At 65.3% G+C, this 112358-nt stretch carries 107 protein-coding genes, 1 tRNA gene and 1 pseudogene (2 of these 109 cut by a window edge); 70 read left to right on the plus strand and 39 right to left on the minus strand.

What is annotated here, in order from left to right; translation table 11 throughout:
* The 8 genes from C9F12_RS07145 to C9F12_RS07180 all read left to right on the plus strand — a co-directional run.
* A protein-coding gene (locus tag C9F12_RS07145; RefSeq protein WP_108448444.1) for a type II and III secretion system protein family protein crosses the window boundary here: on the plus strand, positions 1-463 show its end. 965 nt of this gene lie to the left of the window's left edge; 463 of the gene's 1428 nt are visible here — the last part of the coding sequence; the start codon falls outside the window, past its left edge; it ends in the stop codon at positions 461-463.
* 43 nt (positions 464-506) lie between these two features.
* Entirely contained in the window at positions 507-1787 is a 1281-nt protein-coding gene (locus tag C9F12_RS07150; protein WP_108448445.1) for a CpaF family protein, read from the plus strand.
* A complete protein-coding gene (locus C9F12_RS07155; protein ID WP_108448446.1) occupies positions 1784-2662 on the plus strand; it encodes a type II secretion system F family protein in 879 nt (292 codons plus the stop codon). The genes C9F12_RS07150 and C9F12_RS07155 overlap by 4 nt, the downstream gene beginning before the upstream one ends.
* Positions 2663-2706: 44 nt before the next feature.
* The gene (locus C9F12_RS07160) at positions 2707-3585 is read left to right on the plus strand and encodes a type II secretion system F family protein (RefSeq protein WP_108448447.1); all 879 of its coding nucleotides are present in this window, start codon (positions 2707-2709) and stop codon (positions 3583-3585) included.
* Positions 3586-3607: 22 nt separating this feature from the next.
* Positions 3608-4417 (plus strand): hypothetical protein, encoded by an 810-nt coding sequence (locus C9F12_RS07165; RefSeq protein ID WP_162816407.1) that lies wholly within the window; start codon positions 3608-3610, stop codon positions 4415-4417.
* On the plus strand, positions 4414-4833 hold the full coding sequence (locus C9F12_RS07170; protein ID WP_108448539.1) for a DUF3613 domain-containing protein: 420 nt from the start codon (positions 4414-4416) through the stop codon (positions 4831-4833). The genes C9F12_RS07165 and C9F12_RS07170 overlap by 4 nt, the downstream gene beginning before the upstream one ends.
* A 154-nt stretch (positions 4834-4987) precedes the next feature.
* On the plus strand, positions 4988-6613 hold the full coding sequence (locus tag C9F12_RS07175) for a pilus assembly protein TadG-related protein (protein WP_162816408.1): 1626 nt from the start codon (positions 4988-4990) through the stop codon (positions 6611-6613).
* A gap of 3 nt (positions 6614-6616) precedes the next feature.
* Positions 6617-7054, plus strand: a complete 438-nt coding sequence (locus C9F12_RS07180) for a TadE family protein (RefSeq protein ID WP_108131156.1) — start codon at positions 6617-6619, stop codon at positions 7052-7054.
* Between the two features lie 137 nt (positions 7055-7191).
* On the opposite strand, the gene C9F12_RS07185 is transcribed toward C9F12_RS07180, so the two are convergent.
* The 3 genes from C9F12_RS07185 to C9F12_RS07195 form a co-directional block, all read right to left on the minus strand.
* Positions 7192-7440, minus strand: coding sequence for a YfhL family 4Fe-4S dicluster ferredoxin (locus C9F12_RS07185; RefSeq protein ID WP_045991409.1), 249 nt, complete (start codon positions 7438-7440; stop codon positions 7192-7194).
* A gap of 187 nt (positions 7441-7627) precedes the next feature.
* Positions 7628-8107, minus strand: coding sequence for a pantetheine-phosphate adenylyltransferase (gene coaD / locus C9F12_RS07190; RefSeq protein WP_045991410.1), 480 nt, complete (start codon positions 8105-8107; stop codon positions 7628-7630).
* The gene (locus tag C9F12_RS07195) at positions 8107-10038 is read right to left on the minus strand and encodes a beta-ketoacyl synthase (RefSeq protein ID WP_045991411.1); all 1932 of its coding nucleotides are present in this window, start codon (positions 10036-10038) and stop codon (positions 8107-8109) included. Before C9F12_RS07195 ends, coaD begins: the two co-directional genes overlap by 1 nt.
* Before the next feature lie 543 nt (positions 10039-10581).
* Between C9F12_RS07195 and C9F12_RS07200 the strand changes: the two genes are divergently transcribed.
* Positions 10582-11271 (plus strand): class I SAM-dependent methyltransferase, encoded by a 690-nt coding sequence (locus tag C9F12_RS07200; RefSeq protein WP_045991412.1) that lies wholly within the window; start codon positions 10582-10584, stop codon positions 11269-11271.
* A 58-nt stretch (positions 11272-11329) separates the two neighbouring features.
* Here the strand turns inward: C9F12_RS07200 and C9F12_RS07205 are convergent, their stop codons facing one another.
* The gene (locus tag C9F12_RS07205; RefSeq protein ID WP_108448450.1) at positions 11330-12235 is read right to left on the minus strand and encodes a LysR family transcriptional regulator; all 906 of its coding nucleotides are present in this window, start codon (positions 12233-12235) and stop codon (positions 11330-11332) included.
* 113 nt (positions 12236-12348) lie between these two features.
* Here C9F12_RS07205 and C9F12_RS07210 point away from each other — a divergent pair, with 113 nt between their 5' ends.
* Complete coding sequence (locus tag C9F12_RS07210; protein ID WP_108448451.1) at positions 12349-12765, plus strand: PACE efflux transporter; 417 nt, start codon at positions 12349-12351, stop codon at positions 12763-12765.
* Entirely contained in the window at positions 12762-13091 is a 330-nt protein-coding gene (locus C9F12_RS07215) for an SMR family transporter (protein ID WP_108448452.1), read from the plus strand. Before C9F12_RS07210 ends, C9F12_RS07215 begins: the two co-directional genes overlap by 4 nt.
* Here the strand turns inward: C9F12_RS07215 and C9F12_RS07220 are convergent.
* A complete protein-coding gene (locus C9F12_RS07220; RefSeq protein WP_162816409.1) occupies positions 13085-14509 on the minus strand; it encodes a mechanosensitive ion channel family protein in 1425 nt (474 codons plus the stop codon). The genes C9F12_RS07215 and C9F12_RS07220 overlap by 7 nt on opposite strands.
* Positions 14510-14825: 316 nt before the next feature.
* On the opposite strand from C9F12_RS07220, the gene dacB reads away from it, so the two are divergent.
* The 3 genes from dacB (at position 14826) to glnE (ending at position 19839) form a co-directional block, all read left to right on the plus strand.
* Positions 14826-16304, plus strand: a complete 1479-nt coding sequence (gene dacB / locus C9F12_RS07225; RefSeq protein ID WP_108448454.1) for a D-alanyl-D-alanine carboxypeptidase/D-alanyl-D-alanine-endopeptidase — start codon at positions 14826-14828, stop codon at positions 16302-16304.
* A 37-nt stretch (positions 16305-16341) separates the two neighbouring features.
* Positions 16342-16716, plus strand: coding sequence for a diacylglycerol kinase (locus C9F12_RS07230; RefSeq protein WP_045991417.1), 375 nt, complete (start codon positions 16342-16344; stop codon positions 16714-16716).
* A gap of 147 nt (positions 16717-16863) precedes the next feature.
* Entirely contained in the window at positions 16864-19839 is a 2976-nt protein-coding gene (gene glnE, locus C9F12_RS07235) for a bifunctional [glutamate--ammonia ligase]-adenylyl-L-tyrosine phosphorylase/[glutamate--ammonia-ligase] adenylyltransferase (RefSeq protein ID WP_108448455.1), read from the plus strand.
* A 205-nt stretch (positions 19840-20044) separates the two neighbouring features.
* Here the strand turns inward: glnE and C9F12_RS07240 are convergent, their stop codons facing one another.
* The 4 genes from C9F12_RS07240 to C9F12_RS07255 all read right to left on the minus strand — a co-directional run bounded on the left by C9F12_RS07240 (position 20045) and on the right by C9F12_RS07255 (position 24104).
* Positions 20045-20728 carry an HAD family hydrolase gene (locus tag C9F12_RS07240; RefSeq protein ID WP_240184195.1) on the minus strand — a complete coding sequence of 228 codons (684 nt, stop codon included), beginning with the start codon at positions 20726-20728 and terminating at the stop codon, positions 20045-20047.
* Between the two features lie 130 nt (positions 20729-20858).
* Positions 20859-22364 (minus strand): tripartite tricarboxylate transporter permease, encoded by a 1506-nt coding sequence (locus C9F12_RS07245; protein ID WP_108448457.1) that lies wholly within the window; start codon positions 22362-22364, stop codon positions 20859-20861.
* A 13-nt stretch (positions 22365-22377) separates the two neighbouring features.
* Positions 22378-22875 carry a tripartite tricarboxylate transporter TctB family protein gene (locus C9F12_RS07250; protein ID WP_108448458.1) on the minus strand — a complete coding sequence of 166 codons (498 nt, stop codon included), beginning with the start codon at positions 22873-22875 and terminating at the stop codon, positions 22378-22380.
* Between the two features lie 197 nt (positions 22876-23072).
* Positions 23073-24104 carry a tripartite tricarboxylate transporter substrate binding protein gene (locus tag C9F12_RS07255; RefSeq protein ID WP_108448459.1) on the minus strand — a complete coding sequence of 344 codons (1032 nt, stop codon included), beginning with the start codon at positions 24102-24104 and terminating at the stop codon, positions 23073-23075.
* Between the two features lie 586 nt (positions 24105-24690).
* On the opposite strand from C9F12_RS07255, the gene C9F12_RS07260 reads away from it, so the two are divergent.
* The 4 genes from C9F12_RS07260 to C9F12_RS07275 all read left to right on the plus strand — a co-directional run bounded on the left by C9F12_RS07260 (position 24691) and on the right by C9F12_RS07275 (position 29081).
* Complete coding sequence (locus C9F12_RS07260; RefSeq protein ID WP_108448460.1) at positions 24691-26535, plus strand: sugar phosphate isomerase/epimerase and 4-hydroxyphenylpyruvate domain-containing protein; 1845 nt, start codon at positions 24691-24693, stop codon at positions 26533-26535.
* Between the two features lie 63 nt (positions 26536-26598).
* Positions 26599-27462 carry a saccharopine dehydrogenase NADP-binding domain-containing protein gene (locus C9F12_RS07265; RefSeq protein ID WP_108448461.1) on the plus strand — a complete coding sequence of 288 codons (864 nt, stop codon included), beginning with the start codon at positions 26599-26601 and terminating at the stop codon, positions 27460-27462.
* Entirely contained in the window at positions 27459-27899 is a 441-nt protein-coding gene (gene aroQ / locus C9F12_RS07270; RefSeq protein WP_108448462.1) for a type II 3-dehydroquinate dehydratase, read from the plus strand. Before C9F12_RS07265 ends, aroQ begins: the two co-directional genes overlap by 4 nt.
* A 99-nt stretch (positions 27900-27998) precedes the next feature.
* Positions 27999-29081 carry a Gfo/Idh/MocA family oxidoreductase gene (locus C9F12_RS07275; RefSeq protein ID WP_108448463.1) on the plus strand — a complete coding sequence of 361 codons (1083 nt, stop codon included), beginning with the start codon at positions 27999-28001 and terminating at the stop codon, positions 29079-29081.
* Here C9F12_RS07275 and C9F12_RS07280 read toward each other — a convergent pair.
* The 3 genes from C9F12_RS07280 to C9F12_RS07290 all read right to left on the minus strand — a co-directional run bounded on the left by C9F12_RS07280 (position 29047) and on the right by C9F12_RS07290 (position 31966).
* Positions 29047-29970, minus strand: coding sequence for a DMT family transporter (locus C9F12_RS07280; protein ID WP_108448540.1), 924 nt, complete (start codon positions 29968-29970; stop codon positions 29047-29049). The genes C9F12_RS07275 and C9F12_RS07280 overlap by 35 nt on opposite strands.
* A gap of 164 nt (positions 29971-30134) precedes the next feature.
* On the minus strand, positions 30135-31106 hold the full coding sequence (locus C9F12_RS07285) for an AEC family transporter (RefSeq protein WP_045991421.1): 972 nt from the start codon (positions 31104-31106) through the stop codon (positions 30135-30137).
* A gap of 68 nt (positions 31107-31174) precedes the next feature.
* The gene (locus tag C9F12_RS07290) at positions 31175-31966 is read right to left on the minus strand and encodes an IclR family transcriptional regulator C-terminal domain-containing protein (RefSeq protein WP_108448464.1); all 792 of its coding nucleotides are present in this window, start codon (positions 31964-31966) and stop codon (positions 31175-31177) included.
* 356 nt (positions 31967-32322) lie between these two features.
* On the opposite strand from C9F12_RS07290, the gene C9F12_RS07295 reads away from it, so the two are divergent.
* The 11 genes from C9F12_RS07295 (at position 32323) to C9F12_RS07345 (ending at position 43178) form a co-directional block, all read left to right on the plus strand.
* Positions 32323-33660: an adenylosuccinate lyase family protein gene (locus tag C9F12_RS07295; protein WP_108448465.1), complete on the plus strand. Its 1338-nt coding sequence runs from the start codon at positions 32323-32325 to the stop codon at positions 33658-33660.
* Positions 33661-33843: 183 nt separating this feature from the next.
* Positions 33844-34665 carry a CoA transferase subunit A gene (locus tag C9F12_RS07300; RefSeq protein WP_108448466.1) on the plus strand — a complete coding sequence of 274 codons (822 nt, stop codon included), beginning with the start codon at positions 33844-33846 and terminating at the stop codon, positions 34663-34665.
* An 8-nt stretch (positions 34666-34673) separates the two neighbouring features.
* A complete protein-coding gene (locus tag C9F12_RS07305; protein ID WP_345840291.1) occupies positions 34674-35441 on the plus strand; it encodes a CoA-transferase subunit beta in 768 nt (255 codons plus the stop codon).
* A gap of 87 nt (positions 35442-35528) precedes the next feature.
* Complete coding sequence (gene pcaF / locus C9F12_RS07310) at positions 35529-36734, plus strand: 3-oxoadipyl-CoA thiolase (protein WP_108448468.1); 1206 nt, start codon at positions 35529-35531, stop codon at positions 36732-36734.
* Positions 36735-36752: 18 nt separating this feature from the next.
* Complete coding sequence (locus C9F12_RS07315; RefSeq protein WP_108448469.1) at positions 36753-37931, plus strand: alpha/beta fold hydrolase; 1179 nt, start codon at positions 36753-36755, stop codon at positions 37929-37931.
* 369 nt (positions 37932-38300) lie between these two features.
* Positions 38301-39128: a 3-keto-5-aminohexanoate cleavage protein gene (locus C9F12_RS07320; protein WP_108448470.1), complete on the plus strand. Its 828-nt coding sequence runs from the start codon at positions 38301-38303 to the stop codon at positions 39126-39128.
* Positions 39129-39585: 457 nt separating this feature from the next.
* Entirely contained in the window at positions 39586-40023 is a 438-nt protein-coding gene (locus C9F12_RS07325; RefSeq protein ID WP_045991427.1) for a hypothetical protein, read from the plus strand.
* 28 nt (positions 40024-40051) lie between these two features.
* Positions 40052-41032: a pca operon transcription factor PcaQ gene (pcaQ, locus tag C9F12_RS07330; protein WP_231498425.1), complete on the plus strand. Its 981-nt coding sequence runs from the start codon at positions 40052-40054 to the stop codon at positions 41030-41032.
* A gap of 214 nt (positions 41033-41246) precedes the next feature.
* Positions 41247-41984 (plus strand): protocatechuate 3,4-dioxygenase subunit beta, encoded by a 738-nt coding sequence (gene pcaH, locus C9F12_RS07335; protein WP_045991428.1) that lies wholly within the window; start codon positions 41247-41249, stop codon positions 41982-41984.
* Between the two features lie 62 nt (positions 41985-42046).
* Positions 42047-42685: a protocatechuate 3,4-dioxygenase subunit alpha gene (gene pcaG / locus C9F12_RS07340; RefSeq protein ID WP_083970203.1), complete on the plus strand. Its 639-nt coding sequence runs from the start codon at positions 42047-42049 to the stop codon at positions 42683-42685.
* A gap of 130 nt (positions 42686-42815) precedes the next feature.
* Positions 42816-43178 (plus strand): RidA family protein, encoded by a 363-nt coding sequence (locus C9F12_RS07345; RefSeq protein ID WP_108448471.1) that lies wholly within the window; start codon positions 42816-42818, stop codon positions 43176-43178.
* A 61-nt stretch (positions 43179-43239) separates the two neighbouring features.
* Here the strand turns inward: C9F12_RS07345 and C9F12_RS07350 are convergent, their stop codons facing one another.
* On the minus strand, positions 43240-44142 hold the full coding sequence (locus C9F12_RS07350; RefSeq protein WP_045991431.1) for a LysR family transcriptional regulator: 903 nt from the start codon (positions 44140-44142) through the stop codon (positions 43240-43242).
* Between the two features lie 287 nt (positions 44143-44429).
* On the opposite strand from C9F12_RS07350, the gene C9F12_RS07355 reads away from it, so the two are divergent.
* From C9F12_RS07355 to C9F12_RS07420, 14 genes are all read left to right on the plus strand, one after another.
* Entirely contained in the window at positions 44430-45548 is a 1119-nt protein-coding gene (locus C9F12_RS07355) for a muconate/chloromuconate family cycloisomerase (protein WP_108448541.1), read from the plus strand.
* 76 nt (positions 45549-45624) lie between these two features.
* The gene (catC, locus tag C9F12_RS07360; RefSeq protein WP_045991433.1) at positions 45625-45915 is read left to right on the plus strand and encodes a muconolactone Delta-isomerase; all 291 of its coding nucleotides are present in this window, start codon (positions 45625-45627) and stop codon (positions 45913-45915) included.
* 106 nt (positions 45916-46021) lie between these two features.
* Positions 46022-46981 carry a catechol 1,2-dioxygenase gene (gene catA / locus C9F12_RS07365; protein ID WP_108131175.1) on the plus strand — a complete coding sequence of 320 codons (960 nt, stop codon included), beginning with the start codon at positions 46022-46024 and terminating at the stop codon, positions 46979-46981.
* A 166-nt stretch (positions 46982-47147) separates the two neighbouring features.
* Positions 47148-48515, plus strand: coding sequence for a Rieske 2Fe-2S domain-containing protein (locus tag C9F12_RS07370; protein ID WP_108131176.1), 1368 nt, complete (start codon positions 47148-47150; stop codon positions 48513-48515).
* 20 nt (positions 48516-48535) lie between these two features.
* Complete coding sequence (gene benB / locus C9F12_RS07375; protein ID WP_345840292.1) at positions 48536-49027, plus strand: benzoate 1,2-dioxygenase small subunit; 492 nt, start codon at positions 48536-48538, stop codon at positions 49025-49027.
* A gap of 20 nt (positions 49028-49047) precedes the next feature.
* A complete protein-coding gene (benC, locus tag C9F12_RS07380; protein WP_108448473.1) occupies positions 49048-50067 on the plus strand; it encodes a benzoate 1,2-dioxygenase electron transfer component BenC in 1020 nt (339 codons plus the stop codon).
* A 138-nt stretch (positions 50068-50205) separates the two neighbouring features.
* Complete coding sequence (locus C9F12_RS07385; RefSeq protein WP_108448542.1) at positions 50206-51477, plus strand: ABC transporter substrate-binding protein; 1272 nt, start codon at positions 50206-50208, stop codon at positions 51475-51477.
* A gap of 90 nt (positions 51478-51567) precedes the next feature.
* Positions 51568-52428, plus strand: coding sequence for a branched-chain amino acid ABC transporter permease (locus C9F12_RS07390; protein ID WP_045991438.1), 861 nt, complete (start codon positions 51568-51570; stop codon positions 52426-52428).
* A gap of 90 nt (positions 52429-52518) precedes the next feature.
* On the plus strand, positions 52519-53613 hold the full coding sequence (locus C9F12_RS07395) for a branched-chain amino acid ABC transporter permease (protein ID WP_108448474.1): 1095 nt from the start codon (positions 52519-52521) through the stop codon (positions 53611-53613).
* Positions 53610-54428 carry an ABC transporter ATP-binding protein gene (locus C9F12_RS07400; RefSeq protein WP_108448475.1) on the plus strand — a complete coding sequence of 273 codons (819 nt, stop codon included), beginning with the start codon at positions 53610-53612 and terminating at the stop codon, positions 54426-54428. Before C9F12_RS07395 ends, C9F12_RS07400 begins: the two co-directional genes overlap by 4 nt.
* Complete coding sequence (locus C9F12_RS07405) at positions 54425-55195, plus strand: ABC transporter ATP-binding protein (protein ID WP_108448476.1); 771 nt, start codon at positions 54425-54427, stop codon at positions 55193-55195. The genes C9F12_RS07400 and C9F12_RS07405 overlap by 4 nt, the downstream gene beginning before the upstream one ends.
* Before the next feature lie 53 nt (positions 55196-55248).
* Entirely contained in the window at positions 55249-56022 is a 774-nt protein-coding gene (benD, locus tag C9F12_RS07410) for a benzoate diol dehydrogenase BenD (RefSeq protein WP_108448477.1), read from the plus strand.
* Between the two features lie 197 nt (positions 56023-56219).
* Positions 56220-57446: a benzoate/H(+) symporter BenE family transporter gene (locus tag C9F12_RS07415; protein ID WP_108448478.1), complete on the plus strand. Its 1227-nt coding sequence runs from the start codon at positions 56220-56222 to the stop codon at positions 57444-57446.
* A 379-nt stretch (positions 57447-57825) separates the two neighbouring features.
* Positions 57826-58290, plus strand: a complete 465-nt coding sequence (locus C9F12_RS07420; RefSeq protein ID WP_108448479.1) for a hypothetical protein — start codon at positions 57826-57828, stop codon at positions 58288-58290.
* Between the two features lie 27 nt (positions 58291-58317).
* On the opposite strand, the gene C9F12_RS07425 is transcribed toward C9F12_RS07420, so the two are convergent.
* The 4 genes from C9F12_RS07425 to adhE all read right to left on the minus strand — a co-directional run bounded on the left by C9F12_RS07425 (position 58318) and on the right by adhE (position 64318).
* A complete protein-coding gene (locus C9F12_RS07425) occupies positions 58318-58689 on the minus strand; it encodes a DnaJ family domain-containing protein (protein WP_108448480.1) in 372 nt (123 codons plus the stop codon).
* 106 nt (positions 58690-58795) lie between these two features.
* Entirely contained in the window at positions 58796-60196 is a 1401-nt protein-coding gene (locus C9F12_RS07430) for an amidase (protein ID WP_108448481.1), read from the minus strand.
* 124 nt (positions 60197-60320) lie between these two features.
* Positions 60321-61259, minus strand: a complete 939-nt coding sequence (locus C9F12_RS07435) for a helix-turn-helix domain-containing protein (RefSeq protein ID WP_162816410.1) — start codon at positions 61257-61259, stop codon at positions 60321-60323.
* A 263-nt stretch (positions 61260-61522) separates the two neighbouring features.
* Complete coding sequence (adhE, locus tag C9F12_RS07440) at positions 61523-64318, minus strand: bifunctional acetaldehyde-CoA/alcohol dehydrogenase (protein ID WP_108448483.1); 2796 nt, start codon at positions 64316-64318, stop codon at positions 61523-61525.
* A 475-nt stretch (positions 64319-64793) separates the two neighbouring features.
* Between adhE and C9F12_RS07445 the strand changes: the two genes are divergently transcribed.
* From C9F12_RS07445 to C9F12_RS07460, 4 genes are all read left to right on the plus strand, one after another.
* The gene (locus C9F12_RS07445) at positions 64794-66257 is read left to right on the plus strand and encodes an aldehyde dehydrogenase family protein (RefSeq protein WP_108448484.1); all 1464 of its coding nucleotides are present in this window, start codon (positions 64794-64796) and stop codon (positions 66255-66257) included.
* A 166-nt stretch (positions 66258-66423) separates the two neighbouring features.
* Positions 66424-66621 (plus strand): hypothetical protein, encoded by a 198-nt coding sequence (locus C9F12_RS07450; protein ID WP_045991360.1) that lies wholly within the window; start codon positions 66424-66426, stop codon positions 66619-66621.
* A gap of 174 nt (positions 66622-66795) precedes the next feature.
* Positions 66796-67545, plus strand: coding sequence for a carbonic anhydrase family protein (locus C9F12_RS07455; RefSeq protein WP_240184196.1), 750 nt, complete (start codon positions 66796-66798; stop codon positions 67543-67545).
* A gap of 185 nt (positions 67546-67730) precedes the next feature.
* Positions 67731-68480: a hypothetical protein gene (locus C9F12_RS07460; RefSeq protein WP_052704223.1), complete on the plus strand. Its 750-nt coding sequence runs from the start codon at positions 67731-67733 to the stop codon at positions 68478-68480.
* 224 nt (positions 68481-68704) lie between these two features.
* Here C9F12_RS07460 and C9F12_RS07465 read toward each other — a convergent pair whose 3' ends face one another.
* Positions 68705-69550, minus strand: coding sequence for a TIM44-like domain-containing protein (locus C9F12_RS07465; RefSeq protein WP_045991358.1), 846 nt, complete (start codon positions 69548-69550; stop codon positions 68705-68707).
* Between the two features lie 138 nt (positions 69551-69688).
* Here C9F12_RS07465 and C9F12_RS07470 point away from each other — a divergent pair, with 138 nt between their 5' ends.
* Positions 69689-70270, plus strand: coding sequence for an isochorismatase family protein (locus tag C9F12_RS07470; RefSeq protein WP_108448486.1), 582 nt, complete (start codon positions 69689-69691; stop codon positions 70268-70270).
* A 124-nt stretch (positions 70271-70394) separates the two neighbouring features.
* Here the strand turns inward: C9F12_RS07470 and yaaA are convergent, their stop codons facing one another.
* On the minus strand, positions 70395-71171 hold the full coding sequence (yaaA, locus tag C9F12_RS07475; RefSeq protein WP_045991356.1) for a peroxide stress protein YaaA: 777 nt from the start codon (positions 71169-71171) through the stop codon (positions 70395-70397).
* A 170-nt stretch (positions 71172-71341) separates the two neighbouring features.
* Positions 71342-72373 carry an NADP(H)-dependent aldo-keto reductase gene (locus tag C9F12_RS07480; protein WP_108448487.1) on the minus strand — a complete coding sequence of 344 codons (1032 nt, stop codon included), beginning with the start codon at positions 72371-72373 and terminating at the stop codon, positions 71342-71344.
* 258 nt (positions 72374-72631) lie between these two features.
* On the opposite strand from C9F12_RS07480, the pseudogene C9F12_RS07485 reads away from it, so the two are divergent.
* Both C9F12_RS07485 and C9F12_RS07490 read left to right on the plus strand, forming a co-directional pair.
* A pseudogene (locus C9F12_RS07485) lies at positions 72632-73087 on the plus strand (sel1 repeat family protein); the annotation flags it as partial.
* Positions 73088-73423: 336 nt separating this feature from the next.
* Positions 73424-73930, plus strand: a complete 507-nt coding sequence (locus C9F12_RS07490; protein WP_108131597.1) for a hypothetical protein — start codon at positions 73424-73426, stop codon at positions 73928-73930.
* Between the two features lie 202 nt (positions 73931-74132).
* Here the strand turns inward: C9F12_RS07490 and C9F12_RS07495 are convergent, their stop codons facing one another.
* The 7 genes from C9F12_RS07495 to C9F12_RS07525 all read right to left on the minus strand — a co-directional run bounded on the left by C9F12_RS07495 (position 74133) and on the right by C9F12_RS07525 (position 78507).
* On the minus strand, positions 74133-75101 hold the full coding sequence (locus C9F12_RS07495; protein ID WP_108448488.1) for an NAD(P)H-quinone oxidoreductase: 969 nt from the start codon (positions 75099-75101) through the stop codon (positions 74133-74135).
* Between the two features lie 66 nt (positions 75102-75167).
* Positions 75168-75719, minus strand: a complete 552-nt coding sequence (locus C9F12_RS07500; RefSeq protein WP_108131194.1) for a TIGR00730 family Rossman fold protein — start codon at positions 75717-75719, stop codon at positions 75168-75170.
* Positions 75720-75773: 54 nt separating this feature from the next.
* A complete protein-coding gene (locus C9F12_RS07505) occupies positions 75774-76295 on the minus strand; it encodes a DUF501 domain-containing protein (RefSeq protein WP_045991352.1) in 522 nt (173 codons plus the stop codon).
* Positions 76279-76593, minus strand: a complete 315-nt coding sequence (locus tag C9F12_RS07510; RefSeq protein WP_045991351.1) for a hypothetical protein — start codon at positions 76591-76593, stop codon at positions 76279-76281. The genes C9F12_RS07505 and C9F12_RS07510 overlap by 17 nt, the downstream gene beginning before the upstream one ends.
* A 99-nt stretch (positions 76594-76692) precedes the next feature.
* Entirely contained in the window at positions 76693-77160 is a 468-nt protein-coding gene (ybaK, locus tag C9F12_RS07515) for a Cys-tRNA(Pro) deacylase (RefSeq protein WP_108448489.1), read from the minus strand.
* 2 nt (positions 77161-77162) lie between these two features.
* Positions 77163-77567, minus strand: a complete 405-nt coding sequence (locus C9F12_RS07520) for a thioesterase family protein (RefSeq protein WP_045991349.1) — start codon at positions 77565-77567, stop codon at positions 77163-77165.
* A 136-nt stretch (positions 77568-77703) separates the two neighbouring features.
* Positions 77704-78507 (minus strand): hypothetical protein, encoded by an 804-nt coding sequence (locus tag C9F12_RS07525; protein WP_045991348.1) that lies wholly within the window; start codon positions 78505-78507, stop codon positions 77704-77706.
* A 56-nt stretch (positions 78508-78563) separates the two neighbouring features.
* On the opposite strand from C9F12_RS07525, the gene C9F12_RS07530 reads away from it, so the two are divergent.
* Positions 78564-78905: a hypothetical protein gene (locus tag C9F12_RS07530; protein ID WP_181248579.1), complete on the plus strand. Its 342-nt coding sequence runs from the start codon at positions 78564-78566 to the stop codon at positions 78903-78905.
* A gap of 16 nt (positions 78906-78921) precedes the next feature.
* Here C9F12_RS07530 and C9F12_RS07535 read toward each other — a convergent pair whose 3' ends face one another.
* Entirely contained in the window at positions 78922-79356 is a 435-nt protein-coding gene (locus C9F12_RS07535; RefSeq protein ID WP_045991372.1) for a hypothetical protein, read from the minus strand.
* A gap of 83 nt (positions 79357-79439) precedes the next feature.
* Between C9F12_RS07535 and C9F12_RS07540 the strand changes: the two genes are divergently transcribed.
* Complete coding sequence (locus C9F12_RS07540) at positions 79440-80624, plus strand: PatB family C-S lyase (RefSeq protein WP_108131197.1); 1185 nt, start codon at positions 79440-79442, stop codon at positions 80622-80624.
* A gap of 104 nt (positions 80625-80728) precedes the next feature.
* Here C9F12_RS07540 and C9F12_RS07545 read toward each other — a convergent pair whose 3' ends face one another.
* Both C9F12_RS07545 and C9F12_RS07550 read right to left on the minus strand, forming a co-directional pair.
* Positions 80729-81673, minus strand: coding sequence for a co-chaperone YbbN (locus tag C9F12_RS07545; RefSeq protein WP_108448490.1), 945 nt, complete (start codon positions 81671-81673; stop codon positions 80729-80731).
* Positions 81674-82076: 403 nt separating this feature from the next.
* A tRNA-Met gene (locus C9F12_RS07550) sits at positions 82077-82153 on the minus strand.
* Positions 82154-82522: 369 nt separating this feature from the next.
* On the opposite strand from C9F12_RS07550, the gene phbB reads away from it, so the two are divergent.
* Positions 82523-83269 (plus strand): acetoacetyl-CoA reductase, encoded by a 747-nt coding sequence (gene phbB, locus C9F12_RS07555; protein WP_045991345.1) that lies wholly within the window; start codon positions 82523-82525, stop codon positions 83267-83269.
* Between the two features lie 133 nt (positions 83270-83402).
* Here phbB and C9F12_RS07560 read toward each other — a convergent pair whose 3' ends face one another.
* Positions 83403-86180: a DUF349 domain-containing protein gene (locus C9F12_RS07560; protein WP_045991344.1), complete on the minus strand. Its 2778-nt coding sequence runs from the start codon at positions 86178-86180 to the stop codon at positions 83403-83405.
* A 258-nt stretch (positions 86181-86438) separates the two neighbouring features.
* Between C9F12_RS07560 and minC the strand changes: the two genes are divergently transcribed.
* The 4 genes from minC (at position 86439) to sbcB (ending at position 90130) form a co-directional block, all read left to right on the plus strand.
* On the plus strand, positions 86439-87179 hold the full coding sequence (gene minC, locus C9F12_RS07565) for a septum site-determining protein MinC (RefSeq protein ID WP_045991343.1): 741 nt from the start codon (positions 86439-86441) through the stop codon (positions 87177-87179).
* 172 nt (positions 87180-87351) lie between these two features.
* Positions 87352-88173, plus strand: coding sequence for a septum site-determining protein MinD (gene minD, locus C9F12_RS07570; RefSeq protein ID WP_045991342.1), 822 nt, complete (start codon positions 87352-87354; stop codon positions 88171-88173).
* Complete coding sequence (gene minE, locus C9F12_RS07575) at positions 88170-88424, plus strand: cell division topological specificity factor MinE (RefSeq protein WP_045991341.1); 255 nt, start codon at positions 88170-88172, stop codon at positions 88422-88424. The genes minD and minE overlap by 4 nt, the downstream gene beginning before the upstream one ends.
* 215 nt (positions 88425-88639) lie before the next feature.
* Positions 88640-90130, plus strand: a complete 1491-nt coding sequence (sbcB, locus tag C9F12_RS07580) for an exodeoxyribonuclease I (RefSeq protein WP_108448491.1) — start codon at positions 88640-88642, stop codon at positions 90128-90130.
* Between the two features lie 253 nt (positions 90131-90383).
* On the opposite strand, the gene C9F12_RS07585 is transcribed toward sbcB, so the two are convergent.
* Positions 90384-93308, minus strand: a complete 2925-nt coding sequence (locus tag C9F12_RS07585; RefSeq protein ID WP_108448492.1) for an insulinase family protein — start codon at positions 93306-93308, stop codon at positions 90384-90386.
* On the minus strand, positions 93308-93991 hold the full coding sequence (locus tag C9F12_RS07590) for an SOS response-associated peptidase (protein ID WP_045991338.1): 684 nt from the start codon (positions 93989-93991) through the stop codon (positions 93308-93310). Before C9F12_RS07590 ends, C9F12_RS07585 begins: the two co-directional genes overlap by 1 nt.
* A gap of 180 nt (positions 93992-94171) precedes the next feature.
* Between C9F12_RS07590 and C9F12_RS07595 the strand changes: the two genes are divergently transcribed.
* On the plus strand, positions 94172-94822 hold the full coding sequence (locus C9F12_RS07595; protein WP_108131203.1) for a TetR-like C-terminal domain-containing protein: 651 nt from the start codon (positions 94172-94174) through the stop codon (positions 94820-94822).
* Between the two features lie 41 nt (positions 94823-94863).
* Positions 94864-95526 carry a 1-acyl-sn-glycerol-3-phosphate acyltransferase gene (locus tag C9F12_RS07600; RefSeq protein ID WP_045991371.1) on the plus strand — a complete coding sequence of 221 codons (663 nt, stop codon included), beginning with the start codon at positions 94864-94866 and terminating at the stop codon, positions 95524-95526.
* Between the two features lie 214 nt (positions 95527-95740).
* Here C9F12_RS07600 and C9F12_RS07605 read toward each other — a convergent pair whose 3' ends face one another.
* Both C9F12_RS07605 and ccsA read right to left on the minus strand, forming a co-directional pair.
* Complete coding sequence (locus C9F12_RS07605; RefSeq protein ID WP_108448493.1) at positions 95741-97036, minus strand: HlyC/CorC family transporter; 1296 nt, start codon at positions 97034-97036, stop codon at positions 95741-95743.
* 75 nt (positions 97037-97111) lie between these two features.
* Positions 97112-97912 (minus strand): cytochrome c biogenesis protein CcsA, encoded by an 801-nt coding sequence (ccsA, locus tag C9F12_RS07610; RefSeq protein WP_045991335.1) that lies wholly within the window; start codon positions 97910-97912, stop codon positions 97112-97114.
* A gap of 267 nt (positions 97913-98179) precedes the next feature.
* On the opposite strand from ccsA, the gene ffh reads away from it, so the two are divergent.
* From ffh to recJ, 11 genes are all read left to right on the plus strand, one after another.
* Positions 98180-99589 (plus strand): signal recognition particle protein, encoded by a 1410-nt coding sequence (gene ffh / locus C9F12_RS07615; RefSeq protein WP_045991334.1) that lies wholly within the window; start codon positions 98180-98182, stop codon positions 99587-99589.
* A 277-nt stretch (positions 99590-99866) separates the two neighbouring features.
* Positions 99867-100115: a 30S ribosomal protein S16 gene (gene rpsP / locus C9F12_RS07620; RefSeq protein WP_045991333.1), complete on the plus strand. Its 249-nt coding sequence runs from the start codon at positions 99867-99869 to the stop codon at positions 100113-100115.
* 50 nt (positions 100116-100165) lie between these two features.
* Complete coding sequence (gene rimM / locus C9F12_RS07625; RefSeq protein WP_045991332.1) at positions 100166-100735, plus strand: ribosome maturation factor RimM; 570 nt, start codon at positions 100166-100168, stop codon at positions 100733-100735.
* A 42-nt stretch (positions 100736-100777) separates the two neighbouring features.
* The gene (gene trmD / locus C9F12_RS07630; RefSeq protein WP_108131204.1) at positions 100778-101584 is read left to right on the plus strand and encodes a tRNA (guanosine(37)-N1)-methyltransferase TrmD; all 807 of its coding nucleotides are present in this window, start codon (positions 100778-100780) and stop codon (positions 101582-101584) included.
* A 110-nt stretch (positions 101585-101694) separates the two neighbouring features.
* Positions 101695-102051 carry a 50S ribosomal protein L19 gene (gene rplS, locus C9F12_RS07635; RefSeq protein ID WP_045991330.1) on the plus strand — a complete coding sequence of 119 codons (357 nt, stop codon included), beginning with the start codon at positions 101695-101697 and terminating at the stop codon, positions 102049-102051.
* Between the two features lie 154 nt (positions 102052-102205).
* Positions 102206-103102 (plus strand): site-specific tyrosine recombinase XerD, encoded by an 897-nt coding sequence (xerD, locus tag C9F12_RS07640; RefSeq protein ID WP_240184197.1) that lies wholly within the window; start codon positions 102206-102208, stop codon positions 103100-103102.
* A gap of 3 nt (positions 103103-103105) precedes the next feature.
* Positions 103106-103843, plus strand: a complete 738-nt coding sequence (locus C9F12_RS07645; protein ID WP_045991329.1) for a DsbC family protein — start codon at positions 103106-103108, stop codon at positions 103841-103843.
* A 104-nt stretch (positions 103844-103947) separates the two neighbouring features.
* A complete protein-coding gene (locus tag C9F12_RS07650) occupies positions 103948-105264 on the plus strand; it encodes a homoserine dehydrogenase (protein WP_045991328.1) in 1317 nt (438 codons plus the stop codon).
* 91 nt (positions 105265-105355) lie between these two features.
* The gene (gene thrC / locus C9F12_RS07655; protein WP_045991327.1) at positions 105356-106747 is read left to right on the plus strand and encodes a threonine synthase; all 1392 of its coding nucleotides are present in this window, start codon (positions 105356-105358) and stop codon (positions 106745-106747) included.
* Positions 106748-106867: 120 nt separating this feature from the next.
* Entirely contained in the window at positions 106868-107485 is a 618-nt protein-coding gene (locus tag C9F12_RS07660; RefSeq protein ID WP_045991326.1) for a glutathione S-transferase, read from the plus strand.
* A 131-nt stretch (positions 107486-107616) separates the two neighbouring features.
* Entirely contained in the window at positions 107617-109428 is a 1812-nt protein-coding gene (recJ, locus tag C9F12_RS07665) for a single-stranded-DNA-specific exonuclease RecJ (protein WP_045991325.1), read from the plus strand.
* A gap of 86 nt (positions 109429-109514) precedes the next feature.
* Here the strand turns inward: recJ and C9F12_RS07670 are convergent, their stop codons facing one another.
* The 4 genes from C9F12_RS07670 to C9F12_RS07685 form a co-directional block, all read right to left on the minus strand.
* Complete coding sequence (locus tag C9F12_RS07670; protein WP_045991324.1) at positions 109515-110999, minus strand: multicopper oxidase domain-containing protein; 1485 nt, start codon at positions 110997-110999, stop codon at positions 109515-109517.
* 190 nt (positions 111000-111189) lie between these two features.
* A complete protein-coding gene (locus tag C9F12_RS07675; protein WP_045991323.1) occupies positions 111190-111630 on the minus strand; it encodes a DUF411 domain-containing protein in 441 nt (146 codons plus the stop codon).
* Positions 111627-111776, minus strand: a complete 150-nt coding sequence (locus C9F12_RS22740; RefSeq protein WP_185696471.1) for a hypothetical protein — start codon at positions 111774-111776, stop codon at positions 111627-111629. Before C9F12_RS22740 ends, C9F12_RS07675 begins: the two co-directional genes overlap by 4 nt.
* Before the next feature lie 489 nt (positions 111777-112265).
* On the minus strand, positions 112266-112358 hold the 3' end of the coding sequence (locus C9F12_RS07685) for a VOC family protein (RefSeq protein WP_045991321.1). Its footprint extends 363 nt past the window's final position; the window shows 93 of its 456 coding nt (coding positions 364-456); its start codon lies off the right edge, out of view; it ends in the stop codon at positions 112266-112268.

Below are 112358 nucleotides of genomic sequence, written 5' to 3' on the forward strand. Positions count from 1 at the left end.
GCTGACGCCGACGGTGCTCGATGAGCGTCGGATCATGCTCAAGGTGGCGCCCGAGGTGTCCGAACTCGACTTCTCCCGGGGCGTGCAGACCGCAGGAGTGGCGGTGCCGGCACTCAACGTGCGCAGGACCGACACCACCGTGCAGCTCGGCAACGGCGAGAGCTTCATCATCAGTGGCCTGGTCAGTCGCAACATCATCCAGAGCGTGGACAAGATTCCGGGGCTTGGCGATATCCCGGTGATCGGCAGCTTCTTTCGCTCCACCCGACTGGATCGCGACGAGAAGGAGCTGGTGATGATCGTGACCCCCCATCTGGTGCGGCCACTGGCTGCCGGCGTCGATCTGGGGCCGATGCCTGGGGAGGCTTTCGAGGACTATGACCCCAATTTTCTCGAGCTGATGTTCGATCCCCGTGATGCCCAGGAGATCCAGCGTGTCTCCGAGGTCGGCTTCAGTCCCTGAAGGTTGGCGTTCGACGGCTGGTGTTCGGCGATCAGGAGGATGCATGCACTTTCGTCAAAAGCGAGTCCAGGAAACTGAGCCCCAGTCCGCCCCGGTGGTGGGGCCTGGGCTGGTCAGCGAGTTGCACCAGCTGGTCATCGAGCGCCTCGAGGATGATTCCCGGGGACTGCTGGATGATCCGCTGCAGCTACGCCAGCGGGTACGGGAGCTGATCGAGGAGACCCTCAGACTCAGGGGCTACGCCCGTTCCGACGAGTGTCTCGAGCGGCTGGTCGAAGGTGTCTGCCGCGAGCTCAACGGCTTTGGGCCGCTGGAGCCGCTGCTCGCCGATGACGGTATCTCGGACATCCTGATCAACGGCCATTTCCAGGTGTTTATCGAGCGCGGTGGTCGGCTCGAACCCTGCGCGGTCAACTTCCTCGACGACGACCATGTGCTGAGGGTGGTGCGACGCATGCTGGCCCCCCTGGGTAAACGGCTGGACGAGTCGAGCCCCATGGTCGACGCGCGACTGGCCGACGGCTCCCGGGTCAATGCCATCATCGCGCCGCTGTCGCTCAATGGCCCCAGCGTGTCGATTCGCAAGTTTCGCCGCGAGGCGCTGGGTGCCGATGACCTGGTGGCCATGGGCAGTGTGCCGCCCAACCTCATGACCTTTCTGCGCCGGGCGGTGGAAGAGCGCTGCAATGTGCTGATCAGCGGTGGCACCGGTGCCGGCAAGACCACCCTGCTCAACGTCTTGAGTGGGGCGATACCGGCCAGCCAGCGGGTGGTGACCATCGAGGACAGCGCCGAGCTGCAACTCGCGAGCCAACACGTGGTACGCCTCGAGACCCGGGCGCCAAACATCGAAGGCGAGGGCGAAGTCGGCGCCAGCGCCCTGGTCAAGAACGCCCTGCGCATGCGTCCTGACCGGGTGCTGCTGGGGGAGAGCCGGGGCGACGAGGTGCTCGACATGCTGCAGGCCATGAATACCGGCCACCAGGGCTCCATGAGCACGGTGCACGCCAACTCCGCCGGCGACGCCGTGGTGCGCCTGGAAATGATGGTACGGATGTCACGCTTTCAGGGCACCGACGCCCTGGTACGCCAGATCATCACCACCGCCCTCGATCTGATCGTCCATGTGGAGCGGGGCAGCGACGGCAAGCGTCGGGTGGCCGAGGTACTGCGAGTCGGTGGTCTCCAGCGCGGCGAAGTCCAGCTGGAGCCCTTGTACCGAGCCGGCGGTGGCGCGGTGCCCTCGCTGCAGCCACCGGGCGACGATGACTCACCGATCGGCTGGCGCCGGCTGCTGAGCTCCCTGCAGGAGCCTTCGCCATGACGGTCTGGGGGATGTTTTCGCTGGTAGCCCTATGCCTGGGGGGCGCCGCCTGGCTGCTGCTGAAGAGCGCCAGTGCGCTTACAGAACGCGCCGCAGGTGGCACACGTACCGCCCGGCGGCGGCTGATGTCCCAGGATTCGTTGATGGAGTGGCTGGTGGAGCGACTCACCGCGGCGGGGCTGCCGGCCTCGCCGGCCGTCGTGGCGCTGTCGGGAGGCAGCCTGCTGGTGCTGGCGATGCTGCTGCTGTCGCGGCTGGGGGCGGTGTGGGGCCCCGCCATGGTGCTGGTCATGGTGCTGGCAGCCAACGCCCTGATTCGCTTCAGGGCGGCGAGGCTGCGACGCCGGGCGAGGCGCCAGCTTGGGCCCTTTCTTGGGCAGATCACGCGAGGGCTCAGCGCCGGTCAGGGCCTGGAAACCGCCTTCGAACAGGCCATCAAGCGCTCTCGACCGCCGTTGTCGGATGCCCTTTCCCGGGTAAAGCTGCGTCGCCAGCTGGGCCAGGAGCTGGACGAGGGCCTGGCCCGGGAGGGCCAGATACTCAGGCTCGACGAACTGCGGCTGCTGGCCACCGCGATACGCATCAATCAGCGTCACGGCGGCAGCCTTTCCGAGATGCTCGACGCCTTCGCCTCGGCCCTGCATCAACGCGAGCAAAGCAGCCGAGAACTCGCCGCCATGACCGGCGAGACCCGCGTCAGCGCCTGGGTGCTGGGACTGTCGCCGCTGGCGTTGACGCTGTTTATCCACTTCACCCAGCCGGAATTTCTGGCACCGATGCTCGAAAGCGCCGGCGGACGCCAGGCATTGATGCTGGCGGTGGCGCTTCAGCTTGGCGGCGGCTGGCTGCTGTGGCGAATGCTCAAGTCGGTGTAAACCCGGGCGCGTCGCGACATGACGATAACGAACAGGAGGCGCGGATGTGGAACCTATGGTGGAGCGGGGCGGTGATGGCGTTGGCGCTGGCGGCGTCACTGCTGTTGATCAGCGCCCGCCGGCCGCTGGGCGCCGAGGGCGAGCGACGCCACGACGAATCCCGGCTGCTGCGCGAGGGGCGCGGCCTGTGGCGTAGTCGGTCCCGTCAGCAGGGTATGGCGGCGCGACTGTCGTTGCGCCTGCGCCAGTGCGGGCATGTCGGTGCCAAGGCGCAGCTTGCGGTGTTGCTGGCCTGGGGCGTGCTCGCTGTCGGTGCGGTGATGCTGGGGGGGCTTCTGGCGCTGGCCGGTGGCAGGCCACCGATGGCGGTGGTTGTCATGGGAGCCGCCTGGGGAGGCTTCGCGCTCGGGCTCGGCTGGCTCGCCATGGAGCGCAAGCGGCGACGACGTATTCGGCGACTCGATGAGGATATCGAGCTGGTGCTACAGGTGACGCGGATGCTGTGGGACACCGGCATGACCCTGGAGAGCCTGCTCAACCGGCTGATCCAGCAGCTTGGTGCGACCACCCCGGACATGGTGCTGGAGCTTCGTGTCGTGGCCAATCGTATCGACAGCGGCCAGGACCGGGAACGGGTGCTGGAAGAGGCGGCCGCGGTGCAGGCCAGCGAAGGGGTCGAGCAGTTCTTTCTGCTGTTCGCCCAGATCGCCCGTACCGGCGGGCGAGCCAGGGACAGTCTGGCGACCCTGGTCGATCGCCTCGGGGCGCAGCGACGTACCCGGCTGCAACAGAAGGTCAGCCAGCTCTCCGGCACCATGTCGCTGGTCATGATGCTGTGCCTGTTTCCCGCCCTGCTGATCGTCATGGCAGGGCCTGCGCTGGTCAACCTGGGCGGCCTGATGGGGTCGCTCGGTGGACCATGACAACGGATCGCTGGAGGCGCCCATGCGCACGACAACAACGCTGAAGAAGCGCTCGCCATTACCGAAGATGCGTCCCCTGTGGCTGGTCACCGGTGTGGTGCTGATGACCGGATGCTCGAGTACACCGGATGGCCCGACGTCGATGGCGGCGCTGGGCGCGCTGTCGCCGGACATCTCGCGGGCCGCCCCGGAGCAGAGCGTCGGCCCCTGCGGCCGACGCTACGACGCCGAGATCGGCGTCGAGCTGTCGCTGATCCAGCGCATGCTGGACGACGACAAGCCGCGCTCGGCCGCGGCCCATCTAGAGGCCGGCGACTATGGTCTACCGCTGGCCTGGCGGCTTGAGGGCGAGGCGCTACGCGCCGTCGGCGACACTGTCACCAGCGACCGGGCCTACGAGGCCCTGCTGGGCACCTGCCTGGCTGCGGACGGCTATCGCGGGTTGGCCCGCAATGCCTTCAGCGAGGGACGGCGTGAGCAGGCGCTGGCGCTGATGCGCGAAGCCCGCCAGACACGGCCGATTGATCCACGCATTCGCAACGACCTGGGCTATCTGCTGATGCTGGCGGGGGACAATCGGGCCGCCGCCGAGGAGTTCCGCACCGCGCTCGAGCTGGACCCGGGGCACGAGCAGGCCGCCGCCAATCTGGTGCTGGCGCTGAGCCGCAGCGGACAGCGGCAGCGTGCCGCCGACGCCGCCCTGCACTTCGGCGTGGATGCACGGCTGGTGGGCGTGCGCGATAGCGCTGCAGCCACAGAGCTCTCTGCATCGGGCTCGGCATCGCCGTCGGTATCACGTCCGGGGGCGCAGGCCGAGAGTGAAGAGTCATGAAGCCTCGTCGATCCATCCATCCGTGCAAGGAGCGCCTGTCCATGCTGTCGAACCTGTTGTCGAAAAAGACCTTGCTCGAGCCGCGAACGCTGGTCACCGTCGCCCTTATCTGCCTGCTGGTCAGCCTGGCGCTGGTGTTCTGGCCCGACAGCGCCAGCGCGCAGCAGACAGCAACCGCGCAGACCAGCTCCCAGGCCGTTGCCTCGTCGCAGGTCGTGCGCCTGCCGGCCACCCGGGATCCCTTCGGCGAGCGTACCCGCACGCTACTGGCCGTCCAGCGCGACGGGCGCCTGGCGTCACCCTCGCCCCAGGCGCTTTCGGGCAAGGTGCAAGGTCAGATCTACCAGCGCTATGTGGACAGCTTCGGTCACCCGATTCCTGAGCGCTATATCGAGACGGGCTTTGGCGAGGACTAGACGTGCCATGGCGCCATCGCCGCGGGTTGAGCCCTGGCCGAATCACGTAACCGGAAAGGCCAGAACCGGCTGGCCGGCGGACGATAGTGCTCAGGCGATTGGGCGAGCGAAGGAGCGCAGGTGTGGCCCAGCCTCCCAGCGTGGCGCCATCGGCGTGATGACCGCCTTCTTGCTGGTGGGGCTGGTGGTGGTGGTGACGCTGGCACTGGACGCCGGTCGCCTGTATCTCGAGCAGCGACGACTTCAGCAGGCTGCCGACCTGGCGGCGGTCTCGACGGCAGCAGGCTGCGACGCGCTGTTTCAGGGCGAGGCGTGCCGCTCGGGAGAGCTGCGCCAGGCCGCCATCACCGCCGCCGCGGCCAACGGCGTCGTCGTGGGCGCCGATAGCGAACAGGGCGAGGCCACTCTGGCGGTGACCCAGGGGGCGCTGGACGATGAAGGTGCTTTTGATGACGAGGCGGGACTGGCCAACGCCGTCAGGGTGGTCCTGAACCGCCAGGTGCCCAGCAGCCTGCTGGCCAACCTGGGAGAGCTGCTCGGGAACGAGGTGGAAGATCTGGTCATGCTCCAGGCCAGCGGTGTGGCGCGGCGAACCGCAGTGGTGACCCTGAGCGCCGGCACCCGCCTGCTTGCGCTCGATACCAGCGAGTCGACGCTGCTCGATGCGCTGCTCGGCAAGCTGATCGGGGGGAGTCTCGATCTCACCGTGCTGGGTGCAGATGACGGCGTGGGCCTGGACGTCAGCCTGGGCGAGGTGCTGGACGTGGAAGCGCTGGACGTCGACCTCGATGAGGGCCTGGCTCAGAACTTGGCCCAGACCTTGAACGAACCTCTGGATCTGCACACGCTGGGCAGTCGACTGGCATCGGTGTTGGATCTGGCGGGTGGCAACCCGGTGCTTGGCGACGCGCCGGGCGAGAGCTTCACCCTGGGCGAGCTGCTGGCGATCGATACCAGCGGCGAAGTGTCGATGACATCCTTGCTCGAGGCGCGCGTTCCGGTACGGGATCTGCTCGAAGGGGCGTTGCTGCTGACGACCAGCAAGCAGCAGGATGGCGTCAGCCTCGGCTTGGCCGATCTCTCTCCGCTTGTTGTCGGCCTGGGGCTAGGCCTTGCCGATATCTCGCTTGAACTCGACGTTATCTCGCCGCCGAGCATCGCCGTGGGCCCTCCGGGGCCCGCAGTAGCAAGCCTCGCGAGCGATTGTGCACCTTCCAGTTGCTATCGCAGCGTGGCACGCAATGCCCAGCTCGGGGTGGCGTTGGATGTCGAGCTGAATGTTCTTGGGCTGATCGGTGTGAAGGCGAGCACGCGAGTGACCGGGGCCAGTGGCAAGGCGGCGATCGGTTCACTGGCCCCAGCGGACGATAGCCTCGCGCTGACGCTCGCCGCCAGGCGCGAATTGCTCGAGGTCACCCAGTCGGTGGAGGGTACTGGATTGCTCGGCATCGGCTCGGTGTCGCAGACCGTGCGCTCCGGCGGGACTGGTGATGCCACGCAGCTCATCCGCTGGCCAGCGCAGAAGGGGGCGGAGTTCGATGACCAGGGGGGGGCTCAACTGACCGGCGTGCTCAGCGGCCTGCTATCAGACCTGGGGCTCTCGGCGCTGTTGTCCGGGACCCTCACGGACGTCAATACGATACTGCTCGAGCCGCTGCTCGAGGGGTTGGGCATCGGTATCAACACCCTGGAGGTGCGGGTGCTGGCGGTGGACGCCGGAGGCGTCGAGTCGTTGACTGCCTGCGAGGCAACCCAGGCCGGCTGTCGAGGAGGAACCTAGACCATGCATAGAGGCAAGGGCACGCGAGCGTGCCGCCAGGGCGGAGCAGTGGCCATCGAGTTTGCCATCGTGCTGCCGATCTTCCTGCTGTTGCTGTACGCCCTGGTCAGCTATTCGGTGGCCATGGTGCAGCAGCACCAGTTGACCCAGGTGACCAGCGAGGCGGCCAGGTCTGCCGCGGTGGTGGCGAGCGCCCCCTGGCTCGCCGACGAGGATATGCTGGCCGAGGCCTCCCAGCGAGTGCTGGACAGCATCGAGGCCATGGGCTGGCTCGCCGACGATACCCCTGGCTGCATCGAAGGTGCCAGGGTGGCGATCGAGGACGACACCCTCACGGTGTGTCTTGAGCGCTCGCTTTCGATAAAGACCTTGAGCGTGGCGGGCATCAGCGTCCCCGATCTGCCCGACGCCTTGAGTGGGCGGGCGGTGATCAAGCTCTAGCCGGCGTGCCGCCCCTGGCCTTGAAACGACACGAGCCGCCCTTGGGCGGCTCGTTGAGATTTGCGGGTCGTGGCTTGCGAGAGGTGGTGTGCGGGCCGTGGTGTGCGTCGTCGAGCAGGCTTGGCCCGTTGCCGGACTCAGGCAGCGGTGATGATGTGGTACTTCTCCATCAGCTGATCGTGGCTCTCGACCCGCTCCGGGTCCAGCGGAATGCAGTCCACCGGACACACCTGCTGGCACTGGGGCTCGTCATAGTGGCCCACGCATTCGGTGCACAGGTTGGGGTCGATGACGTAGATCTCCTCGCCGGGAGAAATGGCGCCATTGGGGCATTCCGGTTCGCAGACGTCGCAGTTGATGCACTCGTCGGTGATCATCAGTGACATTGGGGGTCCTCGCGCAGAGTCGTGGCCACAGGGCCAAGGCAGCGTGCCGCCGGAATCTCGCCGTCGCGAGGGGGCCGGGCAGGCTGCACGGGGGCTCGGCATGGCCGATAGCCACCCTGGAGTTCGGGATCAACGGGAAGACCACGGCCTGGTCGCAGCGCGCCGAGGTCAATTCCCAGTGTGATGGTCAAGTATTGTAATGGCTACGCAGGGTTTGTGCGACCTTGGGGTGCACATGCTTCGATATGTCGCCGCCCAGCCGAGAGATTTCTCGCACCAGGGTGGAGGAAATGTAGGAGTTCTCCACCTCCGGGGTCAGGAACACGGTCTCCAGGTCCGGCATCTGGGCGCGGTTCATGTTGGCCAATTGCAGCTCGTACTCGAAGTCGGAGACGGCGCGCAGCCCTCTCAGCAGCACCCGGGCGTTCTGCTCTTTCATGAACTCCGTCATCAGGCCGGAAAAGCCCACCACCTCGACGTTGCCAAGGGAGGCAACCACCTCGCGGGTCAGCGCCAGGCGGGTGTCCAGGTCCAGCGTCGGGCCCTTGCCAGGGCTCGAGGCGATGGCCACCACCACCTTGCCGAACAGCCGCGAGGCGCGCTCGATCAGGTCATAGTGGCCATTGGTGATGGGATCGAAGGTGCCAGGATAGATGGCGGTGGTCATCACCTCTTCTCCTGTCTCTCGTCAGCGAACGGCGTGTCCAGCTCGTCGCCGGCTTCGTCGAGCCGGCCGAAGGGATTGTCCACGCTCAGCGACACCGGCTGCTGGTAGCCGGGGATGTGGATGCTGTCGGCACCGACCTCAAGCTCAGGGCCTTCCAGCACGCCTTCACCGAAACGATAGCGCACGGCGAAGTGTCCCGCATCGGCCTGTTGGTGGTAGACGGCGGCCTGGGCCCGGGTCGCCTCGCGACGCTCGCGCCAGGCGGCCATGGCATCGGCGCCGTGGCGCTTGGCCAGCAGCCGTTCGGTGGCCTCGGGGGAGATCAGCACCCCGGTGGCGTTGTTGCCGCCAAAGCCCTTGGCGTTGATCAGGCTGGCGTCGGCCTTGAACGCCTGGGTGTCCTTGAACAGTCGCAGGCGCTCGGCGTGGACGTCGTCGGCGACCCGGTCGAGGGTACAGATGCCCGGCAGCAGACCGTAGGCGAAGCTGCCCAGGGCGTTGGTGAGCTGGTCGCCGGCGGCGCTGCCCTGGGAGTGGCCAAGGTAGGCCTTGATCGCCACCACCGGCCAGTCGGTGATGCCGTGGGCCTTGGCCACGGCGTCGAACACATGGGACTCGGTGGTGCGGTTCTTCGGCGTCGAGGTACCGTGGGCGTGGATATAGCTGCGTTCTCGCAGGCTGGTCTCGCCGAGCATGTCGCGAATCAGCGAGCAGGCCTTGCCCAGGGTCACGTAGTTGCCGATGCCGGGGGCCGAGATCGAACGCTTCCAGCCGTCGGCGTTGACGAACACCTCCGGTGCGGCGGCCAGGATATCGGCACCCACTTCCAGCGCCAGGCTGTCGTCCATCAGCATCACGAACTGGCTGGACTCCCCCATGGTAAAGCCGCAGTTGCGGGCGAAGGGGCGGCTGGCGCGCTGGTAGTCGGCGTCGGTCAGAAGCTCCAGGGCGTCCAGCGCCTTGAGGCTGTCGTCGTCGGCCAGCGCCCCCATGGTGCGAAAGCCCTCGATGATCTCGGGGGTGATCGGGGCGTCCGAGGTGCCGACCATGACGATGCGGCGGCGGCCGCTTCTGATGTCGTCGATGCCCAGGCGCAGGTTGTAGAGGAAGCTGGCGCAGGCGCCCAGAGCGGCGCCGGTGGCACCGACGCTACCCAGCACATAGGCATTGAGGAAGTCAGCGGGCATCTGGCCGTAGCCCAGCGGCATCTGCTTGGAGGTCGCGCGCTTGCCCGAGACGAAGCTCTTGAGCAGGCCTCCCCAGCCCTCGTCGTCGAGCTGACCGATGGAGTTGCCGGCATAGACGGCGATGGCGTCCGGGTCCAGGCGGTCGCGCAGCGAGTCCCAGTCGAGTCCACTGTCACCGAGGCAGTCGCTGGCGGCGAATACCGCCATGGACAGCCCGCGCGGGTGATGCACGCTACGGTAGAGCTGACTCGGGTCGAAGCCGCTGGGCAACTGGCCTGCGGCACGGACCTGGGCCTGGCGGGTCTCCGGCAGCATCACGTCCATCTGGCCGGCGGGTACCGTGACTTCCAGATGATGGCGATCGACCTCACGCACCTGCCAGGTGGGCGGCAGGTTGTCCGGTAGCTGCCTGCGGCGCAGGCGAAAGGTCAGCGGCGATTCCAGCGCCAGGTTGGCGCGGCGATTGGCGGGCAGCCCCTCGTCATTGAAACGGGGATCCTCGATGCGACGAATCAGGGTGTGGCTGAGCACCTGGTCGCGGGTCTCCTGCGCCAGCTGGGCGGCATCGAGCACCTGCCCCTGGGCGTTGTGCCAGCGCTGGTCGGCGTCGCAGTGCGCCAGGCGCATCATCGCTGCCAGGCCGAGCAGGGTGGAGGTCTGCTCGGCCTCGGGAAGGGCGTCGAGCACGGTGCGACGGAAGGCCTGGTGGCCCGAGGTACGGCCGGCCGGGTTGACGCCGCCCATGCCCACGATCACCGGTAAGTGTGACAAGCCGGAGTCCTCGTATTGAAGCGGGTGAAAGGCTCGCTCTCGGAGCGGAGAAACGACATTGAAGGGCGCTGCGACAGACCCGGACAGCCTGGCTGTCCGTGAACGAGGTAAAGACGGCTCGACTCTCGTGTTGCCTTGCAGCGATAGCGTGACGATCGCCTGCAAGCGTCGGTCGAGAGGAGCCTGAACCTCACCATTCTGGCGGCGAGGAGTCGTGCCTCGCGCGATGCCACGTGCGCCCCAAGCAAAACGCCGTTCGATATTGCCATGGGAGAGGGATTCAGGCCAGCGATGTTAGCACTTGGTCTTGCCTCAGTCATGCGCGTTTCGGTGAAGCCAAGGGGGAGAAAGGCTTGGCGCCGGGGCTCGCGCCTGGTCTCGCTCGACAAGGTGGATGGTGAAGGCGGGACGAGTCCTGCGGTGTAAGCCCCTGCTTACGCGTGAGGCACTTGATACACTGCACGCCAGGGCAAGACTAGGTCTTCGCCTCGCCGTTTCCACTGCCCGAGATCGCCCATGTCCGACGCCCCCCGCATCGTCACCTCGAACCAGACCGGCCCCCACGAGGACCTGCCGCGTCGGGTCAGTCGCGGTCTGTCCCATGTCTGGCGCAAGCCGCTGGCCGAGCACACCCGTGAAGCCTTCGCCGAGGCCGAGACCTGGCGCAGGGCTCAGGGTGAGCGAGGGCTTATTCTCGACGCCTGCTGTGGGGTCGGGCTGTCGACCCGCAAGCTGGCCGAGCGGTTTCCCGAGCACTGCGTGATCGGCGTCGATCGCAGCGCCGATCGACTGTCGCGGGACCACGGCCGGCTGCCGGACAACGCCCTGCTGGTGCGCGCCGACCTGGTCGACTTCTGGCGGCTGGCGCTGGCCGAAGGCTGGCGACCGGAGCGCCACTACCTGCTGTACCCCAACCCCTATCCCAAGTCGGTGCAGCTCAAGCTGCGCTGGCACGGGCATCCGGTATTTCCCGCCATCGTCGGCCTGGGCGGACGTCTCGAGGTGCGCTCCAACTGGCGTCTGTACATCGAGGAGTTCGCCATCGCCGTGTCCCGGGCCACCGGCGTCACCACACCGCTGGGCCCCTTCGATCCCGGCGATGACCCGCTCACCCACTTCGAGCGCAAGTACCACGAGCACCACCAGCCGCTGTGGCACCTGGTCGTCAACCTTGACCATCGCCCGGGGCTGATGCCCGGCATGTAAGCGGCCACTCGCCGACTCCCAGGCCGGCACTCTATCAGGGGGGGGCACGGCAAATGGCTCACCGGGACGAACTGTGCTCCAGCGCGCGGAAGCTTTCGCCCAGGGTCCGGGCGAGCCAGCTGGCGATGGGGCCACGGGCGGCGTCGCGGCGGGCCACCGTTTCCACCTCGATGGTGGGGGGCTCGCCGAGTCCCGGTCCGGTCAGCTCGACCAGCTGGCGACGGAAAGGCGGATAGTGCGCGATGTGCTCCGGCACCAGCGACCAGCCAAGCCCGCGGGCGGTCAACTCGGCCATGGAGTAGAAGCTGTTGAGTCGCCAGTGCTGGGGGCTCAACGGTTGTTCGGCCTGACGGTCTGGCTGGCGCGAGGCGATCATCAGCTGGCGATGATGGGCCAGTTCGCTACGGGTTACCGAGTGGACGCTGGCCAGGGGGTGGTCGCTACCCGCCACCCAGCGCTGGCGCAGGTGGGCGATACGCTGACCCTCCAGCGGGCCGGCGGCGTGGGCCTGGCTCAACAGGATGCCGAGATGGGCGGTGCCCTGTTCGACCCAGTCGGCGACGTCGCCCTGGGCGCCGTAGAGCAGGGTCAGCGACAGCGCCGGGTAGTGTTGCGCCAGTGCCTCCAGAGTGGCATCCACCGGCGGCATCTCGACCAGCGCCTCGTGGATCGCCACCACCAGCTGGGCCTCTTCGCCCTGGGACAGGGTCGCGGCTCGCGCGTTCAGGCGCTCGCACTGGGCCAGTACCGCCCTGGCTTCCGGCAGCAGCGCCTGACCCGCCGGGGTCAGGGTTGGCGAGCGCGAACTGCGGTCGAACAACTCACAGGCCAGATCGAGCTCGAGATGGGCGATGGCGGTGCTCACTGCCGACTGGGCGCGGCCAAGGTGGCGCGCCGCGGCGGAGAAGGAGCCGCGCTCGGCGCAGGCAATGAACAGGCGCAGCTGATCCAGGGTCCAGTGCATGGGGCGGGTCTCACCTATCGTAAAACCTGATAGTAGCTACCTGGCAACCATCGTCCAAGTCACTAGAATAGCGATCCATCGATAGTCATCATGCCGTCGGCGGGGGTAGTCAAATGCGGTCGCTCAAGGAACGCCTGGTCCATATGGTGTCGTTTGAACTCGGCGGGCTGGTGATCGTCACCCCGTTGGCCAGCGTGCTGACAGGCCACGGTCTGGGTGAGATGGGCGCGCTGGCGGCGGGGCTGGCCACCGCCGCCATGCTCTGGAACCTGGTCTGGAACTGGCTGTTCGATCGCTGGCTGCCGACCCGTCGGCGCACCCTGTCCCAGCGTTTCGCCCAGGCCATGGGCTTCGAGACCGGGCTTCTGATTATGACCCTGCCGGCGGTGGCCTGGTGGATGGAGGTCGGCCTGGTCGAGGCATTCTGGCTCGACGCCGGCTTCATGCTGTTCTTTCTGGTCTATGCCATGGTCTTCAATTCCCTGTTCGACCGCCTCGTCGAACGTCGACTCCACGGAGCAAACGGATGAGCTACTTGTACCTGGCGCTCGCCATCGTGGCCGAGGTCATCGCCACCTCGGCGCTCAAGGCCTCCAATGAGTTCACCCGGCTGTGGCCAAGCGTGGTGGTGGTGGTCGGCTACCTGGCGGCCTTCTATCTGTTGTCACTGGTGCTGCGCAGCGTGCCGGTAGGCATCGCCTACGCCTTCTGGGCGGGGCTTGGCATCGTGCTGGTGACCCTGGTGGGTATCGTGGTCTACGGCGAGAAGCCAGACCTTCCCGCGGTGATCGGATTGACCATGATCGTGGGGGGTGTCGCTGTCATTCAGCTGTTTTCCTCGGTGTCCTCTCACTGATGGGGTGGTTCGTCGTGTGACCGGGTTGAGTCGTTGCCGCCCAGCAGGTCGGTGCGGCCTTCCGGCGGCGTCGTAGTGCCGATGGACTGCTCGATGGCCCGGCGTTCGGTCTCGAGGCCGCCTTCGGCACTGGTGACGTCGGCATTGTCGCTGGCCGGGACAACGTTGCTCGGTGCTGGCGTGGCCGGTGTCGCGACTCCCTGAGGCGGCTCGACGGCGGAGACTTCCGATGGGGAAACGATGGGTACCCCCTGGGGAAAGATGATTTCCCGGGCCTCGTCCGGCATCGAGATACCGGCTTCGGTCAAGGTGTTCTTGATCTGGCGCAGTACTGCCGAGCGCAGCTTGACGCCGGCGATGGTCTGGCCGTCAAACCAGAAGTAGGCCTTGAGATTGACCGTGGATGCGCCAAGGGCATCGACCAGTACCATGGGTTCGGGGTGCGCGATGATCGCTTCGTGCGCGGTCAGAACCTGATGGATCAGTGTCTGGGCATGGGTGACAGAGTCATCGTAGCCGATGCCGATATCGACGCTGGTCCTGAGGCCTGGTGAGGTGGAGTAGTTGATGACGATCGTCTTGAAGATCGTGGCATTGGGAATCTGAATATGATTGCCCTCGGCAGACAGCAGCACCGTCGAGCGGGCGTTCATGCTTTGCACGATTCCGCTGTGCTCTGCGACGGTGATCCAGTCGCCGCGACGAAAGGGCTGGCGTATCGACATGATCAGCGTGGCCAGGAAGTTCTCGGCGATGTCGCGAAAGGCAAAGGATACGACAATGCCGATCATGCCGGCGCCGCCGACCACGGAGAACGCCAGGCCGGTCAACCCGGCGACCTGCAGGATGAGATAGATGCCGAGCAGCAACACAGGAAGGGCGATGGCACGGGCCAGCACCTGGCGTAGAAAGGGCGAGGCGACACGCTTGCGCAACAGACGCCTGGCCAGCGCCGAGACCAGGCGTGCAAGCAGCCAGGCCAGCGGCAGCACCAGCAACGCCAGCAAGGCCAGCGGTACATAGGTCAACGCCTCGCGGCCAAAGCGCCCAAGTTCGTCGATGACCGGCGTCAGCGACAGCGTGAATTCGGGCTGCACCTCGATGCGATTAACGACGGCGACAACGCCCTCGGTCTTGGCGGCCAGGGAACCGGCCCAGTCGCGGTGGTTCCCCGAGGCCGTCGCACCGTCCAGGTAGACGATGCCTTCCTTGACCTCGACGTCGAGACTACGATACCAGCCGGCCGAGGCCAGAATGCCGGTCAATCGACGTTCGATATCGGCATCCTCGGTGCGCTCGGAGACCGCGATCGTCTGGGTGCCCTCGACGCTCGGCGCCTCCTGGGCACGTGCGCTGCTGTCGAGTACGACGTTGCCAAGCATGGTGCCAAGGATCAGTACGTACAGGATCCCGCGCATGGCCTTTCTCCACGAATGCAAGTCGCTTCTCAGCATGCTGGTATTTTCCTGGCTTAGCCACTGCAGCCTGTGCTTGGCTGGCGCTATTTCTGCTCGTCGATACGCGCGGTTGTGCGTCGGGTAACGTCGGTCGAATTAGGCGGGTGGTTCTCCGAGGATTGCGAGAATCGTCACCGATCCGCCGCTGCCCCGGTTGCGTAGAGAGCGTGCGTGGTCATGTCATCAAGCTATAGTCGAATCCTTGGACGCCAGGCGGTAGACTCGGCCCTCGTTGCGCCGCATGGGCGCAACGCCCGTTCATCGCAGGGAAGTCTTCATGTCGCCTCGCTCGCCATTCGCCTGGCCCGTTCTCCTCGTTTCCGTCCTGGTGGCGTTGTGCCTCACGCTGTTGTCCGCCGCCTCGGCGCAGGCCGCCGGCTTCGGCAATCTGGCCGAATTATCCAAGCAGGGCTTTCTGATCAGTGCCGAGGCACGTCTGCTCGGCACCGGTGACGCGCCTGGCGAGACCCTCGGCAGCCTGACCCCGGAGCGCCAGCTTACCCCGGCCTCGGTGACCAAGGTCTACACCGCGGCAGCGGCGCTGGATGCCTGGGGCCCGCAGCATCGTTTCACCACCGAGCTTGTCAGCACCGCGCGCCCGGGAAGCGACGGTACCCTGGCCGGCGATCTGGTGATGGTGGGGGGAGGCGATCCCAGCCTGACCAGCGAGGACCTGTGGCGCCTGGCCCAGCGTCTGCACCAGGCCGGGGTGCGCCGGGTGACCGGACGGCTGGTGGTCAGTCAATGGCGCTTCGGCCCGGTGACCTGCCGGACCATCGATCGCTGCACCGCCCGCGAGCGCTCCGACAACGCCTACAGCGCGCTGCTGACCTCGGCCGGGGTCAACTACGGTAGCTGGTGCGTGCAGGTGGCGCCTGGCGCCGTCGGCGGCCCGGCGCGTATCACCGGCTGCAACAGCCAGGCGCCGCTGTTCGCGGTCAACAACAGGGTCACCACCCAGGGCGCCAACGCCGGCACCAGCCTGCAGGCGACCCGGGTCAATGGCGCCGAAGGCGAGACCCTGACGGTCAGCGGCCAGATTTCGTCCAACGCCCTGCCGCGCGAGGTCTACCGTGCCAGCGCCGACCCGGCGGCCCAGACGGCGGCGACCCTCAACGCCATGCTGGCGCGCTCCGGCATCCTCGTCGAAGGCGGTGTGGCCACCAGCAGCGAGGCGCCCCCCGGCGGCGCCCGTCGCCTGGCAGCGGTGGACGGCAAGCCGCTGCAGGAGATCCTGCTGCGCATGCTCAACTACTCCAACAACTACATGGCCGATGTGCTGGCGCTGGATCTGGTGGAGGGGCCGCGGGTCGAACTCGATCAGGCCGGTGCGGCGCTGGAGGCCTTCGTCGCCCGGGTGCCCGGCCACGGCGAGGTGACCCTGGAAAGCGGCAGCGGCCTGACCACCGGCAACAAGATCTCGGCCCGGGGCGGCAACGCTCTGCTCGAGTACATGTTCGGGCGGGCGGACCTGTTCCCGGTGTTCAACGCCGGCCTGCAGGCCCCGACCAACGGCCCCATGCGCTTTATCCGGCGCGGCTCGCCGACCTTCCAGAGCCACGTGACGCTCAAGACCGGCACCCTCAATCAGCCGGTGGCGGTGCGTGCGGTGACAGGCTACTTCCGTACCGCCAGCCACCGCTTTGGCGTTTTCACCGTGCTGGTCAACGGCACCGCCAACACCCCTTACATCAGCTGGGCCAGGGTCCTTGACCTGATATCCCTGGATCTCGACCGCATGATTGCCAACCACTGAGGGGCCGGGAGTGCCCCTTTCGCCACGAGGAACCCTCATGAAGCCCGGACACACCGGCTGGCGCCACCTGATTCACTCGACGCGTTACTCGCTCAAGGGCCTGCGGGCTGCCTTTCGTCACGAATCCGCCTTTCGTCAGGAGCTCGCGCTGTGCCTGGTGCTGGTACCGCTGGCCTGGTGGATCGGTGACACCCCGGTGGAGTGGATCCTGCTGGTCGGTAGCTGCTTCATGGTGCTGATCGTGGAACTGCTCAACAGTGCCATCGAGAGCGTGGTCGATCGCATCGGCCCCGAGCGCCATGTGCTGTCCGGTCGGGCCAAGGACATCGGCTCGGCGGCGGTGATGCTGTCGCTGGCGATGGCGGGGCTGACCTGGGGACTGCTGGCCGTGGAGAAGTTCCTGATGGCATAAGCGGCCGTGCTCACACGCCCGGGCTTGCCTGATGGCCTAAGGGACCGTGCTCACAGGCCCGGGCTTGAGTATGCTCAGGGGAGGAGCACAGGCCCAGGCCCGCCGTGATCTGCGCACGGGGGCGACGAGTGAACAAGGAGAGCCGCCATGCAGCTGAGCCAGGATTTCTTGCCCCGAGACGACATCCCCACCGCCCTTGTCGGTGCCCTGGATGCCGCCTGGGAGCGCCTTGCCTCGCGGCTCGAACAGGCAGACAACGTCGCCGAAATGAGCGGCAATGAGCCCCCCGGCGAACTTTATCAGGCGCTGGAGCCCCATCGTCGGGTCGAGCTCGCCCGGGTGCTGGCGATCTCCGAGTTCGCCTGCGAGACCCTGTGTCGCCATCCCCAGTGGCTGGGTTGCCTGGACTCCAGCGGTGAGCTGGATCGTGCCTTGACGCCCGAGGCGCTTAGGCAGCTGCTCGACGAGGGCCTCGAGGCCGCCGAGGATGAAGCCGCCATGCAGGCGGCGATTCGGCGCTTTCGTGCCGCGCGCATGCTGGCCATCGTGTGGCGCGACATCAACCGTCCCGAGGGCGTCGACGCCTGGGCCACCGGTGCCGCGGTGTCGCGCCTGGCCGAGGTCTGCCTGGAAGGGGCGCTTGGCTGGCTCGAGCGCTTTGTCGAGGCCCGCTGGGGGCGTCCGGCCCCGCGCGAGGACGGCAGCGAACAGCGCCTGGTGGTGCTCGGCATGGGCAAGCTGGGCGCCGGCGAGCTGAACCTGTCGTCCGACATCGATCTGATCTTCGCCTACCCCGAGAAGGGCGAGACCCAGGGTGGGCGCAAGTCGCTGGACCACGTCGAGTACTTCACCAAGCTCGGTCAGAAGCTGATCTCGGCGCTGGACCCGGTGACCGCCGACGGCTTCGTCTTTCGCGTCGACATGCGCCTGCGCCCGCTGGGTGACGGTGGCCCCCTGGTCGGCAGCTTTTCTTCGCTGGCCGGCTACTACCAGGATCAGGGCCGCGAGTGGGAGCGCTACGCCATGCTCAAGGCGCGCCCGGTGGCCGGCGATATCGACGCCGGCTACGAGCTGTTGTCGAGCATCCGCCCCTTCGTCTACCGCAAGTACCTGGACTTCGGCGCCATCGAGTCGCTGCGCGAACTCAAGGCGATGATCAATCGCGAGGTCCGTCGCAAGGGCATGCAGGGCAATATCAAGCTGGGGCCCGGCGGCATCCGCGAGGTGGAGTTCATCGTTCAGGCGTTTCAGCTGATCCGCGGCGGGCGGGATACGGAGCTGCAGGTAACCTCGCTGAAGACCGCCATGCAGCGGCTGCCGGAGTTGGGCCTGCTGCCCCAGGAAGTGATCGACGAACTGCTGCCGGACTACGCCTTTCTGCGCGACCTGGAGCACGCCATCCAGGCCCTCGAGGACCGCCAGACCCAGGCGCTGCCCGACGACGACCTCGACCGCGAGCGGGTGGCGCTGGCCATGAACGCCCAGGGCTGGCCGGCGCTGATGGCGCGCCTGGATGAGGTGCGTGGGCGGGTGCGCAAGCACTTCGACGCGGTCATCAGCGACCCCGAGGACGAGGTCGAGGAAGATGGCGTCGACGAGGGTGCCAGTCTCGATACCTGGCGCCAGCTATGGCGCGGCGAGCCGGACGATGACGAGGCCCAGGCGACACTGCAGGACGCCGGCTTCGACGATGCCGCCACCGCACTCAAGCGAATCAAGGGACTGGCCGGGTCACGCCAGGTTCAGGCCATGCAGCGGGTGGGCTACGAGCGCCTCGATGCACTGATGCCGATGCTGCTGGACGCGGTGGCCGAGAGCGAGGCCCCGGATGCGGCGCTTGAGCGGGTGCTGCCGTTGATCGAGGCGGTGCTCAGGCGCACCGCCTATCTGGCGCTGTTGCGCGAGAACCCCGACGCCCTGGGCCACCTGATGAAGCTGTGCGGCGCAAGTCCCTGGATCGCCGAACAGATCGCCCGCTACCCGATCCTGCTCGACGAGCTGCTGACCCCGGACACCCTCTACACCCCGGCGGACAAGGCGCGCCTGGCCGACGAGCTGCGCCAGACCTTGGCGCGGATTCCCGAGGACGACGAGGAAGCCCAGCTCGAGGCACTGCGGGTGTTCAAGCACGCCCAGGTGCTGCACGTGGCGGCCTCGGACATCGCCGGCACCCGCCATCTGATGAAGGTCAGCGACTACCTCACCTACATCGCCGAGGTGATCCTCGACGCCGTGCTGGCCATGGCCTGGAAGACCCTGACCCGCAAGCACGGCTATCCACTGGGCAAGGACGGCGAGCGCGCCGGTAAAGCGCCGGAGTTTCTGATTGTCGGCTACGGCAAGCTTGGCGGCATCGAGCTTGGCTACGGCTCGGATCTCGACCTGGTGTTCCTGCATGACTGCGCCTCCCAGGGCGAAACCGATGGCAAGCGGGTCATCGACAACACCGTGTTCTTCACCCGGCTGGGCCAGCGCATCATCCACCTGTTGTCGGCGGTGACGCCGGCCGGTTCGCTCTACGAGGTCGACATGCGGCTGCGCCCCTCGGGCAACTCCGGTCTGCTGGTCAGCCCGCTCAAGGCCTTCGCCGAGTACCAGCGCGAGCAGGCCTGGACCTGGGAGCACCAGGCGCTGGTGCGCTCCCGGGTGGTGGCCGGCGACGCGACCCTGGCCGAAGGCTTCGAAGAGGTGCGCCGGGAGATCCTCGGCCGCGAGCGCGATCGCGAGGCGCTGCGCGAGGAGGTGGTCAAGATGCGCCACAAGATGCGCGATCACCTGGGCTCGAAGGGCTCCGACGATACCTTCGACCTCAAGCACGATCCCGGCGGCATGGTCGACATCGAGTTCCTGTGCCAGTACGCGGTGCTGGCGCTATCCCACCAGACACCCGAGCTGATGCGCTTCAGCGACAACATGCGCATCCTCGAGACCCTGGAGGAGACCGACCATCTCGAGGCCGACGAGGCCCAGGCGCTGCGCGACGCCTACCTGGCCGCGCGCAGCGCCAACCACCGCGCTGCGCTGACGCGGGAAAGCGCCCGGGGCGACGTCGAGGCGTTCAAGGACCACCGCCGGGCCATCATCGACGCCTGGAAAGCCTGGCTGGAGCCTGAACAGGGGTGAGCTGGCCTTCATGCACGCTGGACCGCGCTGATTCTCCGTCTAGTTCAACCTGACGCCCCGCCACAAGAACGCCGCCATGGGAGACCATGGCGGCGTTTTCGTCTTTCAGTCTGCTGAGGGACGAAGGGACGTCAGCTGCGAGGTGCCAGCTTGATGTCCCGGTGGCGGACGCGACCAGCGAAGCCCATCACGCCTGCTCCTTTCGCTAAAGCGTCAGACCTGCCAGGGCCTGGTCCAGCCCATGAAGGTCCTCAATGATGGTGGTATCGATGGAAAATGGCGAGGCTTCGCCGGGTGAACCCACTCCGACAAAGGCGGTGCCATTGGAGCGTGCGGCGCGGTAGTCGTTGTAGGAGTCGCCGACCATCACCGTGCGCCGGGCCAGCTCCTGAGTGTCGCCACCGCGCCCTTGTCTGGCGAGCAGATTGCCCAGGGCGGTCACCTTGTCGGGGGGCGCGCCAATGACGTCGTCGAAGTAGCGTGACAGTCCACGCTCGGTGACACAGTCGGCCAGTTCCTGCTGGGGTGTAGCGGACAGGAGCACCAGTGGGCAGGTTCCCTTCCAGCGCTCGAGGGCCTCCTGAGCGCCGGCAATCATCGGCGCCTCGGCCATCAGTCGTTGCATGCGCTGACGAAAGCGCTGGCACAGCTCAGCGATTCTCGCCTGGCTCGGCGGACGGCCGAGAATCTGGCCCTCGATATGGCGAAACTTCACCTCGCGGGGCTGGCCGCCGCGCCGCCCCAGGTAGGCTGCCACCGCCTGTCGCACCGGCGCCGCCTGGTCGTCGTAGAGTGCGGCGAAGGCCGCGCGTTTGAGTCGAGCGGAGTCGAGAATCACCCCATCGCAGTCGAACACCAGCATGCGGGGAGTAAAGCGGTCAGGGATCACTGGCGCTCCATCAGCAAGGTTCAACATCACCATAAAAGATACAGGGCGCGCGGAGCGCCCTGTGTCTTTGGGGGCAGGCCGACACCATGGTCGACAAAAAGCCAGCCACTGCGCCTTTCACCATGCCTGTTTACGCCTGACGCTTGAGCTTGCCGTTGACCCAGGCCTTGGCCGGGGTCTGGCCGAGCAGCACCAGAGCGATGACGGTGGTCAGCACCAACGACAGCGGGTTGGTGATCAGCGCCAGCAGGAACTGGCCGCCACTGTCGCCCACCGAGGACATGGCCTGGCGGTAGGTCTCGTCGAGCAGCGGGCCGAGAATTACGCCGAGGATGATCGGTCCCATCTGGAAATTGAATACCTTGAGCCAGTAGCCGAGGATGCCGAAGCCGAGCATCCAGTACACCTCGGTCATGTTGCTGTTGATGGAGTAGGTGCCGACCACGCACAGCACCAGAATCAGCGGTATCAGGATCGCCTTGGGTACCTCCACCACCTTGGAAAACACCTTGATACCGGTGAGCCCGAAGATCAGCAGGAAGATGTTGGCCAGGGCCAGATTGCCCACGGTGAACCAGAAGATGTGCGGCGTCTCGATCATCAGCATCGGCCCGGGATTGAGCCCGTGGATGACCAGGGCGCCGATGATCACCGCAGTGACCGCGTCGCCCGGCATGCCCAGCGTCAGCATGGGCACGTAGGCCCCACCCACGGCGGCATTGTTGGCGGTTTCCGGTGCCACCAGGCCTTCGTAGGCGCCTTCACCGAAGGGTACCTTGGGGTTCTTCACCGTGCGCTTGGCATGGTCGTAGGCAAACAGCGAGGCGATATCGCCGCCGGTGCCGGGCAGCGCGCCGACGACGACACCGATGATGGCGGTGCGCACCGATAGCGGCAGGAACTTCAGCACCATCTTGAGCGGGGGAATGATCTTGTCGACCTTCTGCTTCACCGGCACCTTGTTGAGATTGTGCAGTTGGTAGAACGCCTCGGCGACGCCGAACAGACCGATCATCACCACCACATAGTGGATGCCCCCCATCAACTGCATGTTGCCCATGGTCAGGCGCGGCGTGGCGGTGACCATGTCCAGGCCAACCAGGCCGATGGCGGCGCCCAGCGCCACCGAGAAGATGCCACGAGCCAGCGACTTTCCTGACAGGGTACTGACCAGCAGCAGACCCAGCACGGCGATCAAGAAGTAGTCACGCGGGGCAAATTCCAGGGCCATGTCGGCCAGGTAGGGTGCGGTTCCGGCGAGCACCAGGGTGCCGAGCAGACCGCCGATGACCGACATCACCGTGCTCAGTCCGATGGCGCGACCGGCCTCGCCCTTCTGGGCCAGCGGGTAGCCATCGAAGGCGGTGGTCACCGCGGAGGGCGCGCCGGGAATGTTCAGCAGGATGGCGGTACGTGAGCCGCCGTAGACGCCGCCGACGTAGATGCCGACCATCAGTGCCAGGGCATTGTTGATGTCCCAGGTGAAGGTAAAGGAAATCAGGATCGAGACGGCCATGGTCACCGACAGGCCGGGGATGGCGCCGATGTAGATGCCGCCGAGGGTGCCGAGCGCGGTCAACAGCAATAGCTGCGGGTCGAGCCAGGCCATGGCGAAGTAGGCGAAGGTGTCGTTCATGGGGCCTCCGGGCTCACGGCAGGTAGACGCGGAACACCAGCGTGAACAGCGCGTAGATGATGGCGATGGAAACGCCGGAGATGATCAGTGAGCTCACCACCTTGCCGCCGCGAAAGTAGATGAACATCAGCGCCAGGAAGATGAAGGTGCTGACGTAGAAACTGATCCAGGCGATGGCGAACAGATAGGCGATGGCGATCAGCGAGAAGACCACGATATGCGCCTTGAAGTGCTCGCCGACAAAGGCCTTGAGCTCGTCGCCGGCACTACCGAGTTCCTGTGGGCGGCGCTTGCGTCGGTGGCTCACCAGAATCACCACCGAGGAAGCCAGCATGATCAGGCCAAGCCCAATGGGAAAGGAGCCGGGAGAATTCAAGGAAGGGATACCGTCGATGCGGTAGGCCTCGTAGAGGAAGGCGAGGCTGAACAGCAAAAGCAGCCAGTCGAATACCTTCTCGCCTGGCTTGACGACCTCAAACTCCTGGGTATCGGAAGGGTGTTCGTCGTTCATGGCAGGGGTCTCGTGTCAGGGATCCCAGGACGGGGCGCTTTCGATGGGGCTCGAGCCAGCGAGCTGTCGAGACTGTTACCGTTGCGCCTGCCTTGAGTCCTGTCGCCAGGCACCGAACGTGTCGCGCACGCCGGTGCCGGTCGGGGAAGGGCGCTGCCCAGGGCAGCGCCGGTGTTGGCCGCTGTGGTCGGCTGGGCTTATTCGGTGGCCGCGGCCTGATCGCCGGGACGGGCGATGCCGAGGTCCTCCGGCGAGGTGTCGACGCTGCCCGCCTCGAACATCGACCAGGCGGTGACCGACTGCCAGTTGTCGAGATAACGCTCGGCCTCTTCGCCCTTGAGGTTCAGCGGTTCGGCACCGAAGTTCTCGAGGAAGGCCTGGAAGTCGTCGTTGGCTACCGCCTTGGCATAGGCGTCTTCGAGCACGGTCTTGACGTCATCCGGGGTCTCTTCGCGCACGAATACGCCCCAGAACGGCCCCCACGGCAGGAAGCTCTCGATTTCGGGCAGTGCCTCGGTGATGGGCGGCACTCCGGGCAGCGATTCGATCTCCTCGCCGGTCACGACGGCCAGTCCCTTCATCTTGCCGCTACGGATCTGCTCGCCCACCGCCGCCAGGCTCAGCGGCATGAAGTCGATGTGGTCGCCGAGCATGGCGGTGATGCCCGGGCCGTCACCACCGAAGGTGACGGTGCGCACATCGAGCTCATCCACAGCGTTGATCATGGCGTGAACGGTGCTCGGCAGGCCTCCGGCGCCGGTACCGCCCATGCGCAACTCGCCAGGATTTTCCTTGGCGTGGGCCATCAACTCGCTGAAGGAGTCAAAGGGGCTGTCCGCCGGCGCGGCGATGACCACCAGGCCCTGGCCGATGATATTGACGGTGTGCATGTCGTCATAACTGAAGTTGGCCAGTCCCATGATCGGGTAGAGCTGGGGGTTTTCGGCACCGTAAAGAAGGTTGTAGCCGTCCGGGCGCTGGGTCATGACGTGGTTCATGCCGATCACGCCGGTACCGCCGGGGCGGTTGGTAAGCACCACGCTGGCATCGAGGATTTCCTCGACATGGGGCGTCAGGCTGCGGGCGACGTTGTCGGTGGCGCCACCGGCACCCCACTGGATGGTGCCGGTCAGGTTACGCTCGGGGTAGTCGGCCTGAGCGCTGGCGGCGAGGCCGAGGGAGCCAAGGGCAATGGCGGCGGTCAGTGTCTTCAGCGTTGTGGTGGGCATGCAGTCCTCCGGGGATGTCTTGTTGATATGGCGGGAGGCTTTTCCCGCTTGGCCCTACCTTAATATGTAGCTGCTATGGCTGGGCCTGTTGGTGAACGCGTGATGCGATTCGAGATCCTGTAGCGAGATCGTAGAAATGATCAGGGCGTTCGCTTTGCGAACCAAAGTCCTTTATACGAACAGTAGAGGTGGGCCGGTGGAGAGTCAACGTATGTGAAGGGCATCTACGACCATGGTTGCATGCTTTGAATGGTGGAATGGTGCCTTGTGAAGGGGAGGTGCGACAAAAGGATAATGCCCGTTGCTACGGTCGGTGGACGTCCCTGGGTATGACAGGGCGCGACCCAGCCCCATAGGCCGGGGCCAGGACACGGCGGGGCTCCGCGTCGGTTGGTTTCGACGACTTATACCTTTGGCCTAGTCGATGTGCTTGCCAAAGGGGGGCGATTGTCGTGCATAATGCGAACATAAAGTCGCTATGCGAACTCGTGGGCAGCATGAACGTAGTGTCAGATCCCGCAGCGCCTGGCGATATTCTTGTTACCCAATGCGTCCAGGCGACAGTCACGGATGCCCGGAGGACAGCATGCGCTCCATCGCCACGGTTTGCCTCAGCGGTGATCTTCGCTCCAAGCTTGAGGCCATCGCTCGCGCCGGCTTCGGCGGCGTGGAAATCTTTGAAAACGACTTGATTTCCTTCGATGGCTCACCCGCCGACATCCGCGAACTGTGTCAGCGTCTGGGGCTTGCCATCGTTGCCTTTCAGCCGTTTCGCGACTTCGAAGGCATGCCAGAGCCGGCCCGCTCGAAAAATCTGCTTCGGGCCCAGCGCAAGTTCGATGTCATGGAGAAGCTCGGCACCGATTTCATGCTGGTGTGCTCCAACGTGTCGCCGCAGTCTCTGGCGGACAGCGATCGTATCGTCGAGGACCTGCGTGAGCTTGCGAGCCTCGCCCAGGCGCGGGGACTACGCATCGGCTATGAGGCGCTGGCCTGGGGACGTCATGTCTCGGATTACCGTGATGCCTGGGAACTGGTGCGGCGTGCCGATCATCCTGCCCTGGGGGTCGTACTCGACAGCTTCCACATCCTGTCCCGTGGGCACGACCCTGCCGCTATTGCGGATATCCCACGCGACAAGATCTTCTTCGTTCAGGTCGCCGACGCCCCGCTGCTGGATATGGACGTGTTGCAGTGGAGCCGCCACTTCCGCTGTTTCCCCGGGCAGGGGCGCTTGCCGCTGACATCATTCATGCAGGCGCTGGCGAAGACCGGGTACGACGGCCCGCTGTCCCACGAGATATTTTCCGACGCCTTTCGTGCCGCGCCCGCCGACGTGACCGCCAAGGATGGCATGCGCTCGCTGATCTATCTGGAGAACCTGGTGCCAGAGGGCCCCTGGGCTGGCGAGATTCCGTCAGCCAGTGGCTATGAGGGCGTTCACTTCATCGAATTTACGCTGGACGAAGACAGCGCCGCGCCGCTGGGAGAATTCATCGGAGCGTTGGGCTTTCGCCATGTGGGCCGCCACCGTTCGAAGAATGTCGAGCTGTGGAAGCAGGGCGACATCCACCTGGTGCTGAACTTCGAGACAGACAGCTTTGCCCACACCTTTCGCCTGCTGCACGGCACCTCGGTGTGTGCCGTCGGTTTTCGTGTCGATGACGTGGATGCCGCGCTGGCCCGGGCCAGGGCCTTCAAGGCGCCGGTATACCGTGGTCAGGTGGGTGAGGGCGAGATGGAGATTCCGGCACTGCGCGGGGTCGAGGGCAGCCTGATCTATCTGGTCGACGAGGACGCTGCGAGAGATCTGCAGTGGCAGACCGACTTCGAGCTGTTCGATCAGGCCCGTCGCGACGAGGCCGGATTGCTGCGCATCGATCACCTTTCCTACGTACTGCCGGCGCCGCAGTTGCTGGGCTGGCAACTTTACTACCACACCGTGCTCGGTTTCGAGGCTGACACCGAAAACGAGATCGTCGATCCCCATGGGATGATGGTGTCCCAGGCGGTCAACAGTTCCGATGGCAGCATTCGCGTGCCACTGACGGTGTCTCAGGCCCAGGGAACCTTGCCGGGCCGTTTTCTCAGCGAGTTCCGCGGCGGCGTTCAGCAAATCGCCTTCGAGAGCAGCGACATTCTGGCCAGCGTCGATGAACTCCACGCCCGTGGCCTGCCGCTCTTGCGCATTCCGCCCAACTACTACGATGACCTGGAAGCGCGCTTCGATCTCGATCCGGACTTCATCGAGGCCATCAGGCAACGAAATATCCTGTTCGACCGCAACGACAGCGGTGACTTCCTGCATGCCTACACCGACACCTTCGCTGGACGTTTCTTCTTCGAGATCGTCGAGCGTCGCGGTGCCTACCAGCGCTATGGCGAGGCCAACGCCGGGATTCGTCTGGCCGCCCAGTCGGCGCAGTCCTGAAGCAGTCACACCGACAACGTATGCGGTTTGATTTTCAATGGGCCCGCGCCCGGGAGACCAGCAATGAAACTAGGCTTGATCGGCAAGGCCATCCTCCACTCCAGTTCGCCGGACCTGCACGTTCGGCTCGGCAAGCTGACAGACATCGCGACCACCTATGACCTGTTCGACGCCAATGAAGTCCCCATCGACTCGCTGGAGGACAAGGTCAGCGAGTTGATCGCCGCCGGCTATCGCGGGGTCAACGTGACCTATCCCTTCAAGGAGCGCGCGGTGGCGCTGGCCAGCAGCGCCAGCGAAGGCGTGAGAATGGTCGGGTCGTCCAATACCCTGGTGTTCGAGGCCGATGGCATTCACGCGGAGAACACCGACTTCACCGGGTTCATGAGCGGTTACCGCGCCACCCTGGGGGAACGCCCCCCCGGCCGGGTCCTGCTGATCGGTACCGGTGGTGTCGGCAAGGCGGCGGCCTTCGGTGTGGCCCGGCTTGGCGCCAGTGAGGTGTTGCTGGTGGACCTGGAAGCGGCCAAGGCCGAGCAACTGGCCGAGGAACTGCGACGTTTCGGCTTTTCCGCCCGGGCGGTGACCGCAGATGACGTGGACCGGGTCGCGCCCGACTGTGACGGCCTGGTCAACTGTACCCCGATTGGCCACGAGAAGAGCCCGGGCTGCCCGCTGGCCCCCGCGCTGCTGCGCTCCCATCACTGGATCTTTGATGCCGTCTACGTTCCTGCGGTGACCGAGTTCGTGGCAGCGGCCAGGCAAGCCGGTGCCAGCGTGATGAGCGGTGTCAGCCTGTTCGTGTTCCAGGGCGTGGACGCCTTCAAGCACTTCTGTGAGGATGAGCGAAAGCGTGCCGCTGCCGATGAGCAGGCCGCTTCCCTGTTCGCCCACTACCGGCGTGAACTGTTGAAGGAGAATCCTTGATGAGTGGCAAGGTGCTGGTCCTGCATGGCCCCAACCTCAACTTGCTGGGTACCCGCCAGCCAGAGATCTACGGCCACGAGACCCTGGCCGATATCGACAACGCGCTGCGTGAGCACGCAGTGCTCGAAGGCTGGGAGCTCGCCAGTCGCCAGAGCAATCACGAAGGTGAGCTGATCGACGCCATCCATGCCGCGCGTCTCGATGGCACTGTCGCCATCATCATCAACCCTGCAGCCTATACCCACACCTCGGTGGCGATCCTCGATGCCCTGAACGCCTTCGACGGCACGGTGATCGAGGTGCACCTGTCCAACGTGCACAAGCGCGAGAGCTTCCGCCACCACTCCTACGTCTCGCTGCGTGCCGATGGCGTCATCGCAGGGCTCGGCAGTCAGGGCTACCACGCCGCCCTGGATGCAGTGATCAGGAAGGGGTGATCGTCCTCTTTCAGGAGCAAGCAACGCTGGCGGCGACGAGAGGCCTGCTGTGGTCGAGGGCGTCGCATCGGCTATCCGGCCACTGATGAAGGAGTCGTCATGCAGCCTTTGCGTATCGCCGTGCTCGGCGCCGGCATGATCGGTCGCGAGCACATTGCTCTGGTCCAGGACTCCGCAGATTGCCAGTTGGTGGCAGTCGCCGTCGAGTCGGCTGCACCCGGCGAACTAGGCAAAACCTTTGGTGTGCCCTGCTACACGGGCTACGAGGCGTTGCTGGAACAGGAATCGCTGGACGCCGTCATCGTCGCATTGCCCAATGCCCTGCACTTGAACGCCGGACTTGCCTGTATTGAGCGAGGATTGCCGGTGTTGATGGAGAAACCGGTGGCGGACAGTCTGGCCTCTGGCCTGGCGCTGGCCGAGGCCAGCGAGTCCAGCGGTGTGGCAATGCTGATCGGCCACCATCGCCGTCACAGTCCTGACATGATCGAGTCCCGCCGAGCCATCGACGCAGGTGAGCTGGGCCGGCTGGTCGCCGTCAACGGCGTCTGGTGGTGCAAGAAGCATGACGGTTACTTCGAACCAGCCTGGCGGCGGAAGCTCGGGGCGGGGCCGGTGTTGAACAATCTGGTCCACGATATCGATTGTCTGCGCTACCTGTGCGGCGAGATCGACAGTGTCCAGGCGATGACCGCCAACCAGGCGCGAGGCTTTGAGGTGGAAGATAGCTTCGCCGTGTCGCTGAGCTTCGCCAATGGTGCCATCGGCACCTTGGTCGGCAGCGATAGCGTGCCATCGCCCTTCATGTGGGACGTGGCATCGGGCCAGTCGCCGGTGTTTCCTCACCAGCCTGAGCCCTGCTACCAGATCGGCGGCAGCCTGGGCTGTCTAAGTGTGCCGACCATGGAATTATGGCACCACCAGGAGGGTGAGGACTGGCGCAACCCGCTTTATCGCCGGCGGTTGCAGCCGCTCCGGCATGATTGCTACCCACGCCAGATGGCGCACTTCATCGACGTGGTGCGGGGTGAGCGGGCACCGGTAATCGACGCGCGGGATGGGTTGATGACGCTGGCGGCGACCCTGGCTTGCGATCGTGCCGCGCGCACCGGGATGCGAGTGCGGGTCCAGGACATGCTGGACTGCCCTAGCGATCGCGCCCCCGAGTCAGCGCCAGGGTGATTCCGGCGGCGCTGATCAGCGCCGCGCCGATCCAGGTCTCCGGGCGTGGCACGTCGCCGAAGAAGATGAAGCCGAACAGCGCCGCCCAGACGATCTGCAGGTACAGAAAGGGCGAGACCAGCGAGGCCGGCGCGTAGCGCATGGCCAGGATCAGCGTGAGCTGACTGGCGGCGCCCATCAGGCCGACAAAGACAAACAGCGGCAGATCCCCCAGTGCCACCGGGGTCCAGAAGGCCGGGACCACGGCCGAGCTGACCAGGGCGCCGGCAAGGCCCGCGTAGAACAGCGAAGTGAGGGGATGGTCCTCGCGCCCGAAGCGTCGGGTGGACAGCTGGTAGAGGGCGAAACAGGCGGTCAGACCGAAGGGCAGCAGTATCGCCGGGTTGGCGCGCCAGTCCACCGGGCCCACGCAGATCACCACCCCACCGAAGCCCACCAGGATCGCCAGCCACTGGCGCCAGCCGACCCGCTCCTTGAGTAGCGGAATCGCCAGCAGGGTCACCAGCAGCGGCGAGCTGAAGTTGATGACGTAGACCTGCAGGATCGGCAGGGTGCGAAAGGCCAGGTAGGCGAAGGTGCTGGCCCCCAGCAGCAGCAGGCCACGAACGAACTGGCCGCCCAGGGATGACGTCTTCAGCATGGCCATGCCCGGCCCACGTCCCAGATAGACCAGGTAGCCGGTCAGCACCAGCATATGGCCAACGTAGCGCGCCCAAACCACCTGCACCGGCGAATAGTCCTGGGCCAGAGTCTTGACCCCGGTGTCGAGCATGCAGAACAGGAGCCCCGCCGCCAGCATGAAGGCGATGCCCTTCATCGGCCGGTCGCGATTGAGGGCCTGGGGCGGCGTCAGGGGCGTAGTGTCTGGTGTCGATGAAGGTGTGGACATGGCGGGCCGTTGGCGGTCGAAGCGGGACGGCGACATTCGGCGCCGACAAAAAAAGTAGCAAGCTAAATGATGCCTTTCATGGTACGTGAGCCAGCAGTCGGTCGCCAGCGAGTCAGCCAGGGTTGGGCATCAGGCCTCAGTCACTCGTCGGCACCGCGGGAGGTTCAGCCAAGCAGCGGCATCAGACCGGTGTGTGACAGCGCCCACAGGACGACGCTAAGGGTCACGAAGCTCGATAGCGTGCTTGCCATCAGGGCGGCGGCACCCACGCCCTCCATGCCGAAGCGCTGGGCGATCAGCGGGTAGATGCTGATCATCGGGCAGGCGGCGAAGATCATGGCGCCGGCGAAGATCAGGGGGGGCAAGGGCGCCAGGACGGTCTGGAAGGCCAGCAGCATGCCCAGCACCAGCAGCGGGTGGAGTACCAGCTTGCCGAGCATGATCTGGCCCATGTCCTTGACCATGCCGCGGATCTTGAGGCCGTACAGGGTGCCGCCGATGACGAACAGCGCAGCGGGCCCGGCGGCGCCGGCCAGCAGCTCGATGGTGCGATCCAGCGTCGCCGGCAGGCGTATTCCCAGTGCCGCCAGTGCCAGCCCCAGGCTCAGCGAGATCAGGATCGGGTTGCGGACAAGCCTGGTCAGGGTCTGGCGCAGAGCATCACCGGCGCGGGTGTCGCGCTGCTGACCGACCTCGGCCAGTACCAGGGCGCCGGGAATCACCAGCAGGATTTCGACCATCATGGTGTGGACCATGATGATACCCGCCGCCGCCTGACCCAGCGCCAGGGCAGCGATCGGGTAGGCGACAAAGCCGCTGTTGGAGGCGGACATGCCAAGGGCCTGGATGGCCCGCTCGGTGGGGGACTTCTTTTGGCGATTGCGCGGCAGCCAAAGGCAGGCGACGAAGGTGGCCACGGAACCCAGGGCGTAGGCTGCCAGCAGCGGCAGGCTGATCACTTCGCCAAGCGAGTTGCGGGTCAGGGCGCCGAGGATCAGTGCCGGCAGCGCGGCGTACAGCACGAAGTTGGCGACACCGGAGAGCTGCACCGGCGATACCAGGTTCCAGCGCCGGGCCAGAAAGCCGACGCCGATCAGCAGAAAGATCGGTGTGGTGATGGAGAGTATCGCTAGCATTCAGGCCTCCCTGCCATTGTCATACTTCCCCATATGCGCCTGTCCCCGGTGCGCTCAGACAAGGACGATCAGCTCACGTTGGCACGAATCTGGCGAGCCTTGCCCTGGAGCAGCGGCAGGTAGCGCTCAAGCAAGGTGTCGTGGTCGATTCTGGCGGCATTGGTGCTGATATTGATCGCACCGATCAGCTCGCCGTTGGCGTCGAAGGCGGGTACTGCCAACGAACGCAGCCCAGAATCCAGCTCCTGATCGACGATGGCATAGCCCTGCTGGCGAGCCTGGAGGATGGCGCGCTTGAGCTCAGCCTTGTCGGTGATCGTCTTGTCGGTGAAGCGCTCGAGGGTGGTGCGCTCGATAAAGGCATCCAGTTCGTCGTCGGTCTTCTGTGCCAGCAGCATGCGCCCCATCGAGGTGTAGGCGGCGGGCAGCCGCGTGCCCACCGACAGCGTGATGGCCATCAGCCGCTGGCGCGACGCCGAGCGCGCCACATAGGTGACCTCATCGCCGTCGAGTACGCCAAGAGAAGAGGATTCGCCGCTTTCTGTGGTGATGTCCTCGAGCACCTGCTGGATCAGGTGCTGATAATTGTTGGCGGACAGGAAGGCGTAGCCGAGCTTGAGCACTCGCGGCGCCAGCTCGAAGTGGCGGTGGTCCTTGCGCACATAGCCCAGGGCGTGCAGCGTCAGCAGAAAGCGTCTGGCGCGAGCACGGTTCATGCCGGTGCGCGTCGCCACCTCACTCAAGGTCATCCGAGGGTGGGCCTCATCGAAGGCCAGAATGACGTCGAGGCCGCTGGCGAGGGCAGTGACGAAGTCGCGGTCATCCGGGCTCAGGGCGGCGTCGGCCGGTGCCGTATCCATCGAGGTGTCCTTTTTTCAGATTCGAGTGTCACTAAGATCTAGTGTTGCAGTGATCGAGCGCCACGACGTGAGAGCGTTGTACAGCCCGAGCGACGATGATAGCAGGGCAGCGTCCGGATACGGCCCCCGATGTCATGGCGGCAAGAAGACATTCGTCTTCTGTGGGCGACGGTTTGCTCCCGTGTTGTCGATAATCTAGCATGCTTGTTCGAGGTGCGAACACCTGTGCGACTATTGGTGGAGCGGCCATGCTGTCGCCATCGCGTGTCCTTGTCGTTGCCTCCTCGCTGCTATCCCCTTGAACTCGCCCCGGTCGATACGCCCCATTCGCTCCCCAGAAGAAGAGGAACCTTGCCATGTCCGACGCCCTGCTGAGCCATCCATTCATGAGCCAGAGTGCCCTGGAAGCCTGTCGCGACGATGACCTGGTGGCCTCGATGCTGGCCTTCGAACTCGCCCTGGCGCGCGTCCAGGAAGGTGACGGCGCACTGCCAGCGGGCAGCGCCGAGCGCATGGCGGCGGCGCTTGAGCATCATGACTTTGACACCGCGGCCATCGCCCGGGGCATCGCCAGCGGCGGCAACACGGCGATCCCCTTCGTCAAGGCGGGGCGAGCGGCGTTGCCGGACGAGCTCAAGGCGTGCTGGCACCAGGGGGCGACCAGCCAGGATGTGGTGGATTCGGCGCTGATGCACCTGCTGACGCCGCGCCTGGCGAGCCTGGATGGCCTGCTCGAGCGCTGTCGCAACGCGGTTCTCGCGCTGATGCGTGACCACGAGCAGACGCCCATGGTCGGCCGTACCCTGATGCAGCAAGCGCTGCCGATGACCTTTGGGGTCAAGGCGGCCCAGTGGGGCATCGGGCTCGAGCGCGCGCGACGCCGGCTTGGGGATATCGCCGCCGAAGGACTGCCGGTGCAGTTCGGCGGTGCAGTGGGGGTGCACTCGGGCTGGGGGGAACAGGGGCTCGAGCTGATGCAGGCCTTGGCCGAGGAGCTTGGCCTGTCCTGTCCGGTACTGCCCTGGCATACCGACCGCCAGCCGATCCATGCCTTGCAGACCGCCCTGGACGCCGTCGCCGGGGCGTTGGAAAGCCTGGCGCTGGACGTCGCCCTGCTGACCCAGACCGAGGTTGGCGAAGTCAGCGAGCCGAGCGCCCCTGGCATGGGCGAATCGTCGTCGATGCCGCACAAGCGTAATCCGGTACGCTGCGCCCTGATTCGCGGCGCGTCGCGTCGGGTGCACGGCCACACCACGGTGATCATCGGTGCCGTGGCTCAGCCGCTGGAACGGGGCCTCGGCGAGTGGCACGCCGAGTGGGCGCCGCTCAGCGAATCGGTGCTGCTGGTGGAAGGGGCGCTGGAGCAGGCGGCAACCCTGCTGGAGGGACTCGAAGTACATCCTGAGCGCATGGCCGCCAACCTGGCGTTGACCGGCGGCGCGATCATGGCCGAGCCGGTGGCGCGCCTGCTGACACCCCACCTCGGCAGCGACAGGGCCAAGGCGCTGGCGGCCGAGGCTGCCGAGACCGCGCGCCGCCAGGGGCGTCCTTATCACGAGGTTTTGCATGAGGCTCCCCGGCTGCCCCCCGATATCAGTGTCGAGCAGCTCAAGGCCGCCACCGATCCGGCGTTATACATTGGTAGCAGCCGACAACAGGTCAGCAAGGCCAGGGAGTGGCTGGAGCAACGCTAACACATTGATTGATTGGTAGAAGGACGTGAAGGGGCGGGAGCGGCGTATGCCGTTCCCGCCCTTTTTGCGTTTGACGGCCCTGACGATCAGCAGTAACTTGTTCGTATAACAAACCTACGTTCACATAGCGAACAAGGCTGTTCTGTCCACCGCATTGGTTCATCGTTAACAGAGGCAACCCACATGGCCGAGATCCTGAGTCTTGACGAAGCGGTAAGGCGCTACGTCCACGACGGCGCCACCGTCGCCATGGAAGGCTTTACCCACCTGATTCCTTTCGCCGCCGGGCATGAGGTCATTCGCCAGCGTAGGCGCGACCTCACCCTGATCCGGATGACCCCGGACCTGATCTACGACCAGTTGATCGGTGCCGGCTGCGTGAAGAAGGTGATCTTTTCCTGGGGGGGCAACCCTGGCGTCGGCTCGCTCCATCGCCTGCGTGATGCGGTGGAAAAGGGCTGGCCCCACAAGGTCGAGATTCTCGAGCACAGCCACGCCGCCATGGCCTGCGCCTTCGAGGCTGGCGCCGCCGGATTGCCGCTGGCGGTGCTGCGCGGCTACGTCGGCAGCGAGCTGCCCAACGTCAATGACCAGATCAAGTTCATCGAGTGCCCCTTCACCGGCGAGCGCCTGGCGGCGGTGCCCTCGGTGCGCCCGGACGTCTCCATCGTTCACGCCCAGAAGGCCGACCGTGCCGGCAATGTGCTGGTCGAGGGGATCATCGGGGTGCAGAAGGAAGCGGTGCTGGCAGCCAGCCGCGCCATCGTCACCGTCGAGGAGATCGTCGATGACCTGGACACCCACCCCAACGCCTGTGTGATCCCAGGCTGGGCCATCGACGCCATCGCCGTGGCCGAAAAGGGCTCGCTGCCGTCCTACGCTCACGGCTACTACCCGCGTGACAACCGCTTCTACAAGGAGTGGGACGCCATCGCCCGCGATCGTGACGCTTTCACCCGCTGGATCGAAGACAACATCATGAACACCGCGGAGGACGCCCGATGAGCACCGCAATCGACTACAGCGCCAGCGAGATGATGACGGTCACCGCCGCCCGGGCGCTGGAAAACGGCATGACCTGTTTCGTCGGTATCGGCCTGCCGTCCGAGGCCGCCAACCTGGCGCGGCTCACCCATGCCCCCGAGGTGGTGCTGATCTACGAATCCGGCACCCTGCAGACCAGGCCGGACGTGCTGCCGCTGTCGATCGGCGATGGCGAACTGTGCGAGTCGGCGCTGACCACGGTGTCGGTGCCGGAGATGTTTCGCTACTGGCTGCAGGGCGGCAAGGTCAGTGTGGGCTTTCTGGGAACCGCCCAGATCGATCGCTACGCCAACCTCAACACCACCCTGATCGGCGACTACACCGCACCCAAGGTACGCTTGCCCGGTGGCGGCGGGGCGCCGGAGATCGCCACCAACGCAGGTGAAGTGTTCATCACCCTGAAGCACTCGCCGCGGGCCTTCGTGCGTGACGTCGATTTCATCACCACCCTGGGCTTCGGCCGCGACGGCAAGGGACGCGACGGCGTACCCAATATCGGCAAGGGGCCGACCCGCGTGATCAGTGACCTGTGCGTGATGAAGCCTGACCCGGAGGATCGTGAACTGACGGTGGTCTCGCTGCATCCCGGCGTGACGCGCGAGCAGGTCAAGGAGGCCACCGGCTGGGACATTCGTTTCGCCGCCGAACTCGAGACCACGCCGGTCCCCAGTGCCCATGAGCTCGAGGTGCTGCGTGAGCTGAAGGCGCGCACCGATCGTGCCCACAGCGGCCAGTAACCGGCCCGTCAGCCCCAACCAGACCTCCATTTCGCCCCTTCCCCGACACACCCTGCGCCAGTGCGCGGGGTGACCAAGGAGTCCGACATGACCGACGTCTTTCTCTGTCATCCCCGTCGCAGCGCCATCGGGCGCTTCGGTGGCACCCTGGCAAGCGTGCGCCCCGACGACCTGGCCGCCGATATCTTCAAGGCGGTGCTGGCTCAGGCGCCAGAGCTTGATCCCGGCGCCATCGAAGAGGTGTTCATGGGCTGTGCCAACCAGGCCGGCGAGGACAACCGCAACGTGGCGCGCATGTCGGCGCTGCTGGCGGGTCTGCCGACCTCTGTGCCCGGTACCACCATGAATCGTCTGTGCGGCTCCGGCATGGATGCGGTAGGCACCGCCATGCGCGCGATCAAGGCCGGCGAGATGGATCTGGCCCTGGCCGGCGGGGTGGAGTCGATGTCCCGGGCGCCTTACGTCATGGGCAAGGCGGAAGGCGCCTTCTCCCGGGGGCAGCAGATCGAGGACACCACCATCGGCTGGCGCTTCGTCAACCCGCTGATGAAGAAGCTTCACGATACCCACTCGATGCCCGAGACCGCCGAGAACGTAGCCGAACAGTTCGACATCTCCCGCGCCGATCAGGACACCTTCGCAGTGCGCTCCCAGCAAAAGGCTGCCCAGGCCCAGCAGGAGGGTCGCTTCGCCGAGGAAATCACCCCCATCGAGATCCCCCGGCGCAAGCAGCAGCCGCTGGTGTTCGACATCGACGAGCATCCTCGCGCCGGTACCACCCTGGAGAAGCTGGCCGCTCTGCCGACCCCCTTCAAGGACAATGGCAGTGTCACCGCCGGCAACGCCTCCGGGGTCAACGACGGCGCCTGTGCCATGCTGGTCGCAAGCCAGGCGGCGGTGGAGCGCCATGGCCTGGTGCCGATGGCGCGTATCGTCGGCATGGCCACCGGCGGGGTGGAGCCGCGCATCATGGGCTATGGCCCGGTCCCGGCGGTGCGCCGGCTGCTCGAGCGCAGCGGCGTTACGATCGACGAGATCGACGTGATCGAGCTCAACGAAGCCTTCGCCGCCCAGGCCCTGGCCTGTCTGCGCGACCTCGGCGTCGCCGACGATGACCCCCGGGTCAACCCCAACGGTGGGGCCATCGCCCTGGGGCATCCGCTCGGCATGTCCGGGGCGCGCCTGTTGATGACCGCCGCCCACGAGCTCAACAGGAGCGGCAAGCGCTACGCCTTGTGCACCATGTGTGTGGGCGTGGGGCAGGGCATCGCCACCCTGATCGAACGGGTATAGAGGAACAGGAGAGAGGTCATGGCATTTCTGAATATCGAAGGACGCAGCGTCGCGTATCGCCTGCTCGGCGCCGAGGCCAACCCTCTGGTGGTGCTGTCGCATCCGCTGGGCATGAGCCAGGCGGTGTGGGACGACGTCCTGCCGGCGCTGCTGCCACGCTACCGGGTGTTGACCTGGGACCTGCCCGGTCACGGCGCCAGCCAGGCCTGGGGCGACGGGCCGATCACTCCGGCCGAACTGGCGAAGGAAGCCATCGCCCTGGCCGACCACGCCGGCGCAGGCCGCTTCCACTTCGTCGGTACCTCCATCGGTGGCGTGGTGGGGCAGCAGCTGATCAGCGAGCACGGCGAGCGCCTGCTCTCCGCCGCCCTGACCAACACCGGGGCGGTGATCGGCACCAGCGAGCTATGGACCACCAGGGCCGAGCGTGTGCGGCGCGAGGGCCTGGCGGCGATGTCCGGCGAGATCGTGCCGCGCTGGTTCGCTGCCGCCTGCTTCGACGCCGAGCCGGCCCTAAAGGCGGGCTGGTGCACCCAGATGGGGCGCGGTGACGACGAGTCCTACGCGCTGCTCTGCGAAATGCTGGGGCGAGATACCTTCACCGGCAAGCTCTCCGGCAAGGGCGTCAAGGTGCAGCTGTTCGGTGGCAGCGAGGACCTGGCGACGCCACCGGCCACCCTGGAGGCCCTGGCGGCCGAGTGCGACGGCGCCCCGCTCGAGGTGCTCGAGGGCGTCGGTCACGTGCCTTCGGTAGAGGCGCCAAGCCGATTCGCCGAGAAGCTGCTGGCGGTGATGGCGGTGGACCTGGGCGATGTGGGCGCGGAGGGCGTCGATTATTCCACTGGCCTTGCGACCCGCAAGCAGGTGCTGGGCGAGGAACACGTGGCCCGCTCCACCCACAATGCCAACAGCCTGGACACTCCGTTTCAGCAGATGATCACACGGCTGGCCTGGGGCGAGCTGTGGTCCAACGACGACCTGACGAGACGCGAGCGCAGCATGATCACCACCGGCATTCTCGCCGCCCTGGGGCGCGAGGAGCTGACCCTGCACCTGAAGACCGCCCAGCGTATCGGCCTCAGCGAGGCGGAGCTGCGTCAGGTGCTGATGCACGTGGCCATCTATGCCGGCGTGCCGGCGGCCAATCATGCCTTTGCCCTGGCCAAGGAACTGGGCTGGGGGACGGTCGAGCCCTGAAGGTTCGTCGTCATGCGTTTGATGGAAGCCACTGAATGAAGGTGGCGGGGAGCCCCATGTCTGGTGATGTCGGCCTGTGTCTGGCGGCTCCTTGTTCCTGCGTCAGCATCCCGGCGCGAGCGTGCCTGATGCCGTCGTGAAACGGTGCGGACGTCAGTTCGCCGGCCCGCATCGGCAGACCTATCGTCAGTAGGACCCCGGTACCTGGCATCGCCTTCGAGCCTGCCTCTGTTTGCCTGCGGCATCTCGCTCCACTTGCAGGCCCACCGTTACTTCAAGGATGAGCTCGGGACCAATGTCGCCTGCCCGTCGTGGGGCCGCTCGTCTTGGTTTTCCCTATCTTAGCGTTTCGATAACAAGAGAGGACACATGTCTACTCCCTGCATCATCTGTGTCGCCATCACTGGCAGCGTGGGCCGCAAGGAACATAATCCGGCCATTCCCGTGACCATCGAAGAGCAAGTCGAAAGCACCCAGGCGGCCTTCGAGGCAGGAGCCGCCATCGCCCATTGTCATGTGCGTAACGACGATCAGTCGCCCACGTCGGATCCGGAGAAGTTTGCCAGGCTGATGGAAGGCCTGAGGACCCATTGCCCGGGCATGATCATCCAGCTTTCCACCGGCGGTCGCTCCGGGGCCGGAGAGGCACGCGGCGGCATGCTACGCCTCAAGCCCGACATGGCAAGCCTCTCGGTGGGCTCCAATAACTTCCCCAACCGCGTCTACGAGAATCCGCCCCAGCTGGTGGAGTGGCTCGCCGACGAAATGCTCAAGTACGACGTCAAGCCCGAGATCGAAGCGTTCGATCTGTCGCATATCCATCAGGCGGTGGCTCTGTCGAAACAAGGCAAGCTCAAGGGGCCGCTTTACGTCCAGTTCGTCATGGGCGTCAAGAACGCCATGCCGGTGGACAAGCCCACCCTCGACTTCTACGTCGAAACGCTGAATCGGCTCGCACCGGACGCCCAGTGGTGCGGCGCCGGGATCGGGCCCAACCAGGCCCTGCTCAACGAGTGGTCGATCGCTGCGGGCGGGCATACCCGCACCGGGCTCGAGGATAACGTGCGCCTCGATCGTCATACCCTGGCTCCCTCCAATGCGGCCCTGGTCGAGCGCGTCGTGACCCTGTGCGAGAAGTACGAGCGGCCGGTGGCCACCTGGCAGCAGGCCCGCCGGATGCTCGACCTGACTGAATGATCGGGAGGCATCTTCAGCCTTTGGAAGGCTGGCGCTCTCGGACTGGAACATCCGCCATAGTTGGCGATGACCGTCTGGGCTGCTTCCCCATCGGTTCGTCTGTTGCTGATCGAGAAGCGCCTGTATCGGGGCTCAGGCTCCCTGAAGGGCATGCGCCGGGCCTGGCTAAGGAACTGGGCTGGGGAAGCGGCGAATCATCGGCATAAGGGACATGGTTTGCCGCTTGGGGTAAAAGAGTGGTAAATAGCTGACTCACGGAGCACAGAATCCTCCAGGCAGGCAGCAAGGCTTCCTGCCCGTTGGTGACTTGCCATGCCATAGGTGGCAGGGCAACCCTGCTGCTCCATTCGTGGATCCTCGGTCAGTTGCTAGACTTGGCAAAAGGAGAAAGAGAGGATTCCGTCAGGCAGGGAGTGCCCGATGCATGCCCGTTTCGGCAGCAAGAGGTCAACTATTGATGTGGTTCAAGACGTTTGTGGCGATACTGCTCGGCACCTTGATGGCGAATACGGCGTCGGCAGAGTGGCGCTACACCCAGGCCCACCAGATGTTCGGCGACGCCCCGGCGGCGCGAGTCGATGATGGCAGCGGTCATTCTCTGGCACTGGTGTGCTGGAACGGTGTGCCCATGGTATCGGTGGCCGGTTATGCCTCCCAGATGGGCGCCGATCGGCGCAAGCCGCTGGAGGTGCTGGTGGACGGCATCGGGTATCGCCTGGAGTCACGCCACTCCCCCCACGACGGCGTGTGGTTCGCCCCGTCTCCCCTCGGTTTGACCAAGACCCTGCAAGGCGGCAACGTGGCGGTGGTCACACCCCAGGATACCCGTCCCTCACGCTTCCCGCTGAGTGGCGCCGACGAGCCCATCGAGCGCGTGCTGGCGGCCTGTCGCTAGCGCTGTCGGCGTGGTGGAGGCTGACGAGGTGCCACGCCACGGCGCCACGCTGGACACCCGTCACGTCGCCAGATCGCAGGCCACCATGCTCAATCATCGTATCAAGCTGCGCCATCTCAACGCCTTCCTCGAGGTGTCGCGCAGCCGCAGCTTCGCCCGTGCCGCCGATGCCCTGGCGATCACCCAGCCGGGCATCTCCAAGGCCATCCGTGAACTCGAGGAGATCGTTGGCGCCAGCCTGTTCGAGCGTAGCGCCCAGGGCGTCAGTCTGACCCAGGCGGGACTCACCCTGTTGCGCCACGCGGGGCCTGCGCTGCGCGCCCTGGAAGAGGGCGTGGTGGCGCTGGCCGACGGCCATGGTGGGCAGCGTTGGCTCAGGGTCGGGGCGCTGTCGACGGTGGAATCGCGGCTGCTGCCGGCGGCGATTCAGCACTTCCAGGCCTCGCCGCTGGGCCAGGAGACCAGCGTGACCGTGACCACCGGCGCCAGCGCCTTTCTGCTGTCGCGGCTGGCGCTGGGTGAGCTCGACGTGGTGGTGGGGCGTATGACCGAAGCCCGCGAGATTCGTGACCTGGCCTTCGAACATCTCTACTACGAGTCGCTGCGGCTGGTGGTGCGCCGGGGGCATCCGCTGGCCACCGTCTCGCCCTGTCCTCCCGAGGTCCTGAGCGACTACCCCTGGGCCGTGCCTCCCCCTCAGACCACCTTGCGTCAGCGGGTCGACAGCTTCTGTGTGCGTCACGCCATCAGTTTGCCCGCGCCCTGTCTGGAGACCCTGTCGCTGCCGGTCAGCCGGCGCTTCACACTGGACACCGATGCCATCTGGGTGGCGCCCTTCGAGGCGGTGGCCGAGGATCTGGAAAGCGGCCAGCTGGTCGAGCTGGCACTGTCCTTCGAGCACCAGGGTGGCTCGGTAGGGCTGTGTACCAACACCTCTTTGAGCCCCAGCCTGGCGCTGGAAGGCTTCGCCGAGTCGCTGCGCCAGGCCGCCGCGGCAAGACCCCAGTAGCGGCGCTGAAATATCCGGGGGCGAAGCAGCAGGCCAGGACGTACTCGTTCCTGCGGTCCGACGCCCCGCCATCCGGTCATCATAACCCCTGGGTTATGACGACCGGCCAAGGTCTCAATTGGCAGCCCGGGTGTGGCTGGTCACACTGCAATCATCGCCTCGTGTCTCGAGGCGCGTGTGAACAACCAACAATCACGCCAGGACCTCTTCCCCCATGACCCTCAATCGGAACCTCAATCGTCGCTTCGTCGAGCGGGATCGCCAGTGGCACCCCGCCGCCTACACCCCCGGCTACAAGACCTCGGTGCCGCGCTCTCCCTCCCAGGCGCTGGTCAGCCTGCAGACCCCCAGCGTGTCGGAACTCACCGGCCCCGAGTTTAGCCGCCTGCGCATGGGACCCCATGACAACGACCTGCTGTTGAACTTCCGCGATGCCGATAGCCCCGGTCTGCCGGTGGGGGAGCGGGTGATCATGTTCGGCCGGGTCGTCGACCAGTTCGGCAAGCCGGTGCCGCAGACTCTGGTGGAGATGTGGCAGGCCAATGCCGGTGGCCGCTATCGCCACAAGAAGGACAGCTATCTGGCCCCGCTGGACCCCAACTTCGGCGGCGTCGGGCGCTGTCTCACCGACGACGATGGCTGGTACCACTTCCGCACCATCAAACCCGGTCCCTATCCCTGGCCCAATGGCATCAACACCTGGCGCCCGGCGCACATTCATGTGAGCGTCATGGGCCCGGCCATCTCCACCCGGCTGATCACCCAGATGTACTTCGAGGGGGACCCGCTGATTCCGATCTGCCCCATCGTCCAGACCCTGAAGGACGAGGAGGCCGTGGGCACCATGATCGGTCGACTCGACATGGCCCGCTCGCGTCCCATGGACGCCCTGGCCTACCGCTTCGACCTGGTGGTGCGTGGCGAACTGCAGACCTATTTCGAGAATCAGTGAACAAGACCAGGAACAACAGGTGCCGTGGTGCCCGAGTCGGCCCACGGCAGCGAGGAGACCTCATGCAACAGCCAAACCTTACCCCCACCGCGAACCTGATGCTGCGCGAGACCGCGTCCCAGACCGCCGGCCCCTACGTGCACATCGGCCTGGCGCTGGCCGTCGCCGGCCTGCCCGAGCGCGACGAGGAGATCTGGAACGAACTGGCCAAGGATAACGCCGAAGGCGAGCGTATCGAGGTGGCGGGACGGGTCATCGACGGTAACGGCGACCTGGTCCGCGACGCCCTGCTGGAGGCCTGGCAGGCCGACGCCAATGGTGACTATCAGACGGCGTTCGACCTCAAGGCGCCGTTCAACAGCTTCGGGCGTACCGCGACCACCGCCGAGGGCAACAGCGAGTGGCGCTTTGTCACCGTCAAGCCCGGCGCCATCGCTCGGCCCGACGGTCGCACCATGGCCCCGCACATCAACCTGACGATCTTTGCCCGGGGCGTGAACCTGCATCTGCAGACCCGGCTCTACTTCGATGACGAGCACAAAGCCAATGCCGGCTGTCCGGTGCTGGGTGCGATCGAGTCGCCGGCCCGGCGCCAGACGCTGATCGCCCGGCGTGAAGAGGGCGGGGAAGGCGGCCTGCCACGCTATCGTCTGGATATCGTGCTGCAGGGTGAGGGAGAGACGGTGTTCTTCGACTTCTGATCGCGTTCGCCTGACCACACGGACGTCGCGGCGTGAACCGCGACGTCCGTGTCGCTATTTGCCCGCGTTTGCACCGACGCTTCCATGGCCTATGCTAGCGGTCTTTCCCGCCCTGGCTTCGAGGCCCCCCATGGATATCCACCGCATCAATCCCACCCCCCGCTGGTCCGACATCACCGTGTTCAATGGCATGGCCCACTTCGTCGAAGTCGCCGAGGCGGACACCCGCGCCGATATCACCGGCCAGGTGGAGCAGATCTTCGAACAGGCCGAGGAGTCGCTGGCCAAGGTGGACAGCGACAAGACACGCATCATCTCGGTGACCATCTACCTGACCGACTTTGCCCACTTCGATGCCCTGAACATCGCCTGGGAGGCCTGGTTCGAGCCCGGCACCGCCCCCAGTCGCGCCTGCGTCAAGGCCGAGCTTGCCAACCCCGAACTGCTGGTCGAGATGGCCTTCGTGGCAGCGGCGGGGGAAGAGTTTCGCTAACACCGCAGCGCTATCAACGCGCCGCAGGCAGGGTCCTGGCCCTGCCACCACTCGATATGTTTCACGGGTACTTGCCCGTCCGACGATTCTCCACCAGCACCTCGAGGATGGCGTTGGCCGCCTGCATGGTCGCGCTGGGCGTCTCTCCCCGGCGCCGGCTGCAGACGATCGGTGAAGTGATGTGCTTCTCCGCCAGGTACAGGTAGCGAATGCCATCGCGATTCTGTCGCTTGACCTGCTCCGGCACCAGGGTGATGCCGAAGTCCGACACCACCAGGCCCAGCGCCGTCTGCATCTCGTTGGCCTCCTGCACCACCGTGACCTTGAGCCCCCGGCGGCGAAACAGCCCCAGCACCAGGTCGGCAAGGCTCGGGCGCGGGCTCGCCGGATACAGCACCAGCGGGTAGCGGGCGAGCTCCTCCATGGTCGGGGTGGTGCCCACCAGCGGGTGGCCCTCCGGCACCGCCGCCATCATCGGTTCCTCGAACAGCACCTCCTGTTCCACGTCGGGATCGTCGATCCTCAGGCGTCCGAAGCCGATATCGATACGTCCTGCCTTGAGCGCCTGCACCTGCTCCACCGTGGTCAATTCGGCCAGGGTCAGCTCCACCTCGTCCTTTTGTCGCAACTCGCGCACCAGCAGCGGCAGCTGGCCGTAAAACAGCGAGGGCACAAAGCCGATACCGAACATTTCCTTGTGGCTTCGAGACATACGGCGTACCGCCGCCACCGTGGTATCCAGCTTCTCAAGCATCTGCAGGGCATGCTCATGGAAGAACTTGCCGGTGGGCGTCAGGGTCAGCCCTCGGGGGCCGCGAATGAATAACTGGGCCCCCAGTTCTTCCTCCAACTGATTGATCTGCCGGGTCAAAGGGGGCTGCGCCATATGCAGCCTGGCGGCCGCCCGGGTGATGTTTAGCTCTTCCGCTGCGGCACAGAAATAGCGCAGGTGTCGAAGCTCCATGATACCTCCAGGGTATTGCGATCTACCCAGACCATATTGGTTGTGCCCCTCAAAGACAATCACACTGCACTCAATCGCCGGATCAAGCGCCTTTCAGCCGTAGGTCTCTGCCGATGTCGATGGCAGTGGCGCTTCGCATCGTAAGAGAAATCTTACCAAGGTATGGCTTGATCGCTTACGAGTCGCCGAGGCTTTGCAGCGCTTGCGGCTTTCCTCATCACCCAGTTCGCCACCCAGATCGCCAGCCCGTGGATGACAACGAGCTGATGGTAATCGCCGGAGCCGCCATGACCGCCCTGATCGAAAGCGTCGAGACCCTGCTGGTCGACCTGCCCACCATCCGACCGCACAAGCTGTCGATGGCCACCATGGCCACCCAGACGCTGGTGATCGTACGCCTCAAGTGCTCGGACGGTATCGAAGGCATCGGCGAGGCCACCACCATCGGCGGCCTGGCCTATGGCCCGGAAAGTCCGGAGAGCATGAAGGTCAACATCGACACCTACCTGGCGCCGGCGCTGGTCGGCCTGGCGGCGGACAACGTCAACCTCGCCATGGCCCGGCTCGACAAGCTGGCCAAGGGCAACGTCATCGCCAAGTCGGCGCTCGAGACCGCGCTGCTGGATGCCCAGGGCAAGCGTCTCGGGGTGCCCCTGGCGACACTGCTGGGCGGCGCCCGCCACGATCACCTGCCGGTGCTGTGGACGCTGGCCAGTGGCGATACCGACAAGGATATCGAGGAGGCCAGAAAGCGCCTGGAGCAGCGTCGCCATCGTGACTTCAAGCTCAAGATCGGCGCCAACGCGGTGGATCACGACGTGCGCCACGTTGCCGCCATCAAGGCCGCCCTGGGGGATCGCGCCAGCGTCAGGGTCGACGTCAACCAGGCCTGGGACGAGGCCACCGCGGTGCGCGCCATCGCCGCCCTGGAGGAGGCCGGGGTCGACCTGATCGAGCAACCGATTCCGGCCCACGAGCGGGCAGGACTGGCGCGGCTGGCCAATCGCTTCGAGGTCACCATGCTGGCCGACGAAGGCGTCCAGGACCTGCGTTGCGGGCTGGCGCTGATCGAGTCCGGCTTCAGCGGCGCCTTCGCCCTGAAGATCGCCAAGAGCGCCGGGCCGCGCGGCGCGCTGCGCCTGGCTCATCTGGCCGACGCCGGGGGCATTGGCCTCTACGGCGGCACCATGCTCGAGGGCACCATCGGTACCGCCGCTTCGCTGCACGCCTGGGCGACCCTGCCCGAGATGGCCTGGGGCACCGAGATGTTCGGCCCCTTGCTGTTGACCGATGACATCGTCACCACCCCCCTGCGCTATGACGACTTTGGCGTGGCGCTGCCGCAAGGCCCGGGACTCGGGCTCGAACTGGACCACGACAAGCTGCGCGAGTACGCGCGCAGCTAAGCGACATCGCCATCAGACCGGCCGCGCGAGCCTCCAGGGGCTGCATCGACGGCCCCCGATCGAGAGGAGAACGAGGATGCTGTTTCAGGTGGAAATGACCGTCAAGCTGCCGCCGGATATGGCGCCGGAGCGCGCCGCCGAGATCAAGGCCCGCGAGAAGGACTACGCCCAGGAGCTGCAGCGCTCCGGCAAGTGGCGCCATCTGTGGCGGGTGGCCGGCAGCTATTCCAACGTCAGCGTGTTCGACGTGGCCGACAACGCCGAGCTGCAGGAGCTGGTATCGAACCTGCCGCTGTTTCCCTACATGGAGATCCGCGTCAAGCCGCTGTGCCGCCACCCGTCCTCGATCCGCGATGACGACAGCTAGGGTCTGCCCCTGGCCAGCCAGACGTCGGGGCAGAGCGAATCGCCAGGCCCCGGCCAGTACCGCCAACAACGATAACGACAAGTACGCCACACCTGAGGACCGCCAGATGAACAGTCTCAATCCCACCACCAAGTCAGTGCGCATCTTCGACACCCCGGAGGTACAGGACTTCCTCAATACCGTCGCCGGCTTCGACAAGACCGAAGGCAACGAGCGGGCCAAGGAAATCCTGCATCGTCTGCTGTCGGACCTGTACAAGCTGATCGATGACTTCGACGTCACCCCGGAAGAATTCTGGCAGGGCGTCAGCGTGCTCAACGCGCTCGGCGCCGAGACCCAGTACGGCCTGCTGGCCCCGGGTCTGGGCTTCGATCATTACCTCGACATGCGCATGGACGCCGAGGACGCCGCCCGCGGCCTTGCCGGGGGTACCCCGCGCACCATCGAGGGGCCCCTGTACGTCGCCGGTGCCCCGGAGTCCGAGGGCGAGGCGCGCCTGGACGACGGCTCGGACACCGACGCCGAGGCAATGTGGCTGACCGGTCAGGTACGCGATACCCAGGGCCAGCCGATCTCACGGGCCAAGGTCGAGATCTGGCACGCCGACAGCAAGGGCAACTACAGCTTCTTCGACCCGTCCCAGGCCGACTTCCACCTGCGTCGTACCATCTACACCGACGCCGATGGCCGCTATCGCGCGCGCAGCATCATCCCCTCCGGCTACGGTTGCCCCCCGGACAGCCCGACCCAGCAGGTGCTGGACCTGCTCGGTCGTCATGGCCAGCGACCGGCGCATATCCACTTCTTTATCTCGGCGCCCGGGTACAAGCACCTGACCACCCAGATCAACCTCGCCGGCGACCCCTACACCTACGACGACTTCGCCTTCGCCACCCGCGAGGAGCTGGTGGTGGACGCCAGGCGCATCGAGGACGCCAGCGAGGCCAGCGATCGTGGCCTCGAGGGGCCCTTCACCGAGGTGGTGTTCGACATCGAGCTTGCCGCCACCAGCGAGACCGAGCTGCAGCAGCGTCACAAGCGCCCCCGCGCCCTCGAAGACGGCTGAGCCGCCTGGACTCGCGACAACCCTGAACTAACCGCCGAGTTCCACGGGAGCCCCCGTGGTGGACAGCGCCGCGCCAAGCCACGCCTGCCCTACGGGCATGTTGCCCCAAAGGGTGGGCTGGGCGAGCGACTCGGAACAGCTGCCCGAATGAGAGAGGAGAACAACGATGAGCAACAAACTCGATCAGATCGAAGCCCGCGTGCGTGGTGCCGTCGAGGATGACCCCGAACAGGGCGTCTTTCGCTGCCACCGCAGCATGTTCACCGACCCCGAGTTCTTCGAGCTCGAGATGAAGCACATCTTCGAGGGCAACTGGCTGTTCATGGCCCACGAGAGCCAGATCGCCGAGCCCGGTGACTACTTCACCCTGAACATGGGGCGCCAGCCGGTGGTCATCACCCGCGACAAGGAGGGCGAGCTTCACGCCCTGATCAACGCCTGCGCCCACCGCGGTGCCACCATCTGCCGTCGCAAGCAGGGCAACAAGGGCACCTTCACCTGTCCCTTCCACGGCTGGACCTTCAAGAACGACGGGCGTCTGCTCAAGGCCAAGAACGAGAAGGCCGGCGCCTACCCGGACGCCTTCAAGCAGGACGGCTCCCACGACCTCAAGCGCCTGCCCAAATTCAGCAATTACAAGGGCTTCCTGTTCGGCAGCCTGAGCGACGACGTCATGCCCATCGAGGAGTACCTGGGCGAGACCATGAAGGTCATCGACAACATCGTCGACCAGGCCCCGGAAGGTCTCGAGATCCTGCGCGGCACCTCGTCCTACACCTACACCGGCAACTGGAAGCTGCAGGCCGAGAACGGCGCCGACGGCTACCACGTCAGCACCGTGCACTGGAACTACGCCTCCACCATGGACCGTCGCAACTACGACGAAGGCGGCACCAAGGCGGTGGACGCCGACGGCTGGTCCAAGTCCAAGGGCGGTTTCTACTCCTACGAGAACGGCCACATGATGCTGTGGACCCGGCTGCTCAATCCCGAGGTGCGTCCGGTCTACGAGCACAAGGAGCGCATCGAGAAGGAGCTGGGCGAGGCCCGCGCCGACAACATCGTCAACCAGACCCGCAACCTGTGTCTGTACCCCAACGTCTATCTGATGGACCAGTTCTCGACCCAGATTCGGGTGTTGCGTCCGCTGGCGGTGGACCGTACCGAGGTCACCATCTACTGCTTCGCGCCCAAGGGTGAGTCGGCGGAGAACCGTCGCGTGCGCATCCGCCAGTACGAGGACTTCTTCAACGTCAGCGGCATGGGCACGCCGGATGACCTGGAGGAATTCCGCGGCTGCCAGAACGGCTACAACGGTGCCCTGGCCGAATGGAATGACCTGTCGCGTGGCGCCAAGCAATGGATCGATGGTCCCGACGAAGACGCCAGCGCCATCGACATGAAGCCGCTGAAGAGCGGTGCCTCGCCGGAGGACGAAGGCCTCTACGTGCTGCACCACCAGCACTGGGTCGAGGAAATGCTGCGCGCCATCGACAAGGAACGCAGCCAGTTCATCGCCACGGCCTCAGCCTGAATCCTGCGGAAAGGAGACGAATCATGAGCATCAGCTATCACGACATCCAGGCCTTTCTTTATCGCGAAGCACGCCTTCTGGACGAACGCGAGTGGGACGAGTGGCTGACCCTGTACCACAAGAAGGCCGAGTTCTGGATGCCCTGCTGGGACGACGACGACACCCTGACCGGCGACCCGAACAGCGAGATTTCGCTGATCTACTACCCCAATCGGGAAGGGCTCGAAGATCGCGTCTATCGGATCAAGACCGAGCGCAGTGGCGCCAGCACGCCGGAGCCGCGCACCACCCACCAGATCACCAATATCGAGGTGATGAAGGACGAGGGCGACAGCCTGGAGGTGCGCTTCAACTGGCACACCCTGAGCCACCGCTACAAGCAGACCGACAGCTACTTCGGGGTGTCTTTCTACACCCTGGACGTGTCCGGCGACAGCCCGCTTATCACGCGCAAGAAGGTGCAGCTCAATAACGATTATATCCACCAGGTCATCGACGTTTATCACATTTAAGTCGGTGAAGGAGAACGACCATGAGCTTCACCATCGCGCTCAACTTCGAAGACGGGGTGTCGCGCTTTATCGACTGCAACGAGGGCGAGACCGTCCTCGATGCGGCCTACCGCAACAAGGTCAATCTGCCGATGGACTGCTCCGACGGCGTCTGCGGCACCTGCAAGTGCCACTGCGACCAGGGCGAGTTCGAGCTGGGTGACGAGTACATCGACGAGGCGCTGTCCGACGAGGAACTGCACGAGGGGCAGGTGCTGACCTGCCAGATGGTGCCGTCCTCGGACTGCGTGCTGTCGGTGCCGGTGGCCTCGACGATATGCAAGACCGAGGTCGACAGCCGTGCCTCCACGGTGGTCCACGTCGAGCCCTTGTCCGAGGACTCCATCGAGCTTGCCATCGATATCGAAGGCGAGCCGCTGAACTTCCTGCCGGGGCAGTACGTGCACCTGGAGGTACCGGGCTGTGGTGAACACAGAAGCTACTCGTTCAGCTCGCTGCCGGGGGAGTCCCGCGCCAGTTTTCTGATCCGCAATGTGCCGGACGGGCTGATGAGCGGCTATCTGGCGGACAAGGCCAAGGCCGGTGACGCCATGGCGGTGACCGGTCCCATGGGCAGCTTCTACCTGCGCGCCATCCAGCGCCCGATCCTGATGCTGGCCGGTGGCACCGGGCTTGCTCCCTTCCTGTCGATGCTCAAGCAGCTTGCCGCGCTCGAGGTCCAGGGCGAGGGCGCAGGCCAGCCGATCCACATGATCTACGGCGTGACCAAGGACGATCACCTGGTCAAGTGCGAAGAGCTCGACGCGGCGGTCGAGGCGCTGCCCGACTTCGACTACCTGACGGTGGTCGCCGACGAGGACAGCAGCCACGAGCGCAAGGGCTACGTCACCCATCACATGGACCCGCAGAAGCTGCATGACGGCGACGTCGACGTCTACCTGTGCGGCCCGCCGCCGATGGTGGACGCGGTGCTCAAGCACTTCGACCAGCAGGGCATCAAGCCGGCGAGCTTTCACTACGAAAAGTTCACGCCCAACTGACGCGTCCTGCCCGGAACCAGATCTGGCAAGGGAGACCTTTCGCCCTTGCCGACAACAGACAGCCGCAGGCCGGGGCTCCCTGTCCAGCGAGAGCCCCGCAATCTCATAACGATAATCACAACCTGACGAGACATGATCATGGCCAAGCTCACTATCGATAAAAACCTCAACACCGATAACACGCCCAGCACCGATAACACGTACAGCCGCCGCCAAGCTTCCCTGTCATCCCGGCGCCTTGGCCCGCTTGCACGTTCGCTGCAGGCCGCGACCCTGGCGCTGGCCGGCGCCGCCCTGTCCACCCAGGCCCTGGCCGAGCACGACGTCAAGCTCGGGCTGATGCTGCCGTACTCCGGCACCTACGCCGCACTAGGCGAGTCCATCACCAATGGGCTGAAGCTCGCCATCGAGCAGGAGGGCGGCAGCCTCGGTGGTCATGGTGTCGAGTACGTGACCCTGGACTCCGAGGCCAACCCCTCCAAGGCGCCCCAGAACATGAGCCGCCTGGTCAAGGGTGATGGCGTCGACGTGGTCATCGGTCCGGTCCACTCCGGCGTCGCCATGGGCATGCTGCGGGTGGCCAAGCAGACCGGCGCCATCACCATCATTCCCAACGCCGGACTCGAGGCGGCCACCAACCAGCTGTGCATGCCCAACGTCTTTCGCACCTCGTTCAGCATGTGGCAGAACAGCTATCCCATGGGTCAGGTGGCCTATGACCAGGGCCATCGCAAGATCGTCACCATCACCTGGGACTACGCCGGCGGCAAGGAAGACCTGGCCGGCTTCGAGCAGGCCTTCACCGATGCCGGCGGCGAGATCGTCGAGCAGATCCTGGTGCCGTTTCCGAGCACCGAGTTCCAGACCTACCTGGCGCAGATCGCCAGCATCGCCCCTGACGCCGTCTACACCTTCTTCGCCGGTGGCGGCGGGGTCGGCTTCGTGCGGGACTACGCCGCCGCCGGGCTCAACGACAGCATCCCGCTGTATGGCTCGGGCTTCCTGACCGACGGCAACCTGGGGGCACTGGGTGAGGCCGCCAACGGCGTGCAGACCACCATGCACTACGCCGAGACCCTGGACACCCCCCAGAACCAGGCCTTCGTCTCGGCCTACCAGGAAGCCTACGGCGAGGCCCCGGACACCTACGCGGTGCAGGGCTACGACGCGGGCAAGCTGCTGGCTCAGGCCTACGCCTCGATTGACGGCGAGCCCGACCGCGAGGCGCTGATCGCGGCGCTGGAAGCGGTGGAACTCGACAGCCCGCGCGGCCCGGTGAGCTTCTCGGCCTCCCACCACCCGATCCAGAACGTCTACCTGCGCGAGGTAAGGGACGGCGAGCACCACGTCACCTCGATCGCCAGCGAGCAGCTGGAAGTTCCCGACAGCGCCTGCCCGATGAAGAGCTGAGGCGACCTTCGTTCACCGCGTCAATGACCTGGCCGAGGCGCCCGCGAATACCGGGCGCTCTCGGGCGGGCCAACGCCAAAGGAGTTCTTCATGGACCTTGCCTTCTTCGGGGTGCAGCTGCTCAACGGCTTTCAGTACGGCCTGCTGCTGTTCCTTATCGCCAGCGGCCTGACGCTGATCTTCGGCATCATGGGCATCATCAACCTGGCCCACGGCGCCATGTACATGATCGGCGCCTATCTGGCCTTCGACCTGACCCAGCGCCTCGGCAACTTCTGGCTGGCGATCCTGATCGCGGTGCCCATCGCGGTGCTGCTGGGGCTGGTCATCGAGCGGCTGTTTCTCGACACCCTGTACAAGCGTGACCACCTCTACCAGGTGCTGTTGACCTTCGGCCTGATCCTGGTGCTCAACGAGGCCCAGCGCATCATCTGGGGCGGCGACGTCCACTCGGTGGCGCTGCCGGAGCCCTTTACCGGCGCCATCGCCCTGACCGACAACCTGCAGTACCCGGTCTATCGGCTGTTCGTGGCGGCGGTGTGCCTGGTGCTGGCGGGGGCCATCTACTGGATCATCCGCCACACCCGGCTCGGTATCGTGATCCGCGCCGGCGCCGTCAATCGCGAGATGGTCGAAGGGCTCGGCATCAATATCCGCACCCTGTTCACCCTGATCTTCAGCGTCGGCGTGGCACTGGCGGCCTTCGCCGGGATGATGGCGGCGCCGCTGTCGTCGATCACGCCGGGCATGGGGGACTCGATCTTGATCACCTGCTTTGTGGTGGTGGTCATCGGCGGCATCGGCTCGATCAAGGGGGCCTTCTTCGGCGCGCTATTGATCGGCATGGCCGAGACCTTCGGTCCGGTGCTGATCCCGAGTCTCGCCAGCATGCTGATCTACCTGATCATGGCGCTGGTGCTGTTGATCAAGCCGCGCGGCCTGTTCGCCTGAGACCCGACGACAATCACCCTCCGCTCGGGCATCCCTTGCCGCCTGATCGGACCCCTTTGCAGACGGGATACTCGTCTGGAGGAGAAACCCATGTTGCATCGATATCCCAAGCGCGTGACGGTACTGCTGCTGGCGGGCCTGGCGCTGCTGATCGCCTATCCGGCCTGGGGGCCGGCGGTATTCGGGGAGTCCAGCGCCTTCTTCATGGAGAAGCTGACCCTGATGCTGATCTTCGCCCTGTTCGCCGTCAGTCTCGACCTGCTGGTCGGTATCCTTGGCCTGGTCAGCCTGGGCCATGCGCTGTTCTTCGGCCTGGGGGCCTACACCCTGGCGATGGCCAGCCCCGACTTCAGCGCCGCCTCGCTGTGGTGGATGCTGCCGCTGGTGATGCTGGTCTCCGGCCTGGTCGCCGCCATCGTCGGCCTGCTGGTGCTGCGCACCAAGGGCATCTTCTTCATCATGACCACCCTGGCCTTCGGCCAGATGCTGTTCTACACCGTCAGCACCTCCAGCATGACCGGCGGTACCGACGGCGTCTTCATCATGTTCCGCCCGAGCCTTGCCATGGGCGAGACACCGCTGATCGACCTCGACAACCCGCTGACGTTCTTCTACTTCTGCCTGGCTCTGCTGGTGGCGGTCTACCTTATCCTGCGCGCCCTGACCCGTTCCCACTTCGGCCAGGTGCTCGATGGCATCCACGACAACGAGCACCGCATGCAGGCGCTGGGCTACGCCACCACCGGCTACAAGCTGATCGCCTTCGTGGTCTCGGCGATGATCGCCGGCGTCGCCGGCATGCTGGCGGCCATGCAGTACGGCTTCGCCAACCCGGCCCAGCTTGGCTGGCACCACTCCGGCGAGGTGCTGATGATGGTCATCCTCGGCGGCATGGGAACCATCTTCGGGCCGATCCTCGGCGCCTTCGCCTACGAACTGCTGCTGTACTTCTACGAGCACCTGACCAACCACTGGCCGATCCTGATGGGCCTGACCATCATTATCGCGGTGCTGGTGCTGCCCAAGGGCATCGCTGGGCTGCTGCTCGACCCGCCGGGGCGCCAGGCCTCGCTGCTGGGGCGGCTTGGCGGTGGCAAGGACAACTTGGCGAAGGGCAGACAGACTTCCGCCTCCGACAGCGACGGTAAAAGCGTCGGCAAAAGCGCCGGGGAGGTGTCCTCATGAGCAGCATGCTCAAGACCCGCGGGCTGACCCGCAGCTTCGGTGGCCTGCTGGCGGTCAATGACGTCGACTTCGAGGTCGAGCAGGGCGAGATCCACGCCATCCTCGGTCCCAACGGTGCCGGCAAGAGCACCCTGATCAACCTGCTGTCCGGCGAGATTCCGCCGACCCGCGGCGAGATCGAGTATCGCGGCAGCGCGATCCAGGGCAAGAAGGCCCACCAGGTCGCCCGACTCGGTATCGGTCGCAGCCACCAGAAGACCAACATCTTTCCGCGCCTGAGCTGTCTGCAGAATTGCCAGCTGGCCGCGCGTATCCACCACGGTGGCGTCATCGGCAGCTGGCGCTCGCGCCGGCGGGCCCGCGAAGTCGATGAGCGGGCGCTGGCCGCGCTGGACACCTGTGGTCTGGTGACCCGGGCCCACACGGTGTCCTCCGGCATGAGCTACGGCGAGCAGCGCCAGCTGCAGATCGCCATGGTGCTGGCCACCCAGCCACAGCTGATGCTGCTGGACGAGCCGATGGCCGGCATGGGCCGCGAGGAGACCGACCAGGTCGCCGACCTGCTCAAGCGGCTGTCTCGCGACTACACCATCGTGCTGATCGAACACGACATGGACTCGGTGTTCCGCCTGGCCGATCGCATCACCGTGATGGTCGACGGTTGCGTGCTGGAAAGCGGCGACACCGAGAGCATTCGTGCAAGCGAAACGGTGCGTGACGTCTATCTGGGACGTCACGACAGCAGCGAGGACAGGCGCCCCAGCGATAGCGTCGATATCGGCAACGGCTCCAGCAATAGCGAGGTGACGTCATGAATGTGGCGATCAAGGAGGCAGGAACTCAACGGGTGGACGCTGCCGAGGATGTCGAGTCGCCGTTGATCGAGGCTACAGGCCTGCACACCTTCTACGGCGAAAGCCATGTGCTGCACGGGGTGGACCTGACCCTCCAGGCCGGCGAGACGCTGAGCCTGCTCGGTCGCAACGGGATGGGCAAGACCACCACCTTGAAGTCGATCCTCGGCTTCGTGCCGCCGCGCCATGGCGAGGTGCGGATCATGGGGGTGGACACCCGCAAGCGCCGTCCCTGGCAGATCATTCGTCAGGGCATCGGCTACGTGCCGGAAGGGCGGGGCATCTTTCCCGGTATCAGCGTGCGCGAGCATCTGGTGATGGCCGCACGCCCGGGGGCTGACGGTCGTACCGACTGGGATATCGAGCGGGTGCTGGACACCTTTCCCCGGCTCAAGGAGCGCATCGGCCACGATGGTTCGCTGCTGTCCGGGGGCGAGCAGCAGATGCTGTCGATCGGTCGCGCGCTGATGCTCAACCCGCGCCTGTTGATTCTCGACGAGGCTACCGAAGGGCTGGCGCCGCTGATCCGCGACGAGATCTGGTCGATCCTGCGCACCATCAAGGCCTCGGGCATCGCCAGCATCATCGTCGACAAGAACATCGACAACCTGCTCGAGGTGGGCGACCGCCACCTGTTGATCGTCAAGGGCAAGGTGGTGTTCGACGGTGACAGCCAGGCGTTGAGGGCCGATCCCTCGATCCTCGATACCCACCTCGGTGTGGGCTGAGGCCACGCCGTGGCCACTTCACCCACCGCATCCGACAGCAGAAGGACAGCAACATGAAGCGATTCGAAGGACAGGTGATGCTGATCACCGGCGCCGCCCAGGGGATCGGTCGGCGTCTGGCCGAGCGGGCCGGCGAGGAGGGAGCTGCCCTGGTGCTGGTCGATCGTGCCGAACATGTCCACCAGGTGGCCCGCGAGCTTGACGAGCAGGGAGTCGAGGTCCTTGCCCTGAACGCCGATCTGGAAACCTGGGAGGGCGCCGAGGGCGCCATCAAGAGCGCCATCGAGCGCTTCGGGCGACTGGACGTACTGGTCAACAACGTCGGCGGGACCATCTGGGCCAAGCCCTACACCCAGTATTCACCGGAGCAGGTCGAGGCCGAGGTGCGTCGCTCGCTGTTTCCGACGCTGTGGTGCTGTCGCGCGGCGCTGCCCCACCTGATCGATAGCGGCGGCAATATCGTCAACGTCTCCTCGGTGGCCACCCGCGGGGTCAATCGGGTGCCCTACGCTTCGGCCAAGGGCGGGGTGAACGCCATGACCGTGGCGCTGGCCATCGAGATGGCCGAGCACGGCGTAAGGGTCAACGCCACCGCCCCCGGCGGCACCGAGGCGCCGCCCCGGCTGACGCCGCGCAACGCCGAGCCCCAGAGCGAACAGGACAAGCTGTGGTACCAGCAGTTGATCGACCAGACCCTGGCGTCGAGCCTGATGCACCGCTACGGCACCCTTGACGAGCAGGTCGGGCCGATCCTGTTTCTGGCCTCCCGCGACGCCAGCTATATCACCGGCACGGTGGTGCCGGTGGCCGGCGGCGACCTGGGCTAGCCGGTTGATGCCGCGTGACGTGGACCCACCTTGCATCCCGCTGTACCTGCGGGGGCACCGGGACGGCGTGGTGAATCTTGTATCCTCCTTGGCCTGGCCGCGTGCCGGGCCTTTTTTGTCTTCCGTCGATGTCGCCGGGGGTCCCTCCAGGTGACATTCCTGGCCGTACATCGACGCCATCATCAAGGAGCCAGCCCATGCGCCGAACCGACTCCGATACCGTAACCGCACCCCAAGGGGCGGCTGCGGGGTCGTCCCTTTTTCGTGACCTGTCGCTGTCGGCGGTGACGGCAGGCTTTGTCGCGGTGCTGATTTCCTACTCGGGGCCGCTGGCGATCTTCTTCCAGGCCGGGGCGGCGGCGGATATCTCACCCGAGATGATGACCTCCTGGGTGTGGGCCATCTCGCTGGGGGCGGCGGTGTCGGGCATCGTCCTGAGCCTGTGGCTCAGAGTGCCGGTGGTGACGGCCTGGTCGGCGCCGGGGACGGCGCTGCTGATCACCCTGTTCCCGGAGCTGTCGCTGGGCGAGGCGGTAGGCGCCTACCTGACGGCGGCGGTGCTGATGCTGATCATCGGTGTCACCGGCAGCTTCGACCGATTGATGGCGCTGATTCCGTCGGGTGTGGCCGCCGGCATGATGGCGGGCATCCTGTTCCAGTTTGGCCTGGGCGCCTTTGCGGCCATCGAGACCTCGCCCTGGCTCGCCGTCGGCATGTTGCTGGCCTATCTGGTGTTCAAGCGGCTGGCGCCGCGCTATTGCCTGATCCTGTTGCTGATCACCGGTGTGGTGCTCGCCGTGGTGCTGGAAGGCGCGAGTCTCGGCGGCGTCGGTGTGCACCTGGCGATTCCCCGCTTTATCGCTCCCGAGTGGACCATCACCAGCACCCTGAGCCTGGCGTTGCCGCTGGTGGTGGTGAGCCTGACCGGCCAGTTCCTGCCGGGAATGGCGATCCTGCACGCAGCGGGCTATCACACCAGGGCCCGGCCGATTCTGACGGTGGCCAGCCTGACCTCCTTCGCCACTGCCTGCTTTGGCGGCATCACCACGGTGATCGCGGCCATCACCGCTGCGCTGTGCACCGGCAAGGATGCCCACCAGGACCCGGGCCGTCGCTACGTCGCCGGGGTCGCCAACGGCGTCTTCTACCTGGTCGGCGGGCTGTTCGCCGGCACTATTGTGGCGCTCTTCACCTCCTTGCCCGGTGCCTTTGTGGCGGTACTGGCGGGGCTTGCCTTGATCGGTGCGATCACCAGCAACCTGGCCGCCATGATCGCCGCCGAGGGCCACCGCGAGGCCTCGGTGATCGCCTTTATGGTGACGGCCTCGGGCATGAGCCTGTTCGGTCTGGGCGCGGCCTTCTGGGGGGTGGTGATCGGCATGCTGGCGGTCAGATTGCTGCACGCTGGACGCGCCGCGGCCTGACGCTGGCGGTGATGCATGGTTCCAGGCCGAATGGCGCTCGAGCGTCGCGAATTCATCGATGTCAGCACCGTCGGTGAGCCTGACCTGCAGCCGTCTGATACCGCTGGATTAGTGTGCTGAAACGGTCGCGGCGTCAGGGTGGGAGCGCGGGGTGACAAAGTTGCCGGCTATCATCGGCGGAGCCCTATTTGGGCGCTGTCCGAAAAGTCGACGAGCGAAGGTTAGACAAGGCAAAAATCGGTGAGAAAGCGCAGTTTACGGAGTGTAAATGAGCATTTTGATCCGATTTTTAACGCCGTATTACCGAGTGCAGGCACTTTTCAGACAAGCCCTAGGCAAAGATGTCCGCTGTACTCGCTCGAATCACCAGGAAACCGCCGTGACCTCGTATTCAAGAAGTGCTCTCGCCTGCCATGCGCTGGCGACCCTGATTCTGATCGCCTTTGGTCTGGTCTATCTCGGCCGCAGCGAATTCATGCCCTACCATGCCGCCGCCATGGGGCTCGACTGGGAGTCGGTCGCTCCAGGCACCCGGCAGGTCCTGCTGGCGCTGATGCACGCCCTGGGGGGCGCCTGTCTCAGCGTGGCGATGCTGGTCGGTGTGCTGCTGTGGGGGCCGTTTCGGAGGGGGGCAGACTGGGCGATCTGGACGGTGCCGCTGGCCGGCTTTGTGCTGTGCGCGACCTCGCTCTACGCTCAGGTCGGGGTCGCCCTCAGGACGCCGGCGTCGCCTCCCATGCTGCCGGTCATCGCCGCCGGTGTCTTGCTGGCGCTGGGGCTGTGGCGGTCACGGCGCTGGCGCCAACGCGACGTCCCGTTGCACACCCGGTCGGACTCACGCTAGCACACCGTACTGACGGTAACCGCAGGGTCAGTCTCCCTCCCACTTCTCCAGCAGCCGGTCATGATAGCGCCCCAGCTCAAGAAGCCGACTGGCACCCCGCCCGCTTTCGCCAAGCCGTGCGCGCAGAAGACGCAGGCGTTTCTCGCAAGCGCTTCGCTCGGCGGCTTCCTGTGTCTGCGCCAGCAGGTCTTCCACCTCACGAATCTCGCGCTGAAGCTGAAGCTCCGGGGGCAGATAGCCTGAGTTCTTCAGCAGTCGGTAGCCTGCCCGCAGCGCCTCGGGAATCATGCTGTCGTCGTCGAGTTCGATGGGCTTGCCGTGATCCGGCAGGTCGTCGAAGGCGCCTTCCTGCTGCGCCTTCTGGATACGTGCCTCGGCCAGTTGGTCGAGCAGGGACATGGGAGCACCTCGTGGCGTAAAGCGGTCCTGTTGACCCGACTTTAGGCCATCGGAGCGCTCCCATCACCCGCCAGCGGGAGCCATCAAGAGAAGGAAGGCGCGAGGGCTACAGCTCTGGATGTCGACGATGCCAGTCGGTGACCTGCTGGTAGGCCCAGCCGGCGCGCACCAGCATCGCTTCATTGAACATCGGTGCGATGAACTGGAAGGCGATGGGCCCGCCCCGCTGGCTGAAACCCGCCGGCAGGGTGATGGTCGGATGTCCGCTCAGGTCGAAAGGACAGGTATAGCGCAGCATGCCGGAAAACAGCGCTTCATCCTCGCCGAACTTCTCCATGAACGCCATCGACGGGGCGGCGTAGGCGGTGACCGGGGCGATCAGCAGGTCGACACTGGCCAAGAGGCGATCGACCCGGCCCTTGAACTCGGCCCGGCGCAGCAGTCGTTGCTGGTGGTCCATGGCGCTCTGGGCGCGGCCCAGGTCGATCAGACCAGCAAGACCAGGGCCGTACGCTTCGCGCTGGCTGGGGAAGGTCTCGGCATGGGCGACGGCGGTCTCCACGCCGCACAGTGGCGCCCAGTCGAATACCGCCTGCTGGGTGTCGGGGAAGTCGATTTCCTCGATCACGGCACCGAGCTGTCCCAGCGTGGATACGACTTGTTCGAGGACGCCGCGGGTTTCGGTATCCACCGCTTCGATGGCCCAGCGAGGGTCGAGCCCGATACGCAGGCCCTTCAGGCCTCGCGTCATGCCGGCCAGGTAATCCGGCACGGCGAGGGGAACGGCGGTGGGGTCACGTTCGTCGGCACCGGCAATAACGCCAAGCAGCGCCCCTGCATCGGCGGCGCTGCGGGCGATCGGCCCGATGTGGTCCATCGAGGCCGCCAGCTCGAAGGCGCCGTGTCGGCTGACTCGGCCCCAGCTCGGCTTGAGGCCGGTGACGCCGTTGGCCGCGGAGGGGAAGCGAATCGAGCCACCGGTGTCGGTGCCCAGCGAGCCAAAGCACAGCCCGGCGGCGGTGGCCACGCCGGAACCGCTGGACGAGGCGCCTGACCACAAAGCCTCGCCCCAGGGGTTGGTGGGCGGCGTGATGTCGGGGTGGTGATCGGCGAAGGCGCCTTCGGTCTGCTGCAGCTTGCCTAGCAGCACGGCCCCGGCCTGGTCGAGGCGTGTGACCACGCTGGCCGTTTCCCGGGGCTCGTGGTCACGGTGCAGGGGCATGCCGTGGGTCGTCCGGGTCCCCGCTGTCCACAGCAGATCCTTGACGGCCACTGGAACACCCTGAAGCGGCCCCTTGTGGATGCCAGCGGCAAGATCGCGGTCCGCCTGGGCGGCCTGTTCAAGTGCACTGTCGGCCATGACGGTGACAAAGCTGTTCAGGGTGGCATCGACGCTGTCGATGCGCTCGAGCATGGTTCGAGTGACCTCGACGGCGCTCAGTTCCCTGGACTGGATTCGACGGCCGATCTCGATAAGGCCGTCAAAGTGCAGCGGATGGTCTGTCATTGTTGTCATCCTGATGGTGAGAAAAGACGCTCACCTTCAGGGTAGGCAGAGAGTAGGGCGCAGGTTTGCCTGAACGGGCCAAGCGGTGGCCCGAGAGGGCCAGAGCCAGAGCGGACTGGTGGATTTACATCGTCCCGGGTGCGTGGCGACCTGCTTGCAGCAAGGTAGAGGGCGGATGACCGTAGGCCTGACGGAAGCTACGGCTGAAATGGGAGACACTGGTGAAGCCATGCTCCAGGGCGACCTCGGTGACGCTGCGGATACCACCTGCCCGCAGGGTGGCGCGACTCTGCTCCAGTCGAATCGACCACAGTGCTGCCATGGGTGTGTGACCGTGCTGAGCGAACAGCCGGGTGAGGGTGCGCCGAGAGACATGGTTGTCCCGGGCGATGCGATCGAGGCTCAGGGATGGGTCCTGGTGCTGTTGTTGCAGGTAGTGACAAAGGCGTCGGTAGAGCACGTCGTTGCGACTGTCGCCAGCGCCGCCCAGCCCCTCGAGCACCAGAGCCGCCAGATCGACCATCGCCTCGCCGAGCCCGATCGACGAGGCTTCGGCGTCCAGCCGGGCGCCGTCTCGGATCAACGCCTTCAAAGAGGTGGCGCCGGGCAAGGTCGCCGGGATAGGCCGAGCCGTCAGCGGCTCGGTGGTGGCCAGGCGACGCATCAAGGGCGCCCGTGGAAGGCGCACAAGATGAAGCGCGCTGGCGCTCAGGCACCATTCGAACGGGCGGCAGGCATCGTACAGCACCAGGTCGCCGGGCCCGATGGCGATACGCCGCTGATCCTGGTCGAGTCTGGCCGTGGCGTTCTCGAGAAAGCCGAGCCACAGGTCATCGTCGCTGTCGCGGGACAGGTGGTGTGACTGCCGGCGCCAGCGGTGGGAAGAGGCGGCCATGGTACTGATGGCGACGTCGCCGTATTGCCTGACGTTGAGACTGCCATGGAAGGGCCGTTCGTCGAGGCATTGGCTGTCGGCTGGAATGCAGTGGCTGCAGACGACGTCGTGCCAGAAGGCGAAGCGCTCTCGGGAGTCGATCTGTCGGGTGGTAAAGGCGGCCGTCATGCGGGTGTCCTTCCGGGCGGGGCGGCCACAGGGTCTCAAAATGGACATTGATGCCGCCATCGTCCCGACACTATAGCGCAGGTATAGCACAGGCGGGTTTGGTGGCGGCATGCACGCCGATTGGGCCCTTAGCGCAGGGGATGAGCACTGGTGACTGTTTGCGAGACGCAACAGCCCCCGCGAGATCGCTCTCGCGGGGGCTGTGGTCGTGGCGGGACCCCTTTCGATCAAGCCCTGCCAAGGGCTCTGGCGCTAGCTTGGACTCAGGCGTCGGCCTTCTCCTTTTTCGCCTTGCGGCCAGCCGCCTTGCCGGTGGGTGTGCTCGCTTCGTCCCTGGCGTTCTGTCGGGCCTTTTCCGGGGCCTTTTCCGGGGCCTTGGCAGGGTCATCGGCAAGCGCCCGGGCCGGCGCGCGCGCTTCGCTCTTCTTGATCACGGTGGTGCCGGCGAAGGTCTCTCCCTCTACATAGACCTCCCCGTAGTAGGACGCTCGCAGCACTTCCTTGAGCTCGCTGATCAAGGGGTAGCGCGGGTTGGCGCCGGTGCACTGGTCATCGAAGGCTTCCGCGGCCACTTCATCGAGCTTGGCCAAAAAGTCGGCCTCGGGGACGCCGGCCTCCTTGATCGAGGCGGGGATGTCCAGCTCGCGCTTGAGCTCATCGAGCCAGTTGATCAGTCGCTCGACCTTCTGGGCGGTACGGTCGCCGGCCAGGGACAGCCCCAGGTGATCGGCGACCTCGGCGTAGCGGCTGCGCGCCTTGGGTCGGTCGTACTGGGAGAAGGCGGTCTGCTTGGTCGGGTTGTCGTTGGCGTTGAAGCGCACCACGTTGGTAATCAGCAGCGCATTGGCCAGACCATGGGGCAGGTGGAACTCGGCGCCGAGCTTGTGGGCCATGGAGTGGCACACGCCGAGGAAGGCATTGGCAAAGGCCATGCCGGCGATGCTGGCGCCGCTGTGGACCTTTTCGCGGGCCACGGCGTTGCGCTCGCCCTCACGGTAGCTGGCAGGCAGGTACTGTTTCAGCAGCTTCAGCGCCTGCAGCGCGTGACCGTCGGAGAACTCGTTGGCCAGCACCGAGACGTAGGCCTCCAGCGCGTGGGTCACGGCGTCATAACCCCCGAAGGCGGTCAGCGAGCGGGGCATCTTCATCACCAGGTTGGCATCGACGATGGCCATGTCCGGGGTCAGCTGATAGTCCGCCAACGGGTACTTGATGCCGGTGGCGTCATCGGTGACCACCGCGAAAGGCGTGACCTCGGAGCCGGTTCCGGAGGTGGTGGGGATGCACACCAGGCTGGCTTTTTCGCCCATGGTGGGGAACTGGTAGATCCGCTTGCGGATGTCCATGAAGCGCATCGCCAGATCCTGGAAGTGCACGTCCGGGTGCTCGTACTTGACCCACATGATCTTGGCGGCGTCCATCGGTGAGCCGCCGCCGAGCGCCAGGATCACGTCGGGCTGGAAGCTGGCCATGGCCTCGGCGCCGTTGTCGACGATCGACATGGTGGGGTCGGCCTCGACGTCGTAGAAGGTGTGGACCTCCATGCCGAGTCCCTTGAGCAGTGCCATCAGCTCATCGGCGTAGCCGTTGTTGAACAGGAAGCGGTCGGTGACGATAAAGGCGCGCTTCTTGTCCTTGAGGTCGGTCAGCGCCACCGACAGGCTGCCGCGACGGAAGTAGATCGATTCGGGGAGCTTGTGCCACAGCATGTTTTCCGCCCGCTTGGCCACGGTCTTGGTGTTGATCAGGTGCTTGGGACCTACATTTTCGGAGATCGAGTTGCCGCCCCAGGAACCGCAGCCGAGGGTCAGCGAGGGCGCCATGTCGAAGTTGTACATGTCGCCGATGCCGCCGTGGGAGGTAGGGATATTGACCAGGATGCGCGCGGTCTTGAGGCGGTCGCCGAAGTAGCGGATACGCGACTGCTGAGTGTCCTGGTCGGTGTAGAGCCCTGAGGTATGGCCGATGCCGCCAAACTCGACCATGGTGCAGGCCTGGTCCACCGCGTCCTCGAAGGAACTGGCGCGGAACATGCCCAGTGTCGGTGACAGCTTTTCGTGGGCAAAGGCGTCGTCGATGCTGACCCGTTCGCCCTCGCCGATCAGGATCTTGGTGTCGGCCGGCACCTCGATGCCGGCGAGTCCGGCGATGGTCGCCGCCGACTGGCCGACGATGGCGGCATTCAGCGCGCCATTTTTCAGAAGCACCTGACGGACCTGGTCGGCCTCGTCGGCGGACAGCAGGTAGGCCGCGTGGGAGGCGAAGCGCTCACGTACCTCGTCGTAGACCTCGTCGAGCACGATCACCGCCTGCTCCGAGGCGCACACCACGCCATTGTCGAAGGTCTTGGACATCAGGATCGAGGCCACCGCGCGCTTGATGTCCGCGCTCTCGTCGATCACCACCGGCACGTTGCCGGCACCCACGCCGATGGCCGGCTTGCCCGAGGAGTAGGCCGCCTTGACCATGCCGGGGCCGCCTGTGGCCAGGATCAGGTTGATGCCCTCGTGCTTCATCAGGGCCTCGGACAGCGCCACAGAGGGCTGGTCGATCCAGCCAATGATGTCCTGTGGTGCACCGGCAGCCACCGCCGCCTCCAGCACCAGCTTCGCGGCAGCGTTGGTGCAGTGACGTGCGCGTGGGTGGGGCGAGAAGATGATGCCGTTGCGGGTCTTCAGCGAGATCAGCGCCTTGAAGATGGCGGTGGAGGTGGGGTTGGTGGTGGGGATGATGCCGCAGATCAGGCCCACCGGCTCGGCAATGGTCATGGTGCCGGCTTCATCGTGGGTCGCGATGACGCCGCAGGTCCTGTCGTCCTTGTACTTGTTGTAGATGAACTCCGAGGCAAAGTGGTTCTTGATCACCTTGTCCTCGAGCACGCCCATGGCGGTCTCTTCCACCGCCTGGCGGGCCAGCGGTATGCGGGCCTGGTTGGCGGCAAGCGAGGCAGCGCGAAAGATCGCATCGACCTTCTCTTGAGAGAAGCTGGCAAAGACCCGTTGCGCGGCCTTGACCCTGGCGACGAGGGCGTCGAGTTCAGCGAGGTTGGTAACAGCCATTATTGGCCTCCAGTAGCGTGACAAAGGAAAGAAAAGCGACCTGCGAAACCTCCTCGGTGTGTACGGTGCCTGCTGCTCGGAGCGGGGCATGTGCCTGGCTCGGGCGTCGGCGAGCATAAGAAGCAAAGCGGCTTGAAAAGTGGCTTGATGTCTTCCCGTCGAGATTCAGTCTATGGCTGTCTCGATTCAGCTCTGCTGACAGGGGTCAGTTTTGTCGCCGGTATTCCGCTGATTCGAACATCATGATGATCGCAAGCATCAGCCCGGCCTATCCGTGGGCTGGGGTAGGGAGGGCGCTTCAGCCGAGCCCCCTGTGGAGGAGGAGAGGTAGGCTCCACCTCGGTCAGGAGAGGCCATTGGCAATAATGTCAGGACACAAATCGTCACTCCGACGGGTCTTGCGACCCGAGTGATGGTTGACTAGCCTTGTGTGACGATAGTTGGACGAAAGCTATACAGAACGAAAGGAGTCGTTATGTGGAGCCTCAAGGATTTTCATCTGCAGCCGATCGCCGGTGAATGGAGGGCTGGAAGTTCCGGCGAGTCGCTCAAGGTGATGGACCCCTACCACCAGAAACAACTGGTGGAGATCACCCAGGCAGATTGCTCCGACGTCGAGCGTGCCTTTGATGCGGCCGACCGAGCGCAACGGCAGTGGGCGGATACCAGCGCTACCCACAGAGCGGCTGTACTGCGCCGTGTCGCCGAACTGATGGAAGAGCGCAAGGATGAACTGGTCGAGTGGCTCATCCGCGAGTCGGGCAGCACTCGCATCAAGGCCGAACTCGAGTGGAACAATGCCTGGGAGATGTCGCTCGAAGCCGCCGCCATGGCCACTCGCGTGCAAGGTACCACTGCCGCTTCGAGCGTCCCGGGCAAGGACCATAGGGTCTATCGCAAGCCGCTGGGCGTGATTGGCGTGATCAGTCCCTGGAACTTTCCCTTCCACCTGACCCAGCGCACCATCGGCCCCGCCCTTGCGCTGGGTAACGCCGTGGTGCTCAAGCCTGCCAGCGACACCCCCTTGACCGGTGGATTGCTGCTGGCACGGCTTTACGAGGAAGCGGGGCTGCCGAAGGGGCTCCTCAGTGTTCTGGTTGGTGCTGGCAGCGAGCTCGGCGACCCGCTGGTCGGACATCGGCTCGCCAAGCTTATCTCCTTCACCGGTTCCACCGAGGTGGGCCGACAGATCGCCAAGGGGGCGGTCGGCGGAGAACATATCAAGCCAGTGGCACTGGAACTCGGCGGCAACAGTCCCTTTGTGGTGCTCGATGACGCTGACATCGATCGGGCCGTACGGGCGGCGGTGGTCGGCAAGTTCATGCATCAGGGCCAGATCTGCATCGCCATCAACCGTATCATCGTCGATGCGTCGATCCACGACGCCTTTGTCGAGCGCTTCGTCGAGCGGGTCAAGGGGCTCAAGGTCGGGGACCCCTCCGACGCACATACCGTCATCGGACCGATCATCAACGATCAACAGCTAGACGGGCTGAAGGACACCATCGACAGGGCCCGTGAGTCTGGTGCCCGGGTGGCGCTCGAGGGCTCTCTTGAAGGCCCTTGCCTGCATCCCTGGGTGTTCAGCCACGTCAGCGAAGAGATGGACCTGGCCTGCAACGAGATCTTTGGTCCGATCGCCGGCATCATCAAGGCCGACGGTGAGGCCGAGGCGATACGCATCGCCAATGCCACCGAGTATGGCCTCTCCGCAGCGGTCTTCAGCGGTTGTTCGGCGCGCGGCGAACGGGTGGCACGCCAGATAGAGTCGGGAATGGTGCACGTCAATGACATGCCGGTGAACGACGAACCACACATGCCGTTCGGTGGTGAGAAGAATTCCGGGATCGGCCGCTTCAACGGCGACTGGGTGCTGAACGAGATGACAACCGTGCAATGGGTCAGCGTCCAGCACGAGCCTCGCGACTATCCCTTCTGATGGTTTCCCTCGGATACGGTGCGAAGCGCGTGCCGCCTGCTAGAGTCAAGTAGACTTAGGGTTGTGGATTGAACCCTCTGTGAGCGTCCCTGGACCCTGGCCAGGGTCAACCGACAGCGCTAGGGTGAAAGGGAATCACGACCAACGTCTTAGACAAGGAGATGTTATGAAAAACAGCATGATGCGTCGTTTCGGAATGGCTTTCGTGATCGCGATGATGGCGGGTGGTCTGGCCGCCTGCGAAGAGGAAGGCCCTGCCGAGCAGGCCGGCGAGGAAATGGATCAGGCGGTCGAGGATGCCGGTGAGTCCATGGAAGACATGGGCGAAGAGATGGAAGAGTCGGCCGAGGAAGCCACCAACTGATGTGACAGGCGTCACCGTCAGCGGCGCTATGCCGAGAGAGGCAGCGTGAAGGACGGGTCTGCTCACACTGACCTTGTGGGTCGGTGATGTCGCCTGTCTTCGCCGCTGAGGAGTATCAGGATAAGAGGTCTGTCCCCAGGGGCAGGCCTTTTCTGTGTGCAACGGAGTTGTTTCATGATCAAGCGGATCAAGATCGCGGCGGCACTGAGCGGCCTGATGATGTCCCAGGCAGTGATGGCCGCCGCGCCCGAAACGTCACACTGGTCCTACACGGGAGACACGGGACCTGCCTACTGGGCTGACATCGACGACGACTTCAGTATGTGTGGCCTAGGTCGCAACCAGTCGCCCGTCGATATCGATGGCGCTATCGATGCCGAACTTCCACCGCTACAACTTGACTACGCGACCACCGGGACCAGGGTCTTCAACAATGGCCACACGGTGCAGGTAGCCTCCCCCGAGGGCAACACGCTGACGCTTGATGGGGATCTCTTCATCCTGCAGCAGATGCACTTTCACGCGCCTTCCGAGCACACGGTAGACGGACGCCGGTTCCCGCTGGAAGCGCATCTGGTGCACAGCGACAAGGACGGCAACCTGGCGGTAGTCACGGTGCTGTTCGAGGAAGGCGAGGAAAATGCAGCATTGCGCTCGCTTGCCGATAGCCTGCCAGATACCGCCGGTGAACGTGCCGACGTAACCGATACCGTGAACTTCACGCAGATGTTGCCGGCCCAGCATGACTACTATCGCCTGAACGGTTCCTTGACCACTCCACCCTGCTCCGAAGGCGTCCGCTGGGTGATCATGCAGAGCACGCAGGATATTTCATCTGATCAGGTCGAGTCGTTCTCTGCTGCGATCGGGGACGCCAATAACCGGCCGCTGCAGCCTCTGAATGCCAGAGTGCCACTCAAGTAGTTCCGTCTCTCGACAACACCTTGTCACATGGTGATAAGCATCGCTCCCGGACGTCGTCGGCGCTGCTGCGCTGGGTCCGGGCCGGCACTTGCATGGCATCATTGATGCCGTCGGTACTAGCCAAGTCGCGATTGTCACTCTAATGTAAACGGGGAAGTTACAAATTTTTCTCCGGGAGGTGCTTCATGAAGCAAGGAATGTTTCGTCGTCTGGCCCTGGCCAGCGCTGTGGCGTCCATGATGCTGGTACTGGCGGGTTGCGAGGACGACGCGGCCGAAGACGCTGGCGCTCAGGTGGACGATGCACGCGAAGCGGTGGAAGAGCAGGCGCAGGAGACCGCCGCCGAAGCGGAGCAGTTGGCCGAGGACGCCGGAGAGGCGATGAGCGAGACCGCCGACGATGCCGAGCAGGCGATGGATGAAGCCGCCGCCGAAGCGGAGCAGCAGGCCGAGGACGCCGGAGAGGCGATGAGCGAGACCGCCGACGACGCTGAGCAGGCGATGGATGAAGCCGCTGCCGATGCCGAACAGCAGGCCGAAGAGGCGGAGCAGGCGATGGATGAAACTGCTGCCGACGCTGAACAGGCGATGGATGAAGCCGCCGCCGATGCCGAGCAGCAGGCCGAGGACGCCGAGCAGGCGATGGACGAAACCGCTGCCGATGCCGAACAGCAGGCCGACGAGGCTGCCGCAGGAGCCTCCAACCTGGTCGACGATGCTCAGGAAGCGCTGGGTGATGCTGCCGATGCCGTGCAAGAGCAGGCCAACGAGGCCATGGAGGGCATGAGCAATCTGGCAGAGGACGCCCAGAATGCCCTGAGCGATATGGCCGGTGACGCCGAACAGGGGGCCGATGCGGCTGCCGAGAGCGCGGGTCAGGCGGTCGAGGAAGCCGGTGACGAGGTCGAGCAGGCGACCGACGAGGCGGCCCAGTAAGTCGAACCTTCTGGTCGGGGCTTTTGCGCCGGGCGTCGGTTCTACAGGCTCGGTTTCTTCAGGCTTGGCGCCTTCATGGCGCCTTCAGACGCACCCACCGGCCCTTGAGCCCGTCAGAAACACAAAAAGGCCGAGATCCTGGATCTCGGCCTTTTTGCGTTGCCTATCTGTGGGCTGGGTGGCCATCACTGCCCGCCGCTGAGGGCGGCAGGCAGCGACGATGATCAGCCGTTCTGCTCGATGCCCTGGATGTACCAGGGGGCATCGTCACGCATTTCGCGGATCAGGTGCCAGGTCTCGTTGAACTCGGTTTCGCTGCCGTTTTCCTTGAGCACGCCGTGGAACAGCACCCGCGCCTCGGCCTGGTTGGCGAACTCCTGAACGCCGCCGAGCTCCGCAAACAGGCGCACGATTTCGGTCTGGTTGTTGGCCGGCTCCTGGGCCCGCTGTTCGCGCAGCAGGTTGTAGAGTTCCGGCGTCACGTACTCCTGGATGCGCGGCAGGTCGTTGTTGTCCCAGGCCCGCTGAAGGGTCATGAAGTGCTCCTTGGCGCCGCCGAGGAAGCGTTCACGGTCGAACCAGGCGGGGTCTCCCTGAGGCCCTCCGGTCTGAGTGCCTGCGCTGTGGGCACCGAGACCTCCCGCGGAGCCCGGCATGTTGAACGGTGAGCTCTGGTGCTGTTCACGGTGCATGCCGGATGAACCGCCTCCCGCCGATGCGGTGGCCGTGCGCCGCCGTGCCAGCAGCTTGAACAGCAGGAAGGCCGCGCCTGCCATCAGCAGCAGGTCGACCATGCCGAGGCCATCGAAGGCGCCGCCGAAGAACAGCGCGCCGAGGAGGCTGCCGGCCAGCAGACCGCCGAGCATACCGCCCATCAGGCCGCTCTTCTTGCCGGCGGTCGGGGCGGCGTTGGGACGAGCGGTGTTCTGTGACTGGGTCGCACTGGGGCTGGCCTGGCGCGAGTAGGAACCAACACTCTTGCCGCCACCCAGGCGGCGGGCGTCGGCGCTGTCGACGGCAAGGCCGAAGCCCATCACGCCGACAAGGATCATCACGAGAAGGTGACGCATCGAAGACATCTCCGTAGTTCGGCCTGCATTGGCCAGTCTGGGCCTTTGACCCTGGTGGTCAGAGGCACGTCGCTCGTCCATTCTAGCGATAACGGGCGCCGCGGGAAGCCGTGTACAACGAAAAGTCGAGGAGACCCCATGCTGATCGAACGTAGTGACAGTCTGCTGCTGGTGGTCGACGTGCAGACGGCATTGATGCCGGTGGTGGAAAGAGGGGATCAGGCGATCACCGAGATCGGCTGGCTGGCGGCCGTGGCAGAGCGCCTGGAGGTGCCTGTGTGGGTGACCGAGCAGTATCCTCAGGGGCTCGGGGCGACCGAGCCGCGACTGAAATGTGCCCTGCCACAGAGCACCCGCTGGTTCACCAAGAGTCACTTCAACGCCTGCCGGGAGCGCGATATTGCACAGGCCTTCGAGGCGGCTGCGCCGCGTCAGATCGTGATTGCCGGGGCCGAAGCCCATATCTGTGTGCTGCAGACGGCACTTGGCCTGCTGGAACGGGGTGTCGAGCTGTTCTGGCTGGTCGAAGGCTGCGTCAGTCGCCGCAGCGATGAAGCGAGACTTGCCGGCGAGCGCGCAAGACAGGCCGGCGCCTGGCAAGTCAGCGCCGACATGGTGGCCTACGAATGGCTGGAACGCTGTGACGACGCGACCTTTCGCGAGGTGCATCGTGAACTGCTGCGCCCCAGGGCGTCCCGGCCGCTGCGGCTGGCGCCCTGAGGATCACAGCTGGCGCGCCAGCCAAGCCAGACAATAAAGCCACGCCTTCATGATCGCTGAAAGGTGGCACCGTGCACCGTCTGCGGCGCACGGACGAGCGCTACCGGCGTAGCGGCGGCGCGACTCAGGCGGGGTTGTCGCGGGTGAACACCAGGGTGCCACCCTCGGACTCGGCGGCGTTGAAGCGGTACCCGGCCACGTCGAAGTCCTTGAGCCCTTCCTTGTCGTCCAGGCGTTGCTGGATCATCCAGGCGGCCATCAGTCCCCGGGCCTTCTTGGCGTAGAAGCTGATGATCTTGTAGCGATCGTTCTTCCAGTCCTTGAACACCGGGGTGACCACTTCGGCCTTGAGCTTTCTGGCATCGATGGCCTTGAAGTACTCGTTGGAGGCCAGGTTGACCAGCACAGGTGTTCCGCTCTGTGCCACCGCCCGGTCGAGCTCCTCGGTCAGCAGCGGCTTCCAGAAGGCGTAGAGGTCCTTGCCCTTGGCGTTTTCCAGACGGGTGCCCATTTCCAGGCGATAGGGCTGGATCAGATCCAGCGGGCGCAGCAGGCCATAGAGGCCCGACAGGATGCGCAGATGATCCTGGGCGAAGCGGTTGTCGGCTTCATCGAAGGCGTCGGCCTGCAGGCCGACGTAGACGTCGCCCTGGAAGGCCTGGGCGGCGACCTTGGCGTTGTCCGGAGTGAACGGGGTCTGCCACTGACCGAAGCGCGCCGCGTTGAGTCCGGCGATCTTGTCGCTGACGCCCATCAGCTCCGAGATGCGGGCCGGGCTGTAGTCGCGCAGGATGTCGATCAGCTCGCGGGAGCGGTCGAGGTAGTCGGGCTCGCTGTGGATATCGGTGGTGGCCGGGGTCTCGAAGTCCAGCGTCTTGGCCGGAGAGATCACGCTGAGCATGGGCGTGCTCCTGATGTCAGGTAGGGAAAATTGGCAAGTGGCCGTCATTGTACCAAGCCCCGCCGCCGCTCGGGACGAGGGCGAGGCTATGGACGCCATAGTAAAGAGGGCATGCCTGCCGGCAAGGGCAGGCGTTGTTCTTTGCTTGAGGCCGAGGGGGCGAGGCCGCTTCAGGGGCTGGGGTTGGGCAGCCTGTGATGGATGGCCTCGATGCCTTCGATGACTTCGTCGGCCAGCACCAGGGACTCCGAGGCGAGGTTGCTCTCGAGCTGCTCCATGGTGGTCGCGCCGATGATGTTGCTGGTCAGGAAGGAGCGCGAGTTGACGTAGGCCAGCGCCATCTGGGCCGGGTCCAGGGCGTGCTCGTGGGCCAGTTCGACGTAGGCGCGGGTGGCATCGATCGCCTGATCGGAGCTGTAGCGGCTGAAGCGGTCCCACAGGGTCAGGCGGGCGCCAGGCGGACGGGCGCCGTCCAGATACTTGCCCGACAGCACACCGAAGGCCAGCGGCGAGTAGGCCAGCAGTCCCACCTGTTCGCGGTGAGCGATCTCTGCCAGCCCCACCTCGAAGGTCCGGTTGAGCAGGTTGTAGGGGTTCTGTATCGAGGCGACCCGCGGCAGGCCCAGGGACTCGGCCAGTTGCAGGCAGCGCATCACGCCCCAGGGTGTCTCGTTGGACAGACCCACGGCGCGTACCTTGCCGGCATCGACCAGTTCCTTGAGGGCCGACAGTGTCTCTTCCAGATCGGTGGCCTGCTCGTCCTCGTCGTGGGTATAGCCCAGGCGACCGAAGAAGTTGGTCGAACGGTCCGGCCAGTGCAGCTGGTAGAGATCGACGTAGTCGGTGTTCAGGCGTGCAAGGCTTGCGTCGATGGCCTCATGAAGATGGGCGCGAGTCAGGCGAGGTCCGCCGCGGATGTGCTTGATACCGGGGCCGGCAGCCTTGGTGGCGATGACCACGTCGTCGCGGCTTTGGCGGCCCTTGAGCCAGGAGCCTACATAGCTCTCGGTCAGTCCCTGGGTTTCGGCCTTGGGTGGCACCGGGTACATCTCGGCGGCGTCGATGAAGTTGACGCCGAAGGCCACCGCGCGGTCGAGCTGGGCATGGGCCTCGGCCTCGGTGTTCTGCTCGCCGAAGGTCATGGTTCCAAGGCACAGGCGACTGACGTCGATGCCGGTGTTGCCAAGGGGACGGATCTGCATGGGGACTCCTTGTGGTAGGCCTTTGTCAGGGGGGCGCAGCGCCGCCGCCGGACCGTTTTTGCTGCAAAGCATCGAGATGGTACCTTTGGCCGACAGGGGTCGCCAAATCCCGGGGGTTGAGTCCGTATCGGGCCAGGCGTATGCTTGCCACCCCGTTGCCGCGGAGGAGTCCGTGGCACCGTCGATTCAACAGGAGATCGCCCGCGACACAGGAGGTGTCCGGTCCGACTTCCATCCTTTGGACTCAAGGTTGTTGCCATGCAGCAGGCATCGTCACTGAAGACGCGGCTCGAGTACCGTCTGGCCCAGCAGTTGTTTCACACTCGCTGGTTGCCCCGCTCGCCGCGAACCCAGAGGCTGACCATGCGTCTGTTTCAACGCTGTGCGGACGCCGGGCACCCGGCAGCACTGTCGTTGTACGGGCACATGCTGTTTCACCGGTCACGGGCACCCCAGGACAAGGCACGCGGCGCTCGCTACGTGCTGCAGGCCGCCCATGGCGGGGACGTCAGGGCGCAGTACCAGGCAGGCCAGATCCACGAACATGGCTGCGCGCTGTACCCGGCGCGCCACGACCACGCCGTGACCTGGTACGCCCGGGCCGGGGAAGCGGGTCATGCGTTGGCGGCGGCGCGCCTGGAGCGCGCCTACCGGGATGGTGAGCTGTCGCTACCGGTGGATCCAGAGCGTGCCGCCTACTGGGCGGTGCTGGCTTCGGCAGGGCAGGCCTCGTCAGGACAGCCTTCGTCAGAGCAAACCTTGGCACGCCAGGCCTCGCCAGGTTCGGCCAATAGCGCCCTGGCCAATGGACAGCCTGTTCCGGGGCAGTCCGCCAGGCAAGACGGTGTCACGCTGGACAAAGCGGAAGCCCAACAGCGACACTAGAGGTATCAGGCGCGGCGGTTGGGTCGCGCATGGGTCCCGGTGAGGCCGAGACGAGCGGCGGTTCAGGATTCCCTGGCCGCCGCTGGTAGTTTGGGCCTCGGGTACGGTTTTCGTTGTCGGGTGACGTCGGGGAGGCGTTTTGGCCGACTGTCACGACGAGGTTTGCTGCCTGTGGTGTTACCGACTCTGCTGGATATCGAAGCCTCTGGATTCGGGCGCGGCAGCTACCCGATCGAGATCGGCCTGGCGCGGCCGGACGGCAGCTGCTGCGCCTTTCTGATTCAGCCCCTCGAGGAATGGACCCACTGGGATCCCAAGGCCGAGCTGCTGCACGGGATATCCCGGGCCCGGCTCGAGCGCGAGGGCTATCCGGTACGTCACGTCGCCCGTTGGCTTAACGATGAGCTGCACGATATCGGCATCGCCTACAGCGATAGCTGGGGGTACGACAACACCTGGATGTCGCTGCTGTTCCACCACGCCGGCATGATTCCCGCCTTCCGCCTGGAAGCGCTGAGGCGGTTGCTCGACGAGACCCAGATGGCGATGTGGAGCGACATCAAGGAGTCGGTGATCGAGGAGCGGGGCATCCAGCGCCATCGCGCCGGCGAGGACGCCCGGCTGCTGCAGTTGACCTTCGCCCGCACCCAGGAGCTCAGCGCGCGCCGCTGACGCTCACTGTTTATCGCTCTCGCTGACGCTCACTCTTTCTCGCGTTCTTTCTCGCACTCTTTGCCGCGCCATGGCGCCGCTCTATGTGGCGCCGCTCTCTATGGAGCTGTTGGGAGCCTGCCTACCTGAACAGTTACCCACAGCCGGTCCGGCTGACCGTCTGTGGATAACGTGCGCTGGTGTGAACCTTCAGGGAGCGAGATCAATCGGCGGCGACACGCAGCAGCAGCTTGCCGGTGTTGGCATTGTCGGCGAGGTGCTGGTGGGCGGCCTCGACCTCCTCGATGGGCCAGCCGGCGTCGATCAGCGGAGCGAGCTCGCCGCGCTCGAGCCTTGGCCACACGTGGCGAGCGAGTTCACCCAGAATCCTGCCCTTGTCTTCCGGTGACCTGGCCCGCAGGGTCGAGCCGATCAGGCGCTGGCGCTTCATCAGCAGGCGGCCGATATCGAGCTCGGCGTGGCGTCCGCCCATCAGCCCGATCACCACCATTCGTCCATCGGCGGCCAGCACCCGTTGATTGTCGGCCAGATAGCTGGCCCCCACCGGGTCGAGGATCAGGTTGACCTCGCCGAATGCCTTGACCGCCTCGACGAAACTGCCCTGGTGGCGGTTCCAGCCCGCCCTGGCACCCAGCGACAGGCAGCGCTTGAGCTTTTCATCGCTGCCCACGGTGACAAAGCAGGGGTGACCGAACTCGCGGCACAGCTGGATCGCGGCGGTACCGACGCCGCTGGCGGCGGCGTGCAGCAGCACCTGCTCGCCTTCGGCGAGTTGGCCTTCGATGAACAGGTTCAGCCAGGCGGTGGCGTAGACCTCCGGCAGGGCGGCGGCCTCGCGCAGGCCAAGGCCATCGGGCACCGGCAGCACCTGGCGTTCGTCCACGCAGACCTTCTCGGCGTAGCCGCCACCGGCCAGCAGCGCGCACACTTGCTGCCCAACCTGGAGCTTTTCGACCTCGGGGCCGAGCGCCACCACGCTACCGCTGACTTCCAGTCCCAGCACCTCGGAGGCGCCTGGGGGCGGTGGGTACTGACCGGCGCGCTGCATCAGGTCGGCGCGATTGACGCCGGCCCAGGCCACCTCGATATGCACTTCTCTGGCCTGGGGGGCGGGGAGATCGTCGGTGGACCGCCAGATCAGGCGGTCGCCGTCTTGCTGCATGGCGTACATCGGACATCCTCCATGATGAAATGAGAGGTCGACGAGGCGGCTGAGAAGCCGCTTGGACGCAGGAGCCTAGCGCTTGTCCAGGCGGGCCTCGAGCGCCTCCAACAGAGCGTCGGGGTTGGCTGCACTGATCAGCGTATCGAGCGTGGCGGTGTCGAGAAAGCCCTGCTCCACCCCGGCGTGGAGGAACGTCAGCAAGGGGCGGTAGAAGGCGCAGGTGTCGAGAATGCCGATGGGCTTGGCGTGCAGGCCGAGGTAGCGCCAGGTCCAGGTCTCGAAGAATTCCTCCAGGGTGCCGATCCCGCCCGGCAGCATCACGAAGGCGTCGGCGTTGGCCGCCATCTGGGCCTTGCGCTCGTGCATGTCGCCGACACGAACCAGTTCGGTCAGGCCATCGTGGGCCAGCTCCCGGTCCACCAGGTGGTGGGGCATGACCCCGATGACCTGGCCTCCGGCCTCCAGGGTGGCATCGGCCAGCGCGCCCATCAGGCCGACACTGGCGCCACCGTAGACCAGGCCATGGCCACGTTCGGCCAGGCGCCGGCCGAAGGCGCGGGTATCTTCGAGAAAACGGGGATCTTCGCCCTGGCGTGAACCAAGATAGACACAGATCTGGGCCATGGAACGTTCTTCCTGTCGCGGCGTGAAGGGGGAGAGCGCTTGTCTGCGAGCAGCTCAGGGCAATAGATCGATGATGCCGTAGTGCTCGTCGACCCACTGGCCGATCACATTGTTGCCGCACAGGTGATGGGCGTATTGGGTGTGCAGGCAGCGCACCTGATCGTGGTTGGCGATGCCGCCGATGCCGCGTTCACGCAGCACCTTGTCATAGCCCAGACGCTCGACCTCGGCACGCTGCTCGGCGCTCATGTGCGCCCAGCGGGTGGCGATGTAGTCCTGGTGGCTTGCATGGTAGGCCGCACGGAAGTCGTCATCTTCCTTTAGCCGGGCTTCCAGCGACTTGATCACGCCGGCGGCCTCGATCCGTGACAGCTCCACCTTGAGCAGCTCGGAACTCAGCCAGAACAGGGTGGGAAACGGCTTGCCGTCGACGATCGGGGCCATGCGCAGCACCAGCGGAGTGCCTTCGCCGTCGGTGGCGGCAAGGGCCTCGATGCCGCGGGGCTCGCGACCGAGCTGCTCGGCGATGATCGCCGTCTGGGCGGCATCGGGGGGCGTGTCAGGACGGATCACCATCGGGGTTGTCTCTTACGAATTTGGTGGAGCGCCCCACCGCGCGAAAGAAGGCACGATTGAGCTGTTCCGGGGTGGGGACGTAGGCCTGCTCGCGCTCGATGAACTCGGCGCCGCGTGCGATCAGCACGTCGTAGAGGCGATTGAACGGGGCATCATAATCGTAGGGATCGGCGCCGAACAAGCGAATGTGCGGATAGTCGGCGAAGCGCTCGAGGAAGAAGGCTTCCAGGCTGGCCTCGGCGGCGCGATGGCGGACCTTGTCGTCCGGGTCCAGCCACAGGGTGTAGCGGATCGCCATGGGCACCTCTGGTGTCGATATGGCTCCACCCTAGCATTTTTGCCATTTTGACGCTTGTTCGGCCGGTCTTTTTACCGCGAACGGGGCTGTCTCGAAGGGCTATCTCGCCAGCGCCACCACCTGGGCATCGGTCAGCGCGATCAAGTCGTCCGGGGCCAGGGTGATTTCCAGCCCGCGGCGTCCGCCGCTGACGTGGATCTGGCTGTGGTCGTGACAGCTGTCATCGATAAAGGTGGCCAGACGCTTCTTCTGACCCAGCGGGCTGATGCCGCCGACCACATAGCCGGTGGCTCGTTCGGCCGCTTCGGCCTCGGCCATGGCGGCCTTGCGACCCTTGGCCTCCTTGGCCAGGGTCTTGAGGTCGAGCTTGCGCGACACCGGCACGATGGCCACCACCAGGCGCTGGCCATCGATGCTGGCCAGCAGGGTCTTGAACACCGCCGCTGGGTCCAGTCCCAGCGCCTCGGCCGCCTCCTCGCCGTAGGCCGGCGAGCGCGGGTCATGCTCGTAGCTGAGGGTGGAAAACGGTCTGCCGGCCTTTTCCAGCGTCTTGACGGCAGGGGTCATGGTCAGGCGATCTCCGGTTCGTGAAGGTGCTCCATCAGGGCTTCGCGCAGCTCGCCTTCGATCGGCACCGCCTTCTTGGTCTGGTGATCGAAGTGCACCAGCACGGTGTGGCCGAGATTGGTCAGCTCGCCCTTCTGGTGGGCTTCCTGGGTCACGGTGAAGGAGCTGTTGCCCAGGCGTGACAGGTAAGTGCGAACCTCGATGTCATGGCCATAGTGGAGTTCGGCGCGATAGTCGATCTCCATGCGTGCCATGATCAACCGCCACTTGGCCGGGTCCAGATCCGGGGTGAACAGGCGGAAGAGGTCGTTGCGTGCCAGCTCGAACCAGGCCGGCAGGCGGGTATTGTTGACGTGACCGAGGGCGTCGGTGTCGTAGAAGGCGGGCTCGATGGTGCGGGTCAGCATAGGGCGTTCTCGTTTGTTGTGGTGGTGATGTCAGGGTTTCAGGATTATCCCAAGCAAGCGCTAGGTCAAGATGCGGGCGTCGGCGCGCCCGTCTTGGCTCAACGCTTGGCTCAGCCTTTAGCTCAGCCCTTATCTCTCAACTTCGGCGGCCTGCCCACCACTGCTGCACGCGCATCCACGACAACAGCCACAGGGTGGCGGCGGCGAAGCCCAGCAGGGTGCCTGGCCACAGGCCGAGGCTTGCGTAGGTCAGTGACACCACCAGGGCGTAGCACAGAAGCGAGCCCAGGCCCGCAGGATAGTGCTTGATGACCGTGGCCACCGGCGCTGCCCCCTGGGTCAGGTGGAGGATCACCAGGAACGGGTACATGGTCACCGGGAACGCCGCCATGACCCCGGCCCAGGCGCTCGGCACCACATGGGCGAGGCCGGTGATCAGGAAGATGATGCCCGCGGCGAGCCCTGCCCGCAGCGCCAGCGCGGGCCAGGAGAAACCGCCCTTGGGGGTGGCCTTGACGTCGGGGACCCGACGATAGAGCCAGGTGAAGACGATGATGGCGGCCAGGGTGGTGAGGGTGCCACCGAGGCGGCTGAAATCGACCTGGGTCAGCAGGCTGCTGGCGGCGAGCCAGGCGGCAAGGCCACCCGCGGTTCCCTGGGCCACGCCCTTGAGCCCGTCACCGCGTGCGGCCAGCAGGTAGCCGCCGCCCAGCGCCAGGGTCGCGGTGAAGCCGGCCAGGGTGTGTACGGCGCTGTCGCTGGCGAACTGGGGCGACAGCTCCAGGCCAATGAAGAACAGTGCGATGGCGGTGCCCAGTGGGTAGCCGGAGAGCAGGCCGGCGACCCGGGTGCTGACCCGCTCGGCGATGACCGACAGGCCGAGCACGACGCCGACGGAGATAAGCAGTTTGGCCAGTTGCCAATGAAGGGGGACGTCCATGAGGGGAGGGGGTTCCTTGGGTTATCGTATGTATCTGGTGACCAGGTTCAAGCGAGATGACCATGACCGAGCTGTCGCCGCCCCCGAGGCCGGAGCGCTGCGAGCTGTGCGCGCGAGGGGCGCCCCTGACCAAGCATCATCTGATACCGCGTTCGCTGCACGGCAAGGCGCGCTATCGCAAGCGCCACGATCGCGTCGAGCGCCTGACGGCGATCCTGTGGGTGTGCCATGGCTGCCACCGCCATCTTCACGCGCTGCTGAGCGAGCGTGAGCTGGCCGACCATTATCGCAGCCGCGAGGCGCTGCTGGCACATCCGGAGATTCGTTCCTTCGTCGAATGGCTGTCGACCAAGCCGGATGGGTTTCGGCCGAAGCGACCGACCCGGCGAAGAGGCTAGGGCTTCAGTGCGGTGCCTAGACCAGCCTGAGCCCCTGGCGATCGACCCAGGCGGCGGTCACCGCGGCCGCCAGCGGTTGGCGAAGGTGTTCCGGCAGGGCATCGACGGCGGCGTCGCGGCTGTCGAAGGCGCGATTGCGCAGCCAGCAGTAGGCCCAGGCGCAGGCCTCGGGCTCATCGCCGGGTGTCGGCCGCGCAGGCATCTGGACCAGCAGGAACAGCGCGGTACGCACCGCCCAGTGGGGTGGGATCTCGTCGTTGTCGGCGGCGGCCCAGCGCTCCAGTGTGGCGCCGTCCGGGGTCTCTCCCGGGTCGCCGAGGCCGGCGACCCGGGCGGTTTCTGCCAGGATCAGCGCCAGGCGATCGGGGTCGCCGCGTCCAAGCGCCAGCCACTGGCCGATCAGGGCAGGCATTCCTCGGCATACCTTGGCGAAGAATCCGTGATGCGGCATGGTGCTTGTCATGGGGGAAGCGTCCTTCAAGTGCTTGGCCAGGGTATCCTGGCAACCGACCAGCCATCGTCAGGGAGATGACCATGAAACCCGATTTTGCCACGCCGATCGATCGACGACAGCCCCGCGGTGATGATCGTTCGCCACATTGGCCGTCACAGAAGTGGCACCGCCACGGTGATGACGTCCTGCCGCTGTGGGTCGCGGACATGGACTTCCGCTCGCCCGAGGCGGTGGTCGAGGCGCTGTCGGCGCGCATCGATCATGGCGTCTTTGGCTACGGTCTGGTGGCGGAAAGTCTGGAACAGACGCTGATCGACTGGAGTGCCAGCCACTATGGCTGGGACATCGAGGCCCGCTGGCAGCACTGGCTGCCGGGGGTGGTTCCGGCGTTGCACCTGGCGAGCCTGGCCTTTACCGAGCCTGGCGATGGGGTGCTGACGGTGACGCCAATCTATCCGCCGTTCTTGCAGGTGGCCAGGCGCACCGGGCGCCTGCCCCAGCAGGCAGCCATGCGCCCGCCCCAGGCGCCGGGCGAGCCCTGGACGCTGGACCTCGAGGCGCTGGAGGCGGCGATCACCGAGCGGACCCGGCTGCTGTTGTGGTGCCAGCCCCACAACCCCACCGGACGAGCCTGGCGCCGCGAAGAGCTCGAAGGACTGGCCGAACTGGTCGAGCGTCATCGGTTGATTGTGGTCTCAGACGAGCTGCACTGCGACCTGCTGCTCGACGAAGGAGCGCGCCACCAGCCCCTGGCCGCCGCCTTCCCGGCGCTGGCTGATCGCATCATCACCCTGTGGGCGCCCTCCAAGACGTTCAATCTGGCTGGGCTGACCGCCGCCTGCGCGATTTGCCCCGACGCCGGCCTGAGAAAGCGCTTTCGTGATACCGCCAAGGGATTGATGCCGGACGCCAATGTGCTCGGGCTGGTGGCGGCAGAGGCCGCCTATCGCCACGGCGAGCCCTGGCGTCAGGAGTTGTTGACGGTACTGCGTGGCCACCGCCAGACGCTGGTCGAGCGTGTCGCTGGCTGGCCCGGCGTGGGCTTCAGCGCCCCCGAGTCGACCTATCTGGCCTGGCTCGATCTGCGCCAGTCGACCCTGGGGGCCGAAAAATCGCCTGCCTCGGCATTGCTCGAGCGAGCCGGGGTCGCGCTGTCGGATGGCGCCGACTTCGGCTGGCCGGGCTTTGCGCGGCTCAATTTCGGCACCACGGCCATCCAGCTTGACGAGGCGCTGGCGCGCCTGGACCAGGTGCTGGGCGGCTGAGTGGCGCGGGCGTAATATCCTCAACAACGAAAACGGGGCCCTCGAAGGGGCCCCGTCTTCATGCCGAGGCGATGAGCGGCAAGGCGCTCGACGTCTCGATCCACTCAGTAGAGCAGGGCGAACAGCTTGCGGCGGTAGCTCACCGTCAGCGGATGATCGGCGCCGAGTGCGTCGAACACCCGCAGCAGGGTCTTGCGCGCCAGGTCGTCACCGTAGGCACGGTCGCGCTTCATCACTGCCAGCAAGCCTTCCAGGCCGGGTTCATAGTCACCGTCGGCCACCTGGCGCAGCGCCCTCAGATAGTTGGCCTCGCTGTCGTCACGCCCCTCCAGGGCGGCCAGGGTCTCGGCGTCGGGGGCTTCTTCGCCGAACTCGATGCTGGCACGAACGCCGCGGGCCTCGGGACCGTCGCGGTCTTCCGGAGGTAGCGCGTCGAGCAGGGCGCGCGCTTCGTCATTGCGACCTTCCGCCACCAGCACTCGGGCCATCTGGATCTGGTAGGCCAGGTGGTCGGGGTACTGCTGCGTCAGCTGCTGCAGGATCTCCAGCGCGGTGGCGGTGTCGCCCGCCGCCAGGGCCTGCTCGGCCTGTTCTTCGGGGCTTGCCGGAGCATCTTCCGGGGCCGGGAAGTAGCGGCCCAGCCACTCGCGAATTTCCTTTTCCGGCAAGGCGCCCTGGAAGTGGTCCACCAGACCGCCCTGGCTGATCAACTTGACGTCGGGTACCGAGCGTACGCCGAGCTGGCCGGCGATGTCCTGGTTGTCGTCGATGTTGAGCTTGGCCAGCAGGAAGGTGCCGGCGTACTCGCGGGTCAGCTTTTCCAGCACCGGCATCAGGTTCTTGCAGGGCTCGCACCAGGGAGCCCAGCAGTCCAGCAGCACCTGGATGCGCATGGACAGCTCCAGCACCTGCTGAATGTTGCTGCGGTCGACGTCGAAGATCAGGTCGCTGTCGGCCGGCCCCTGGGACGCCGCGGCGGCACCCTGGGCGGGTTCGCTGCTCGGATCGCTGCTCAGAGGTTCGCCTGTACGAGGGTCGACGATGGGCATGGGACACAACCTTGTCAAAAGTGAATTGCCCTAAAGATGCGGGCGACGGCCACCGACTTCAAGGCGCCTGCCGATACGCCGGCGCATGCCTGGAATCGATGACTGGCCAGCGGTGTGCTCAAGACGCGGTAAAGGGCCGCGGCGACGGTCGATTCTTGACCGACTCGGGTTGATCGAGGTCAGCTCTTCGACGAAAGAAGGAGGGGGGGATGGCTAATCCGGGGACACGGAAGCGCCAAAAAATATCGAATTGGCACAGAAAAATTAAGATTTAATCAGGGGGCGGGCTTCGCAATACAGCGATGCCGCAACGGCGTCTGGTGGCGAAGCGCTGGCCTCGGCCAGCACCGGATAGCCAACAAAAAAACGAGGCAGTCCCGAAGGACTGCCTCGTTTTCGTATTTGGTAGCGGGGACCGGATTTGAACCGATGACCTTCGGGTTATGAGCCCGACGAGCTACCAGACTGCTCCACCCCGCATCAACGAGGACGTAGTATACGGATAATTCTGGCTGCGTCAACCCTGTGCGATTTCGGGTGTGATGGGTCGTGCCGTTCGGGCGCTGTGGTCCATACTGGAGGGGCTGTCATGCAAATGTCAGTGCTAGACGCTAGCCTGGTGGATAGTCGTTGTGGACGTTGATTCGACGCAGTACCACGACGAAGGCCTGCCGAGGTAGGCAGGTGGGGCTGGGCGTCGCAGTGGCAGGAGGCCACCCGCGATCGCTCTGGGCCCGAGGTTCCTGGTTGCGCGAATGCGCAGCACCAGAGCATCCACTGCTATACATGCTTGCAACAACAAGTGCCGTCGCCAAGCGGCGGCGTGAAGGACAATCAGGGAGGTCGTCTATGACTCAGCAAAAGCCCGTCGCGTGGGTCACCGGTGGTACTGGTGGTATCGGAAGCTCAATCTGTCGCGAACTGGCGGATGCCGGCTATCAGGTAGTGGCCGGTTACAACAATCCTGACAAGGCCAAGACCTGGCTGGAGACCCAGAAGTCGGATGGCTATGACAATATCGACATCGCCGGCATCGATCTGACCGATTTCGAGGCCTGCCAGAATGGCGTCAAGGCGATCGAGGACCAGCATGGGCCGATCGCAGTGCTGGTCAACTGTGCCGGTATCACCAAGGATGGCACCTTGAAGAAGATGTCGGCGGACCAGTGGAACGTGGTCATCGACACCAACCTCAACAGCGTCTTCAATACCTGCCGCAGCGTGATCGAGAGCATGCTGGAGCAGGGCTACGGACGGATCATCAACATTTCGTCCATCAACGGCCGCAAGGGTCAGTTCGGCCAGGTGAACTATTCCGCCGCCAAGGCCGGCATGCACGGTCTGACCATGGCGCTGGCGCAGGAAACTGCGACCAAGGGCATCACCGTCAACACCATCTCGCCTGGCTATATCGCCACCGACATGATCATGAAGATTCCGGAGAAGGTGCGCGAGGCCATTCGCGAGACCATCCCGATGAAGCGGTACGGCACGCCGGAAGAGATCGGCCGCCTGGTCAATTTCCTGGCCAGCAAGGACAACGGTTTTATCACCGGTGCCAATATCGACATCAATGGCGGTCAGTTCATGGGCTGACAGACGTCGCGCCGGGCTCACGAGGCTCGGCGATGTACATTTCGCCAGAAACCACGATGCGAGGCCAAAAGGCCTCGCATCGTGGTTTTCAGGGGTTGAAAGAGGGGGGAAGGCACGGCAAGCCGTGCATCGCTCAGGGTGGTGGCAGTTGACTCAGCCCATCCAGCAGGGCGTCGAGCTCCTGTACCTCGCGCTCCCACTGCTGGCGCGACACTGGACCGGTGGCCAGCAGCCCACACAGTACCGAGATCAGCTCGTCTTCCCGGCTCGGCGCCTGGCCAAGGCTATCGTTGAGGCGGTCGACCTGGATCGCCAGGCGCAGTGGCTCGTCCTGGTGGCCGATCGGATGGCCCGCCAGGAGCGCCAGGTGCACCCGCAGTCGTGCCAGACGCTCGGCGACTTCCTCCGCTGGAGCAGGATCGCGTCGTGCGGCGTTGCGCTGTGCGTGGGCCTGTTTCAGCGCCGGCGGCAACGATAGCGCGGCAGGAATCTCCACATCACTGCAGAGGCGACCGGCGAGGCAGTCATCGTCTGCCTCAAGGTGCTCGAGAATCAGGGGTTTGACCTCGCGCCAACGACCGACGACCTCTGCCACGGAGAGCCGCTCCAGGCGCTCGCGCCGAGCCCGTACGATGCCGGTCCAGCGCTTGCGCATGCCTTCGGTGCGCCGGCCCGATGGCAGCGGTTCCAGCGCGCTGGCCTCATCCACCGCCTTGTCCAGCCAGTCGGCCTCGCTGCTTGCCGCGGGTTGCCAGGCATCGATGCGGTCGATCAGGGCCTGCATCTGTTCCAGCCGCTCGCGAGCACGCTGGGCACGATCATCGCGCTCGGCGTCACGCTGGGCGAAGATCTGGTCGCATAGTTGGCGGAATTCTCGCCACAGGGTCTGCTCCTCGCCCTTGGGCGCGCGCCCCAGTTCGCGCCAGCGCTGTTGCAGTGCCTTGGCCTGGTCGGCTCGCTGGCGTGCCGGCAGTCGTGCATCGACCAGCGCTCGGGCCTGGTCGATCACCTCACGCTTGGCGTCGGCGATCTCGTTGGCGCGGCGATCGATCAGCGCCTGCAACTGGTGCCGGATGCGGCCGAAGCGTCGTCCGATGGCCTCAGCGTGATCGCGCGGGACAGGGGCGGTGCGGCGCCACTGTTCCCTGGCCTGGTCGCGGATCTCGCGCAGCGCGTCGGGGTCGGCCTGGGCGGCGGGCTGCTCCAGAAGGGCCTCGATCTGCTCGCACAGCGCTTCGCGTTCTGCCAGGTTGGCCTCGCGCAGGCGCTGTTGTTGTTCACGCCAGGCCTTGAGCGACTCGCGAATACGTTCGGAGGTTGCCCGAAAGCGCTCGGACTGCTCGCGGTTGGCCGCGGCGTCGCCCAGTGCCTTCCACTCCTTGACCAGCTGGCGATGGCGGCGGTCACGGTCACGGTCGGTGAGGGTGGCGTCCTGCTCCAGGGCCTCGATGGCCTGGCACAGTTGCTCGCGCTTGGGACCGGCGACGAAGCCGCGCCAGTCACGCAGTTCGGCGAGTCGTGCGCCGAGGCGCTTGAGTCGAGACTGCTGGGCGCCGGCCGAGGACGGCAGCTGATCGGCGAGGTGGCGAAGCCGCTGGTGCAGGCGACTCGCTCCCTTGAAGGTACCCTCGTCGAGCAGCGCCTCGAGACGATCCAGTTCCTCATCGAAGCGTGTGAGCTGGGACTCCGACGGTTCGTCTCCGGAAAGATCCTTCTCCAGGCGAAGATGGTGTCGCGCACGTTCGAGCCTCGGGTCTGGCGGCAGACCTTCGGGCCACTTGCAGTCGCTCACCAGCTGCTTCAGCGCAGCCTCGTCGCCGGCCCTGATGGCTTCCTCCAGCGGCAGGGCGCGCTCGACCAGGCGCTGGTGGGCCTGGTTGATGGCGTCGTAGTTCTTCAAGGCCTTGTCGTAGCGCTGGCGCAGGCCGTCGTCGGCGAGGTGGATCTCGGACAATGCCTGCCAGCGGTTGGCCATCAACTGCTTCTGAGCTCGCAGGCTGGCCAGGTCCTGTTCACCGACATATTCGCCCTGATAGAGCGCAGCCAGGCTTTCTTCCAGCGCCATGACCAGTGCCTCTCGGTCCTGATCGGCCTGCTCGCGGCGCTGTCGGTCGGCACGCAGGGCGTGTTCCTGGGCCTCGTGATCGTGAATCACCTTGCGACAGCGCAGGCTGGCCTCCTGGTAGCGCTGCTCCTGCCCGGCGTCGGGCAGATCCGCCAGTCGAGACCACTCGCGCTCCAGATGGCGGAAGCGCCCAGCGTAGAGAGGCTCCCAGGTGGCGCGGGCGTGCTGCTCGAGACTGGCCAGCAGTTGCTCGCGTCGTTCCCGAGCCTGTTCCACGGCGTCGGCGTCGGCGCGCAGTCGACCCAGGCGTTCCTTGGCGTCGCGCACCACGTGGCGATCCCGGCGGGCCGCCTGGGCCAGCTGCTTGAGACCTTCCTCGGAGGTGACCCGCTCGGCGGCGGCGTGACGTACGGCGGCGATGCCGTTGTCGCAGGCCTGGCGAATCAGGGCGGCCTCGTCATCGAGCCTGGCCAGGGCGGCGAGTCGCAGCTGCTGGTTATCGCCCTGGAGGGCGATCTCCTCGAGCATCGCCGCGTCGTCCAGGGACTCGACGATCTGCTGGCGGCGGCCAAGTTCGATGCCGCCCTGGCGACCGATCAGCAGCGCGATGAGCTGACGATCCAGCTCGCGTGATCCTTTACCCTCGACGCGCAGCTCCAGCAGTCGCTGTGGGTCGTCCAGGCGTCTCGCCGCGGCGAGACGGACGTCGGGCTCGGTGTCCTGGACCAGGGTCTCGAGGGCCTCGCGTTGGCTCTGGGGGTCGAGCCGTTCGGCGGCGTCGCGTCGGACCTGTGGATCGGGATGTCGCCAGCGTGGCGAGAAAAGGCGGCGGAGGAGTCCGGGCATGGGGCTTCCTGCAAAGAAATAAAGAAAGGTGGCGAAACGGCTTCACCATCTTGTTATTGCGCCAGGCTAAGCCGGGCGTCGAGATAGAAAGTTTATCTAAGCATGCGCGCCACCATCAGAAAAGGCCTCAGCGCAGGGCTGTGGCTGATTGGAGACACTGACAGGAGGACAATTGAGGCTTATGATCGGTTGCAGGACCGGGGGCTCTGACTTAGCTTGAGATCATCCCCCGACCAACACCCGACGTGGAGTTCGGCAATGAGCCTCAAAGTGGACAGGGACAGCATGGCGTTTACGTTCAAGGGTGGGATGCTGCCCATGACGGTGATGGAGCTTTCCAGTGCGGATCCCGAGGAAATTCGCGATCAGCTCGCGGGCAAGCTCTCGCAGTCGCCAGCCTTCTTTCAGCACACCCCGGTGGTGCTCAGCGTCGAGAAGCTCGACGAACCTCACCTGGCCCTGGAACGTATCTGTGCGGTGTGCCGGGCGCACAAGCTGCTGCCGGTAGCGGTGCGCGGTGGTGCCGATCCGGTCAAGCAGTCCGCCTGGGCGCTCGGACTTGGCTGGTTCCCCCCCCAGGATGCCGCCCGTGCGCGTACCCTGGAAAGCGTTCCGGTGCAGGAAGACGAAGACGTCACCGTGGTCGAGGAAGTGGAGGCTGACGCGCCTCATGGCGGACGTATCTTTCGTGGCACCGTGCGTTCCGGCCAGCAGATCACCGCTCCCGACGGCGACCTGACCGTGATCGGTGCGGTCAATGCCGGGGCCGAGGTACTGGCGGCGGGCAATGTCCACGTCTACGGTGCCCTCAGGGGGCGTGCCCTCGCTGGCATTCACGGCGACCACCAGGCAGGCATCTTCTGCCGTGAGCTGCATGCGGAGCTGTTGTCGGTGGCGGGCAACTACAAGCGTCTCGAAGATATCGACCCCCAGCTGCTCGGCTCCTCCGTCCAGGTCGTGCTGACGGACGATCAGTTGGGGATCACCGCGCTGAAGTGAGCCTTCAGCTGGGCTTGTAAGGAGCCTTCTGCTGGGCTTGTGAAGCGCCTTCAGCGGGGCATTGCCGCATCAGCGGGCGCTTTAGCGCGGGACAGCGATTTTTATAAGGCCGTGCCTGGTCACTGCGGTGACCACACAGGACCAACAACTTTACGACGACAGGATGCGACACTTGGCCAAGATCATCGTTGTGACCTCCGGTAAAGGCGGGGTCGGCAAGACAACCAGTGCGGCAGCCATTGCCACCGGGCTGGCACTCAGAGGCAACAAGACGGTAGTGATCGACTTCGATGTCGGTCTACGGAACCTCGACTTGATCATGGGCTGCGAGCGCCGTGTGGTCTACGACCTGGTCAACGTCATCCAGGGCGAGGCCGGGCTGAACCAGGCGCTAATCCGTGACAAGCGCGTGGACAACCTGCATATCCTTCCTGCCTCCCAGACTCGGGACAAGGATGCCTTGACCCAGGAGGGCGTCGAGAAGGTGCTGGACACCCTGACCAAGGACTTCGACTACATACTGTGCGATTCACCCGCCGGTATCGAACGTGGTGCCCAGCTGGCCATGTACTTCGCCGACGAGGCCATCGTGGTGACCAACCCCGAGGTGTCTTCGGTGCGTGACTCCGACCGTATCCTTGGGCTGTTGTCATCGAAGACCCGGCGGGCCGAGCAGGGCAAGGACCCGATCAAGGAGCACCTGCTGATCACCCGCTACAACCCCGGACGGGTCGACCAGGGAGATATGCTGAATCTCGAGGACATTCGCGAGATCCTGGCCATCAACCTGGTAGGTTTGATTCCCGAGTCCGAGGCCGTGCTGAGAGCCTCCAACCAGGGGGTCCCGGTCACCCACGACGACAGCAGTGACGCTGGCCAGGCCTATATGGATACGGTCAGCCGCCTGATCGGAGAGGAGGTGCCCTTGCGCTTCCACGAGTATCAGAAGAAAAGCCTGCTGAGCCGCATGTTCGGAGGAGGAGGTCGCCGGTGAAACTACTCGATTTCCTGAAGCGCGAACGCAAGAAGTCCGCGTCTGTCGCCAAGGAGCGGCTGCAGATCATCGTGGCGCACCAGCGTAGCCAGCGGGGACAGCCTGACTTCCTGCCGATGCTGGAGAAGGAGTTGCTTGAGGTCATCCGCCGCTATGTCGAGGTGGACGACGATGCCATCAATATGTCGCTGGACAGCGAGGACAACTGCTCGGTGCTCGAGCTCAACGTGACCCTGCCGCGCAGCAGTTGATGCAGCGTCTGGTGTTGCTTGAACGTCGTGATATCGTCGATGCCACATCGCCGATGCGATATCGACAATGCCAGCCATCAAGATGACGCCCCTTGGGCGTCTTTCGTGTATTTCCTTCCCGCGCCGGACTCGACCTGTGATCGTGCAGGCTGAGCCCGGCGTTGGCCTGTGCTAGGCTGACGGGCCTTTGACGTACGCGTGGAGACCGCAATCCCATGGCGCAGCCGAAAGCCGCTCCGCTGACCTTTCTGTGGCACGACTACGAGACCTTTGGTGCCGATCCTCGGCGCGATCGTCCCTCGCAGTTCGCGGCCATCCGTACCGACGCCGAGTTCAACGAGATTGGCGAGCCGGTGGAGCTGTTCTGCAAGCCCGCCGATGATGCCTTGCCGCACCCGATGGCCTGCCTGATCACCGGTATTACGCCCCAGCAGGCGAGGCGCAACGGTGTGCCCGAAGCCGAGTTCGCCGGCGCCATCGTCGACGAGATGAGCGTCGCCGGGACCTGTGCGGTGGGCTACAACAGCCTGCGCTTCGACGATGAGGTCAGTCGTCACCTGTTTTACCGCAACCTGATCGACCCCTATGCACGGGAGTGGCAGAACGGCAATTCGCGCTGGGATCTGATCGACGTGGTGCGCGCCTTCCACGCCTTGAGGCCAGAGGGCATCGAGTGGCCAAGGCGCGAGGACGGCAGTCCCAGCTTTCGCCTGGAAGACCTGACCGCGGCCAACGGTATCGAGCATGCCGGCGCCCACGACGCCCTGGCCGATGTACGCGCCACCATCGCCCTGGCGCGACTGTTGCGGGGCGCCAATGCCAACCTGTTCGACTACCTGCTGTCGCTCAGGGCCAAGCGTGAGGTGCGCAAACGCCTGGATACGACCCAGCGCAAGCCGGTGGTGCATATCTCCCGGCGCTATCCTGCCAGCCGTGCCTGCGGGTCTCTGGTGATGCCCCTGGCCGAACACCCGACCAATCCCAACGGCGTCATCGTCTACGACCTGTCGCTGGACCCTGCCGACATGCTCAGTCTCTCGGCCCAGGAGATTCGTGCTCGGGTATTCGTCAGCAATGACGACCTGGCCGAGGGCGAAAGCCGGATTCCGCTGAAGGTCGTGCACATCAACAAGTGTCCGGTGATCTTTCCGCCCAGTGCGCTCAAGGATGTGTCGGGGCCCCATCAGGGCGAGTATGGCGAGATCGTGGCGCGCATGGGGCTCGAGATGGACGCCTGTCGCGGTCACTACCAGCGGCTGGCCAAGGACCCCGATATCGTCGCCAAGGTGCAGGAGGTGTTCGCCGAGCCACCGCCGGAGCCGCCGAGGGATCCGGACCTGATGCTCTACTCCGGCGGGTTCTTCTCGCCTGCCGACCGCCAGCAGATGGAGCGCGTGCGTGCCATGGATCCCTGGGATCTGGTCGACGCCAGCTTTGCCTTCCAGGACCCGCGCCTGGAGGAGATGCTGTTTCGCTACCGCGCCCGCAGCTATCCGGACACCCTGACCGGCGAGGAGCAGGCGCGCTGGGAGACCTTCCGGTGGGAACGGATGAACGACTCGGCGCTGGCGAGCCTGACGCTAAAGGACTTCGCGCGTGAAATCGAACGTCTGAACCAGACCTCGCTGAGCGATCGCGAACGCCAGATCCTCGAGGAGATGGTGATGTTTGTGGAGTCGATCATGCCCGCCCAGGCGTTCGGCTAGGGGACCAGCCTGGCGCAGACGCACGGCGTCGCGCTGGCCGTGTCGGGCATCATCAATATGGCGCCATGAAGCAGGTGCCATGTATCAGGTGTGATGAAGCGGGTGAAACGACGGGGGTGAAACCACAAGGCCCGACCGGCGATGCCGGTCGGGCCTTGTCGTCACTGCTGTCGGCGGCGGCGTCGCCAGCCGGGCGGGATCGCCCCCAAGCAGGGGGCGATGGGGTGGGGCAGGGCCTTTTGGTAGAGCCCTGTCAGGGTTTGGCCGCCTGGGCGCTGGTGTCCGCCGGCGTCGGTGACAGCGCTTCTTCCTCGTCACCGGGCAGGGCTTCCAGGTCGCCTTTCAACGCCATGACGTCGCTGGGTGCGGCGCCCGGATCGAAGGTCACGTCCACCACGGCGGCGCCACCCAGACGCTGCCAGCTGTCCTTCAGGCTGGCGGCGTCGACCTCGAGCACCGCGGCGGCCAGCCGCTCACGCCTATCGAAGTCGGTGTCGCCGTAGGACAGCGCCTGCCACAGGCGGTTGGTGCGCTCCTCGAGGCCCGAATCACGCTGGGTAATCTCGTCGTGGACCGCCTGGCGATAGGTGGCCAGGGTGTCGTCATCCAGGCTGTCCAGACGCTCGGGCACACGGTCGAGGAAGTCGCTGACCCTGGCCTTGAGCTCGTCGCTCTGGGTGGAGGGAGACTGCACCAGCAGGCTGATGCCCGGAGCGTGCAGCAGCGGTGAGTAGCCTGCGCTGACGATGTACCCGAGCTGCTGTTCGGTGCGCAACTGCTGGTAGAAGGGGGTCTCGAGCAGCTTGCCGAGCACCGCGATGCGGGCCTGGGTGGCGATACCCTGGTCCGGCCCCTGCAGGTAGCGAATCAGCAGCGACTCGTCTCGGCTGGAGTCCGGCGTCAGGCTCGGCAGATCGACCGCCTTGAGTACCTGCAGGTCGGTGATGGCGTCCGCGCCAAGGCTGGGCTCAAGCGCCGCGATGGCCTGCTCGGCCTCGTCGCGTGCCAGCGACTCTTCCAGGTTGCCGACCACCAGCGCCTGCAGGTGCAGCTCGTCGAGGAAGCGCTCGCGGAAGTCGCGCAGGTCCTGGGGCTCGAGGTCGGACAGCGCCTCCAGCAGTACCTGGGGGGACCACTGGGGCCGAATCAGCGCCTCGGACAGGGTGCGTTGACCCTGGTGATAGAGCGGATTGCGTGGTGCATTCCCCCATTGCTTTTCCAGGCCGTAGCGTACTCGGGCGACGCTTGCGTCGAGGATCTCACCCTGCTTGAGCTGGTCGATCACCTCCCGTATCACCCTGTCCTGGCGGTCACGCCAGCCGGTGAAGGACAGCGTCATGCCACGCGAGTGGGCATAGGCTTCATACTTCTGTCCCGCCAGGCGCGCGGCGTAGAGCTTCTCGTTGAGGCTGTCGTTGAGCCAGCCGGCCAGCAGTTGTGTCAGCACGGCCTGGCGCGGGGACTGGCTGGCGCCAGGGTGCTGCAGGCTGAAGCGCCAGGAGGCCTTGGGCGTATCGTACTCGGCATCGGCCTTGTACCAGGCGTCGGCCTCGGGGGTGTCGATCAGCAGCGAGGGACGCTCGTCGTGGGCCTCAAGCAGCGCCAGGTCCTCGGCGATAAAGGGATTGGGCTCGGGCAGCGCCAGCCCCGCCAGGGGGTCGGCTGCGGTATCGGCCAATGGCGTCTCCTGCCAGGCGGTGTCGTAGTAGCGGCTGCGTTGGTCGCCTTCGACCTCGGGGCCGGTGTACAGGCGGATCATGTTGTCGGGGCGCAGCGCATCGAGCCAGCGACGTACTTCCTCTGCGTCGAGCCCGTCCATGCGGTAGCCGGCGCGGTTGACGTCCTCGAGCGGGTAGTGGGTCAGGCTCATGGACAGGCGCATGGCCTCGTCCAGGGCGTTACCGTGCTGCTGGAACTGGAACGCCTGCTCGGACAGGCTGGCCTGCTCGTCGTAGCGTTCCTCGCTGATGCCCTGTTGGCGAATCTGCTCGATGGTGGCAAACAGGCTGGCCTGGATGCGCTCGAGATGCTCGCGCCCCTCAGGGGTCAGGCTGACATCCACGGCCAGCAGTGCATGGCGGCCGTCACCGCGGGTGACGCCGGCGGACAGGCCGTCGGCCCAGCCGGCCTCGCGCAGGCGGCTCAACAGGCTGCCGGGCCCCTCATGACCGATCAGGTTGGCGATGTAGCTGGCCGGCTTGTGGCGATAGCTGAGCACGGGGTCGGGCACCGGGAACAGAAAGCTGACGCGGCGAGCGTCGCGCAGCGACTGGGCCTCGGCGGCCAGCGGCAGGCGTGAGCGATCCACCAGTGGGGTGTCGATGACGGGTGCCTCGAGGCCGCGATCGGGCACCTCGGCGAAACGTTCGACCACCAGTGTCTGCAGTTGATCCAGCGGCATCGGCGCCACCACCGCCAGATGCATGACGTTGGCACCGTAGTGGTTGTCGTAGAAGTTCATGACCCGCTCGCGCAGGCTGGGCTCCCCTTCGGGCCGCTCGGCCAGGGTCTCCTTGCTGCCCACCGAGAAACCCACGGTGGGGTTGGCCGGATTGAGCAGGGCGTCGAGGACCTCGTTCTCGCGGCGTGCGTCATCGCGCAGGCGCGCCTGATATTCGGAGTGCACCACGTTGCGCTCGCTGCCCAGGCGGTCGGCGTTGAACAGCGGGTCGATGAAGAACCGACTGAAGCGATCCAGAGCGCCTTCGAAGGCCTCGGGCTCCACATCGAAGAAGTAGTTGGTGTCCAGCGAGGCGGTGAAGGCGTTGTGGCGCCCGCCGTGGCGGCTGATGTAGCCCTGGTAGGCGTCGGGCTCGGGGTAGGCCTCGGTGCCCAGAAACAGCATATGTTCGAGCAGGTGGGCGAGCCCCTGCAGGTCATCGGGATCCTGGGCGCTGCCCACCGACACATTGAGTGAAGCCGCCGCCTTGTCGGCCTCAGGATCGCTGACCAGCAGGACGTCGAGGCCGTTGTCCAGGGTCAGTACGCGATAGTCGCGGTCATCGTGGGGGCTGACGATCGGCGTCGTGGCGGTGGCCACGTCGGCGTCGGCCTGAGCCGTGACCGGTTGCTCGCTTGTAGCGGCCGGGGCCGCGGAAGCCTGAGCCAGCGGTAGCCACAGGCCGATCAGGGTGGCGACGAGGGCGCTGGCGCCGCGTCGTGTGAGGGTCGAAGCCATCACGTCTCCTTGGAAGTCTGGCGCCACATCTTGCCGATGGGGTGGGCACAGGATGGGTCTTGCTCTTGAGGATTGTTCACTCGTCTTGATACCGGAAAAGCGCCCAACAGTTCCCCGGGAGGGGGGCTCAACAGTGACTTGAGGTCCTCGGGATCACTCTGCGGGTCCAGCCAGGCCCTCGCTTGACCGGGGGCTATGACCGCTGGTAGACGGTCGGTCAGGGGGGCTAGAAAGCCAGGGCTAGGTACCGTGATCAAGGCGAAGGAGTCGTTATAGTCGGTAAGGGTGGTGTGAAACCTACACCATAGTCCGGCCAGCAGCATCGGCCCGCGGTCTGCCCGGGTGATCAGGAAGGGCTGCTTGTAGTTCGGACGCGGCTGCCAGGCGTAGGCGCCGGCTACCGGCACCAGGCAGCGCCGCGCGCGGAAGGCGTCACGGAACATCGGGCGCGAGTCGAGGCTTTCGGCGCGGGCGCAGTGGGGGGCGTGATCGAGCACCTGCAACCAGGGCGGTGTCAGGCCCCAGAAACCGATCCCCAGGGTAGGGCGTCCAGCTTCCAGGCGGATGATCGACAGTGGACGGCGCGGGGCCATGTTGACGCCGCTGATGGCCTGGGCCGGAGCATCGAGGTCGTCGAGGGCGGTCTCGATGGCGCGGGCGGGAATATAGAGACGGCCGGTCATGGGGGCTCCTGCGATCTGGAGGGCCAGCGTACCCAAGCTCCCGGTGACAGGAAAGCCTTGAGCCCGTTGTTGCGGCGAAGGGGGCATAATGAGCGGTCGAAAACAGTGTTCGATTAATGTATGCTGAACGATACCGCTGAACCTGAAGCCGCCGATGTCCGGCCGCGAGAGAGAAGAGCGATGGCGCGTCCAAGACAGCATGCCCCCGAGGAGCTTCACGCCCAGGTGATGGCCGCCTGCGATGCCTGGCTGGCTGAGCAGCCGGTGCATGCCCTGTCGCTGCGCTCGTTGGCCCGGGAGGTGGGCTGTGCGCCGAGCACCCTGCTGAAACTCTACGGCAGCTTCAACAACCTGCTGCAGCACGTCAACCTGGAAAGCCTCGGTCGGCTGCGCACGGTGATGGAGCCCCTGCTGGTGGACACCACCGAGCCTGAGGCCCGGCTGCGTGCCCTGGCCCAGGGGTACTGGAAGTTCGCCCGCGAAGACGCCCATCGCTGGCAGCTGATGTTCGACTATCCGCTGGCCCAGGAAGGCGAGCTCGATCAGCGCCAGACCGATATGATCGGCGCGCTGTTTGCCCGGGTCGAGGGGACCCTGACCGAGTATCAGCCGGATCTCGAATCGCTCGAGGCGCAGCGCCTGGCGCGAACCCTGTGGGGTAGCGTTCATGGCCTGGTGCAGCTGGGGCTCAATGACCGTCTTGGCTATTCCCAGGGCGGCGCCTTCGAGGTCGAGGAGCTGCTCGATCAACTGCTGTCGACCACCCTCGCCGGACTCAAGCAGATAGGCCGTGACCAGAGGGGCGATAGACAGGTGAACGACACGCCGTGATCGACGTACTCGTCTGGGGCCTTGTCGGCCTGCTTGCCTGCATCGCTGCCTGGCGCTTCTATCGCGCCCCGGCGGTGTATATCCGACGTTTCGTGTTTGCCTTTATCCATGTGTTGTACCGACTTCGCTTCCAGGGGCGTCGCTTCGTGCCCCCGCGCGGGCCGGCGCTGGTGGTGTGCAATCATGTCAGCTTCATGGATGCACTGGTGATGGGCGGCGGCAGCCCCAGGCCGCTGCGCTTCTTGATGGATCGTCCGATCTACGAGTCGAAGCGCCTCAACTGGCTGTTTCGCATGGTCGGGGCGATACCCGTGGAGTCGGATCGTCGTGACCCGGGCAATGTGCGTCGCGCCCTGGAAGAAGTCAGCCGCGCCTTGAGAAACGGCGACGTGGTGATGCTGTTCCCGGAAGGGCGGCTGACGTCGGATGGTGAGGTCAAGACCTTCCGCCGGGGCCTCGACCTGATCCTGTCGAGGGATCCGGTGCCGGTGATTCCTGCCGCGCTGTCGGGCCTGTGGGGCTCGTGGACGTCCAATCGTCACGGCAAGGCCCTGGCCCATTTCCCCAGGCGCTGCCGCGCCCGGGTGGCGCTCTACTTCGACGAGCCGGTGCCGCCGGGGCAAGCCACCCGTCAGTCGCTGGAGGCCCGGGTGCGCGAACTCAAGGCCGAAGCCGATCGCTGGGTCGAGACCGGCCAGCCCTGAGGCAGCCGCCGCCGGGGTGCGCAGGCTCCGACAGAGGGAAGGTCGGGTTAGGGAAGGGATAACGCAGAAAGGGACGGCCTCGGCCGTCCCTTTCTCGTTAGTGCTTTGCTTGTCAGTGCTTTGCTGGCAAGTACTCTGCCTGCTGGGGCCTTGCCCGCCGGTTCCTTCCCTGCATGTCGCGTCGCGACTGACGTCCCTCTGGTCCTTGCGGTGGTCAGTCGCCCGCGTCGGATTCTGCCAGGACGCGGCGAGTGCCAGGCCAGCAGCTGACCGAGGTGATCAGGTTGTCGCGCATCTCGAGGATTTCCATGCGGATGTTGCTGATCTGCAGACAGGCCGGGCCGTCGGGGAAGGACTCGAGGTGTTCCAGTATCACCCCGTTCAGCGTCTTGGGGCCGTCGGTGGGCAAGTGCCAGCCCAGCGACTTGTTGATATCACGGATATTGGCGGTGCCGTCGATCACGTGGCTGCCATCGCTCTGGGGCAGCATGTCCTGTTCCTGGCCGGCCACGTCGGTGGTGAATTCACCGACGATCTCCTCGAGGATGTCCTCCAGGGTCACCAGACCCTCCACGTCGCCGTACTCGTCCACCACGATACCAATCCGGCGCTTCTGCTTCTGAAAGTTCAACAGCTGGGTGTGCAGCGGCGTCGATTCGGGAATGAAGTAGGGCTCCCGCGCTTCCTGCACGATGGCCGCCTTGGTCACCTCGCCTCTGGACAGGAAGCGGGCGGCATTGCGCAGGTGCAGCATGCCGATGATGCTGTTGATGTCGCCCTTGAATACCGGCAGCCGGGTGTGCTGGCTGGTGCGGATCTGGGTCAGGATATCCTCGAGACTGTCGTCGAGATCGATGCCGACCACCTCATGGCGCGGCACCATGATGTCGTTCACGGTGACATTCTCGAGATCCAGAATCGACAGCAGCATGGCCTGGTGGCGATGGGGGATCAGGGTGCCGGCCTCGTGGACCACGGTGCGCAGCTCGTCGCGGGTGAGATTGTCACCATTGCCGTCGATATTCTTGACGCCAAGCAGCCTGAGCAGGCCGTTGGAGATCACGTTGACCACCCACACCAGCGGATATAGCAGCTTGAGCAGCGGCTCCAGAATCATCGAGGCCGGGTAGGCGATGCGCTCCGGCTTCACCGCCGCGAAGGTCTTGGGGGTAACCTCGGCGAAGATCAGCACCACGATGGTCAGGATCGCCGTGGAGATGGCGGGGCCGCTGACATCGCCAAAGAAGTGGATGGCGATGATGGTGGCGATGGAGGCCGCCAGGTTGTTGACGAAGTTGTTGCCGATCAGGATGACGCCGATCAGCCGGTCGGGACGCGCGAGCAAGCGCATCACGCGCTTGGCGTTGCGCTGTCCGCTGTTGGCCTGGTGGCTCAACCGATAGCGGTTGATCGACATCATGCCGGTCTCGGAACTGGAGAAGAAGCCCGATAGGGCAATCAGCAGAAAGAGCAGGCCGAACAGCAGGCCCACCGGAAAGTCGTCGTTCAAGACGTGAAATCCTTGGTCGCGGGTAGGGGTCGAGTTGTAGGGGGTCGGGCCGGGAGTGTCAAGGAGACCTCCTGTCTAGCTGTGCGCTAACAGCACCTCAAGGACAAACTTGCTACCAAAGTAGGCCAGAAGCAGTGCGATATAGCCTCCCAGGGTCCAGCGCACCGCCCGCATGCCTCGCCACCCAAGGCGGTAGTGACACAGCAGCAGTACCGCGAACACCAGCCAGGCCAGCAGCGACAGCACCGTCTTGTGGACCAGGTGCTGGGCGAACATGTTGTCGAGGAACACGAACCCGCTGGCGATGGCCAGCGTAAGCAGGGCCATGCCCACCCAGATCATCTCGAACAGCACCCGCTCCATGGTGGTCAGCGGCGGCAGTGCCTGTACCACGCCGCGAATCCGGTGATGCTTGAGGGCCTTGTTCTGGACGCCTACCAGTATCGCCTGCAGCGAGGCGATGGCCAGCACCGCGAAGGCCAGGGCGGAGCTGACGGCGTGGAAGGCGATGCCGGGGGTCATGCCGTTTGCGCTGGTGGGGGTCGGTAGTTCGGTACCGAGCAGCAGCACCACGCCGGCAAAGGGGAACAGCACGGCGGCGATATTGAGCACCGGTTTGAACAGGCTGGCGCCCAGCAGCACCACCACCGCCAGGGCGGTGACCAGCACCGCGCTGGTGGACAGTCCTGGCAGCATCGAGCCCTCGAGGGCAAGCAGGCCGCCGGCGACGACCAGGTGGAGAGCCGCCGCCAGGGTGCCGAAGCCACGCACCAGTAGATCGCGCGGAGGAACCCGGCGAATCAGGGTCAGCCCTTGCCAGGAGGCAGCCGCCAGATAGAAGACAAAGGCCAGTAGAGCCAGAGGTAACGCCTGCATGCTGTGCTGTCCGTGCGCCTTGCCGGCGCCTTTGAAGATAGGGATCCTGGGTCCGGGGAATGCCTTCCCCTCGACACCGACTATACCGGATAGCGCCTCGGCTGACAGCCAGCGGGCGGCCTTCTTCGGCTGTCTTGCCGGCAACTGCATGGAGAGTCCGCGCCACAAGGCGTATAATTTGCGCCATCGTCAAGGCCGCGCACCGGCGGCCGTCTCAAGGGGCGTCTCGACAAGGGCGCCTTGAGGCCATCGCATTTGGAGAGGCCCATGTTTCAGAACCTGAGCGAGCGTCTGTCCCAGACGCTGAAGTCGATCAAGGGTCAGGCACGCCTGACCGACGACAACATCAAGGACACCCTGCGCGAGGTGCGCAAGGCGCTGCTCGAGGCGGACGTTGCCCTGCCGGTGGTCAAGGCGTTCATCGAGCGAGTGCGCGAACGTGCCGTGGGCCAGGAGGTCTCCCGCAGCCTGTCGCCGGGCCAGCAGTTCATCAAGATTGTCCAGCAGGAGCTGGAAGTCACCATGGGCGAGGCCAACGAAGGGCTGTCGCTCAAGGGCACGCCCTCCGTGGTGCTGATGGCCGGCCTGCAGGGTGCGGGCAAGACCACCTCGGTGGCCAAGCTGGGCAAGTATCTGCGCGAGCGCGAAAAGAAGAAGGTGCTGGTGGTTTCCACCGACGTCTACCGCCCCGCCGCCATCGACCAGCTCGAGACCCTGGCCAAGGAGGTCGAGGTCGACTTCTTCCCGTCGCGCTCGGATCAGGCCCCGGTGGACATCGCCACGGCGGCGCTGAAACACGCCAAGATCCAGTTCCATGACGTGGTGCTGGTCGATACCGCGGGTCGCCTGGCCATCGACGAAGCGATGATGCAGGAGATCCAGGGGCTGCATCAGGCCATCGAGCCCTCCGAAACGCTGTTTGTGGTCGACTCCATGACCGGCCAGGATGCGGCCAACACCGCCCGCGCCTTCGCCGATGCCCTGCCGCTGACCGGGGTGGTGCTGACCAAGGCCGACGGTGATGCCCGTGGCGGTGCCGCCCTGTCGGTGCGTCACGTCACCGGTCGTCCGATCAAGTTCATGGGTGTCGGCGAGAAGGTCGATGCCCTCGAGCCCTTCCATCCGGATCGTGTGGCCTCGCGCATCCTCGGCATGGGCGACGTGCTGTCGCTGATCGAGGAAGCCGAGCGTACCGTCGACAAGGGCAAGGCCGAACAGCTCGCCAAGAAGGTCAAGAAAGGCCAGGGCTTCGATCTCGAGGACTTCCGCGAACAGCTCCAGCAGCTCAAGAAGATGGGCGGCATGAGCGGCCTGATGGGCAAGCTGCCGGGCATGGGGCAGATGGCCGAGATGGCCCAGGGGCCTGGGCCCGAAAAGGAGCTTGGCAAGCTCGAGGCGCTGATCAACTCGATGACGCCGAAGGAGCGCCGTAATCCGGACATCATCAACGGCTCGCGCAAGCGCCGTATCGCCGCCGGTGCCGGCCTGCAGGTGCCGGACCTCAATCGTCTGCTCAAGCAGCACAAGCAGATGCAGAAGATGATGAAGAAGGCCGGTAAGAAAGGCGGCATGCAGAAGATGATGAGGGGCATGTCCGGCATGATGGGCGGAGGTGGCCCTGGCGGCCCCGGTGGCATGGGCGGCATGGGTGGCCCCGGCGGCATGCCCTGGCGCTGAGTCAGTTTTTTTCGCTGATGCTGTTTTTAATGCCAAGCGCCGAAGCGTGATGAAGATGCAATACGCTGGGCCCGCCACTCCCGGCCCTGGCACCGCTGGTGCGCCGCTCGTCAAGGGATGAGCGGCAAAAAAGGTTCCCTTGGGGGGTGGTTTTCCGTAGAATACTGCCTCTTCACTCGAGGACCGCGCCTGGCGCGGCCCTCGTCGTGAGCGAAACACCGGTGGCTGGCCTGGCCGTCGCCGTTATCTGAAATCCCAACCGAAGGACAGTCAACGTATGGTTACCATTCGTCTGGCACGTGGTGGCGCCAAGAAGCGTCCCTTCTACCACCTCGCCGTGACCGATTCCCGCAACGCCCGCGACGGCCGCTTCATCGAGCGTCTGGGCTTCTTCAACCCGGTGGCCCGTGGCCAGGAAGAGCGTCTGCGCATCGACCTCGACCGCATCGCCCACTGGCAGTCCCACGGCGCGCAGCTGTCTGACCGCGTCGCCGAGCTGGTCAAGGAAGCTCGCAAGCAGGCCTGAGGCGCAAGCCTTGCCTGTGAATGTCCCGGTGTGAAAGAGGTTTGACCCAGATGGCATCGCCACAACGCCCTAGCGCGCAGCGCCAAGCGCAAGACGATCGCCACAGCGACGATTACGTCGTGCTGGGCAAGCTGACCAGTCCTTACGGCATCAAGGGCTGGCTGAAGGTGTATTCCTACACCTCACCCATGGAAGGCATTCTCGACTATGCCGAATGGGTGGTCCGTCACGACGGACAGATTTCGCGCCACCGCCTCAAGCAGGGGCGCAAGCAGGGACAGGGCCTGGTCGCCCAACTGGACGGTGTCGATGACCGTGACCGCGCCGAGAGTCTGGCCGGAGCGGACATCCTGCTGGCCAAGCAAGACCTGCCCGAACTCGACAGTGAAGAGTACTACTGGCACCAGCTGGAAGGCCTCAGGGTCGTCACGCTGGAAGGGGTGTCTCTGGGACGCCTGGCCTACCTGTTCGAGACCGGTGCCAACGACGTCATGGTCGTGAAGGGCGGCGACGCCCCGGACGATCGCGAACGTCTGCTTCCCTACCTGCCCGATGACGTGGTCAAGCGCGTCGATCTCGAGGCAGGAGAGATGCTGGTCGACTGGGACCCGGAGTTTTGAGCGCAGTGCGTTCGAAAACCGCGTCGACAGGAGATCGATAACGTGTGGATAGGGGTGGTGTCACTGTTTCCGGAAATGTTCGAGGCGATTACTCGCCACGGCGTGACCGGCAGGGCCGTCGACAAGGGCCAGGTGACGCTGGAGTTCTGGAACCCCCGGGACTACGCCACCGACCGCCATCGCACCGTGGATGATCGCCCCTATGGCGGTGGTCCCGGCATGCTGATGAAGGTCGACACCCTGAGAAGTGCCATCCACGACGCCCGCAGCCGAGCCCAGGCGGCCACCGGCGAGCGTCCCAAGGTGATCTACCTGTCGCCCCAGGGGCGCAGACTGGATCAGCAGGGCGCGCGGGAACTGGCGTCTGGACCGCCCCTGGTGGTGGTGGCGGGGCGTTACGAAGGCATCGATGAACGCGTGGTCGAAGCGGACATCGATGAGGAGTGGTCGATCGGCGACTATGTCCTGAGCGGGGGAGAGCTGCCCGCCATGGTGCTGATCGATACGGCGGCAAGGCTGGTGCCCGGTGTACTGGGGCATCAGGATTCCGCGGTCGAGGACTCCTTCAACGACGGTCTGCTGGACTGTCCGCACTATACGCGCCCGGAGGAAATCGACGGTCGCAAGGTGCCGGACGTACTGCTCAGCGGTCACCACGGACAGATCCGTCAGTGGCGGATGAAACAGTCCCTGGGGCGTACCTGGCAACGGCGGCCCGACCTGCTCGAGGGCAGGCAGCTGTCGAAGGAGCAGAAGCGGCTGTTGAACGAGTTCATCGACGAACACGCCGACAAGGCGGAGGTGCAGGACGAACGTCGGGATTCCGACGAGGCGGCCAGTCGCCGCTGACGGACCTGCGTCATCAATGACCCGCGCGCTCGAGCTTCGAGGGCCGGGATCACGATCCATCGGCACCCACGACCGATCGATGGATCACAACGATTTCAGGAGTGAGTCAAATGAGCAGCAAGAACAAGGTGATCCAGGCGCTCGAAGCCGAGCAGATGAGCAAGCAGGTGCCGGACTTTGCACCGGGCGACACCATCGTCGTTCAGGTCAAGGTCAAGGAAGGCAACCGCGAGCGTCTCCAGGCCTTCGAAGGCGTGGTCATCGGCAAGCGTAACCGCGGTCTGAACTCCGCTTTCACCGTGCGCAAGATCTCCCACGGCGTCGGCGTCGAGCGTACCTTCCAGACCTACAGCCCGCTGGTCGACTCCATCAGCGTCAAGCGTCGCGGTGACGTGCGCCAGGCCAAGCTGTACTACCTCCGTGAGCGTAGCGGCAAGTCTGCGCGCATCAAGGAAAAGCTGGCCTAAGACGCGTAAGCGTCTGCCAGTCCGAGGGAGGCCCCGCCTCCCTCGCCCGACACCCCGTCACCACCTTCGTGGGGCGGGGTGTCGGTGCATTGGGGGCCTTCTCGTGCTTCACCAGTGCCCTCGATGGCCAGCCCCACAGCCCAGGAGGTGTTGCTTGAGCGCCGGCGATCGTCAGACAATCGACCGCTTCCTCGACCAGCTATGGCTCGAGCAGGGCGTCAGCGACCATACCCTGAGCGCCTATCGCCACGATCTGGAGGCCTGGGCCAAGTGGCTTGCTGATCAGTCGTGCGTGTTGCTCACGCCGGGTGAGCGGACCTTGCCGGACTGGCTGGACTCGCGTCGCGAGCAGGGCTACAAGCTCACCAGCAATGCCCGGCTGCTGTCGAGTCTCAGGCGCTTCTACCGCTGGGCCCTGGCCGAAGGGATGATCGAAGCGGATCCGCTGGCCCGGGTGCGCCTGCCGCGGGTGCGGCCATCGTTGCCGGACACCCTGGACGAGGACGAGGTCGAGCGCCTGCTGAATGCGCCGGACCTGTCCACCGCCCTGGGACTGCGCGATCGCGCCATGCTCGAGGTGCTGTACGGCGCAGGGCTTCGCGTCAGCGAACTGGTCGGTCTGACCACCGATGCGGTCAATCTGCGCCAGGGCGTGGTGCGGGTGCGCGGCAAGGGGCAGAAGGACCGTCTGGTGCCGCTGGGCGAGGAAGCCGGCCACTGGCTCGAGCGCTACCTGCGCCAGGGGCGTAGCGAGCTGATGAGCGATATCCAGCGTCCGGCGCTGTTCCCCGGACGGGGCGACGGCGCCATGACCCGCCAGACCTTCTGGCACCGAATCAAGCACTACGCCAGTGTGGCACGCATCGATCGTCCGCTGTCGCCACACACCCTGAGGCACGCCTTTGCCACCCATCTGTTGAATCATGGGGCCAATCTGCGTGTCGTACAGATGCTGCTGGGGCACTCGGACCTGTCGACGACCCAGATCTACACCCATGTGGCGCAGGCGCGACTGGAAGCCCTGCACGCCGACCATCATCCTCGAGGCTGACCCATGAAACGCCCTCTGTTCGTGCTTTCCCTGCCCGCTCTGCTCACCGCTGCCCTGTGGACCAGCGGTGCGCTGGCGGCCCCTCCCGCCGCGCTCAATGAGCTTGAGGTGAACGGCCAGAAGATGCCGGTGAGTCAGGTGCTGGATACCCCCATGGACGGCATCTACGAGGTGCGTCTGGAGACCGGGGAGTCCTTTTACACCAACGAGAGCGGCAGCCACTTCCTGGTGGGGGATCTGTACCAGAACGCCGAGGACGGCCTGGTCAACCTGTCCGAGCAGAGCCGCAACGCCAGCCGCGCCAGCCGCGTGGCGGCCATCGACGAGTCCGAGCAGATCGTCTATCGCGGGGTCGATGAGCCCAAGGCCACCATCCACGTCTTCACCGATACCACCTGTCCTTATTGCCGCAAGTTGCACGAGGAAGTGCCGCGCCTCAACGAGCTGGGCATCCAGGTCAACTACCTGGCCTTCCCGCGTGGCGGCATGCAGAGCGAAGGCGCCCGCCAGCTCGAACAGGTGTGGTGCGCCGACAATACCAGCGAGGCGATGACCGCCGCCAAGAGTGGAGAGGTTCCGAGCGGCGCCACAAGCTGCGACAATCCGGTGGAGCGGCAGTATCATCTGGGGCTGGAGCTGGGCGTGCAGGGCACGCCGGCGATCATCCTGCCCGACGGCACCATGGTCCCGGGCTATGTGCCCGCCGAACGGCTGGCCGAACGCCTCGGTATCGACGGCTAAGCCCGTCCGACAACACAATCGAGAAGGCCCGAGCCAGACTCGGGCCTCGCCAAATCGCTGACACAGCCGTTGCTTGCGGCGACGGTCGAGAAGGGAGAATGACATTGAAACCGGTGAGAGTGGGAATCTGTGGGCTGGGTACCGTCGGTGGCGGCACCTTCAATGTACTGACGCGCAACGCCGACGAGATCGCTCGGCGTGCCGGTCGCCCGCTGGTGATCGAGCAGGTCGCCCATCGCAGCATCAATCCCGCCTGTGACCTTACCGGTATTCGTACCACCAAGGACGTCTTCGAGGTGGCGACCAACCCCGATATCGACGTGGTGGTGGAGCTGATCGGCGGCTACGACGTGGCCCGCGAGCTGGTGATGATGGCCATCGAGAATGGCAAGCACGTGGTCACCGCCAACAAGGCGCTGATCGCGGTGCACGGCAACGAGATCTTCAAGGCGGCCCATGAAAAGGGCGTGATCGTGGCCTTCGAGGCCGCCGTGGCCGGCGGTATCCCGGTAATCAAGTCGCTGCGCGAGGGCCTGGGTGCCAACCGCATCAGCTGGGTGGCGGGTATCATCAACGGTACCGGCAACTACATCCTGACCCATATGCGCGACGAGGGCCGGGCGTTCGAGGACGTGCTCGCCGAGGCCCAGGCGCTGGGCTACGCCGAGGCCGATCCGACCTTCGACGTGGAAGGCATCGACGCCGCCCACAAGCTGACCATCCTGGCGTCCATCGCCTACGGTGTGCCGCTGCAGTTCGAGAAGGCCTACACCGAGGGTATCTCTCGGGTCACCGCCGAGGACGTCGAGCAGGCCGACAACCTGGGCTACATCATCAAGCACCTGGGCATCTCCAAGCGCACCGGTGACGGCCTCGAACTGCGCGTCCATCCGACGCTGATTCCCAAGGAGCGGCTCCTGGCCAGCGTCCACGGGGTCAAGAACGCCATCGCCGTGATGGGTGACGCCGTCGGTCCGACCCTCTACTACGGTGCCGGCGCCGGTGACGAGCCCACCGCCTCGGCGGTGGTCGCCGACCTGCTCGACGTGGCCCGCGACATCTCCACCGAGCACCGCTATCGCACGCCTTATCTGGCCTTCTGCGGCGTCACCGATGACTGTGACGAGCTGCCGATCATGCCCATGGAAGACATCACCACGGCCTACTACCTGCGCCTGCTGGCGGTGGACCGCCCCGGCGTGCTGGCGCGGGTGGCGACCATCCTCTCCGAGGAGGGTATCTCCATCGAGGCGCTGATCCAGAAGGAGGCCACCGAGGGCGAACTGGTGCCGATCATCCTGCTGACCCACCGTACCCTCGAGAAGCACATGAACGAGGCCATTCGCCGCATCGAGTCTCTGGCCGACATCGCCGGCTCGGTGACCCGCATTCGCGTCGAGAGCCTCGACGAGCAGGACTGATGATGCCTGCGGGAGCGGGCCCAGGCTCGCTTTCGCGGGCGCTTCGCTGGAATCTCAGGCCGCGCCCCGGGCGGCGGCAAGGAATCACAAGATGCGCTATATCAGCACCCGCGGGCAGGCGCCCGCGCTGTCCTTCGAAGAAGTCGTCCTTACCGGCATGGCCGCCGACGGTGGCCTCTACGTTCCCGAGGACTTCCCTCACCTGAGCGCCGACGACCTGGCCGACATGGCCGGGCTGTCCTACGCCGAGATCGCCTTTCGGGTGATGAAGCCCTTCGTCGGCGGCGAGATCGACGACGACACCTTCCGTGGCCTGGTCAAGGACGCCTACGCGACCTTCAGCCACGACGCCGTGGTGCCGCTCAATCAGCTCGACGCCAACCACTTCCTGCTCGAGCTGTTCCACGGTCCGACCCTGGCGTTCAAGGACGTGGCCCTGCAGCTGCTCGGACGTATCCTCGATCACTTCCTCAAGAAGCGTGGCGAGCGTGCGGTGATCATGGGCGCCACGTCCGGCGACACCGGCTCGGCGGCGATCGAGGGCTGTCGTCACTGTGACAACCTCGACATCTTTATCCTGCACCCCCACAACCGGGTGTCCGAGGTACAGCGCCGGCAGATGACCACGGTGCTGGCCGACAACGTCTTCAACGTCGCCATCGAAGGCAACTTCGACGACGCCCAGGCCATGGTAAAGGCCAGCTTCGCCGACCAGAGCTTCCTCGATGGGGCTCGGCTGGTGGCGGTGAACTCGATCAACTGGGCGCGGATCATGGCCCAGGTGGTCTACTACGTAGCCTCCGCTGTGGCGGTGGGCGCGCCCCAGCGTCAGGTCAGCTTCTGCGTGCCCTCGGCCAACTTCGGCAACGTCTTCGCCGGCTACGTGGCCTACCGCATGGGGCTGCCGGTGAAGCAGTTCATCGTCGCCACCAACGCCAACGACATCCTCCATCGCACCCTGGCCGACAACGACTTCTCCAAGCAGGAGCTGCTGGCCACCCTGGCGCCGTCCATGGACATCGTGGTGTCGTCCAACTTCGAGCGACTGCTGTTCGAGGCCTACGACCGCGACGGCGGCGCCGTGGACGAGCTGCTCGGGCGCTTCCAGAACGAGCCGACGGTGCTGGCCGAAGCCCCGCTGGGCCGGCTGCGCGAGGTCTTCTCGAGCCACAGCGTGGATGACGACACCATCCTCGAGGTGATCCGCGAGGCCCACCACCGCACCCAGGAGATCCTCGATCCCCACACCGCTACCGGCTATCGTGCCGCCGAGCGCGAGCGCAGGGACGCCTCTACGCCGATGATCACCCTGGCCACCGCCCACCCGGCCAAGTTTGCCGAGGCGGTGGTCAAGGCCGGCTTCCCGGGTGTGCCGTTGCCGCCACATATGGACGATCTGCTCGAGCGCGAGGAACGCTACGAGGTGCTGCCGGCTAGACTCGAAGCGGTACAAGCCTTCGTCGCCGAACATCGTCGTCGCTGAGGCCTTCGGGATGGGGCCGAGCGCCTTGCGGCGTTCGGCTCGGTTTAGTGCCAATCGGTTCTTATCCATCGGTTTTTGCCAAGGGTGCCCGCTGCCGGGCATCCCGACAGGGAGACTTCCATGAAGCTGTGGGGACGCAACAACTCGGTCAACGTCAAGAAGCCCGTCTGGTGTGCCATCGAGCTGGGGATCGACCTCGAACGGGTCGATCTGGGAGGGCCCTTCGGTGGGCTCGATACGCCGGAATTCCTGGCCAAGAATCCCAACGGCCTGATTCCCTGTCTCGAGGACGGAGACCTGGTGCTGTGGGAATCCCACACCATCGTCCGCTATCTGGCCGATGTGCACGGTGACGGTCGGCTCGCGACCGACTCTGCCGGCGCCAGGGCGCGCTGCAGCATGTGGATGGACTGGGCGCTTGGCAGTCTGGCGGGCCCCTATCGGGATCTGATCATGAACCTGGTGCGCGGCACCCCCGAGACCCGCGACGATGCGGCCATCGAGCGTGGCCTGGCCGGGTTCGAGAAGAGCCTGCGTATCGCCGACGGTGCGCTGGCTCGCCAGCCCTGGCTGTCCGGCGAGGAATTCGGCATCGGTGATATTCCGCTGGGGGCCTACGTCTACCTGTGGTTCGCCCTGGATATCGAGCGCCCGAGCCTGCCGAACCTCGAGGCCTGGTACGAGAAGCTGACCCAGCGCAGCGCCTATCGCGAACACGTGATGCTGCCGATCAGTTAAGTCGATCCAGCTGCGTTGGACGCGCCGGTATCGCGTCGGCGCAGGTGGCGGTCAGCACGCCATCTGCGCCGACCTTCTCGGTTCCCGTCACCCTCCTGCGCCACCCTCGCTTCAACCTTCCAGAGAATCCGATGTCCCACTCTTCTCCGGCAAATGCCGGCTCGAGCGAGCATGCCGAGCCGCGTCCGCGTATCGAACCGCGTCCTCGCAACGAAAGGCTATATCGGCAGGGACTCGAGGCCGGGCTGTCGGAGCTTCAGGCCCGGCTGCTGGCCGGACGCCTGCCCGACTACCAGGGCGAACTCGGCCCGCTGGTCGATCCGAGTCTGCGTCATCTGGTCCATCCCGAGCGTCTGGCCGATGCGCCGAGAGCGGCCGAGCGCATCGCCCAGGCGGTGGCCGAGGGCGAGCACATCGGCATCCTCACCGATTACGACGTGGACGGCATCACCTCCCACGTGGTGATCCGGCGAACCCTGAACGAACTGTTCGGGGTGCCGGAGTCACGTCTGCACAGTCTGATCGGTCACCGTATTCATGACGGCTATGGCATCAGCCTGCCGTTGGTGGAGCGCACCCTGAAGCTGACGCCGCGGCCCAGCCTGGTGATTACCGCCGACTGCGGCAGCAGCGACGAGGCGCGTATCGCCAGGCTCAAGGCGGCGGGAATCGACGTGGTGGTCAGCGATCACCACGCTTTGCCCCTGGAAGGGCCGCCGCCCTCGGCCTATGCCACGGTCAATCCGACCCGAGCCGACTGCGACTACCCGGACGCCACCATCGCCGGCTGCATGGTGGCCTGGCTGTTGATGTCGCTGACCCGCCAGGTATTGATCGAACAGGCGGTACTGTCGCCGTCCACGCCCAAGCTCTCGCCCTGGCTGTCCTACGTGGCGCTGGGCACCGTGGCCGACTGTGTGTCACTGGGTGGCAGCGCCATCAACCGGGCGGTGGTGCGCCACGGTCTGGCGCTGATCAATCGCATGGGCGAGCCCTGCTGGCGGGTAATGGCGGAGCGCCTGGGCGCCGACAGCGTGCCCTTCGACGCCGAGACCCTGGGCTTCCAGATGGGGCCGAGAATCAACGCCCGTTCGCGTCTCGACGATCCCTACGCGGCGCTTCACTTCATGCTCGCCGGGGATGACGGGGTGGCGCGGCGTCACCTGGAGACCCTGGACGCCGACAACCAGTCGCGCAAGGCCATCGAAGCCGACATGGTCGCCGAGGCCAGGCTGCTGGCCCGCCGGGCGCTGGACGCCGACGAGCCGGTGGTCATCGTCTATCTGGAGAACGGCCATCCGGGGGTTCAGGGCATCGTCGCCTCGCGCCTGGTGCAGGCCTACGGACGGCCGACCCTGGTGCTGACCCCCGCCGCAGAGGCCGGCATGCTGACCGGCTCCGGACGCTCGGTGGAGGCGCTGCACCTGCGCGATGCTCTGCAGCGCGCCCACGACCTGGCCCCCGAGGCGCTTACGCGTTTCGGCGGCCACCGGGGCGCCGCCGGCGTCGGCGTGGTACAGGAACGTCTCGACGACTTCCGCCAGGCGCTGATCACCGCGGTCAGCGAACAGCTCGGCGATCTGGAACTGGTGCCCAGGCTCTACACCGACGGTGAACTCGGCGAGCATCAGCTAAGCCTCGAGACCCTGGCCGAGATCGAGGGCCTTGGCCCCTTCGGCCGCGAGTTCGAGGCGCCGCTGTTCGAGGGGCGCTTTCTGGTGGAGCGGCTCAAGCCGGTGGGTGACGGCAGTCACCTGACCCTGGAGCTGTCCTGTCGCGGACTGACCCTGAAGGCCATCTGGTTTCGCTGCCTGACCCCGGGCCAGTTGCCGGACTTCGACGTGGGCGCCACCCTCCACTGCGCCTACAAGCTCAATCGCAACCGCTTCCGCGGACGCGAGTCGCTGCAGCTGATGGTGGAGCACGCAGAGCCCGTTGAATAAGCCGGGCGACTGAAGCGGTCGAACGAGGGTCGGTGATCCCGGCAAGCCTCGGTCTTCGTTGCCCGGAGGTCCCGGCGCTGCTGGCTTCAGGTTACCGTGAATTGTCCCATCATGCCGTTATCTTCGTGTTCGAGGATATGGCAGTGATACATGAAGGGCGCACCCAGCGAAGGCTGGTTGAAATGGACCAGCAGTTCGACGGGCTCGCGCACCAGCACAGTGTCTTTCATGCCCTTGTCACGGGTCTGCGGCGCAGAACCGTTGCGGCTGATGACCTGGAAATGCACGCCGTGTACATGGAAGGGGTGGGCCATCATTGCGCCGGTCACCTCCCATATTTCGCTATCACCCAGGTTGACCCGCTCATCGACTCTGTCCATGGAGAAGGCACGGTCATTGATGCCGAAGCTGGCCCTGCTCATCCGTGTTTCGTCCCTCCTCATGTTTCCCATGCCCATGCCCATGCCCATCTCCATGCCCATGGTCAACTCGAAGCGACGTCTGCGCAGTGCCGTTGAGGGAATCCGGGGTTCAGGGGCGTGAAGCCGCTGTGGTACCTGAAGGGAACTGCTGCCGGAGCCTTGGGGAATGAACTCGATGACGGTCGTTTCGCTAGCCCCTGACATGGGCGTCATCATGCGCATCATCGACAGACTACTGTCTGGTCCGGTAGTCAGGGTCGCAGGGCGACCATTGGAGAAATCGACGAGAATTTCGGCTCGCTCTCCTGGAACGAGGCGTAGCGAGCGCAGCGCAACAGGCTTCTCGAGCAGACCTCCCTCCGAGGCAATCCAGTGAAAGATTCTGGCGTCGGAGAACGCCAGATCGAAAAACCTGGCGTTGGCACCATTGACCATCCTCAGACGCACCAGCCGGGGAGGAACCTTTGCTACTGGGTTGACAGTGCCGTTGACCAAGAGAGTGTCGCCACGTCGTCCATGCATCGTCGTCATCATGCCCTGTGGTAATACCAGGGTTCCCTGCTCGAACTGCTTATCCTGAAGTATCAGGGGAATGTCATCGACACCGTAATCCGAGGGCAGGCCCAGCGATTTTTCATGGTCGTCACTGACGATCAACATTCCTGCCAGGCCTGCGTAGACCTGTCTGGCGGTGCGCCCATGAGCGTGTGAGTGGTACCAGAGAGTGCATGCCCGCTGACGTATCGGTAGTACCGGTCGCCAGGTGGCTCCGGCGGGGATCGTCTGGTGAGGGCCGCCGTCCAGGTTGCCGGAGACCAGCAGCCCATGCCAGTGCACGGTGGTGTCTTCACCCAGGGTGTTGGTGATGGTGACCTCGGAATCGTCGCCCTGGTGGACCCGAAGCGTGGGACCTAGGTAGCTCCCGTTGTAGCCCAAGGTGATGCTTTCTCGGCCAGGGAAGAAATGGCGCGAGCCCTCCTGAACTTCCAGCGCAATCGACTGGTGACGGCTGCGGGCATCGATCAGTTCCGGGATGTAAAGCTCGTTGAGTTGCGGCAGTGAGTACAAGCGACCTGTGGCGTTGGCTGCCAGCACGGCACCACCCGATAGCAAGGAGCCCATCAGGAACGAGCGGCGTGTCATGAACATGCTTTTCTCCTTCACGGTAACCATCTTGTTGCGCTCACATCGACAGACTGTGGCCGAACAAGCGAGTCTTTTGACTCGTCAGGTGAGAGCAGATAGGTCAAGGCGACAAGACCGGGTTGCTTGGCCCTGGATCGCTGTGGCGCTGGTGGTGATGCCCCGGCAGCTGCCGGGGCCTTGCCCGTGAGGGCGTTCAGAGCGTCATGAATGGCCTGGCCTCACCATCGCGGAACTCGTAGACGTTCCACTCCTGCTGGCGAGGGCCTGGCATGCCTGGGGTGCCGGCAGGCATGCCGGCCAGACCGATGCCGGCTGTATCGGGGTGCTGTTCGAAGAGTCGATCCAGCGCCGCGAAGGGCACGTGCCCCTCGACCGCGTAGCCCCCCATTTCGATGGTATGACAGGCGCCGAGGCCAAACGGAATGCCGAGGCGTTGCTTGATGCTACCGATGTCTCGAGTCTCGACGATGGTCACGTCGACACCACGTTGTTCCAGCAGGCGCGCGTACTCGTCACAGCAGCCGCACTGTGGATTCTTGTACAAGGTGGCAGTGTCGGGCAGATCCGCCATCGCGGGCGCCGCAGCCAGCAGGCTGGTGGCGAGGAAAAGCAGGGAGGCGTGACGGTGGCTCATGACTGTTTCTCCCGAGAGCGGTGAGTGGTGAGAAGGTACTTGCCGAGGGCGGAGATGCCGAGACCCAGCAGGATCAGCCAGGCGATCGGCATTAGCCAACCGATCCAGCCCATCGAACCCATAAAGGCGAAACATGTCGTGCTCATTGGTGTAACTCCTGACAGAAGAAGCGTGGCACCGGGGTAGGTGCCTTGTGATGTGCGGTGGTGACATGACGCTTTTTGCTGTCAGGAACGAGGAGGGCGCCTCGGCGGCGCAATGATGTGACTGGTGCCAGCCGGGACGACGATGTCGATCAAGCCGGCTGGCGGTGTGTCGTGGATGGTCGGCAACGGCGAGACGGCGGCACAGACGCTGCACTCCGGGTGTGTGTGGTCTGGTGTGTCGCTGTGGAGTGCGATACAGGGGCCTGCGCAGTCCTCCATGGCCACGGCAGTCGGTCCAGCAAGGATCGTCAGCACTACCAGCATGACCATGAGCACCATCGGTGCCATGGCCAGGCGTTTGATGCAGTTGCAAAGCAGTGTTCGAGCCGTGGGGTTCATCAACTTGCCCTTGTGGAGTTGATTGACCTCGCAAGCAGGCTTCCTATGGTCAGCCGCCGCGTATTTTCCACCGGAGTGGTTCCGGGTACGTCAATAATTTGGCCAGATGCCCGGGGTGGCGAGTTCCAGCAGATGCCCGTCGGGGTCGCGGAAGTACAGGCTCTCGCCGCCCTTGGGCCAGTG

The sequence above is a fragment of the Halomonas sp. BN3-1 genome (assembly GCF_003056325.1).
Taxonomy (GTDB): Bacteria; Pseudomonadota; Gammaproteobacteria; order Pseudomonadales; family Halomonadaceae; genus Halomonas; species Halomonas litopenaei.

What these genes read in the sequence shown, in the direction of transcription:
- pcaH (WP_045991428.1), top strand. Translation starts at nt 41,247, where the DNA reads ATGACCCTCAATCGGAACCTCAATCGTCGCTTCGTCGAGCGGGATCGC.
- C9F12_RS07350 (WP_045991431.1), bottom strand. Translation starts at nt 44,142, where the DNA reads ATGGAGCTTCGACACCTGCGCTATTTCTGTGCCGCAGCGGAAGAGCTA.
- C9F12_RS07345 (WP_108448471.1), top strand. Translation starts at nt 42,816, where the DNA reads ATGGATATCCACCGCATCAATCCCACCCCCCGCTGGTCCGACATCACC.
- C9F12_RS07675 (WP_045991323.1), bottom strand. Translation starts at nt 111,630, where the DNA reads ATGAGCCACCGTCACGCCTCCCTGCTTTTCCTCGCCACCAGCCTGCTG.
- C9F12_RS07435 (WP_162816410.1), bottom strand. Translation starts at nt 61,259, where the DNA reads ATGACGGCCGCCTTTACCACCCGACAGATCGACTCCCGAGAGCGCTTC.
- C9F12_RS07395 (WP_108448474.1), top strand. Translation starts at nt 52,519, where the DNA reads ATGTTGCATCGATATCCCAAGCGCGTGACGGTACTGCTGCTGGCGGGC.
- pcaG (WP_083970203.1), top strand. Translation starts at nt 42,047, where the DNA reads ATGCAACAGCCAAACCTTACCCCCACCGCGAACCTGATGCTGCGCGAG.
- C9F12_RS07295 (WP_108448465.1), top strand. Translation starts at nt 32,323, where the DNA reads ATGTCCGACGCCCTGCTGAGCCATCCATTCATGAGCCAGAGTGCCCTG.
- C9F12_RS07595 (WP_108131203.1), top strand. Translation starts at nt 94,172, where the DNA reads ATGGCGCGTCCAAGACAGCATGCCCCCGAGGAGCTTCACGCCCAGGTG.
- rimM (WP_045991332.1), top strand. Translation starts at nt 100,166, where the DNA reads ATGGCATCGCCACAACGCCCTAGCGCGCAGCGCCAAGCGCAAGACGAT.
- pcaF (WP_108448468.1), top strand. Translation starts at nt 35,529, where the DNA reads ATGACCGACGTCTTTCTCTGTCATCCCCGTCGCAGCGCCATCGGGCGC.
- C9F12_RS07320 (WP_108448470.1), top strand. Translation starts at nt 38,301, where the DNA reads ATGTCTACTCCCTGCATCATCTGTGTCGCCATCACTGGCAGCGTGGGC.
- C9F12_RS07255 (WP_108448459.1), bottom strand. Translation starts at nt 24,104, where the DNA reads ATGCCCACCACAACGCTGAAGACACTGACCGCCGCCATTGCCCTTGGC.
- C9F12_RS07155 (WP_108448446.1), top strand. Translation starts at nt 1,784, where the DNA reads ATGACGGTCTGGGGGATGTTTTCGCTGGTAGCCCTATGCCTGGGGGGC.
- ccsA (WP_045991335.1), bottom strand. Translation starts at nt 97,912, where the DNA reads ATGCAGGCGTTACCTCTGGCTCTACTGGCCTTTGTCTTCTATCTGGCG.
- thrC (WP_045991327.1), top strand. Translation starts at nt 105,356, where the DNA reads ATGCGCTATATCAGCACCCGCGGGCAGGCGCCCGCGCTGTCCTTCGAA.
- C9F12_RS07530 (WP_181248579.1), top strand. Translation starts at nt 78,564, where the DNA reads ATGACCATGACCGAGCTGTCGCCGCCCCCGAGGCCGGAGCGCTGCGAG.
- C9F12_RS07460 (WP_052704223.1), top strand. Translation starts at nt 67,731, where the DNA reads ATGAAGCAAGGAATGTTTCGTCGTCTGGCCCTGGCCAGCGCTGTGGCG.
- C9F12_RS07525 (WP_045991348.1), bottom strand. Translation starts at nt 78,507, where the DNA reads ATGGACGTCCCCCTTCATTGGCAACTGGCCAAACTGCTTATCTCCGTC.
- catA (WP_108131175.1), top strand. Translation starts at nt 46,022, where the DNA reads ATGAACAGTCTCAATCCCACCACCAAGTCAGTGCGCATCTTCGACACC.
- C9F12_RS07670 (WP_045991324.1), bottom strand. Translation starts at nt 110,999, where the DNA reads ATGTTCATGACACGCCGCTCGTTCCTGATGGGCTCCTTGCTATCGGGT.
- C9F12_RS07390 (WP_045991438.1), top strand. Translation starts at nt 51,568, where the DNA reads ATGGACCTTGCCTTCTTCGGGGTGCAGCTGCTCAACGGCTTTCAGTAC.
- C9F12_RS07250 (WP_108448458.1), bottom strand. Translation starts at nt 22,875, where the DNA reads ATGAACGACGAACACCCTTCCGATACCCAGGAGTTTGAGGTCGTCAAG.
- rpsP (WP_045991333.1), top strand. Translation starts at nt 99,867, where the DNA reads ATGGTTACCATTCGTCTGGCACGTGGTGGCGCCAAGAAGCGTCCCTTC.
- ybaK (WP_108448489.1), bottom strand. Translation starts at nt 77,160, where the DNA reads ATGACCCCTGCCGTCAAGACGCTGGAAAAGGCCGGCAGACCGTTTTCC.
- C9F12_RS07370 (WP_108131176.1), top strand. Translation starts at nt 47,148, where the DNA reads ATGAGCAACAAACTCGATCAGATCGAAGCCCGCGTGCGTGGTGCCGTC.
- C9F12_RS07230 (WP_045991417.1), top strand. Translation starts at nt 16,342, where the DNA reads ATGAAGCCCGGACACACCGGCTGGCGCCACCTGATTCACTCGACGCGT.
- C9F12_RS07480 (WP_108448487.1), bottom strand. Translation starts at nt 72,373, where the DNA reads ATGCAGATCCGTCCCCTTGGCAACACCGGCATCGACGTCAGTCGCCTG.
- C9F12_RS07245 (WP_108448457.1), bottom strand. Translation starts at nt 22,364, where the DNA reads ATGAACGACACCTTCGCCTACTTCGCCATGGCCTGGCTCGACCCGCAG.
- C9F12_RS07160 (WP_108448447.1), top strand. Translation starts at nt 2,707, where the DNA reads ATGTGGAACCTATGGTGGAGCGGGGCGGTGATGGCGTTGGCGCTGGCG.
- C9F12_RS07465 (WP_045991358.1), bottom strand. Translation starts at nt 69,550, where the DNA reads ATGCGTCACCTTCTCGTGATGATCCTTGTCGGCGTGATGGGCTTCGGC.
- C9F12_RS07400 (WP_108448475.1), top strand. Translation starts at nt 53,610, where the DNA reads ATGAGCAGCATGCTCAAGACCCGCGGGCTGACCCGCAGCTTCGGTGGC.
- benD (WP_108448477.1), top strand. Translation starts at nt 55,249, where the DNA reads ATGAAGCGATTCGAAGGACAGGTGATGCTGATCACCGGCGCCGCCCAG.
- C9F12_RS07355 (WP_108448541.1), top strand. Translation starts at nt 44,430, where the DNA reads ATGACCGCCCTGATCGAAAGCGTCGAGACCCTGCTGGTCGACCTGCCC.
- C9F12_RS07645 (WP_045991329.1), top strand. Translation starts at nt 103,106, where the DNA reads ATGAAACGCCCTCTGTTCGTGCTTTCCCTGCCCGCTCTGCTCACCGCT.
- phbB (WP_045991345.1), top strand. Translation starts at nt 82,523, where the DNA reads ATGACTCAGCAAAAGCCCGTCGCGTGGGTCACCGGTGGTACTGGTGGT.
- adhE (WP_108448483.1), bottom strand. Translation starts at nt 64,318, where the DNA reads ATGGCTGTTACCAACCTCGCTGAACTCGACGCCCTCGTCGCCAGGGTC.
- C9F12_RS07520 (WP_045991349.1), bottom strand. Translation starts at nt 77,567, where the DNA reads ATGCTGACCCGCACCATCGAGCCCGCCTTCTACGACACCGACGCCCTC.
- ffh (WP_045991334.1), top strand. Translation starts at nt 98,180, where the DNA reads ATGTTTCAGAACCTGAGCGAGCGTCTGTCCCAGACGCTGAAGTCGATC.
- C9F12_RS07220 (WP_162816409.1), bottom strand. Translation starts at nt 14,509, where the DNA reads ATGCGCGGGATCCTGTACGTACTGATCCTTGGCACCATGCTTGGCAAC.
- C9F12_RS07445 (WP_108448484.1), top strand. Translation starts at nt 64,794, where the DNA reads ATGTGGAGCCTCAAGGATTTTCATCTGCAGCCGATCGCCGGTGAATGG.
- rplS (WP_045991330.1), top strand. Translation starts at nt 101,695, where the DNA reads ATGAGCAGCAAGAACAAGGTGATCCAGGCGCTCGAAGCCGAGCAGATG.
- C9F12_RS07470 (WP_108448486.1), top strand. Translation starts at nt 69,689, where the DNA reads ATGCTGATCGAACGTAGTGACAGTCTGCTGCTGGTGGTCGACGTGCAG.
- C9F12_RS07540 (WP_108131197.1), top strand. Translation starts at nt 79,440, where the DNA reads ATGAAACCCGATTTTGCCACGCCGATCGATCGACGACAGCCCCGCGGT.
- C9F12_RS07660 (WP_045991326.1), top strand. Translation starts at nt 106,868, where the DNA reads ATGAAGCTGTGGGGACGCAACAACTCGGTCAACGTCAAGAAGCCCGTC.
- C9F12_RS07265 (WP_108448461.1), top strand. Translation starts at nt 26,599, where the DNA reads ATGAAACTAGGCTTGATCGGCAAGGCCATCCTCCACTCCAGTTCGCCG.
- C9F12_RS07185 (WP_045991409.1), bottom strand. Translation starts at nt 7,440, where the DNA reads ATGTCACTGATGATCACCGACGAGTGCATCAACTGCGACGTCTGCGAA.
- C9F12_RS07430 (WP_108448481.1), bottom strand. Translation starts at nt 60,196, where the DNA reads ATGACAGACCATCCGCTGCACTTTGACGGCCTTATCGAGATCGGCCGT.
- C9F12_RS07210 (WP_108448451.1), top strand. Translation starts at nt 12,349, where the DNA reads ATGCGGTCGCTCAAGGAACGCCTGGTCCATATGGTGTCGTTTGAACTC.
- C9F12_RS07170 (WP_108448539.1), top strand. Translation starts at nt 4,414, where the DNA reads ATGAAGCCTCGTCGATCCATCCATCCGTGCAAGGAGCGCCTGTCCATG.
- C9F12_RS07500 (WP_108131194.1), bottom strand. Translation starts at nt 75,719, where the DNA reads ATGGCCCAGATCTGTGTCTATCTTGGTTCACGCCAGGGCGAAGATCCC.
- C9F12_RS07180 (WP_108131156.1), top strand. Translation starts at nt 6,617, where the DNA reads ATGCATAGAGGCAAGGGCACGCGAGCGTGCCGCCAGGGCGGAGCAGTG.
- C9F12_RS07290 (WP_108448464.1), bottom strand. Translation starts at nt 31,966, where the DNA reads ATGGATACGGCACCGGCCGACGCCGCCCTGAGCCCGGATGACCGCGAC.
- C9F12_RS07560 (WP_045991344.1), bottom strand. Translation starts at nt 86,180, where the DNA reads ATGCCCGGACTCCTCCGCCGCCTTTTCTCGCCACGCTGGCGACATCCC.
- C9F12_RS07405 (WP_108448476.1), top strand. Translation starts at nt 54,425, where the DNA reads ATGAATGTGGCGATCAAGGAGGCAGGAACTCAACGGGTGGACGCTGCC.
- C9F12_RS07150 (WP_108448445.1), top strand. Translation starts at nt 507, where the DNA reads ATGCACTTTCGTCAAAAGCGAGTCCAGGAAACTGAGCCCCAGTCCGCC.
- C9F12_RS07300 (WP_108448466.1), top strand. Translation starts at nt 33,844, where the DNA reads ATGGCCGAGATCCTGAGTCTTGACGAAGCGGTAAGGCGCTACGTCCAC.
- C9F12_RS07545 (WP_108448490.1), bottom strand. Translation starts at nt 81,673, where the DNA reads ATGCCCATCGTCGACCCTCGTACAGGCGAACCTCTGAGCAGCGATCCG.
- C9F12_RS07585 (WP_108448492.1), bottom strand. Translation starts at nt 93,308, where the DNA reads ATGGCTTCGACCCTCACACGACGCGGCGCCAGCGCCCTCGTCGCCACC.
- C9F12_RS07215 (WP_108448452.1), top strand. Translation starts at nt 12,762, where the DNA reads ATGAGCTACTTGTACCTGGCGCTCGCCATCGTGGCCGAGGTCATCGCC.
- C9F12_RS07505 (WP_045991352.1), bottom strand. Translation starts at nt 76,295, where the DNA reads ATGGTGATCCGTCCTGACACGCCCCCCGATGCCGCCCAGACGGCGATC.
- benC (WP_108448473.1), top strand. Translation starts at nt 49,048, where the DNA reads ATGAGCTTCACCATCGCGCTCAACTTCGAAGACGGGGTGTCGCGCTTT.
- minC (WP_045991343.1), top strand. Translation starts at nt 86,439, where the DNA reads ATGAGCCTCAAAGTGGACAGGGACAGCATGGCGTTTACGTTCAAGGGT.
- C9F12_RS07260 (WP_108448460.1), top strand. Translation starts at nt 24,691, where the DNA reads ATGCGCTCCATCGCCACGGTTTGCCTCAGCGGTGATCTTCGCTCCAAG.
- C9F12_RS07195 (WP_045991411.1), bottom strand. Translation starts at nt 10,038, where the DNA reads ATGGGCGGCGTCAACCCGGCCGGCCGTACCTCGGGCCACCAGGCCTTC.
- catC (WP_045991433.1), top strand. Translation starts at nt 45,625, where the DNA reads ATGCTGTTTCAGGTGGAAATGACCGTCAAGCTGCCGCCGGATATGGCG.
- C9F12_RS07285 (WP_045991421.1), bottom strand. Translation starts at nt 31,106, where the DNA reads ATGCTAGCGATACTCTCCATCACCACACCGATCTTTCTGCTGATCGGC.
- C9F12_RS07590 (WP_045991338.1), bottom strand. Translation starts at nt 93,991, where the DNA reads ATGACCGGCCGTCTCTATATTCCCGCCCGCGCCATCGAGACCGCCCTC.
- C9F12_RS07275 (WP_108448463.1), top strand. Translation starts at nt 27,999, where the DNA reads ATGCAGCCTTTGCGTATCGCCGTGCTCGGCGCCGGCATGATCGGTCGC.
- C9F12_RS07315 (WP_108448469.1), top strand. Translation starts at nt 36,753, where the DNA reads ATGGCATTTCTGAATATCGAAGGACGCAGCGTCGCGTATCGCCTGCTC.
- C9F12_RS07280 (WP_108448540.1), bottom strand. Translation starts at nt 29,970, where the DNA reads ATGTCCACACCTTCATCGACACCAGACACTACGCCCCTGACGCCGCCC.
- coaD (WP_045991410.1), bottom strand. Translation starts at nt 8,107, where the DNA reads ATGACCACCGCCATCTATCCTGGCACCTTCGATCCCATCACCAATGGC.
- C9F12_RS07535 (WP_045991372.1), bottom strand. Translation starts at nt 79,356, where the DNA reads ATGCCGCATCACGGATTCTTCGCCAAGGTATGCCGAGGAATGCCTGCC.
- dacB (WP_108448454.1), top strand. Translation starts at nt 14,826, where the DNA reads ATGTCGCCTCGCTCGCCATTCGCCTGGCCCGTTCTCCTCGTTTCCGTC.
- C9F12_RS07325 (WP_045991427.1), top strand. Translation starts at nt 39,586, where the DNA reads ATGTGGTTCAAGACGTTTGTGGCGATACTGCTCGGCACCTTGATGGCG.
- C9F12_RS07510 (WP_045991351.1), bottom strand. Translation starts at nt 76,593, where the DNA reads ATGGCGATCCGCTACACCCTGTGGCTGGACCCGGACGACAAGGTCCGC.
- yaaA (WP_045991356.1), bottom strand. Translation starts at nt 71,171, where the DNA reads ATGCTCAGCGTGATCTCTCCGGCCAAGACGCTGGACTTCGAGACCCCG.
- C9F12_RS07455 (WP_240184196.1), top strand. Translation starts at nt 66,796, where the DNA reads ATGATCAAGCGGATCAAGATCGCGGCGGCACTGAGCGGCCTGATGATG.
- C9F12_RS07200 (WP_045991412.1), top strand. Translation starts at nt 10,582, where the DNA reads ATGTCCGACGCCCCCCGCATCGTCACCTCGAACCAGACCGGCCCCCAC.
- C9F12_RS07425 (WP_108448480.1), bottom strand. Translation starts at nt 58,689, where the DNA reads ATGTCCCTGCTCGACCAACTGGCCGAGGCACGTATCCAGAAGGCGCAG.
- recJ (WP_045991325.1), top strand. Translation starts at nt 107,617, where the DNA reads ATGTCCCACTCTTCTCCGGCAAATGCCGGCTCGAGCGAGCATGCCGAG.
- glnE (WP_108448455.1), top strand. Translation starts at nt 16,864, where the DNA reads ATGCAGCTGAGCCAGGATTTCTTGCCCCGAGACGACATCCCCACCGCC.
- C9F12_RS22740 (WP_185696471.1), bottom strand. Translation starts at nt 111,776, where the DNA reads ATGAGCACGACATGTTTCGCCTTTATGGGTTCGATGGGCTGGATCGGT.
- C9F12_RS07495 (WP_108448488.1), bottom strand. Translation starts at nt 75,101, where the DNA reads ATGTACGCCATGCAGCAAGACGGCGACCGCCTGATCTGGCGGTCCACC.
- C9F12_RS07165 (WP_162816407.1), top strand. Translation starts at nt 3,608, where the DNA reads ATGCGCACGACAACAACGCTGAAGAAGCGCTCGCCATTACCGAAGATG.
- C9F12_RS07205 (WP_108448450.1), bottom strand. Translation starts at nt 12,235, where the DNA reads ATGCACTGGACCCTGGATCAGCTGCGCCTGTTCATTGCCTGCGCCGAG.
- C9F12_RS07385 (WP_108448542.1), top strand. Translation starts at nt 50,206, where the DNA reads ATGGCCAAGCTCACTATCGATAAAAACCTCAACACCGATAACACGCCC.
- sbcB (WP_108448491.1), top strand. Translation starts at nt 88,640, where the DNA reads ATGGCGCAGCCGAAAGCCGCTCCGCTGACCTTTCTGTGGCACGACTAC.
- C9F12_RS07450 (WP_045991360.1), top strand. Translation starts at nt 66,424, where the DNA reads ATGAAAAACAGCATGATGCGTCGTTTCGGAATGGCTTTCGTGATCGCG.
- C9F12_RS07415 (WP_108448478.1), top strand. Translation starts at nt 56,220, where the DNA reads ATGCGCCGAACCGACTCCGATACCGTAACCGCACCCCAAGGGGCGGCT.